At 73.3% G+C, this 114,986-nt stretch carries 101 protein-coding genes; 55 read left to right on the forward strand and 46 right to left on the reverse strand.

What is annotated here, in order from left to right:
* The first annotated feature begins 27 nt into the window (after positions 1–27).
* Positions 28–9,621, forward strand: a complete 9,594-nt coding sequence (locus tag AB0J71_RS06840; protein WP_364413144.1) for an RHS repeat-associated core domain-containing protein — start codon at positions 28–30, stop codon at positions 9,619–9,621.
* Between the two features lie 67 nt (positions 9,622–9,688).
* Entirely contained in the window at positions 9,689–11,086 is a 1,398-nt protein-coding gene (locus tag AB0J71_RS06845; protein ID WP_364413146.1) for a WD40 repeat domain-containing protein, read from the forward strand.
* Positions 11,087–11,289: 203 nt separating this feature from the next.
* Here the strand turns inward: AB0J71_RS06845 and AB0J71_RS06850 are convergent, their stop codons facing one another.
* Positions 11,290–11,574, reverse strand: a complete 285-nt coding sequence (locus tag AB0J71_RS06850; RefSeq protein WP_364413148.1) for a cytochrome P450 — start codon at positions 11,572–11,574, stop codon at positions 11,290–11,292.
* Positions 11,575–11,968: 394 nt separating this feature from the next.
* Here AB0J71_RS06850 and AB0J71_RS06855 point away from each other — a divergent pair, with 394 nt between their 5' ends.
* Positions 11,969–13,468, forward strand: coding sequence for an alpha-L-arabinofuranosidase B (locus tag AB0J71_RS06855; protein WP_364413150.1), 1,500 nt, complete (start codon positions 11,969–11,971; stop codon positions 13,466–13,468).
* 41 nt (positions 13,469–13,509) lie between these two features.
* Here AB0J71_RS06855 and AB0J71_RS06860 read toward each other — a convergent pair whose 3' ends face one another.
* A complete protein-coding gene (locus AB0J71_RS06860; RefSeq protein ID WP_364389603.1) occupies positions 13,510–14,415 on the reverse strand; it encodes a polysaccharide deacetylase in 906 nt (301 codons plus the stop codon).
* 107 nt (positions 14,416–14,522) lie between these two features.
* On the opposite strand from AB0J71_RS06860, the gene AB0J71_RS06865 reads away from it, so the two are divergent.
* The 6 genes from AB0J71_RS06865 to AB0J71_RS06890 all read left to right on the forward strand — a co-directional run bounded on the left by AB0J71_RS06865 (position 14,523) and on the right by AB0J71_RS06890 (position 21,192).
* Positions 14,523–15,080 (forward strand): TIGR00730 family Rossman fold protein, encoded by a 558-nt coding sequence (locus AB0J71_RS06865; RefSeq protein ID WP_352328904.1) that lies wholly within the window; start codon positions 14,523–14,525, stop codon positions 15,078–15,080.
* Between the two features lie 79 nt (positions 15,081–15,159).
* Positions 15,160–17,211, forward strand: coding sequence for a SpoIIE family protein phosphatase (locus AB0J71_RS06870; protein WP_364413152.1), 2,052 nt, complete (start codon positions 15,160–15,162; stop codon positions 17,209–17,211).
* 439 nt (positions 17,212–17,650) lie between these two features.
* Positions 17,651–18,607, forward strand: a complete 957-nt coding sequence (locus AB0J71_RS06875; RefSeq protein WP_352328907.1) for an NAD-dependent epimerase/dehydratase family protein — start codon at positions 17,651–17,653, stop codon at positions 18,605–18,607.
* Between the two features lie 104 nt (positions 18,608–18,711).
* Complete coding sequence (locus tag AB0J71_RS06880; protein ID WP_364413154.1) at positions 18,712–19,302, forward strand: hypothetical protein; 591 nt, start codon at positions 18,712–18,714, stop codon at positions 19,300–19,302.
* 2 nt (positions 19,303–19,304) lie between these two features.
* Entirely contained in the window at positions 19,305–19,763 is a 459-nt protein-coding gene (locus AB0J71_RS06885; protein WP_364413156.1) for a hypothetical protein, read from the forward strand.
* A 217-nt stretch (positions 19,764–19,980) separates the two neighbouring features.
* The gene (locus AB0J71_RS06890; protein WP_364413158.1) at positions 19,981–21,192 is read left to right on the forward strand and encodes an NAD(P)/FAD-dependent oxidoreductase; all 1,212 of its coding nucleotides are present in this window, start codon (positions 19,981–19,983) and stop codon (positions 21,190–21,192) included.
* Positions 21,193–21,421: 229 nt separating this feature from the next.
* On the opposite strand, the gene AB0J71_RS06895 is transcribed toward AB0J71_RS06890, so the two are convergent.
* On the reverse strand, positions 21,422–23,269 hold the full coding sequence (locus AB0J71_RS06895) for a S8 family serine peptidase (protein WP_352330025.1): 1,848 nt from the start codon (positions 23,267–23,269) through the stop codon (positions 21,422–21,424).
* Positions 23,270–23,489: 220 nt separating this feature from the next.
* Between AB0J71_RS06895 and AB0J71_RS06900 the strand changes: the two genes are divergently transcribed.
* From AB0J71_RS06900 to AB0J71_RS06930, 7 genes are all read left to right on the forward strand, one after another.
* Positions 23,490–24,878, forward strand: coding sequence for a serine hydrolase domain-containing protein (locus AB0J71_RS06900; protein ID WP_364413160.1), 1,389 nt, complete (start codon positions 23,490–23,492; stop codon positions 24,876–24,878).
* Between the two features lie 169 nt (positions 24,879–25,047).
* Positions 25,048–27,108, forward strand: coding sequence for an ABC transporter ATP-binding protein (locus AB0J71_RS06905; protein ID WP_364413162.1), 2,061 nt, complete (start codon positions 25,048–25,050; stop codon positions 27,106–27,108).
* Entirely contained in the window at positions 27,105–28,055 is a 951-nt protein-coding gene (locus tag AB0J71_RS06910; protein ID WP_352326318.1) for an ABC transporter permease, read from the forward strand. Before AB0J71_RS06905 ends, AB0J71_RS06910 begins: the two co-directional genes overlap by 4 nt.
* Positions 28,052–28,939, forward strand: coding sequence for an ABC transporter permease (locus AB0J71_RS06915; RefSeq protein ID WP_352326316.1), 888 nt, complete (start codon positions 28,052–28,054; stop codon positions 28,937–28,939). Before AB0J71_RS06910 ends, AB0J71_RS06915 begins: the two co-directional genes overlap by 4 nt.
* A gap of 59 nt (positions 28,940–28,998) precedes the next feature.
* Entirely contained in the window at positions 28,999–30,861 is a 1,863-nt protein-coding gene (locus AB0J71_RS06920) for an ABC transporter substrate-binding protein (RefSeq protein WP_364413164.1), read from the forward strand.
* A complete protein-coding gene (locus AB0J71_RS06925; protein WP_364413166.1) occupies positions 30,858–32,081 on the forward strand; it encodes an erythromycin esterase family protein in 1,224 nt (407 codons plus the stop codon). Before AB0J71_RS06920 ends, AB0J71_RS06925 begins: the two co-directional genes overlap by 4 nt.
* Positions 32,078–34,153: a prolyl oligopeptidase family serine peptidase gene (locus AB0J71_RS06930; protein WP_364413168.1), complete on the forward strand. Its 2,076-nt coding sequence runs from the start codon at positions 32,078–32,080 to the stop codon at positions 34,151–34,153. The genes AB0J71_RS06925 and AB0J71_RS06930 overlap by 4 nt, the downstream gene beginning before the upstream one ends.
* Here AB0J71_RS06930 and AB0J71_RS06935 read toward each other — a convergent pair.
* The 6 genes from AB0J71_RS06935 to AB0J71_RS06960 all read right to left on the reverse strand — a co-directional run bounded on the left by AB0J71_RS06935 (position 34,131) and on the right by AB0J71_RS06960 (position 41,247).
* Complete coding sequence (locus AB0J71_RS06935) at positions 34,131–35,795, reverse strand: helix-turn-helix domain-containing protein (protein ID WP_352326310.1); 1,665 nt, start codon at positions 35,793–35,795, stop codon at positions 34,131–34,133. The two genes, AB0J71_RS06930 and AB0J71_RS06935, sit on opposite strands and share 23 nt — an antisense overlap.
* Positions 35,796–35,884: 89 nt before the next feature.
* The gene (menC, locus tag AB0J71_RS06940; RefSeq protein WP_364413170.1) at positions 35,885–36,994 is read right to left on the reverse strand and encodes an o-succinylbenzoate synthase; all 1,110 of its coding nucleotides are present in this window, start codon (positions 36,992–36,994) and stop codon (positions 35,885–35,887) included.
* Positions 36,991–37,887 (reverse strand): GNAT family N-acetyltransferase, encoded by an 897-nt coding sequence (locus AB0J71_RS06945; protein ID WP_364413172.1) that lies wholly within the window; start codon positions 37,885–37,887, stop codon positions 36,991–36,993. Before AB0J71_RS06945 ends, menC begins: the two co-directional genes overlap by 4 nt.
* 104 nt (positions 37,888–37,991) lie before the next feature.
* Positions 37,992–39,119, reverse strand: coding sequence for a M20 family metallopeptidase (locus AB0J71_RS06950; RefSeq protein ID WP_364413174.1), 1,128 nt, complete (start codon positions 39,117–39,119; stop codon positions 37,992–37,994).
* Between the two features lie 114 nt (positions 39,120–39,233).
* Entirely contained in the window at positions 39,234–39,896 is a 663-nt protein-coding gene (locus AB0J71_RS06955) for a TrkA family potassium uptake protein (protein WP_352326306.1), read from the reverse strand.
* Positions 39,889–41,247 carry a potassium transporter TrkG gene (locus tag AB0J71_RS06960; protein WP_352326305.1) on the reverse strand — a complete coding sequence of 453 codons (1,359 nt, stop codon included), beginning with the start codon at positions 41,245–41,247 and terminating at the stop codon, positions 39,889–39,891. The genes AB0J71_RS06955 and AB0J71_RS06960 overlap by 8 nt, the downstream gene beginning before the upstream one ends.
* A gap of 237 nt (positions 41,248–41,484) precedes the next feature.
* Between AB0J71_RS06960 and AB0J71_RS06965 the strand changes: the two genes are divergently transcribed.
* Both AB0J71_RS06965 and AB0J71_RS06970 read left to right on the forward strand, forming a co-directional pair.
* Positions 41,485–43,125, forward strand: a complete 1,641-nt coding sequence (locus AB0J71_RS06965) for a PP2C family protein-serine/threonine phosphatase (protein ID WP_364413176.1) — start codon at positions 41,485–41,487, stop codon at positions 43,123–43,125.
* A complete protein-coding gene (locus tag AB0J71_RS06970; protein WP_364413178.1) occupies positions 43,122–44,180 on the forward strand; it encodes a cobalamin-dependent protein in 1,059 nt (352 codons plus the stop codon). The genes AB0J71_RS06965 and AB0J71_RS06970 overlap by 4 nt, the downstream gene beginning before the upstream one ends.
* Before the next feature lie 49 nt (positions 44,181–44,229).
* Here AB0J71_RS06970 and AB0J71_RS06975 read toward each other — a convergent pair whose 3' ends face one another.
* Positions 44,230–44,871 carry a 4a-hydroxytetrahydrobiopterin dehydratase gene (locus tag AB0J71_RS06975; protein ID WP_352329122.1) on the reverse strand — a complete coding sequence of 214 codons (642 nt, stop codon included), beginning with the start codon at positions 44,869–44,871 and terminating at the stop codon, positions 44,230–44,232.
* An 86-nt stretch (positions 44,872–44,957) separates the two neighbouring features.
* On the opposite strand from AB0J71_RS06975, the gene AB0J71_RS06980 reads away from it, so the two are divergent.
* Complete coding sequence (locus AB0J71_RS06980) at positions 44,958–45,104, forward strand: hypothetical protein (RefSeq protein ID WP_364413180.1); 147 nt, start codon at positions 44,958–44,960, stop codon at positions 45,102–45,104.
* Positions 45,062–45,400, forward strand: a complete 339-nt coding sequence (locus tag AB0J71_RS06985) for a hypothetical protein (RefSeq protein ID WP_364413182.1) — start codon at positions 45,062–45,064, stop codon at positions 45,398–45,400. The genes AB0J71_RS06980 and AB0J71_RS06985 overlap by 43 nt, the downstream gene beginning before the upstream one ends.
* A gap of 2 nt (positions 45,401–45,402) precedes the next feature.
* Here the strand turns inward: AB0J71_RS06985 and AB0J71_RS06990 are convergent, their stop codons facing one another.
* Together AB0J71_RS06990 and AB0J71_RS06995 are read right to left on the reverse strand one after the other, a co-directional pair.
* Positions 45,403–45,864 carry a VOC family protein gene (locus AB0J71_RS06990; RefSeq protein ID WP_352329116.1) on the reverse strand — a complete coding sequence of 154 codons (462 nt, stop codon included), beginning with the start codon at positions 45,862–45,864 and terminating at the stop codon, positions 45,403–45,405.
* Positions 45,865–45,914: 50 nt separating this feature from the next.
* On the reverse strand, positions 45,915–46,844 hold the full coding sequence (locus tag AB0J71_RS06995; protein ID WP_352329114.1) for a LysR family transcriptional regulator: 930 nt from the start codon (positions 46,842–46,844) through the stop codon (positions 45,915–45,917).
* Between the two features lie 71 nt (positions 46,845–46,915).
* Here AB0J71_RS06995 and AB0J71_RS07000 point away from each other — a divergent pair, with 71 nt between their 5' ends.
* The 4 genes from AB0J71_RS07000 to AB0J71_RS07015 all read left to right on the forward strand — a co-directional run bounded on the left by AB0J71_RS07000 (position 46,916) and on the right by AB0J71_RS07015 (position 50,390).
* Positions 46,916–47,614, forward strand: a complete 699-nt coding sequence (locus tag AB0J71_RS07000) for an NAD-dependent epimerase/dehydratase family protein (protein ID WP_364413184.1) — start codon at positions 46,916–46,918, stop codon at positions 47,612–47,614.
* Positions 47,611–48,483 (forward strand): aldo/keto reductase, encoded by an 873-nt coding sequence (locus AB0J71_RS07005; protein ID WP_364413186.1) that lies wholly within the window; start codon positions 47,611–47,613, stop codon positions 48,481–48,483. Before AB0J71_RS07000 ends, AB0J71_RS07005 begins: the two co-directional genes overlap by 4 nt.
* 60 nt (positions 48,484–48,543) lie before the next feature.
* Positions 48,544–49,581 (forward strand): helix-turn-helix transcriptional regulator, encoded by a 1,038-nt coding sequence (locus tag AB0J71_RS07010; RefSeq protein WP_364413188.1) that lies wholly within the window; start codon positions 48,544–48,546, stop codon positions 49,579–49,581.
* 86 nt (positions 49,582–49,667) lie between these two features.
* Positions 49,668–50,390 carry a hypothetical protein gene (locus tag AB0J71_RS07015; RefSeq protein WP_364413190.1) on the forward strand — a complete coding sequence of 241 codons (723 nt, stop codon included), beginning with the start codon at positions 49,668–49,670 and terminating at the stop codon, positions 50,388–50,390.
* Positions 50,391–50,461: 71 nt separating this feature from the next.
* On the opposite strand, the gene AB0J71_RS07020 is transcribed toward AB0J71_RS07015, so the two are convergent.
* Positions 50,462–51,811 carry a S8 family serine peptidase gene (locus AB0J71_RS07020; RefSeq protein WP_352325945.1) on the reverse strand — a complete coding sequence of 450 codons (1,350 nt, stop codon included), beginning with the start codon at positions 51,809–51,811 and terminating at the stop codon, positions 50,462–50,464.
* A gap of 91 nt (positions 51,812–51,902) precedes the next feature.
* A complete protein-coding gene (locus AB0J71_RS07025; RefSeq protein ID WP_364413192.1) occupies positions 51,903–52,877 on the reverse strand; it encodes an EamA family transporter in 975 nt (324 codons plus the stop codon).
* A 219-nt stretch (positions 52,878–53,096) separates the two neighbouring features.
* Here AB0J71_RS07025 and AB0J71_RS07030 point away from each other — a divergent pair, with 219 nt between their 5' ends.
* Entirely contained in the window at positions 53,097–53,918 is an 822-nt protein-coding gene (locus AB0J71_RS07030) for a CPBP family intramembrane glutamic endopeptidase (protein ID WP_364413194.1), read from the forward strand.
* Positions 53,915–54,574: a transcriptional repressor LexA gene (lexA, locus tag AB0J71_RS07035; RefSeq protein ID WP_364413196.1), complete on the forward strand. Its 660-nt coding sequence runs from the start codon at positions 53,915–53,917 to the stop codon at positions 54,572–54,574. Before AB0J71_RS07030 ends, lexA begins: the two co-directional genes overlap by 4 nt.
* A 37-nt stretch (positions 54,575–54,611) precedes the next feature.
* Here lexA and AB0J71_RS07040 read toward each other — a convergent pair whose 3' ends face one another.
* Entirely contained in the window at positions 54,612–55,226 is a 615-nt protein-coding gene (locus AB0J71_RS07040) for a peptide deformylase (protein ID WP_352325950.1), read from the reverse strand.
* Between the two features lie 164 nt (positions 55,227–55,390).
* Between AB0J71_RS07040 and AB0J71_RS07045 the strand changes: the two genes are divergently transcribed.
* From AB0J71_RS07045 to AB0J71_RS07060, 4 genes are all read left to right on the forward strand, one after another.
* Entirely contained in the window at positions 55,391–56,314 is a 924-nt protein-coding gene (locus AB0J71_RS07045; protein WP_364413198.1) for a hypothetical protein, read from the forward strand.
* A 132-nt stretch (positions 56,315–56,446) separates the two neighbouring features.
* Complete coding sequence (locus AB0J71_RS07050) at positions 56,447–57,493, forward strand: methyltransferase (protein WP_352325954.1); 1,047 nt, start codon at positions 56,447–56,449, stop codon at positions 57,491–57,493.
* A 65-nt stretch (positions 57,494–57,558) separates the two neighbouring features.
* Positions 57,559–58,401 carry a GNAT family N-acetyltransferase gene (locus AB0J71_RS07055; protein WP_364413200.1) on the forward strand — a complete coding sequence of 281 codons (843 nt, stop codon included), beginning with the start codon at positions 57,559–57,561 and terminating at the stop codon, positions 58,399–58,401.
* A 131-nt stretch (positions 58,402–58,532) separates the two neighbouring features.
* Entirely contained in the window at positions 58,533–59,006 is a 474-nt protein-coding gene (locus tag AB0J71_RS07060) for a PepSY domain-containing protein (protein ID WP_364413202.1), read from the forward strand.
* Positions 59,007–59,183: 177 nt separating this feature from the next.
* On the opposite strand, the gene AB0J71_RS07065 is transcribed toward AB0J71_RS07060, so the two are convergent.
* The 3 genes from AB0J71_RS07065 to AB0J71_RS07075 all read right to left on the reverse strand — a co-directional run bounded on the left by AB0J71_RS07065 (position 59,184) and on the right by AB0J71_RS07075 (position 61,898).
* Positions 59,184–59,795: a methyltransferase domain-containing protein gene (locus AB0J71_RS07065; RefSeq protein ID WP_364413204.1), complete on the reverse strand. Its 612-nt coding sequence runs from the start codon at positions 59,793–59,795 to the stop codon at positions 59,184–59,186.
* Between the two features lie 73 nt (positions 59,796–59,868).
* Entirely contained in the window at positions 59,869–60,510 is a 642-nt protein-coding gene (locus tag AB0J71_RS07070) for a TIGR04282 family arsenosugar biosynthesis glycosyltransferase (RefSeq protein WP_364389621.1), read from the reverse strand.
* 41 nt (positions 60,511–60,551) lie between these two features.
* Positions 60,552–61,898, reverse strand: coding sequence for a glycosyltransferase 87 family protein (locus tag AB0J71_RS07075; protein WP_364413206.1), 1,347 nt, complete (start codon positions 61,896–61,898; stop codon positions 60,552–60,554).
* 128 nt (positions 61,899–62,026) lie between these two features.
* Here AB0J71_RS07075 and AB0J71_RS07080 point away from each other — a divergent pair, with 128 nt between their 5' ends.
* Both AB0J71_RS07080 and AB0J71_RS07085 read left to right on the forward strand, forming a co-directional pair.
* Entirely contained in the window at positions 62,027–63,007 is a 981-nt protein-coding gene (locus AB0J71_RS07080) for an NAD-dependent epimerase/dehydratase family protein (protein ID WP_364413208.1), read from the forward strand.
* Entirely contained in the window at positions 63,004–63,693 is a 690-nt protein-coding gene (locus AB0J71_RS07085) for a glycosyltransferase family 2 protein (RefSeq protein ID WP_364413210.1), read from the forward strand. The genes AB0J71_RS07080 and AB0J71_RS07085 overlap by 4 nt, the downstream gene beginning before the upstream one ends.
* Here AB0J71_RS07085 and AB0J71_RS07090 read toward each other — a convergent pair.
* Genes AB0J71_RS07090 through AB0J71_RS07100 form a run of 3 tightly spaced genes read right to left on the reverse strand, consistent with a single transcriptional unit; the run spans position 63,671 to position 64,817 of the window.
* Positions 63,671–64,003 (reverse strand): YnfA family protein, encoded by a 333-nt coding sequence (locus AB0J71_RS07090; protein ID WP_352325964.1) that lies wholly within the window; start codon positions 64,001–64,003, stop codon positions 63,671–63,673. The two genes, AB0J71_RS07085 and AB0J71_RS07090, sit on opposite strands and share 23 nt — an antisense overlap.
* 5 nt (positions 64,004–64,008) lie before the next feature.
* The gene (locus tag AB0J71_RS07095) at positions 64,009–64,437 is read right to left on the reverse strand and encodes a MerR family transcriptional regulator (RefSeq protein ID WP_364413212.1); all 429 of its coding nucleotides are present in this window, start codon (positions 64,435–64,437) and stop codon (positions 64,009–64,011) included.
* Entirely contained in the window at positions 64,434–64,817 is a 384-nt protein-coding gene (locus AB0J71_RS07100; protein ID WP_364413214.1) for a hypothetical protein, read from the reverse strand. The genes AB0J71_RS07095 and AB0J71_RS07100 overlap by 4 nt, the downstream gene beginning before the upstream one ends.
* A gap of 96 nt (positions 64,818–64,913) precedes the next feature.
* On the opposite strand from AB0J71_RS07100, the gene AB0J71_RS07105 reads away from it, so the two are divergent.
* Positions 64,914–65,060, forward strand: a complete 147-nt coding sequence (locus AB0J71_RS07105) for a hypothetical protein (RefSeq protein ID WP_352325968.1) — start codon at positions 64,914–64,916, stop codon at positions 65,058–65,060.
* Positions 65,061–65,163: 103 nt separating this feature from the next.
* The gene (nhaA, locus tag AB0J71_RS07110; RefSeq protein ID WP_364413216.1) at positions 65,164–66,381 is read left to right on the forward strand and encodes a Na+/H+ antiporter NhaA; all 1,218 of its coding nucleotides are present in this window, start codon (positions 65,164–65,166) and stop codon (positions 66,379–66,381) included.
* Here the strand turns inward: nhaA and AB0J71_RS07115 are convergent.
* On the reverse strand, positions 66,378–67,334 hold the full coding sequence (locus AB0J71_RS07115) for a WYL domain-containing protein (protein ID WP_364413218.1): 957 nt from the start codon (positions 67,332–67,334) through the stop codon (positions 66,378–66,380). The genes nhaA and AB0J71_RS07115 overlap by 4 nt on opposite strands.
* 72 nt (positions 67,335–67,406) lie before the next feature.
* Here AB0J71_RS07115 and AB0J71_RS07120 point away from each other — a divergent pair, with 72 nt between their 5' ends.
* The 4 genes from AB0J71_RS07120 (at position 67,407) to ppk2 (ending at position 71,082) form a co-directional block, all read left to right on the forward strand.
* Positions 67,407–68,165, forward strand: a complete 759-nt coding sequence (locus AB0J71_RS07120) for a DinB family protein (RefSeq protein ID WP_352325971.1) — start codon at positions 67,407–67,409, stop codon at positions 68,163–68,165.
* Position 68,166: 1 nt separating this feature from the next.
* A complete protein-coding gene (locus AB0J71_RS07125; protein ID WP_364413220.1) occupies positions 68,167–68,874 on the forward strand; it encodes an alpha/beta hydrolase in 708 nt (235 codons plus the stop codon).
* A 68-nt stretch (positions 68,875–68,942) separates the two neighbouring features.
* On the forward strand, positions 68,943–70,019 hold the full coding sequence (pstS, locus tag AB0J71_RS07130) for a phosphate ABC transporter substrate-binding protein PstS (protein WP_364389626.1): 1,077 nt from the start codon (positions 68,943–68,945) through the stop codon (positions 70,017–70,019).
* A 103-nt stretch (positions 70,020–70,122) separates the two neighbouring features.
* On the forward strand, positions 70,123–71,082 hold the full coding sequence (ppk2, locus tag AB0J71_RS07135) for a polyphosphate kinase 2 (protein ID WP_352331487.1): 960 nt from the start codon (positions 70,123–70,125) through the stop codon (positions 71,080–71,082).
* A gap of 94 nt (positions 71,083–71,176) precedes the next feature.
* Here the strand turns inward: ppk2 and AB0J71_RS07140 are convergent, their stop codons facing one another.
* Positions 71,177–71,674 carry a CAP family protein gene (locus AB0J71_RS07140; protein WP_352330571.1) on the reverse strand — a complete coding sequence of 166 codons (498 nt, stop codon included), beginning with the start codon at positions 71,672–71,674 and terminating at the stop codon, positions 71,177–71,179.
* A 247-nt stretch (positions 71,675–71,921) separates the two neighbouring features.
* Between AB0J71_RS07140 and AB0J71_RS07145 the strand changes: the two genes are divergently transcribed.
* On the forward strand, positions 71,922–73,028 hold the full coding sequence (locus tag AB0J71_RS07145; protein WP_364413222.1) for a dipeptide epimerase: 1,107 nt from the start codon (positions 71,922–71,924) through the stop codon (positions 73,026–73,028).
* Between the two features lie 164 nt (positions 73,029–73,192).
* Here AB0J71_RS07145 and AB0J71_RS07150 read toward each other — a convergent pair whose 3' ends face one another.
* The 9 genes from AB0J71_RS07150 to AB0J71_RS07190 all read right to left on the reverse strand — a co-directional run bounded on the left by AB0J71_RS07150 (position 73,193) and on the right by AB0J71_RS07190 (position 83,632).
* Positions 73,193–74,200, reverse strand: coding sequence for a dihydrodipicolinate synthase family protein (locus AB0J71_RS07150; RefSeq protein ID WP_364413224.1), 1,008 nt, complete (start codon positions 74,198–74,200; stop codon positions 73,193–73,195).
* A 1-nt stretch (position 74,201) separates the two neighbouring features.
* Positions 74,202–75,227: an NAD-dependent epimerase/dehydratase family protein gene (locus tag AB0J71_RS07155; protein WP_364389627.1), complete on the reverse strand. Its 1,026-nt coding sequence runs from the start codon at positions 75,225–75,227 to the stop codon at positions 74,202–74,204.
* Between the two features lie 72 nt (positions 75,228–75,299).
* Positions 75,300–76,070, reverse strand: a complete 771-nt coding sequence (locus tag AB0J71_RS07160; protein WP_352328345.1) for a sugar phosphate isomerase/epimerase family protein — start codon at positions 76,068–76,070, stop codon at positions 75,300–75,302.
* Positions 76,067–77,074 carry a Gfo/Idh/MocA family oxidoreductase gene (locus AB0J71_RS07165; protein ID WP_352328344.1) on the reverse strand — a complete coding sequence of 336 codons (1,008 nt, stop codon included), beginning with the start codon at positions 77,072–77,074 and terminating at the stop codon, positions 76,067–76,069. Before AB0J71_RS07165 ends, AB0J71_RS07160 begins: the two co-directional genes overlap by 4 nt.
* Before the next feature lie 32 nt (positions 77,075–77,106).
* The gene (locus tag AB0J71_RS07170; protein ID WP_352328343.1) at positions 77,107–77,919 is read right to left on the reverse strand and encodes a carbohydrate ABC transporter permease; all 813 of its coding nucleotides are present in this window, start codon (positions 77,917–77,919) and stop codon (positions 77,107–77,109) included.
* Complete coding sequence (locus AB0J71_RS07175; protein ID WP_364413226.1) at positions 77,912–78,841, reverse strand: sugar ABC transporter permease; 930 nt, start codon at positions 78,839–78,841, stop codon at positions 77,912–77,914. The genes AB0J71_RS07170 and AB0J71_RS07175 overlap by 8 nt, the downstream gene beginning before the upstream one ends.
* Complete coding sequence (locus AB0J71_RS07180) at positions 78,838–80,130, reverse strand: extracellular solute-binding protein (protein ID WP_364413228.1); 1,293 nt, start codon at positions 80,128–80,130, stop codon at positions 78,838–78,840. The genes AB0J71_RS07175 and AB0J71_RS07180 overlap by 4 nt, the downstream gene beginning before the upstream one ends.
* 54 nt (positions 80,131–80,184) lie before the next feature.
* The gene (locus tag AB0J71_RS07185; protein WP_352328340.1) at positions 80,185–81,300 is read right to left on the reverse strand and encodes a GntR family transcriptional regulator; all 1,116 of its coding nucleotides are present in this window, start codon (positions 81,298–81,300) and stop codon (positions 80,185–80,187) included.
* 112 nt (positions 81,301–81,412) lie between these two features.
* Positions 81,413–83,632: a hypothetical protein gene (locus tag AB0J71_RS07190; protein ID WP_364413230.1), complete on the reverse strand. Its 2,220-nt coding sequence runs from the start codon at positions 83,630–83,632 to the stop codon at positions 81,413–81,415.
* A gap of 258 nt (positions 83,633–83,890) precedes the next feature.
* Between AB0J71_RS07190 and AB0J71_RS07195 the strand changes: the two genes are divergently transcribed.
* The gene (locus tag AB0J71_RS07195; RefSeq protein WP_364413232.1) at positions 83,891–84,370 is read left to right on the forward strand and encodes a hypothetical protein; all 480 of its coding nucleotides are present in this window, start codon (positions 83,891–83,893) and stop codon (positions 84,368–84,370) included.
* Here the strand turns inward: AB0J71_RS07195 and AB0J71_RS07200 are convergent.
* From AB0J71_RS07200 to AB0J71_RS07215, 4 genes are all read right to left on the reverse strand, one after another.
* Positions 84,359–84,982 carry a cysteine hydrolase gene (locus tag AB0J71_RS07200; RefSeq protein WP_352327620.1) on the reverse strand — a complete coding sequence of 208 codons (624 nt, stop codon included), beginning with the start codon at positions 84,980–84,982 and terminating at the stop codon, positions 84,359–84,361. The genes AB0J71_RS07195 and AB0J71_RS07200 overlap by 12 nt on opposite strands.
* 10 nt (positions 84,983–84,992) lie before the next feature.
* The gene (locus AB0J71_RS07205; protein WP_364413234.1) at positions 84,993–86,021 is read right to left on the reverse strand and encodes an alcohol dehydrogenase catalytic domain-containing protein; all 1,029 of its coding nucleotides are present in this window, start codon (positions 86,019–86,021) and stop codon (positions 84,993–84,995) included.
* 147 nt (positions 86,022–86,168) lie between these two features.
* Positions 86,169–87,833: an RICIN domain-containing protein gene (locus AB0J71_RS07210; RefSeq protein ID WP_352327622.1), complete on the reverse strand. Its 1,665-nt coding sequence runs from the start codon at positions 87,831–87,833 to the stop codon at positions 86,169–86,171.
* A gap of 209 nt (positions 87,834–88,042) precedes the next feature.
* Entirely contained in the window at positions 88,043–89,197 is a 1,155-nt protein-coding gene (locus AB0J71_RS07215) for an ROK family protein (protein ID WP_352327623.1), read from the reverse strand.
* Positions 89,198–89,358: 161 nt separating this feature from the next.
* Here AB0J71_RS07215 and AB0J71_RS07220 point away from each other — a divergent pair, with 161 nt between their 5' ends.
* Genes AB0J71_RS07220 through AB0J71_RS07255 form a run of 8 tightly spaced genes read left to right on the forward strand, consistent with a single transcriptional unit; the run spans position 89,359 to position 99,586 of the window.
* The gene (locus AB0J71_RS07220; RefSeq protein WP_364413236.1) at positions 89,359–90,660 is read left to right on the forward strand and encodes a glycoside hydrolase family 36 protein; all 1,302 of its coding nucleotides are present in this window, start codon (positions 89,359–89,361) and stop codon (positions 90,658–90,660) included.
* Positions 90,657–91,586, forward strand: a complete 930-nt coding sequence (locus tag AB0J71_RS07225) for a sugar ABC transporter permease (protein ID WP_364413238.1) — start codon at positions 90,657–90,659, stop codon at positions 91,584–91,586. The genes AB0J71_RS07220 and AB0J71_RS07225 overlap by 4 nt, the downstream gene beginning before the upstream one ends.
* 7 nt (positions 91,587–91,593) lie before the next feature.
* On the forward strand, positions 91,594–92,403 hold the full coding sequence (locus AB0J71_RS07230) for a carbohydrate ABC transporter permease (RefSeq protein ID WP_352327626.1): 810 nt from the start codon (positions 91,594–91,596) through the stop codon (positions 92,401–92,403).
* 22 nt (positions 92,404–92,425) lie between these two features.
* Positions 92,426–93,727: a sugar ABC transporter substrate-binding protein gene (locus AB0J71_RS07235; RefSeq protein WP_352327627.1), complete on the forward strand. Its 1,302-nt coding sequence runs from the start codon at positions 92,426–92,428 to the stop codon at positions 93,725–93,727.
* An 8-nt stretch (positions 93,728–93,735) separates the two neighbouring features.
* The gene (locus AB0J71_RS07240) at positions 93,736–95,280 is read left to right on the forward strand and encodes an alkaline phosphatase D family protein (protein WP_364389629.1); all 1,545 of its coding nucleotides are present in this window, start codon (positions 93,736–93,738) and stop codon (positions 95,278–95,280) included.
* Between the two features lie 10 nt (positions 95,281–95,290).
* The gene (locus AB0J71_RS07245) at positions 95,291–97,240 is read left to right on the forward strand and encodes an NPCBM/NEW2 domain-containing protein (protein WP_364389631.1); all 1,950 of its coding nucleotides are present in this window, start codon (positions 95,291–95,293) and stop codon (positions 97,238–97,240) included.
* Between the two features lie 16 nt (positions 97,241–97,256).
* Positions 97,257–98,867 carry a beta-N-acetylhexosaminidase gene (locus tag AB0J71_RS07250; RefSeq protein ID WP_352329969.1) on the forward strand — a complete coding sequence of 537 codons (1,611 nt, stop codon included), beginning with the start codon at positions 97,257–97,259 and terminating at the stop codon, positions 98,865–98,867.
* Entirely contained in the window at positions 98,864–99,586 is a 723-nt protein-coding gene (locus AB0J71_RS07255; protein ID WP_364413240.1) for a tyrosine-protein phosphatase, read from the forward strand. The genes AB0J71_RS07250 and AB0J71_RS07255 overlap by 4 nt, the downstream gene beginning before the upstream one ends.
* A 16-nt stretch (positions 99,587–99,602) precedes the next feature.
* On the opposite strand, the gene AB0J71_RS07260 is transcribed toward AB0J71_RS07255, so the two are convergent.
* Positions 99,603–100,445 (reverse strand): PHP domain-containing protein, encoded by an 843-nt coding sequence (locus AB0J71_RS07260; RefSeq protein WP_364413242.1) that lies wholly within the window; start codon positions 100,443–100,445, stop codon positions 99,603–99,605.
* A 124-nt stretch (positions 100,446–100,569) separates the two neighbouring features.
* On the opposite strand from AB0J71_RS07260, the gene AB0J71_RS07265 reads away from it, so the two are divergent.
* Complete coding sequence (locus tag AB0J71_RS07265) at positions 100,570–101,214, forward strand: TetR/AcrR family transcriptional regulator (protein WP_352329965.1); 645 nt, start codon at positions 100,570–100,572, stop codon at positions 101,212–101,214.
* On the opposite strand, the gene AB0J71_RS07270 is transcribed toward AB0J71_RS07265, so the two are convergent.
* The 7 genes from AB0J71_RS07270 to paaA are packed head-to-tail and all read right to left on the reverse strand — an operon-like array spanning position 101,202 to position 106,651.
* Entirely contained in the window at positions 101,202–102,056 is an 855-nt protein-coding gene (locus tag AB0J71_RS07270) for a 3-hydroxyacyl-CoA dehydrogenase family protein (protein ID WP_364413244.1), read from the reverse strand. The two genes, AB0J71_RS07265 and AB0J71_RS07270, sit on opposite strands and share 13 nt — an antisense overlap.
* Positions 102,053–102,793, reverse strand: a complete 741-nt coding sequence (locus AB0J71_RS07275) for an enoyl-CoA hydratase/isomerase family protein (RefSeq protein WP_364389634.1) — start codon at positions 102,791–102,793, stop codon at positions 102,053–102,055. Before AB0J71_RS07275 ends, AB0J71_RS07270 begins: the two co-directional genes overlap by 4 nt.
* 57 nt (positions 102,794–102,850) lie before the next feature.
* Positions 102,851–103,936 (reverse strand): 1,2-phenylacetyl-CoA epoxidase subunit PaaE, encoded by a 1,086-nt coding sequence (gene paaE / locus AB0J71_RS07280; RefSeq protein WP_364413246.1) that lies wholly within the window; start codon positions 103,934–103,936, stop codon positions 102,851–102,853.
* 1 nt (position 103,937) lies between these two features.
* Positions 103,938–104,480, reverse strand: coding sequence for a 1,2-phenylacetyl-CoA epoxidase subunit PaaD (gene paaD, locus AB0J71_RS07285; protein WP_352324186.1), 543 nt, complete (start codon positions 104,478–104,480; stop codon positions 103,938–103,940).
* Complete coding sequence (paaC, locus tag AB0J71_RS07290; RefSeq protein WP_352324187.1) at positions 104,477–105,382, reverse strand: 1,2-phenylacetyl-CoA epoxidase subunit PaaC; 906 nt, start codon at positions 105,380–105,382, stop codon at positions 104,477–104,479. The genes paaD and paaC overlap by 4 nt, the downstream gene beginning before the upstream one ends.
* A 13-nt stretch (positions 105,383–105,395) precedes the next feature.
* Positions 105,396–105,689: a 1,2-phenylacetyl-CoA epoxidase subunit PaaB gene (gene paaB, locus AB0J71_RS07295; RefSeq protein WP_352324188.1), complete on the reverse strand. Its 294-nt coding sequence runs from the start codon at positions 105,687–105,689 to the stop codon at positions 105,396–105,398.
* A complete protein-coding gene (gene paaA, locus AB0J71_RS07300) occupies positions 105,686–106,651 on the reverse strand; it encodes a 1,2-phenylacetyl-CoA epoxidase subunit PaaA (RefSeq protein WP_352324189.1) in 966 nt (321 codons plus the stop codon). The genes paaB and paaA overlap by 4 nt, the downstream gene beginning before the upstream one ends.
* Positions 106,652–106,742: 91 nt before the next feature.
* Here paaA and paaZ point away from each other — a divergent pair, with 91 nt between their 5' ends.
* Both paaZ and AB0J71_RS07310 read left to right on the forward strand, forming a co-directional pair.
* Entirely contained in the window at positions 106,743–108,782 is a 2,040-nt protein-coding gene (paaZ, locus tag AB0J71_RS07305; protein WP_352324190.1) for a phenylacetic acid degradation bifunctional protein PaaZ, read from the forward strand.
* 1 nt (position 108,783) lies between these two features.
* Entirely contained in the window at positions 108,784–109,575 is a 792-nt protein-coding gene (locus tag AB0J71_RS07310) for an enoyl-CoA hydratase-related protein (RefSeq protein WP_352324191.1), read from the forward strand.
* 18 nt (positions 109,576–109,593) lie between these two features.
* Here the strand turns inward: AB0J71_RS07310 and AB0J71_RS07315 are convergent, their stop codons facing one another.
* Positions 109,594–110,103, reverse strand: a complete 510-nt coding sequence (locus AB0J71_RS07315) for an Lrp/AsnC family transcriptional regulator (RefSeq protein ID WP_364413248.1) — start codon at positions 110,101–110,103, stop codon at positions 109,594–109,596.
* 127 nt (positions 110,104–110,230) lie between these two features.
* Between AB0J71_RS07315 and pdhA the strand changes: the two genes are divergently transcribed.
* The 4 genes from pdhA to AB0J71_RS07335 all read left to right on the forward strand — a co-directional run bounded on the left by pdhA (position 110,231) and on the right by AB0J71_RS07335 (position 114,437).
* Positions 110,231–111,331, forward strand: a complete 1,101-nt coding sequence (gene pdhA, locus AB0J71_RS07320) for a pyruvate dehydrogenase (acetyl-transferring) E1 component subunit alpha (protein WP_352324193.1) — start codon at positions 110,231–110,233, stop codon at positions 111,329–111,331.
* A 13-nt stretch (positions 111,332–111,344) separates the two neighbouring features.
* Positions 111,345–112,364, forward strand: coding sequence for an alpha-ketoacid dehydrogenase subunit beta (locus AB0J71_RS07325; RefSeq protein WP_364413454.1), 1,020 nt, complete (start codon positions 111,345–111,347; stop codon positions 112,362–112,364).
* On the forward strand, positions 112,361–113,893 hold the full coding sequence (locus AB0J71_RS07330) for a dihydrolipoamide acetyltransferase family protein (protein ID WP_364413250.1): 1,533 nt from the start codon (positions 112,361–112,363) through the stop codon (positions 113,891–113,893). Before AB0J71_RS07325 ends, AB0J71_RS07330 begins: the two co-directional genes overlap by 4 nt.
* A 202-nt stretch (positions 113,894–114,095) precedes the next feature.
* On the forward strand, positions 114,096–114,437 hold the full coding sequence (locus tag AB0J71_RS07335; RefSeq protein WP_352324195.1) for a MazG-like family protein: 342 nt from the start codon (positions 114,096–114,098) through the stop codon (positions 114,435–114,437).
* Between the two features lie 155 nt (positions 114,438–114,592).
* On the opposite strand, the gene AB0J71_RS07340 is transcribed toward AB0J71_RS07335, so the two are convergent.
* Complete coding sequence (locus tag AB0J71_RS07340) at positions 114,593–114,913, reverse strand: GYD domain-containing protein (RefSeq protein WP_364413252.1); 321 nt, start codon at positions 114,911–114,913, stop codon at positions 114,593–114,595.
* Between the last annotated feature and the right edge of the window lie 73 nt (positions 114,914–114,986).

Genomic DNA, 114,986 nt, shown 5'->3' on the forward strand with positions numbered 1-114,986 from the left:
GAGGCCGAGGTCGAGCATGATCCGGCCGTGCCGGGTCAGGGCAGCGGGCTGATCTGGTCGGGGCAGAGCACGACGTTCGGGGAGACCTGCTTCACCGGCCAGGCCTGCTCCGCCTCGCACACCTCCCCGTCGGTGGAAGGCGTCCGGAACGGCTGGTCGATCCGCTGGCGCGTGCGGGCCGTGGTGCAGTCCACCGCTTCTCCCGGCGCGGTGGTGGCCGGGCCGTGGTCGGGCTGGCAACTGGCGCGGGTGGACACCTCCAAGCCGCTCGTGACGAGGATGTCGGCCTCGACGGGCCAGCTCACCTCCGGGTTGTGGACGTTGTCGTCCACGACCCCGTACTTCTCCGCCTACGGCACCGACCCTCAGACGCGGTCGTTGAAGCTGGAGGCGCAGGTCGAGCACGACCCGTCGGCCACCGCCCAGGGGAGCGGGCTGATCTGGTCCGGAAACGGCTCGATGTCGAGCGGTTCGTGCTCGACCTGGAGCGCCTGCTCGTTGCAGACCCCTGCCGTGACAGAGGGCAAGCTGAAGGACGGGTGGCTGGTCCGCTGGCGCGTCCGCGTCTCCACCTCTGCCAACGTGGCGGGACCGTGGTCGGAGTGGCAGGCCGCCCGGGTGGACATCTCCAAGCCGGTGGTGTCGGACCTGTCCGTCTCGACGGGGCAGCTGGCCTCCGGGTTGTGGACGTTGTCGTCCACGACCCCGAACTTCTCGGCCTACGGCGCCGATCCGGAGTCGCGGTCGTTGAAGCTGGAGGCGCAGGTCGAGCATGACCCGTCCGCCGCCGGGCAGGGCACCGGCCTGATCTGGAGCGACAGCGGGCAGGTGTCGAGCGGTTCGTGCTCGACCTGGAGCCGCTGCTCGTTGCAGACCCCCGCCGTCACGGCCGCGAAGCTGAAGGACGGCTGGTTGATTCGCTGGCGCGTCCGCGTCGCCACCTCGGCCGGTGTGGCGAGCCCGTGGTCGGAGTGGCAGGCCGCCCGGGTGGACATCTCCAAGCCGGTGGTGTCGGACCTGTCCGTCTCGACGGGGCAGCTGGCCTCCGGGTTGTGGACGTTGTCGTCCACGACTCCGAACTTCTCGGCCTACGGCGCCGATCCGGAGTCGCGGTCGTTGAAGCTGGAGGCGCAGGTCGAGCATGACCCGTCCGCCGCCGGGCAGCGCACCGGGCTGATCTGGAGCGACAGCGGGCAGGTGTCGAGCGGTTCCTGCTCGACCTGGAGCCGCTGCTCGCTGCAGACCCCCGCCATCCCGGCCGGGAAACTCAAGGACGGGTGGCTGGTCCGCTGGCGCGTCCGCGTCTCCACCTCGGCCAACGTGGCGGGACCGTGGTCGGAGTGGCAGATGGCGCGGGTGGACACCTCCAAGCCGGTCGTGTCGGACCTGTCCGTCTCGACGGGGCAGCTCGCCTCCGGGTTGTGGACGTTGTCGTCCACGACCCCCTATTTCTCGGCCTACGGCGCCGACCCCGAGACGCGGTCGTTGAAGCTGGACGCCGAGATCGAGCACGACCCGTCGGTTCCCGCTCAGGGTTCGGGGCTGATCTGGTCCGACAGCGGTCAGGTGTCGAGCGGTTCGTGCTCGACGTGGAGCAGGTGCTCCCTGCAGACCCCCACCGTGACGTCCGGGAAACTCAAGGACGGCTGGCTGGTCCGCTGGCGCGTCCGGGCGTCGACCTCGTCCGGCGTGGCCAGTCCGTGGTCGGAGTGGCAGACGGCGACGGTCCAGGTGAGCGGCACCGCGGGGAACGGCCTGGGCGCCGTCCCGGCCACGCGCGGCAGCGACACGTGGACGCTCTCCTCGGCCACCCCATGGCTGTACGCGAAGGTGACCGACGCCGGCGGCTCGAAGCTGGTGCTCGGCGCGGAGATCGAGCACAACCCCGCGACCGGCCAGGGCACCGGCGTGATCTGGTCCGGCAAGGGCGCCACGAGCTACGCCTCCGGCGGCAACGCCTGGGTGCAGGTGCCGGCCGGCAAGCTGACCGACGGCATGAAGATCCGCTGGCGGGTCCGCGGCGTCACCACCGCGGGCGCAGAAGGCGAGTGGTCGGCGTGGCAGGCCGCCACCGTGGACCTGCGCAAGCCCAGCGTGGACGGCCTAGGCATGGACCCGGCCATCCGCGGCACCACCTCCTGGACCGCCGAGTCGCTCACTCCGTCGATGTACGCCAGGGTGACCGACCCGGACAACCGGCCCAGCAGGCTGAACGTGGAGGTCGAGCACGACCCGGCCAAGAACGAGCAGGGCACCGGCCTGATCTGGACCGGCACGTCCGACAAGGAGTACGCCTCCGGCACCAGCGCCTGGGCGGCCGTCCCGGCTGACAAGCTGACCGACGGCTGGCAGATCCGCTGGCGCGCCCGCGCCACCACCGCCTCCGGCGTCTCCGGGCCGTGGTCGGACTGGGTGTACGCGACCGTGACGGCCCTGCCGTTCGAGTCGTTCTCCCCGGCCCACAACAGCCAGGTCGGCACCCTGACGCCGGTGCTGTCGGCCAACGCCCGCCCCTACAACAAGGGCGAGGTCAAGTACTGGTTCCAGCTCTGCGCCGGCAGCGCGCCCAACTGGCGCTGGTGCAAGGACTCGGCGGAGAAGACCGAGGACTGGACCAAGGAAGGCGTCTGGCAGGTGGTCGACGCCCGGCTGAAGTGGGGCGAGACGTACTCGTGGATGGCGAAGGCCGCCACCACGTACACCACGGTCACCTCGTCGTGGCGGACCTTCACCCCGACGCCCGAGCAGGGCAACATCAACGGGTTGCTGGCGGGGGGCACGCAGGGCCGCGAGTTCAACCACACCTCGGGCAACTTCGCGCACACCGCGACCGACGCCGAGGTGGCGACGGTCGGGCCACCGCTGTCGGTGAGCCGCACCTACAACAGTCTCGACCCGCGCACCGACGGCATCTTCGGCGCCGGCTGGACGACCCGCTGGGACATGCGCATCGAGGCCGAGCCGACCGGCAGCCTGCTGGTGACCTACCCGAGCGGCGAGCAGATGCGGTTCGGACCCACCGGCAACGGCAACTACGCGCCACCGCAGGGCACGTTCGCGACGCTCGCCGTGGATCAGGCGGGCGGCTGGCGGCTGATGGACAAGTCGGCCACCTCCTACTGGTTCGACGCGTCCGGCCGTCTCACCAAGATCACGGATCGGCGGGGAAGGGTGCAGGAGCTGACCCGCGACGGCGACGGCAAGCTGATCAAGGTGACGGCCACCGGCGGAAGGTCGCTGACCTTCACCTGGGCGGGTAACCACGTGGCGAACGTCTCCACCGCCCCGGTGGACGGCGAGCCACTGTCCTGGACCTACACCTACGAAGGCGATCTGCTGGTCAAGGTGTGCCCGCCTACGTCGGCGACCGCCTGCCACGGCTACGTCTACGACACGAGCTCGCGGTACAAGAGCGTGATCACCGATTCGCGGCCGGAATACTACTACCGGCTCAACGAGGCCGACACGCGCACCGGCACCACCGTCGCGAGCGCGGCGGGCTGGAACACCACCGAGGAACAGGCCAAGCTGAACGGAAGCACCCCGGCCGACCTCGGCCCCCGCGTCCCTGGCGCGCTGGCCGGCTCGCCGGACACCGCGATGCGCTTCAAGGGTGCCGCGACCTCGACCTTCGTGCAGTTGCCGCGTGCCGCCGTGAGCGGCCAGGGCGGCGAGCTGGCGGTTGAGGCATGGTTCAGGACCACCGCCGCCGGGACCATCATCGGCATGCAGAGCGCTGCCGACACGTCGGCGGAGTTCCCTCGACCAGGGAACGGGGACGTCAATGGAATCCCGTCGACATCCGTGCCTGCGGTCTATGTGGGCACCGACGGCAAGCTGCGCGGCCAGTTCTACACCCGACCGTCCACCATCGCCCAGACCCCGATAACCTCCACGGCAGTGGTGAACGACGGCGCCTGGCACCACGTGGTCCTGTCCGCGGAACAGAGCAGGCCCGCTACGAGTACGACACCGGCCGAACACAAGCAGACGCTGTACCTGGACGGGGTCGCCGTCGGCACGCTGACGGGCGGCATCAACCACGGGGAGCTGGTGGAGACCCGGATCGGAAGTGGCTTCGGCTCCACTGCGTGGCCGGCGACGACCAGCTCGACCACGATCTTCCCGTTCAGCGGCGACATCGACGAGGTCGCGGTGTACGGCAAGCCGCTGTCAGCTCAGGCCGTCCACCGTCACCACGCGGCCCACGACGCGCAGCCGCAGCTGACCAAGGTCACCCAGCCGTCGGGCCGCGCGTGGGCGGTCAACGCCTACGCGCCTGACGGTGGGCGGCTGGTCTCGCATACCGATGCCAACGGCGGTGAGTGGCGGTTGTCGGACGTGGCCTACGCCAAGCAGACGACGGTGTCGACGTTCGCCACGGTGACAGTGACCGATCCGCTCAACGGTGTGGTCACCTACGTCGCCGATGCGCAGCGTGGCTACCGGGACGTGTCACAGACCGACCAGGTCGGCGCCACCACGAAGTGGGCTTACGACGTCGGCGGCTACACCGCCAAGGTGTACGACCCCAACAACAACGTGGTCGAGGTGGCCCAGGACGCGCGCGGCAACGTGCTGTCGCGCTGGAGCTGCCGGACGCCAGGCAACTGCCAGACCCAGTACTTCTCCTACTTCGTCAACACCGAGAACGTCTTCGACCCGCGCAACGACCAGAAGATCTCCCAGCGCGACGCTCGTTCTGCCGCGGCCACGGACGAGAGCTATATGACGAGCTGGTCGTTCAACGCCTTCGGCGAGCCGGTCAAGCAGACCACCCCGGCCACATCCGACTTCCCGGCGGGGCGCAGTACCTCCATCACCTACACCGACGGCACCGAGGCGGCCGAGGGCGGCGGTTCGACGCCGGCAGGCCTGGTCGAGACCAGCAAGGACTTCAAGGGCAACGAGACCCGCTTCACCTACACCGCCGCCGGAGACCTCGCGTCCGAGACCGGCCCGACCGGTCTCATCAAGACCTACCGGCACGACGCGCTGGGCCGGGTGGTGGGCACCACCGAGGTCTCCGACGCTCACCCCGACGGCCTGACCACCACGATCACCCTGGACGGCATGGGCAAGGCGCTGAAGCGCACGGAGCCAGGGGTGAAGAACGACATCACCGGCAAGACCCACACCGAGCAGTGGAGCGCCACCTACAACGCCGACGGGCTCGTCCTCACCGAGCAGGTCGCGGACCTGACGGGCGGGGATGCGACCCGGACGACGGCCTACACCTATGACGCCTACGGCAGGGTGGAGACCGTTACCGCGCCCGAGGGGGGCATGAGCCGTACCACCTACGACAAAATGGGACAGAAAGTCACCACCGTTGACCCGCGCGGCACCACGACGGCCTACACCTACACCCCGCGGGGGGAACTGGCCACGACGGTGCTCAAGGGGTGGACGGGCAGCCCGCTCAGCCCGCAGCAGGCCACCGATGTGGTGATGAGCTCGATGGCCTACGACCCGGCTGGACGGCTGGCCGCGCAGACCGACGCCATGGGCAGGACCACGAGCTACACCTACTACGGGGACAATCTCCCGCAGAAGAGCATCGCCAAGGCCGCCAAGCTGAACGGCTCGGACACCGGGCGCGACGTGGTGCTGTCGGAGAACGTGTTCGACGCGGCCGGCCAGCTGACGCGGCAGATCACCGGCGGCGGAAGCCTCACGGTGGAGGCCGTCTATGACGCGGCCGGCCGGGTCACCTCGCACACCACCGACCCGGCCAAGCTGGCCAGGGTGACCGCCTATGAATACGACGCCAACGGCAACGTGACCAAGATGAGTCGCGGCGCTGCTGGTACGAGCCGTACCGAAGTGGTCGAATTCGCCTACGACGCAGGGGACCAGCCGGTCCGGCAGACGGTGAAGAACGACGGCGCCGACCTGGTGACCACGTTGACGGTGGACGACCGAGGCCTGGTGACGGCGCTGGTCGACCCCCGCGGCAACGCCGGCGGGGCGGATCCGGCGGCCTACACGACCTCGATCAGCTACAACCCGCTGGGCAAGCCGGTCCAGGTGCAGCTTCCCGCCGTCACGGTCGAGCGGTACGGCAAGGCCCCGGTGGTGGAGCGGCCCACGGCTCGGCTCGGCTACAACACCTTCGGTGAACAGACCCAGCAGATCGACGCCGAGGGACGGACGACCTCCAGCACGCTGGACCGGGCCGGGCGGGTGATCGCTCAGACGCTCCCGGGCTACACCCCGCCCGGCGGGCAGCCGATCACGCCGACTCAGACCGCCACGTACGACGCGGCCGGCCAGTTGATCAGCGCGACCGACCCGCGGGGGCAGACCACCACGGCCGTCTATGACGGGCTGGGCCGCAAGGTGCAGGTGACCAACCCCAAGGCCGGCGCCGCGGAAGCGGGCGTCTCCGTCTTCACCTACGACCTGCTGGGTGAGGCGTTGTCCACGACGGACGCGACCGGTGCTCGTTCGGAGTCCACCTATGACGACCTGGGCCGTCAGATCACCCTGACGACGATCGAGCGCAGGCCGGCCGTGGCCACGTACGTGACCAAGCTGGAGTACGACGACGCCGGGCGGTTGACGAAGAGCATCCGGCCGACGGGGGACAGCTCCACCCGGACCTACGACGCCGCAGGCGGACTCACCTCGGTGACCGACGGCGAGGGCAACACCACCAGCTTCGGTTACGACCTGGCGGGCCGGACGACATCGACCAGGAACGCGCTCGGTCTGGGCTCGTCGTCGGTCTTCGACCTCGCCGGGCGTCAGACCGAGACGCGGGAGGTGGACGCCTCCGGAGCGGTGCTGAGGACCCGGAAGATCGGCTATGACCTGGCTGGAAACCCGGTCAGCAGCACCACGGCCTCCGGACACACCGTCAACCGGACCTTCGACGCCGGTAACCGGCTGATCGAGCTGAAGGAGCCGGTCTCGGCGACAGAGACCATCACGAGCAGTTTCGGCTACAACGCGGCCGGTGCGATCACCCGCTCGACCGACGGCCGAGGCAACTCGACCTACACCACCTACAACGGCCTCGGCCTGGTCGAATCCATGATCGAACCGGCTACCGCGGCGCACCCGGATCTGGCCGATCGAACGTGGACCAACGTGTATGACGCGGCGGGGAACGCGGTCTCCAGCCTGGAGCCGGGCGGAGTACGGATCGACCGGACCTTCGACGAGCTGAACCGGCTGGTCAAACAGACGGGTAGCGGTGCTGAGGTCTCGACTGAGACCAAGAACTTCGGCTACGACCTGGTCGGGCGGATCACGTCGGCTGACGAGCTCGGATTCGTGTTCAACGACCGGGGTCTGCTGCTCAAGACCACAGGCGCCGGCGGGGACATCTCCGCCTACGGTTATGACGCCGACAACCGGTTGGTGCAGCGGGTCGACGCCACGGGCACCGCCTCGTTCGCCTGGGACAACGCCGACCGGCTGAGTCAGACGATCGACCCGGTCAGCGGCACGACGATCAGCTACGGCTACGACAAGGGCGACCGGCTCACGTCGATGACCTACGGGGCATCGGGCGCCCGGCGGGCTTACGGCTATGACGACCTCAACCGGTTGATCAAGGACGACCTGACCACTTCGGCTGCGGCATCCATGGTGTCGATCACCTACGGATACGACGTGGACGACAACATGACGTCCAAGAAGGTGTCGGGTACGGCCGGCGCCGGGACCAACACCTACGAGTACGACTGGGCCAACCGGCTCACCTCGTGGACCGGGCCTGACGCGGTCACGACCACGTACGCGTGGGATGCGGCGGGGAACCGGGTGCGCGCCGGGTCGAAGGCGTTCACGTACGACGAGCGGAACCGGCTCACGTCGGGGGACGGGACCACCTACACGTACTCCGCCCGGGGCACGTTGAAGGAGTCCTCCGACGGGATGGTGCGGATGACCAAGTTCGACGCCTTCGGCCGGCTGATCAACGACACCGGCGTCACCTACGATTACGACGCACTCGATCGGGTCTCCACCCGCACCGAGAGCGGCCAGGTCGCACGCATGGTCTATGACGGCGCCACCAACAACCTGGTCGCGGTGTCCGACGGCAACGGGGTGCAGAGGGCGTCCTTCGGGCGAGACGCGCTCGGCCGAACTCTGAGCCTGGCGGACACCGGGTCGGCGCAGCTGGCCTTCTGCGACTCCCTCCGCGGCGATCTGCTCGCCACCTTCACGGCCAACGGAACCTCGCTGATCGACTCGATCGCCTACAACCCCTTCGGCGAGGTCACCGCCCAGGCCGGCGCCAAGCACACCCTGGGTTACCAGGGCGGCTACACGGATCCGTCCACCGGCAAGGTCAACATGGCGGCCCGCTGGTATCAGCCGTCCACCGGCAGCTTCATCTCCCGGGACACCCTCACCCAGAACCCCGACCCCTCGATCCAGCTCAACCGCTACGCCTATGCCAACGACAATCCCCTCACGCACGTCGACCTCGACGGCCACAAGGCGGTGAAGGACCCCTGCACCGGCAAGAAGAAGAAGAGCGCCATTTGCAAGGAAGCGGCCGCCCAGTACAACGACTGCCGGGACGAGTACGGCAAGTCGAAGGCCGCCAAGAAACTGTGCGGGGACATGAAGACCGACTACTACAACTGCCGGAGAGAGGGGCACGGGCAGAACGACGCCGACATCTGCGGGTCGCATGCCAGCAGTTATCTGGATTGCCGCACTGGAGGCAGCTCGAAGCCGAAATCGGTCCACTCCAACAGCGTCTGCGCCGGTCAGGAGAAAGAGGTCCGGCGATGCTACCAGAAATACGACTACGGAAACGAGAAGAATTGCGACAGCGTCCGAGGCGACTATCGGAGCTGCCGGGAGGATCTGAGATCTGCAGCCGACAGCAAGGCGTGCAACGACTTCGCCGAGGCGAATCACCGATGCCGGTCGACCCCGCTGGTGAACTGCGCGGACATGCAGGGGAACTTCCTGAACTGCATCGACAAGGGCTTGTCGAGGAACGAGTGCGCCCTTGGCGTCGTCGCCACCACGGCCTGCAGGGACAGTCTGCGAAGGGGTGAGTTCAAGGATCGGCAGACGTGCGAGGGGATATGGTCGAATGTGATAACCAACTGCAAGGGCAGCGCGCGGGCGCACGGAAACGGTGACAGCTCCGGAAACAACTGCGTGGGTTACCACAAGTGGCAGGACGTCTCTTTCTCGGTCTGTGAATCACGCAACGTCGTCAATGACCGGACGAAGTCGGAGCCGAGCGGCCGCATCGGCGAGTATGATGCGCACTGTGTCACATATCTGTCGAAGTCGGCCGCGAACGCCCTGCGCAGCGGGGATACCGGCAATCTGTGGATAACCATCTTCAAGGCCGGCCTGGACGCCTGTGCGATAGGGTTCTCCATTCCTGCCGAGACTATTCCCATCGCCGCTGCCTGTGCGGGGGTGAAGGCGGTCCTGGAACTGGTGATCGGCATCGTCGAGGCGAATGGCGACGATCTTCAGAATGCTCTGAAGACAGGCACGAAGGGAGTCAAGGTCATCACGGACACCCATGTCTGGTGGAGTTGTCTGGCCGGGATGGACGACCATTGCACGACCGACCGGCGGAAAGAGCTCTCCAAGAGCTATGTGCCCTGGAGCTGGAACCAGATAGGTTGAGACGGACATCAGGCCGGAGGGCGCCGGGATGAGTCATCTGCTGTTCGGTAGATCGAGAGTGTTCCTGGTGATCGCTGTCGCGTTGTCGCTCGGGATTTTCTCCTACGCCATCTACGGCTTCGGGGGGCGTCCCAGCGCCGCCGCCGACTCGCAGCAGGCTGTGATTCTCGCTCGGGAGTTCGCCTACCGTGGGGCGGAGGTGCGGGACGGTTCGCCAGATCTGGCGAAGCGACTCGGCGCACTCGCGGTAGGGATCCACGCGGATGACATCACCAGGTCCGCGCTGCTCAACACGATCTTTCCTGAGCTCGGTGAGGAGTTCGTCGCGGACGGCCGGAGCGACGACGTGGAAATAAGCGCCGACGGCGTCCTGGGGCTGACGGCGGGATCGAAGAACGTCACCGTCTGGAGGATCGACCGGAAGTCCGATCGGCGAGACAAGTCCTACGCGGATTTCTCCATGGTGAAGAAGGCCGGGAAGCTCGAAGGTCATGCCTCCCGGGTCGGCGCCTTGGCGCTGAGTTCCGACGGAAGACTCGCGCTGACTGGTTCCGACGATGGCGAGTCCCGCCTGTGGAACCTGTCCGACCCGGCCAGACCGAAACAACTGGCGGTCCTCAGCGGTCGTCGCTCCGGAGCATCCGGTAATGGCCGGGGTGTCGAGCAGGTCGAGCTTGCCGGGGACGGCAACCTGGCCGTGATCGCCGCTGCGGACGGACGTCTGGGCGTTTGGCGGCTCGTCGATCGCGCCCGTCCTCGGGAGGTGTCGACCGTCCCCCTACCCGGCGCGCTGCACGCCATGGCCCTGAGCGGTGACGGGAGGACGCTTGTCACCGTCAGCGGGCCTTCGAGACGTCGCGAGACCCACGTCTGGGACCTGAGCAAGCCGTCAGATCCGCAGCGGCTCGCCGTGGTGGGAGGCTCGGACGTCTTCGCGGAATCGGTCAGTCTCAATGCCGGCGGAACGGTGCTGCTCGCCGGTCAGCCACGCGGGTACCGGGTCTGGGATCTGGCTGACCGGGCTCATCCCAGGCTCGAAGCCGACGTGCCCGTCCCGATCAGCGACGTTGCCTCCGTCTCGTTGAGCGCTGACGGAAGCACAGCCCTTGTCTCCGGATATCGCTCGAGTTCGCAGTATTCGATGGTCGGACATCTGTCGGTGTGGGATCTGCGGGAGAAGTCGCATCCGGTGCAGATAGCCGGCCTGTTCAATGAGTCGACCGTGGGCGCGCAATCCGCGATCAGCGCAGACGGGGCCGTCGCCCTGACCTCTCTCGATGCCGGGGCGTCGATATGGGACTTTCGGGACCTGGCGAGCATCAGAACGGATCCGAAGAAGTACGTCTGCTCCTTGGTGAACGACGGATACCGGCTGAGTCGAGACGAATGGAACCGTTACGGCGAGCCGAAGGCTTGGGACGAATATGCGACGAGGAGCAACGGCGACTCCCTCGAGATCTGCTGACCTCGATTCTGTGGCGTTCAGGCTCACACGCTGCGGGCGCTCGTCCTCAGGGGCTTCCGTGTGCGGTCGCCCCTGAGGCGAGGTCGGAGGTGTGGGGACCGGCGGCCTCCGCGGTGGTCGGCGGGACCACCCGCGTCAGTACCAGGACGGCCTGCTCGGCCAGAGCGGCAGTTGCTGGGCGCGGGCGAACGGGATCTCTGTCGTCATCGGCCTCTCCTGGGCGTCCTCGCGATGATCAGCTTCTTGAAACCGATGAGGAAGGTCGATCGCACCCGGACCGGCTCGCCGGCCACCTCGACGTCGGCGAAGGTCGCGAAGAGCGTCGCGAAGAACAGCCGCAGCGTGAGCCGGGCCAGGTGGGATCCGATGCAGTAGTGGTGTCCGCTGCCGAAGGCGAGGTGGCGGTTGGGCGTGCGGGCCGGGTCGAACGTGTCTGGGTCGGCGAAGACGGCCGGGTCGCGGTTGGCCGAGCCGATCCAGGCGACCACGCTCGCCCGCCGCGAACTCCACGCCCGACCGCCGCACCGACCAGTCGCCGTTCGATGTCGATGCGCGGAGCCTCGAACGCCGATTCCAGTCGAGGTCGTCCCGTGACGTGACAGTGGTCATCCCAGCTCCGTGGTGAGGTGTGCTTGACGGGTTGCGGGATTTCGTTTCATAGTGGGCCGGTCAAGTCTCTTATCCCTGTCCGGAGGTTCTTGCCGCTCATTATGTTAGCGATAACATCGCCGCGACAATCCCGGTGACGCGGCAGGTCGGAGGGCATTTGTGGCGTGCGCGCGAGTGCGCGTTCCCGTGCCTGGAATTTCCTGGAGAAGCGGAGGTCGAGTGATGAGGTCCCGGTCCGCATCAAGCATTCTCGAAAAGGCGGGAGCCGCCGTCGTGCTCGTCGCCGGGCTGCTCGCCGGCGCCCCCTCGGCGGCCCGGGCCGCCGCCCAGCAGGCGTGCGACATCTACGCCGCCGGCGGCACCCCCTGCGTGGCGGCCCACAGCACGACCCGCGCCCTGTACGCCGCCTACAACGGCCCGCTCTATCAGGTCCGCCGCTCCTCCGACAACGCCACCCGCGACGTCGGCCTGCTCGCCGCGGGCGGTTACGCCGACGCCGCCGCCCAGGACACGTTCTGCGCCGGCACGACCTGCCTCATCACGGTGCTCTACGACCAGTCCGGACGGGGCAACCACCTCACCCAGGCGCCCCCCGGCGGCTTCCCCGGCCCGGCGCCCGGCGGGTACGACAACCTGGCGATCGCGACCGCGGCCCCGACCATGGTCAACGGCCACAAGGCGTACGGCGTGCGCGTCACCCCCGGCACCGGCTACCGCGACAACTCCACCAACGGCATCGCCAAGGGCGACCAGCCCGAAGGCATGTACGCCGTCTTCGACGGCACCCACCACAACGGCGGCTGCTGCTTCGACTACGGCAACGCCGAGACCAACAGCCGCGACAACGGCAACGGCACCATGGAGGCCATCTACTTCGGCGACATCAAGGTCTGGGGCTACGGCGCCGGCAACGGCCCCTGGGTCATGGCCGACCTGGAGAACGGCCTGTTCTCCGGCGTGAACCCGGGCTACAACCCGGGCGACCCCAGCGTCAGCCACCGCTACCTGACCGCCGTCGTCAAGGGCGAGCCGAACCACTGGGCGATCCGCGCCGGCAACGCCCAGTCCGGCGGCCTGTCCACCTACTACGACGGTCCCCGTCCCAACGCCCCCGGCTACAACCCCATGAAGAAGGAGGGCGCGATCATCCTGGGGATCGGCGGCGACAACAGCAACGGCTCCGCGGGCACCTTCTACGAGGGCGTGATGACCGCGGGCTACCCCTCGAACGCCACGGAGAACGCCGTGCAGGCGAACATCGTCGCCGCCGGCTACACCACCACGGGCGGCGGCGCGGACGGGACGCTCACCCCCGGCGCGTCCGTCTCGCTGCGCGCGACCACGGCCTGCTGCACCACCCGCTACCTGCGCCACCAGAACGACCAGGTCGTCACATCGGTGATCGGTTCCGGCAGCTCGTCGCTGGACAGGAGCGACGCCACGTGGATCGTCCGCAGCGGGCTGGCCGGCGGCTCGTGCGTGTCGTTCGAGTCGCGGAACTACCCCGGTGACTACCTGCGGCACCGTAACTACCAGCTCTACCGGCAGCACGACGACGGCAGCGCGCTGTTCGCCGCCGACGCCACCTTCTGCCCGCAGGCCGGCAGGAGCGGCCAGGGCACGTCGTTCGCCGCCGCGAACTTCCCCGACCGGTTCCTGCGCCACTACGACAACACCGTCTACATCGCGAGCAACGGCGGCTCGCACGCCTTCGACAACACCGCCTCCTGGGCGGCGGACGTGAGCTGGGCCATCGTGCCGCCCCTGGCATAGACGGGGGCCCGAGCCGTCCCCGGCCCCTGGCCGGGGACGGCTCAGTGCATGTCGGCCGGGCGCGCCCGCCCGTCGAAGGGGAAGCGGGCGCGGAAGTCGATCTCGGCCTCGGCCATCGACATGAACGTGACCCCCTTGTGCCCGCGCATGTACGCGATGAGCCGCTCCAGCATCAGCAGCACCTGGGGACGCCCGCTGACGTCGGGATGCAGCGTGACGGGGAAGACCGCGTAGTCCAGCTCGCGGTAGACCCAGTCGAACTGGTCGCGCCACTGCTGTTCGAGGTCGCGCGGATTGACGAAGCCGTGGCTGTTCGGCGAGCTCTTGATGAACATCATCGGCGGCAGGTCGTCGAGGTACCAGTTGGCCGAGAACTCCACCAGGTCCACCTCCTGGCCGGGCACGAGCGGCTTCATCCAGGTGGAGGCGGCCTGCTCGTAGTCGATGTGCGTCCACTGCTCGCCCTTGCGGGCGTAGAAGGGCTGGAAGTCGCGGTAGGACTGCGAGTGGTCGTAGCCGAAGCCGTAGCGCAGCAGCAGCTCGACGGTCCGCGCGGACATCTCCCACCACGGCGCCACATAACCCCGCGGCCGGACGCCGAGCACCTTGTCCAGCACCTCCAGGCTGCGCGCCAGGACGTCCTCCTCCTGCTGGGCGGACATCGCGACCGGGTTCTCGTGCATGTAGCCGTGCGCGCCGACGTCGTGCCCGGCCTCGACGATCCGCCGCATCTGGTCGGGGAACGACTCCGCCGAATGTCCGGGGACGAACCAGCTCGTCCTTATCCCCTCGCGGGCGAACAGGCGCAGCAGCCTCGGGGTCCCGACCTCGGCGGCGAAGACGCCCCGCTGGATGTCGTTGGGCGAGTCCTGGCCGCCGTACGAGCCGATCCAGCCCGCCACGGCGTCCACGTCCACGCCGAAGCAGACGTTGATGGCTTTCTTCATGGACCAGGACGTACCCCCGCCGCGACGGACGGGCACCGGGCTCGACGGATCTTGGGCAGATCCTTCCCAGGTGCCCTGGCCTGGGCAGGTTCGCCTACAGTTGCGGCGTGAACATCTGCGTCTTCTGCTCCGCCGCCGACCTCGACGAGCGCTACACCCGCCCCGCCCGCGAGTTCGCCGAGCTCATCGGCAAGGGCGGGCACACCCTGGTGTGGGGCGGCTCCGACAGCGGCCTGATGAAGGTCATGGCCGACGGCGTGCAGCAGGCCGGCGGCCGCCTGGTGGGCGTCTCGGTCGAGTTCCTGGCGCACAAGGCACGGCCGGGCGCCGACGAGATGCTGATCACCCGCGACCTGGCCGAGCGCAAGGCGCAGCTCCTGTCCCGCGCCGACGGCTTCGTCATCATGGTGGGCGGCAGCGGCACGCTCGACGAGGCCACCGAGATCCTGGAGCTGCGCAAGCACGGCCTGCACAGCAAGCCGGTCGTGCTGCTGAACACCGCGGGCTTCTATGACGGGCTGAAGCAGCAGTTCCAGCGCATGGAGGCGGAGGGTTTCCTGCCGTTGCCCCTCACCGAGCTGGTGTTCTTCGCTGAGGAGGGCGTCGGGGCGATCGCCTACCTGGAGGAGCAGTCGGGCCTGGTCCCGCCGGGCGCCGGCGGCTGACCGGCCCCACGGCGCGCGTTCGGGGCGGAGGGAGCGCGGGTAGGGGGGAGGGAGGCTGTGGCCGTCGGGGGAGGTCACGATGGGGGCTGAGGGCGAGCCCGCGGGCAGCGGGCTGGCGTTCGAGGTGCTGGAACCGGCGCCGGTCGGCGTGGCGGTCGCGCGCGGCCCCGACCATCGCCTGGTCTACACCAACGCCGCCTACCGCTCCCTGTTCGCCGACAGCCGCACCGGGCTGCCGATCGAGGAGGCGTTCGCGGAGTTCGTCCAGGTGCACTTCCGCGCGCAGTTCGACCACGTCTACGCCACCGGCGAGCCGTTCGTCACCACGGCGGAGCCGGAGTACGTCGTCGGGCCGCAGTGCGAGGAACGGCGGGTCTTCACCTCCAGCCTGTCGCGCGTGGTCTTCGGGCCGGGCGACTACGGCGTGCTCGAAGTGGTGATGGACGTGACCGAGCAGGTCACCGCGGCCCGCCGGATCGAGGCGCTGGCCGAGGAGCGCCGCCGCATCCTGCGCCGCTACGAGAGCCTGATCAAGGTCAGCGCGGAGATCGTCTGGGTGACCACCCGCGACGGCTACGTGAAGGAGCCCAGCCCGAGCTGGGAGCGGGTCACCGGCCAGCCGTGGGAGGGGCACCGCGGCCAGGGCTGGCTGAAGATGGTCCATCCCGACGACCGCCAGGACACGATCAGGTCGTGGTCCCGGGCGGTCAGCAGGGCCACCGAGACCTGGGAGCACGTCTACCGGCTGCACACCGCCGACGGCTCCTACCGGCACTTCGAGATGCGCGCCGTGCCCATCTGCGAGCACGGCGAGGTCGTGGAGTGGGTGGGGTCGTGCAGCGACATCGAGGAGCAGTGGCAGGAGCAGCGGCGGCAGCGCCTGCTCGACCGCGCCGCGGCGGCCACGGCCCAGCTCGGCAGCCTGGAGGAGATGCTCGGGGCGCTGTCCGACGTCATCGTGCCCGAGCTGGCCGACGGCTGCAGCGTCTACCTCATCACCGACCTCACCGGCGATCGGCGCGGCGAGGCGCCGTTCGTCGTCGAGCGGCTGGCCAGCGCGGTCGGCGAGGGCATGGTGCCGCTGTCGCCGTACAGCGAGGAGCAGCTCGACGACGGCAACGCCTTCGTGGCGGTCGTCCGCCGGCGGCGGCCCGTGCTGCAGACGTTCCCCGCCGGGTGCCCGCCGCCCGACCTGGCGCCGGCCGGCACCCGCGCGTGGCTGGCCGCCAGCGGCGCCAACAGCATGCTGGTCCTGCCGGTCGTGGTCGACGGCGCGGTGCCCGCCGTGGTCGGGGTGGTGACGTGCGGGGACCGTCCGGCGATCAACCGGGCCGACATCACGCTGCTGGGCAACATGTTCGGCCACGCCCACGACGCCCTGAGCCGGGCCATCCGCTTCCAGCGTACCCAGCAGGTCGCGCTGGCCCTGCAGTACAGCCTGCTCGCCGAGCCGCCGCGCCTGCCCGGCCTGCGGATCGTGGCCCGCTACCGGGCCAGCCCCAGCGCCGCCGAGGTGGGCGGCGACTGGTACGACTCCTTCGTCCTGCCCGACGGCGTCCCGGCGCTGGTCATCGGCGACGTGGCGGGGCACGACCTGTCGGCGGCCGTCCTGATGAGCCAGTTGCGCAACATGCTCCGGGCGCTGGCGATGGACCGCTGCGAACCGCCCGGCGAGATCCTGACCCGGCTCAACATCGCGATGGAGTCGTTGTCCTCCGAGGTCACGGCCACGTGCGTGTTCGCCCGCGTCGAGGAGGACGGCGGCGGCCACCGGCTGCGGTTCGCGGTGGCCGGGCATCCGCCGCCCCTGCTGGTCACCGCCCAGGGCCACGGACGTTTCCTGGAGGAAGCCGTCAGCCCGCTGCTCGGCTTCTCCGACGGCGAGACCCGCGCCTCCTGGACCGAGCCGCTGCCGCCGGGCAGCACGCTGCTGCTCTACACCGACGGGCTCATCGAACGGTCGGGCGAGCACCTGGACCTCGGTCTCGGCCGGCTGCGCCGGGTGGCGGAGTCGCTGGCCGCCGAGCCGCTGGACAGCTTCTGCGACCAGGTGCTCAGCGGCCTGCCCAGCACCGGCCTCGACGACATCGCCGTCATCGCCCTGCGGCTGCCGCCCGCGGAGGAGGAGTGATCAGGAGGGCAGCCTGCCCGTGACCGCGCACAGGTCGCGCAGAGCGCCATGGTCGCGGATCGCCCGTGCGGAGTCCCCGGCCAGCAGGGCGGCCGCGGTCTCACGTCCCATGGCCTGGAGGGCCGGGTCGCGCGTGGGCTCCCAGAGCCGGGGGCCCGCGGCGGGGCAGCGCCCAGCCACGCGGCGGCGGCGCCCGTGACGATCAGCCCGGTGCACCCGAGCGCGAAGAACCGTCCGGGCGGCCGGGTTGCCGAAGAAGCCCGCGCCGGCCGGCGGCAGGAAGCGTACGTCTACACGAGCATGTCCGCCGCTACGTGGATACATGACCGTTCGATGTGATCCATCCCTTTGCGGCCCAGCCGCCCAGCCGCCGGGGGAGTGTTGCGCTGGAAGTGAAGGGCGGGGGTCCGGACGGGCCGGGTGGGCCAGGATGGCAGGCATGCGGACACTTGTTCTTGGCGGCACGAGATTTCTGTCCAGGGAGATCGCGCGGCAGGCCCGCGATCGCGGGCACGAGGTGGTGTGCGCGGCCCGCGGCGTGGCCGGCCAGCCGCCCCCGGGCGTGGAGTTCGTCCGGGTCGACCGGGCCGAAGACGGCGGGCTCGCGCCGCTGAAGGGGGCGTTCGACCTGGTCGTCGACGTCGCCAGGCTGCCCAGCCAGGTGCGGCGTGCCGTCACCGAGCTGGCGGGCCGGGCCGGTCACTACACGTTCGTGTCGTCGTGCAGCGTCTACTCCGACGCGACCCGGGTCAGCCAGGTCCTGCACGACCCGCTGCCCGCCGGCGCCGACGAGAGCGACCCAGCGAACTACGGGCCGGCCAAGGTGGCGTGCGAGCAGATCCTCGGCGACGGCGCGCTGCACGTACGGGCCGGGCTGATCGTCGGCCCCGAGGACCAGTCCGACCGGTTCACCTACTGGGTCGAGCGGCTGGCGCGCGGCGGCCGCGTGCTGGCTCCCGGCTCGCCCGGCGATCTGGTGCAGCTCGTCGACGTACGCGATCTCGCGGCCTGGACGCTCGACGCGGCGCAGGCCGGCCTGACCGGCCCCTACGACGGCATCTCCATGCCCTTCACCAGGGGCGAGCTGCTGGCGGGCATCGCCGAGGGGCTGGCGGTGGCGCCGGAGCTCGTCTGGGCGGGTCAGGCGTTCCTCACCGGGCACAAGGTCGAGCCGTGGGCCGGGCCGCGTTCGCTGCCGCTGTGGTTGCCGTTGCCGGAATACGCCGGGTTCATGGCCCGGGACACCTCCGCCACGCTGGCCGCCGGTCTGCGCATCCGCCCGGTCGCCGACACGGCCCGCGACACGCTGGCCTGGCTGCGCGACTCCGGCCACGAGGTGACCCGCGCCGGCCTCACCCCCGACGAAGAGACAGAACTCCTCCACCTGCTTCCCTGACCTCGGTCCCCCGGCCCCCGGCTCCCTGACCTGGGGCCCTCGGCCGCCGTCGGCCCCTACCGGGCCCTCAGCCCTTCGGGCACCCGGCCGCTCGCGTGGGCGCCGTGAGCGGGATCATGGACGGCGTGCTGCGCGTGACGATGAACGATTCCGCGGCCGGTCTGCTCGGCATGCCGGGCGGCTCGGGCCTGCCGGCGCCGCCGGGCGGCCTCGCTCCCGGCCTGCGGGAACGGGTGGCCCAGGGGCTCGTCCGGCGGGGTGCGGTGCTCGGCTGGGCCGCCTCGACGGACGGCGCCGAACGTGCCCCCGCGCCCTTCCACGACCTCACCGGCTGGGAGTGCGACCGGAGTTCCCTGCACCTGGAGGACTTCGTCCCGGTCCAGGTCGTCACCGTCGGCCACGTGCCCGTGATCGGCGACGAGGGCCAGCGCGTGCTGCTGCTGCACGGCGTGGCGCTCGCCCTGGAGGTGGGCCGGCTCGCCCGCGCCCTGCACCCGCCCGTCCCGGTGCGCTGCGTCGTGAGCGCGAACGAGACCAGCGCGACGTTCCGCTTCCACCGGATCAGGCCAGGCGAGAGCTGGAACGCCGCGGACCTGGACGGGTACGCGGGCGACAAGGTGATCGTGGTGGATCGGGGGCGGTTCGCCGCGTTCCAGGAACGTCCGGACGGGCCGGGCGCCGCGTACGATTCCTGATCATGTCGATGAGGTTGAGCCTCGCGAAGATCGAGGCCGCGCTGCTGGAGTCCGTACGGGCCGACCCCGCCCTCATCGGGGCCGTCCTGGAGGGCCGGTCGGGTGGTCTCCCTCTGGAGACGGACGTGTTCGCGGACGACCACCGCTCGCTCACCGCCATCGCCGAGGGGCGGGCCGAGACCGAGCACGGCACCGCGCGATGGAGGCGGTGCTTCCCCTGGCTGGCGGCGGCCACCGGCGAGGACGGCGCTAACGACGTGGCCGGGTGCGAAGTCGGCTACGGTCCGCCGTTCGTGCTGGCTCCCGCTCAGGTGGCGGCGGTCGCGCGGGGCCTGGGCGAGGAGGGGTGGGGGTTCGGCGCCGGTCACGCGGGCGGAGCGTACGAAGGGCTGGAGGCGCTGGCGCCGTTCTACGCGGCGGCGGCCCGCGAGGGCAAGGCGGTCGTGGGCGCGGTGCGTTGACGGCCTTGGCCTGCTGTGCGCGATGTGCTGACGGCCCTGGCCCGCTGTGCGGGGGGTGCTGGGGGCCTTGGCCTGCTGTGCGCGGTGTGCGGCCCTACTGTCGGTCTCGGGTCCTGAGTGCAGGTGCCGCCGGGGGTGTGGTGGGGGTGTGAAGGTTGGGAGCGGGTGCCGTGCAGACCGGCCCTTGGGCCGGGGTTCGGGCCTAACGTCCTGGAATATGCAGACAGTGGATGTCCTGGTGGTGGGGGCGGGGCTGGCCGGGTTGAGCACGGCCCGGCTGCTCGCCCGGCGCGGGCTGAACGTCATGGTCGTCGACCGCCGCAGGTCGTTGTCGGCCGGCGTGCGGACCACCGGGATCTTCGTACGTCGCACGCTCGACGACTTCGACCTGCCCAGCCACCTGCTCGGGCCCGGTGTCCGGGACGTCCTGCTGTATCCGCCGTCGCGGCGCTCGCCGATCCGGCTCACCAGCGACCGGGACGAGTTCCGGGTGGCCGACATGGCCGCCGTCTACGAGCACGCCCGCCGCGCGGCGGAGTCGGCCGGCGCCCGCGTCCTGCTGGGCGTCCGGTACGTAGGCAGCTCATCGGGCCTCGTACGACTGGAGCGCACAAGCGGCGCTGGGAGCGGGGACGGCGCAGAGGGTGCCGAGGGCGCGGACGGCGTGGACGGCGTTGCGGGGGTGGAGGTGGTGGGGGTCAGGTTTGTCGTGGGGGCGGATGGGGCGCGGTCGCGGGTGGCGCGTGATCTCGGTCTCGACGTCAACCGGCGCTTTCTCGTCGGCGCCGAGATCGTCCATGCGGTCGCGCCCGGGTCGGGCGTTCCGGCGTTCCACTGCGTGCTGGATCCCCGGGTGGCTCCGGGATACCTCGGGTGGGTGGTGGACGACGGGCGGCACGCCCACGTGGGTGTCGCGGGGGAGCCGGGGGCGATGCGGGCCGGCGTCCGCTGTCTGCTGGACGCCTTCGCCGCCGACGCGCCCGGTCGCGCGGCGCCCGCCGGGCCGGTCGAGCGCCGGGGAGGCCCGATCCCGGTCGGGGGCGTGCTGCGGCGGCTGGCGTGCCCGGACGGGCTGCTGGTCGGGGACGCGGCGGGCGCGGTGTCGCCCCTGACGGCCGGTGGGCTGGACCCTTGCCTGCGGATGTCCGAGCTGGCCGCGGCGGTGATCGCCGACTATCTGCGTACCGGTGACCGGGAGGTGCTGAAGCGGTACGACGGGGCCTCGTTGCGGGCCCGGTTCCGGGGGCGGTTGTTGTTGCGGCGGCTGTTGGCGGGGATCCGGTCGCCGGTCGCCGCGGAGGCCGCGGTGACCGTCCTGCGCACCCGTGCCGGCCGGGCGCTGGCAGCGCGGATCCTGTTCGGCGACGGCTCCTTCCCCGAGCTCGAACCCAGGCTCACGGCGAGGGTGGACGCGGTCCCGCGACCCTGACGATCCCGGCGCGCCAGTCTCGTGCGCCGCCCTGGCGGGCCCCGGACGCGGCGTACCGCCATCGGGCCGGACGCGGATGGGGCCGGGCCGCAGAGCGCGACAGGCCGGGGAGTGGAGAGCGACCCGTGTGACAGAACGCGGGAGCGGAGAGCGACCCTGTGTGAAAGAGCGTGGGAGGCCGGAAAGGGGAGCGACCCCGTGTGGGGCACGGGGTCGCGGGGGTGGGTGGTTACGGCTTGGTGTAGCCGCCCGTGTAGGCGCCGGACCCGCTGTACGCGTACACGCGGATGCGGTAGGTGCCGGCCGTGCCGTTGTAGGTCAGCGACTCGTCAGGCCCGCTGCCCGCGCTGCTGGCCACCGTGGTCCAGCCGAGGATGCCCTGCTTCTGCAGGTACAGGTCGAAGTCCACGCCGGAGGGCCCGTCGAGGCATGCCCGGTGCGTCCCGGCGGCGGCCGTGTAGCCGGAGCTGTTCGGGTAGTACACGTTCTGCCCGCTGGTCAGGTTGCCGGAGAACGGCGTCTGGTAGCCGGTGCAGTTCCCGGGGGTGGTCCCGACCGTGATGCTCTTGCTGGTGGTGTTCGTGGCCCCGCCGTTGTCGGTCACGGTGAGGGCCACGGTGTACGTGCCCGCGGCGGCGTAGGTGTGCGACACGGTCGCGCCGCTGCCGGTGGAGCCGTCGCCGAAGGTCCACGCGTAGGAGGCGATGGTCCCGTCCGGGTCGCTGGAGCCGGAGCCGTTGAACGAGCACGCCCGCGTGGTGTTGTCGCACGACTGGGTGAAGCTCGCCACCGGCGACTGGTTGCCACCGGTCGTCGGCGGGTACTGCGTGGCGTCGTGCACGTCGAGCAGGGGCTCCTTGACCCCGTCGGACGCGTCGTCGGTCCAGTTGAGGTTGCCCGTGGCCTTGAGCTTGTCCCGTACGGCCAGCGCCCCCGCCCGGGTGGTGGGCTTGTTCGAGCCGCTGGTCAGCACGGCCGCGGCGCCCGCGACGTGCGGGCTGGCCATGGAGGTGCCGCTGATGGTGTTGTAGCCGCCGTTCATCCACGTGGAGTAGATGCAGGTGCCGGGGGCGGCGACCTCGACCGTGGTGCCGTAGTTGGAGAACCAGGCGAGGGTGTCGTCGGTGTCGGTCGCGCCGTCGGTGCGGCACGGCACGGTGATCGTGCCGGCCAGGCCGCCGGGCTGGCCGTCGAAGTCGGTCACGGCCGAGACGGTGACGACGTCGGGGTGGTTGGCGGGGAAGAAGCCGGAGGCGTCGGCCGAACTGTTGCCGGCGGCCACGACGACGACGATGCCCGCGTTGGTGGCGTTCGTGATCGCGTTGCTGATCGCGGAGCTGCTGCAGCCCTGGCAGCCGAGGCTCAGGTTGATGACCTCGATGGTGCTCGCCCTGGCCACGACCCAGTCGAGACCGGCGGCGATGCCGGCCAGCGTGCCCGAGCCCGCCGAGTTGAGCACCTTGACGGCGTGGATGCGGGCGCCGGGGGCGACGCCGACCGCGCCGACGGAGTTGTCGATGGCGCCGATCGTGCCGGCCACGTGGCTGCCGTGCCCGTTGTCGTCGTCGCCGGTGCCCGAGCAGACGCCGCTGGTGCAGTTGGTGCTGGCCACCACGTTCAGGTCGGGGTGGTCGAGGTCGACGCCGGTGTCCACGACCGCCGCGTCCACGTCGACGCGGACGTCGTCGGTGCCGTCGATGTCGAGGTTGATGTTCTGGTCGGCGAAGATGCGCTTGATGCCGCTCGGTACGGTCTGCGCGAAGGCGTGCACCTCGTGGTCGGGCTCGACGGTGAGCACACCGGGCTCGCCCTTCAGCTTGGCGGCCTCCTCGGGGGTGAGGAGGGCCGAGTAGCCGTTGAAGGCGTACCGGTAGGTTCCCACCAGTACGCCCTTGTGCGCCGTGACCTGCTGCTGCGCCTCGTTCGCCACCTGCGCCCGCGACACGCCAGAGAGCTGGACGATGTAGCGCTGCTGGTCGGCGGCGGCCGGGGAGTTGGCCTCGGCGGCGGTGGCCCAGCCGGACATTGCCAGGCAGACGCCGGAGGCCAGGGCTAACAGGGTTGAGATTCGACGCATGGAAACGCCTTTCTCCGGGGGTGACATGAGCTGCGCTCATGCGGCTTGTGAGCGGAACATCGCATATGACAGCCAGTCAGGCAATACTGAAATATCTGTCATAGATCACATCGGTCTGGGTCGTTCCGACGAAGAAGCGAGGCCGTCATAGTGGCGGTGGACGAACCGGACGGTCCCCGCCGGTTCTAGGGTCGGGCGAAGTCGACCAGGGGGGACACCGGTGCCGGAGCTGGAGGAGATCGATGCGTGGCTGCGTCACCGGCTGGGTGGACTGCTCGCCGAGAACCAGGTGCCCGGGGCCGCCGTGGCGGTCCACGCGGGCGGCCGGACGATCGAGGTCGCGGCCGGCACGCTGAGCACGGCGACGGGCGTCGAGGCGACCCCCGGCTCCCTGTTCCAGATCGGCTCGATCACCAAGGTGCTGACCGCGACGCTGGCCATGCAACTGGCCGACGAGGGCCTGCTCGACCTCGACGCGCCCGTGCGCGACCGCCTCCCTGGGTTCCGGATCGGCGACGAGCGGGCCGCCCGGCGGATCACCCCGCGCCAGCTCATGTGCCACGTCGCGGGCTTCGAAGGGGACGTCTTCACCGACACCGGCAAGGGCGACGACTGCGTCGAACGGTTCCTGGACGTCCTGCACGACGTGCCGCAGCTGTTCGAGCCCGGCGAGATGTTCTCCTACAACAACGCCGGCTACTGCGTGCTGGGCCGGATCATCGAGGTCGTGCGGGGCAAGCCGTTCGACGCGTGCCTGCGCGACCACCTGCTCACGCCGCTCGGCATGACCCACGCCGCCTGCGACCCGTACGAGGCGATCGTGCACCGCACGGCGGTCGGCCACGTCCAGCGCACCCCGGACGGCCCCTACGAGCCGACCCCGGTGTGGGCGCTGGCCCGCTCGAACGCCCCCGCCGGCTCGATGCTGGCGATGCCGCCGCGTGACCTGCTGGCCTTCGCCCGCATGCACCTCGCCGGCGGCGTCGGCCCGCACGGCGCCCGCGTGCTGAGCGCGCGGAGCGTCGCGGAGATGCGGCGGCCGCAGGTCAGGCTGCCCGACTTCGACCAGGGCACGGCCTGGGGCCTGGGCTGGGAGCTCTTCGACCGGCCCGGCGGCGCGGTCTTCGGCCACGACGGCAGCACCGTCGGCCAGGCGGCGTGCCTGCGCGTGGCGCCGGAGCGCGACGTGGCCGTGGTCGTCGTCGCCAACGGCGGCCGGACGCGGCCCGTGTTCGCCGAGATCACCGGCCGCGTGCTGGACGAGCTGGGCGGGGTCGAGCTGCCCGCGCCCCCGGCGCCCGGCCCGGCCCCCGTCCCGCCCGCGAACGCCGCCCGGTACGCCGGCACCTACACGTCGAGCACCTGCGAGACGGAGGTGACCGTGGACGGCGCCGGACGGCTGTGGCTGAGCCGGACACCCGTGGGCATCACCGCCGACCTGGACGAGGTGCCGTACCGCACCGAGCTGGCCGCCTGGCGCGACGACGTGCTCATCCCCCTCGAACCCGAGCGCGGCGCGCACGCCCCGATCGCCTTCCTCGGCGACGACGGGACCGGCCGCGCCCTCTACCTGCACGACGGCCGCGCCGACCGCCGCACGTCCGGCTGACCCCCTCTGAGAACGGCCCGCCCGCGCCGAGCGCCGGGCGGGCCGTAGCCATGCCCGCCGAACCGCCGCCGCACCTCGCTGATCAGTTGGTACGCCCGGACGAACCCCCGCCCCAACGTTCGATGTCCGCGACGAACACCGCCGGGGACGCGGGTCCCACTATCGTCGGATGGATTTGGAGAGCGATCGCGTGCTGGCGATCCGGGATCTGTCGGTCGAGATCCGGCGCGGCGACAGGGTCGTCCGCCCGATCTCGGACGTCAGTCTGGTGCTGAACCGCGGCGAGACCCTGGGGATCGTCGGCGAGACCGGGTCCGGCAAGTCCATGACCGGTCTCGCGATCATGGGCATGCTGCCGGCCGGCGGCCGGGTGACCGGCGGCTCGATCGACTTCGGCGGCCAGGAGCTGGTCGGCCTGCCCGCCGCGCGCTACCGGGCCCTGCGCGGCAACGAGATCGCGATGGTGTTCCAGGACTCGCTGACGGCGCTGAACCCGACCCGGCGCATCGGCGAGCAGGTCGCCGAGCCGGTCCGGCTGCACCACGGCGCCTCCAGGCGGGCCGCCCGCGAACGCGCCGCCGAGGTGCTCGCCCTGGTCGGCCTGCCCCGCCCGGCCGAGCGCATGGACGACTACCCCCACCAGCTCTCCGGCGGCATGCGGCAGCGCGTGATGATCGCGATGGCGCTGGCCTGCGAGCCGCGGGTGGTCATCGCCGACGAGCCCACCACCGCGCTCGACGTCACCATCCAGGCCGAGATCCTCGACCTCCTGGACGGCCTGCGGTCCCGGCTCGGCATGTCGATGATCCTCATCACCCACGACATGGGCGTCATCGCCCGGCACGCCGACCGCGTCGGCGTCATGTACGCCGGCCGCCTGGCCGAGACCGCCCCCACCCCCGTGCTCTTCGCCCGGACCCGGCACCGCTACACGCACGCGCTGCTGGCCTCGATCCCCTCGCTCACCCACGACCGGGACGAGCGGCTGTTCAGCATCCCCGGCGCGCCGCCCGACCTGACCGCGGCCGGGCCCGGCTGCCCGTTCGCGCCGCGCTGCGACGCCGCCACCGACCGGTGCCGCGAGGAGCGTCCGGCCCCCGTGGCCGAGGACGGCGGGCACGTCCACGCCTGCCACCACCCGGCCACCGGACCGGCCGACCGGGTCCGCAGCCGCTTCCGCACCCGTCCGGTGGAGCCCGCGGCGTCCCCTGAGCCCGCGCCGCGGCTGCGCGTCGTCGACCTCAGGCGCGAGTACCCGGTCGGCGGCAGGGGCCTGTTCGGCGCCCGCCGCACCCTCAAGGCGGTCTCCGGCGTGAGCTTCGAGGTGGCGGCGGGGGAGACGTTCGGGCTGGTCGGCGAGTCGGGGTGCGGGAAGTCCACGCTGGGCAGGATGCTCGTCGCCCTCGACCGGCCCACCGCCGGCGAGGTGATCTTCGACGGCGAGCCGGTCAGCCGGATGGGCGCGCGGGCGCTCGGACCGCGCCGGAGCCGGCTGCAGATGATGTTCCAGGACTCCGGCGCCGCCCTCGACCCCCGCATGCGCATCGGCACGATCCTGCGCGAGCCGCTGGCGATCCAGGGCGCGGGCGACCGCGCCCACCGCACGGCCCGCGCCCGCGAGCTGCTGCGGGACGTCGGCCTTCCCGCGGGCGTCATGGAGCGCTACCCCCACGAGCTGTCCGGCGGGCAGCGGCAGCGGGTGAACCTGGCCCGCGCCCTGGCCCTGGACCCGGCGGTGCTGGTCGCCGACGAGCCGGTCAGCGCCCTGGACGTGTCCATCCGCTCCCAGGTGCTCAACCTCATGCGCGCCGTCCAGCTCGAACGCGGCCTCAGCAGCGTGGTGATCTCGCACGACCTCGCCGTCGTCCGGTACCTGGCCGACCGGGTCGGCGTCATGTACCTGGGCAAACTGGTCGAGACCGGCACCACCGAAGAGGTGTACGGCGCCCCCGCCCACCCCTACACCGCCGGCCTGCTGGCCGCCGTCCCCGACGCGGACCCGCGGGCCCCGCAGCCGCGCGGCGAACGCGTACGCGGCGAGCTGCCGAGCCCGATCGACCCGCCCAGCGGCTGCCGCTTCCGCACCCGCTGCGCCCTGGCCGACGACCTGTGCGCCCAGGCCGAACCCCTCCCGCGGCCGGTCACCGGCAGCCACCAGGTCGCCTGCCACCACCCGCTCCAGCCGCTCGAACCCGCGGCCACCCCGCTGAAGGGAGCCTCCCGGTCATGACCTGGTACGTCGTCCGGCGCCTGGCGATCTCGGTCGTCGTCCTGCTCGGCATCTCCGCGGTGGTGTTCCTGCTGCTGCACCTCGTCTCGGACAGCCCGGGGCGGGTGGTCCTGGGGCAGCGCGCCTCGCCCGAGGCGGTCGCCGACTTCAACCGGCAGCACGGGTACGACCGCCCGGTCCTCGCCCAGTACGTCGGCTACCTGGGCCAGCTCGCCCGGGGAGACCTGGGCAGGTCGTACAAGCTGAACGAGAACGTGGCCACCCTGCTCGGGCAGAACGCCGGCCGCAGCGCGATGCTCTCGGCGGCCGGCCTGGCGGTGGCGCTGGTGATCGCCGTGCCGCTCGGCGTGCTGCAGGCGGTCCGGCGCAACAGCGTCGCCGACCGGCTGCTCACGGCGGTCTCGTACGTGCTGTACGCGACGCCGTCGTTCCTGCTCGGGCTGATCCTCATCGCCGTCTTCAGCCAGGCGCTGCCGATCTTCCCGGCCGAGGCGTCCCAGTCGCACTCGCCCTGGGTCGTCCTCACCGATCCGCGGGCGATGGCGCTGCCGGTCATCACGCTGGCCGCGGCGAGCGTCGCGGTCTTCGCGCAGTACCAGCGCTCGGCGGCCCTGGACCAGCTCGGCCAGGACTACATCCGGGTGGCGCGGGCCAAGGGGCTGCCCGAGCGGCTGATCCTGCTGCGCCACCTGCTGCGCAACGCCTGCCTGCCGCTGGTCACCCTGGTCGGCACGCTCATCCCCACGCTCCTGGCGGGCAACCTGATCGTCGAGTCGCTGTTCAACTATCCCGGCCTCGGCCTGCTGTTCCTCAACAGCCTGCAACGCGAGGACTATCCGGTGCTGCTCGCCTACACCCTCGTCGGGGGCGTCCTGACCGTGGCCGGCAACTTCGTCGCCGACCTCGTGGTCGCCGCCGCCGACCGCCGAATCGAGCTGACGAAATGACCACACAGAACGTGCAGGCCGGGCCCGAGGCCGAGGCCGTCCCGGCGCGCAACCGGCGCTCGGTGCTGCGCGGGCTGCGGCGCAGCCCGCTCGGCCTGACCGGCGGCCTGCTCCTGCTGCTGATCGCCGGGTTCTGCTTCCTCGGGCCGCTGCTGCACCGCACCAACCAGATCGACGTGGACCTGGTCAACGCGGCCCTGCCGCCCGGCCCCGGTCATCCGCTCGGCACGGACGCCAACGGCTTCGACGTGCTCGGCCGGCTGATGGCCGGCGGCCGCCTGTCGCTGCAGATCGGCCTGCTCGCCGCCCTGTTCGCCACCGCGATCGGCACCCTGTACGGCGCGGTCGCCGGCCTGGCCGGCGGCGTCGTGGACGGGTTCCTCATGCGGCTGGTCGACGTCATGCTCTCGGTGCCGTTCCTGTTCTTCGTGCTGATCCTGTCGGCCCGCTTCCACGCCGACGCGCTGTCGCTGAGTCTGGTCATCGGCGGGTTCTCCTGGCTGGTCTCCGCCCGGCTGGTGCGCGGCGAGGTGCTGACGCTGCGGGTGCGGGAGTTCGTGCTGGCCGCGCGGGTGATGGGCGCCTCGCGCCGGCGGCTCATCCTCACCCACCTGATCCCGAACGCGCTCGGCGTGATCATCGTCAACATCACGTTCCAGGTCGCCGACGCGATCCTGGTCGTGGCGGCGCTGGGCTTCCTCGGGTTCGGGCTGACGTACCCGACCGAGGACTGGGGCAGCCAGCTCGCCGGCGGCGTCGCCTACATCTCGGCCGACTACTGGTGGCTGATCTACCCGGTCGGGGGCTGCATCGTCCTGACGGTGCTGGCGCTCAACCTGCTCGCCGACGCCCTGCGCGACGCCGTCGGGCGCCGGGCCGACTGACGCACGCCGACCGATGAACGCCGACTGACATCTCCACCCCCACATGTAGGGAGCCTGCAATGACGCACGTGTCCGGAAAGCAGCGAGCACGCCTGGCGGTGGCGCTCGCCGCCGCGGTGGCGGTGCTCGCCACAGCGTGCACCGGCGGCGGGGGCGCCGCGAAGGACCCCGCCGCGGGGTACGCCAGCCAGCCGGCGCAGTCGGGCAAGCCCAAGGACGGCGGCACGGTCACCGTCGCGCTGACCCCCGGCCTCAGCCCGAACTACATCTACCCCTACCCGCCGGCCGCCGCCAACGGGACCGTCATCGCCCGCGGCCTGATGTGGCGCTCCCTCTACCGGCCCAGCGGCGAGGGCGACCAGGTGGCCGACGCCGAGCTGAGCCTGGCCGAGCCGCCCGCCTACAGCGCCGACCGCAAGACCGTGGCCATCAAGATGAAGGACTACAAGTGGTCCGACGGCAACCCGGTCACCGCCGGTGACGTCGTCTTCTCCCTGACGCTGCTCAAGGCGGCGCTCGCGGAGAGCCCGGCCAACTGGAGCTTCTACACCCCGGGCCAGTTCCCCGACGGGGTCACCGCCAAGGCCGCCGCGCCCGACACGCTGACCCTCGAACTGGAGACGGCGTACAACCCGTCGTACCTGATGTCGATGCTGACGCTGCTGTACGTGATGCCGTCCAAGGCGTGGGACATCGACCGCGCGGGCGGCCCGCACCTCGACTACACCAAGCCGAAGAACGCCACGGCGATCTACAAGTACCTGACCAAGGAGTCGGAGTCGCAGTCCACGTTCGCCACCAACCCGCTGTGGCAGGTGGTCAACGGCCCGTACCGGCTCAAGAGCTTCGACCCGACGACCGGCTCGTTCTCGCTGGCCCCCAACGAGTCCTACAGCGGGCCCGGCGACTCACGGCTCGACCAGGTCGACTTCAAGGCGTTCACCTCGGCCGCCGCGGTGCTCAACCAGTTCAAGGCGGGGAACCTGACCGTCGGCACGCTCGACTCCAGCTTCATCACGCAGATCGGCGCGCTGAAGGCCAAGGGGTTCAACGTCTACGGCGCGCCCGCGCCCGCCCGCTTCGACTCGCTGACCATCAACTTCGGCAACACCGTGAACGGCTTCGACAAGATCATCGCCCAGCCGTACGTGCGGCAGGCCCTCCAGCGCCTGATCGACCAGCCGGGCTACATCGCCGGCCGGGGCATCTACAACGGCGCCGGCTCGCCCAACTACAGCACCGCGGGCAGCGGCTCGCCGTACCCGCCGGCGTTCGGCGACGCGCCGCCGTACCCGCACGACCCGGCGGCGGCGGCCAAGCTGCTCACCGACAACGGCTGGGAGGTGGTCCCGAACGGCGCCACCACCTGCGTGCGGCCCGGCACCGGGCCGGGCGAGTGCGGCGCCGGCATCCCGCGCGGCCAGAAGATCAGCTTCACCCTGGCCTCCGCGAACACCCCTGCCTACGTCGGCGCCCGGGACGTCGCCTTCGCCTCGGCGGCCAAGAAGCTCGGCGTCGAGGTCAAGATCGTCACCAAGTCCCTCACCTACATGTACGCCAACTACGGCAACACCTTCGCGCCCGCGAACAAGAACGAGTGGGCGATGCAGGACTACGGGCCGCTCTACCTGGCGGCCGGCTACCCCAGCAGCAACACGGTGTTCAACGCCAAGGGCAGCTTCAACCTGGGCGGCTACCGCGACGACGAGGTGGACCGGCTCATCGACGCCTCCACCTTCGGCGCCGACGCCGGGGCCCTGTCGGCCGAGGTGACCAAGATCGCCCAGGAGCTGCCCGTGCTGTTCTTCCCGACCCCGCACACCCTGGTCGTGTGGAAGGACACGCTGTCCGGCCCGCAGTCGTCGTTCCGGGCCCTGCTCAGCTACCTGTACACGCCCGAGCTCTGGTACTTCCACGCATGACGCGCGACGCCTTCGCCCGGCCGCTGCGCCACCTCGACCCGGCCGCCGCCGCCGTCGCGGACGCCCGCACGCTGCGCGAGCTGGTCGGCGACGCCCGCGTGGTGGCCGTCGGCGAGGGGGCGCACAACGTCACCGAGTTCTACCGGCTCAAGGACCGGCTGTTCCGCATCCTCGTGCGCGAGCTGGGGTTCTCGGCGTTCGTGATGGAGTCCGGGTTCGCCGAGGGGCTGGCCGTGGACGCCTGGGTCCACGGCGGGCCCGGCGCGGCCGCGCCGGTCGCCCGTGACGGCATCACCTACCGGTTCGGCGAGTGCGAGCCGATGCGGCGGCAACTGCGCTGGATGCGCCGCCGCAACTCGGCGGGCCCGGCGCAGGTCTCCTTCTACGGCATGGACCTGCCCGGCTCGTCCACCTCGCCCGGCCCGGCGGTGCGCGCGTGCCTGGACCGCATGCCGGCCGGGCCGGGCGACGAGGAGCTGCTGATCCTGAGCGACCTGGGCGGCCGTACCGAGGCGGCGGTCCGGTACGCGGCCATGCCCGCGGCCGGCCGGGCCCGCCTGCTCGCGGGGCTGCGCGAGCTGGCCGGGCGCGCGCTGCGGACGGCGGACCCGGTGCTGCGCCGGTGCGCGGCCTCCCTCCAGGCGTTCGCCGACGAGGCCGAGGCGGGGGAGGCCGTGCCGATGGGCATGCCCTACCCTCGGGACCGGTTCATGGCCGAGACCGTGGAATGGGTGCTCGAACGGGAGCAGCGGATCGTCGTCAGCGCCCACAACTCCCACGTCCGGCGCTCGCCCTTCCACGGACGGCCGACGCTGGGCGGCCTGCTCGCCGCGTCCCTGGGAGACGGCCTGGTCGTCGTCGGCACGACCTACGGCTCCGGCCCGGAGGTGCGCTTCACGCAGCGCTCCCCGCGCCCGTTCGACTGCGACGTCTCGCTGGAGACGCGCACCCTGCCGCCGAACTGCGTGGAGGCGCCGCTCGACCGGCTCGGCCCGCCCGTGACCGTCGTCGACCTGCGCCGCGCGCCGGGCGAGCTGTTCGACGGGATCGACGGCACGCTCGCGAGCGGCGGCCTCGACCCGGTGGACGACTTCCCGGCCGCCTACGACGCCCTGATCCACGTCCGCCGGGTCAGCCGGGTCCCCGGCGCGTTCGAACGGCTCCAGGCCGAGTTCGCCGCCGCCCGTCCTGCCCATCCTGAATCGCCGGAGTCGTCGTGACCCTTTCCTATCCGCCCGCGCGCACCGTCGAGGTCGTCCAGGACGTCGCGGGCGTCCGCGTGCCCGATCCGTACCGGTGGCTGGAGGAGGAGACGCGCGAGGTGCGGCGGTGGCAGCGGCGGCAGGCCGAGCTGGCCGCCGCCGTCGCCTACGACGGGCAGGACCCGGCGGCCGTCCGGGACCTGATCCTGGCCTTCGACACCGGGTCCCGCCCGGCCCTGCCCAGGTACGCGGCTGGCCGCTGGTTCCGCCCGGTCACCCCGCCCGGCGGGACGGCGTCCACCGTGGTCGTCGCCGACGAGCCCTACGGCCCCGGCAGGACGGTGGCCGACCTGGCGCAGTTCGGCGGCAGCCAGGACGCGGTGCTGTCCTGGCTCGCGCCCTCCCCGGACGGCCGCGTCCTGGCCCTCGGCGTGTGCACCGACGGCAGCGAGCACAACACCATCCGGCTCGTCGAGGTGCACACCGGCCGCACGCTCGACGCCCCCGGCCACGTCCTGCACAGCGCGTGGGCCGGCGGCGTCTCCTGGACGCCCGACAGCGGCGGCTTCTCCTTCCTCGCGCTCACCGGCCCGCCGGAGGAGTTCCGGCAGGCGGTGTTCAGCCACCGCCTGGGGACGCCGGGGGAGACCGTCGTGGAGCCGATCCCGGTCCCGGCGGGCTCGCGGGAGTACACGCTCGTCCAGTTCTCCCCGGACGGCCGCTGGGCCGTGGCCGCGCACCGGGTGGGCAGCCCGATCCCGTGCGCCGTCCGCGACCTGTCCGTGCCCGGGTCCGCGTGGCGGCCCTTCGTCACCCGCTGCGCCGGCACGGTCGCCGGCCACGTCGTCGGCGACCGCTACGTGGCGGTGACCGACGTCGGCGCGCCGCGCGGCCGGGTGGTCGCCATCCCGCTCGACGCCGCCGACCCGGACGACCCGTCCGGATGGGCCGAGCTGGTGCCCGAGGGCGAGACCGTGCTGCGCTCGCTCACCCCGGTCGGCGAGCACCTGTACCTCAGCGAGTTCGACCGCACGTTCGCCCGGGTCCGGATCCTCGACCGCGCGGGCGCCGTCGCCGGGGAGATGCCGCTGCCCGGCCGGGGCGCGCTCGCCGCCCCGTTCTTCGCCCTGACCGCCCTGGCCGCCGGCGTGCCCGCGGCCGACTTCGTCTTCGCCTTCTCCACGCTGACCAGCTCCTGGGGCGTCTACCGGCACCGGCCCGGCCAGGGCGCGCCGCACACCCTGTCGGCCCCGGCGGTCACGCTCGACGCCGAGGTGGCGGAGGGGCGGGCGGTGGCGGCCGACGGCGTCGCGGTGCCCTACCACGTGGTGCGCCCGGCCGGTCTGGACCCGGCGCGGCCGGCGCCGGTGCTCGTCTCGGCGTACGGCGCGGCCAACGTGCCCCTGCTTCCCCAGTACCAGCCGGACCTGGCCGCCTTCGTCGCCGCCGGGGGCGTGCTGGTGCAGGCGTACCTGCGCGGGGGCGGCGAGTTCGGCGGGGACTGGTACCGGGCCGCGCACCGGGAGCGGCGGCACGTCCGCGACTCCGACCTGGTGGCCGTCGCCGAGCACCTGATCGCCGAAGGCGTCACGGCCGCCGACCGGCTCGCGCTGACCGGCGGCTCCGACGGCGGGCTCATGTGCGGGATCGCCGTCACCACCCGGCCCGAGCTATGGCGGGCCGTCCTGCCGCGGGCGCCGCTGCTGGACCTGATCGGCGGCACCCGCGACCCGTACCTCGACTTCGTCATCCGCAAGGCGTGGGCCGACCCGGACGATCCCGAGGAGGTCCGGCGGCTGCTGCGGATGTCGCCGTACGAGCTGGTGCGCCCCGGCGTCTTCCCCGCGGTCTACCTCCAGGCCGGGGCGACGGACCCGCGCTGCCGCCCCTGGCACGCGCGCAAGTTCGCCGCCCGCCTCCAGGCGGCCCAGCAGGGGGACGAGCCCGTCCTGCTGCACGTCTTCGACGACGCCGGGCACGGCGCGGCCACCCCCCATGACGTGGCGGTCGCCCAGGACGCCGAATGGCTGGCCTTCCTCATCGGCACGCTCGGCCTGCGCGGCCCGGTCAGTCGTCCGGAGCGGACCTGATCGACATCAGGCGCAGCTGCAGCATGGCCGACAGCCGCGCGTCCGGGGAGCCGAGGTCGATCCCGCCCACCTCGGCCGCGCGCCGCAGCCGGTAGCGGAACGTGTTGGGGTGCACGAACATCGCGGCGGCGGCCACCGAGACGTCGCCGAAGGCGTCGAGCCAGGCGTCCAGCGTCTCGACCAGGCTCGTCTGGTGCTCCCTGTCGTAGGCGACGACCCGGGCGATCGGCCCGCTGGGGACGTCGCCGCGCGGCACGAGGTCGGCCAGCTCCAGCAGCAGCGCGTCCACGTGCACGTCGTCCAGGCGGGCCACCTGCCGTCCGGCGGACCCCGACCGCAGCACGCGCAGCGCCCGGTCGGCGCCGGAACGCGAGCGGGACAGGGCCGAGTTGTCCCCGGCCGGCCGGCCCACCCCGACCAGCGGGCGCAGGCGGGAGCCGACCCGGGCCAGGAACTCGGTGGCCACCAGGACCGCGCGCTCGTCGGCGTCCTGCCGGTTCTGCGGCAGCGGCAGGATGCCGTAGGCGACGTCGCCGACCAGCGCGGCGGCGGCCCGCGGATGCACGGCCGACAGGTGCATGGCGAAGGCGTCGGCGAGCCGCTTGCGCTCGGCCGCGAGCTGGGCGGGCAGCGGGCTCTCGCCCGCCGGGCCGACGACGGTCAGCGCGAGGACGACCGCGGGCTCGTCCTTCAGCCCCAGGCGGCGGGCGGCCTCCAGGGAGCCTGGCCCGCTCTCCAGCGCGGTGCCCAGCAGCTCGGCCCGCAGCCGCCGTTCCATGTCGGCGTCCGCGCGCTGCCACACCATGTGCATCGCGACCAGCTTGGACGCCTCGTAGAGCGCCTGGCTGCGCTCCTCGCCCAGCGGCTCGGGGACGACGACCCAGATCGTGCCGAGGATCTCGTCGCCGGCCCGCACCGCGATCGCCACCCGGGGCAGCGCGGGCGGCTGCCGGCCCTCGGGGTCGGGCAGGGGCGCCACGAAGACGGGCCGGTCGCTGCGGTAGATCGCCTGGAAGACGCCGCGTTCCTCCAGGATGCGGGTGTACTGCTCCGGGACCTGGCGGCCCAGGATCGTCCGCACGCGGGAGGTGTCGGTGTCCTCCTGGCGGCTGGAGAAGGCCAGCAGCCGCGAGTGGCGGTCCTCGATGGTGACGGGCGCGTCCAGCAGCGCGGCGATGGCGTTGGCCACGGCGAACAGGTCGCCGGACCCGATCCGGCCCGAGGCGTGGGCGTCGGCGGGGCCGAGCCGGCCGCCGTCGGAGGTCAGCTCGCGCAGCATGCCGGCCAGGTGCGTCCAGGACGCGCCGCGGGCGAAGGCCAGCACCGCCACGCCCGCCCGGCCCGCCGCCGCGACCAGCCCCTCGTCGGCGACGACGGGCGCCCGGACGACCAGCGCGGCGGCGCCGTGCCGCCCGAGCCGGGTCACGACCTGCGCGATCTCGGCCGGGTCGTGCAGGCCGACGCCGAGGACCAGCGCGTCGGCGGGCAGCTCGGGCTCGTCGAGCGGGTCGTGGATGACGACGCCGCCGATGTCGCGGGCGAGCCCGGCGTCGCCGCAGACGACCTGGAGCAGGGTGGTTCCGAGTTCCTCCAGGACGCGGCCCAGGCTGGCACGCGGGAGGCCGGTCATGGGGACAAGCACGCTTCCGAAGCTAGCGCCGCCCCGGTGGCACGTCGTTCGTCCCGGACGACGAAATGCCACCGGGTGATCTGTCGGAACGGACCAACGGCTCAGGACGGCATCGGCACCCACGTGCTGGCGACGGTGACCTCCTCCAGCACCTCCGGGATCGGGGCTACGCCGATCCCCGGGCCGGTCGGCACGGCGAGATGGCCGTCCACCAGGCGGAACGGCGGCGTCAGGTCGGTCCGGTAGTAGCGGTCGGAGGCCGAGGTGTCGCCGGGCAGCAGGAACCCGGGCAGCGCGGCGAGCGCCACGTTGGCGGCCCGGCCCACGCCGGTCTCCAGCATGCCGCCGCACCACACCGGGACGTCGTGCGCGGCGCACACGTCGTGGATGCGCCGCGCCTCCAGATGGCCGCCGACCCGGCCCGGCTTGATGTTGACCACCTGGCAGGCCCCGAGCGCGATCGCGTCGGCGGCGGCGCGGGCCGAGACGATCGACTCGTCCAGGCAGATCGGCGTCGTGATCCGCTCGGCCAGCCGGGCGTGCCCGAGCAGGTCGTCCTGCGCGAACGGCTGCTCGATCAGCAGCAGGCCGAACGGGTCCAGCTCCGCCAGGTGCCGGGCGTCGCCGCGCCCGTAGGCGGTGTTGGCGTCCACCTGCAGCGGGACGTCGCCGAACCGCTCGCGCACGGCCCGGACCGGCTCGACGTCCCAGCCGGGCTCGATCTTCAGCTTGATCCGCAGGTAGCCCGCGTCCAGGTACTCGGCGACGGCGTCGAGCAGGGCGGGGATCGACCCGGTGATGCCCACCGACACCCCGCACGGCACGCTGTCGCGCACCGCCCCGAGCGCGTGGGCCAGCGGGACGCCGCGGGCGCGCAGGTCCGCGTCCAGGACGGCCGTCTCCAGCGCGGCCTTGGCCATCCGGTGCCCCTTGAACGCCGACAGCGCCGGGGCGACCTTGTGCGCGTCCAGGTCCGCCACGCCGGCCAGCGCCGGGACCAGGAACCGGGCCAGCACGTCGGCGGCGGCGTCGGTGTACTCCGAGGAGTACAGGGGCGCCGTTCCCGCGCCGCACTCGCCCCAGCCCTCGGCCTCCTCGGTGACGACCCGCACCAGCACCGCCCGCCGTACCGTCTCGGTGCCGAACGACGTGCGGAACGGCGTCACGAGCGGCATCTCGACCGTGCGGACCTCCACCCCGGTGATCTTCACTCCGTCTCCTGTCTGTCCACTCTGTCCACGATGTACCAGCCTGTCCGGTCGAAGCCGCGTACCCGGCCGCCCTGTCCGAGCAGCTCGCCCAGCACGTCCCGCAGCGCCCTGCGCCAGTCGGCGGCGCGGGCCGGGTCGCTCTCGCGCATCGCCTCCACGTCGCCCGGCACGCCGACCAGGACGGTGTCCGAGCCGGCGTACCGGACCAGCGGCCCGCCCGCCGCCGACGCCTCCAGCGCCACGGCCGCGCCCGCCGCCCTGGCCGCCGCCGCGTCCGCCACGGCCGGGCGGCCCGCGCAGGCCGCCTCGACGGCGGGCGTCTCCAGCCGCCAGCGGACCAGGACGCGGTCGGTGGCGTCGGCGCGGTTGATGTCGTCGTCCATGGGGCCGTAGAAGTCCGGCAGGTACTCGGCCGGGTCCGCGCCCAGCTTGGCCAGGTTGAAGTAGGCGTTGCGGCGGACCAGCGGGTCATAGGTCCAGCAGATCTCGCCGACGCCGCGCAGCATCGCCCAGGCCCGCTGGTGCAGCTTCATGGCGAACCCGACGTTGCGGCCCTGCATGCCCGCCAGCACGCCGGCGATGTGACTGTGCAGGGCGGCGCGCGCCGGCGGGGAGAAGAAGCCGAAGCAGGCGCCCACCATCCGGTCGCCGTCGAAGGCGCCGCTCACGTAACTGCCCGCCTTCGACAACGCGCGCAACATGTCGGCCGTCACCGGAGGGTTGTTCTCGCCGGTGCGCCAGATGTGCTCGTACAGGCGGCGCACGGCTTCCAGCTCGCCGACGCTGTCCAGGGGGCGGATGTCGATGCCCGCGTCGTCGGCGGCGGCCTGCGCCGCGGCGCACGCGGCCTCGACGGGCCGGGAGTCGCGACGGTCACGGATGAGATCGGTCACGCCGGTCATGGTCGCAGCCGCCTCCGTCCCGTAGCTGGTCGGCGAGCACCGGGCGGCGGCGTCCCGTTCGTCCGCCCGGACAACAGCGTCCCTGCGAGCGGCGGTCACCGCGTCGTGGCCAGCAGGTCGGCGACCAGGGCCGTCAGCAGCCGGGTGCGGCCCGGCAGCTGCGCGACCAGCACGTGCTCGTCGTCGGCGTGCGCGCCGCCGCCGACCGCGCCCAGGCCGTCCAGGGTGGGGGTGCCCGTCCCCGCGGTGAAGTTGCCGTCGGAGGCCCCGCCCACGGCGACCGAGGTCAGCGGCCCGATCCCGAGGGCGTCGGCGAGCCGGCACGCCCGCTCGAACAGCTCCTTCGACGCCGAGGCCGGAAGCGGCGGCCGGTTCGGCCCGCCGCCGACCGTGACGCCCGCGCCGGGCAGCACCGGCCGCAGCCCGCGCATCGCCGCGTCCACCCGGTCCTGCTCGCGGGCGTCCCTGACCCGGACGTCCACGTCGAAGCGGGCCCGCGCGGGCACCGTGTTGACCGTGGTGCCCGACTCCAGGCGGGTCGGGGTGACGGTGGTGCCCAGCGCGGGATCGGCCAGCGCCGCCACGGCCGCGACCTGGTGGGTCACCTCGACCGTCGCGTTCACGCCGCGTTCGGGCTCCAGCCCGGCGTGCGCGGCCCGGCCCCGCACCAGCACCTCGTACCGGGAGACGCCCTTGCGCTCGGTCTTGAGCGCCCCGCCGGGACCGGCGGCCTCCAGGACCAGCGCCGCCGCGCAGCCGCGCGCCTCGTCCTCGACCAGCCGCCGCGAAGTGGGCGACCCGGGCTCCTCGTCGCCGGTGACCAGGACGGTCACGCCGTCCAGGTCCTCCAGCGCCGCCAGCGCGTGGAAGGCCATCACCAGCCCGGCCTTCATGTCGAAGCAGCCCGGCCCGCGCAGCACCCCGTCGCGCACCTCGAACGGGTGCCGCTCCAGCGAGCCGACCGGCCACACCGTGTCGTGGTGGCCGAGCAGCAGCACGCGCGGCTCGCCGCCGAACCGCCACCGCAGGTGGGTGCGCCCGTCGATGACGATCCGCTCGGCCGCGGCCCCCAGGTGGGCGGCGCCCAGCTCGGCGACCGCCGTGGCGCTGCGGGCGACCGCGGCCAGGTCGCCGGACGGCGACTCGCAGCGTACGAGCCGCTCGATGTCGGCGCTCATCGCGGCCTCGCGGGCCCGGTCGGACGGGGTACGGCGTGGTGTCATGGTGGCTGCCTCCGGTCGGACGGACCGCCCATCCTCGTCAACCACGACGCGGACGGGCCTGTCGCCCCGGCCAACATCGGCCCGCCCCGTTGGGCCCCGCCGACGACCGCCGGACTAGGTGAGGTCGGCGAAGCGTTCGACGTCCTCGGTGCGGCCGGAGACGATGATCACGTCGCCGTACCCCAGCTCGGTGTCGGAGCCGGCGTAGGTGAACTCCTCCTCCGCGCTCTTGACCGCCACCACGGTGACGCCGTGCTTGCGGCGCAGGTTGGACCGGCCGAGCGGCACCCCGATGTACTCCTTGGGCGGCCGGGTCTTGGCCATCGCGAAGTTCTCGTCCACCTGCATGAAGTCCAGCATCCGGCCGGTCACCATGTGGGCCACCCGCTCGCCCATGTCGTGCTCGGGGAAGACGACGTGATGAGCGCCGATGCGCCCGAGGATCCGGCCGTGCTGGCGGCTGACGGCCTTGGCCCAGATGTCGTCGATCTCCAGCTCGATCAGCAGCGACGTGGTCAGGATGCTGGCCTCCAGGTCGCCGCCGATGGCCACCACCGCCCGGTAGAAGTCGGGCACGCCGAGCTGGCGCAGCGTCTCCAGGTCGGTGGAGTCGGCGGTGGCGATGTGCGTGATCTGCCCGGCCAGGCTCTGGGCGACCTTCGGCCGGTTGTCGATGGCCAGGACCTCGGTGCCGCGCCGGGTGAGCTCCAGGGCGAGCGAGGTGCCGAACCGGCCCAGGCCGATGACCACGACGGGGTCTGTCTTCTTGTCAGCCAACGATGACACGTTCCTCGGGTAGTTCGTAGCGACGGGTGCGCTCCTTCAGGGCGAGCGCGGAACCCAGCGTGAGCGGGCCGATGCGCCCGATGAACATCAGCGCCGCCAGCAGCAGGTGCCCGGCGGGCGTGGCGTCGGCGGTGATGCCGGTGGACAGCCCGTTCGTGCCGAACGCCGAGACCACCTCGAACAGCACCTGGTCCAGGCTGTGGGGCGTGATGGCGAGCAGCAGGTAGGTGGAGACGGCGACCAGCACGACGCCGATCATGGTGATCGAGATGACCTGGCGCTGCGCGGACTCGGCCAGGCGCCGGTGGCCGATGTTCACCCGCGGCTCGCCCCGCAGCTCGGCCCAGATGATGAACGCCAGCAGCCCGAACGTGGTGACCTTGATGCCGCCCGCCGTGCCGGCGCTGCCGCCGCCGATGAACATCAGCAGGTCGGTGGCGAGCAGGCTGCTCGGGTAGAGCTGGCCGATGTCGAGGCTGTTGAACCCGCCCGACCGCGGCATGACCCCGGTGAAGAACGCGGCCAGCAGCTTGCCGGAGTCGTCGAGCCCGCCGAGCGTCCTGGGGTTGCGCCACTCGGTCACCAGGAAGACCAGCGTCCCCACCGCGAGCAGGACGAGCGTCACCCCGACGGTGACCCGGGTGAGCACCGACCAGCGGCTGGGCCGGCGCCAGGCGCGGGCCAGCTCGAACACCACCGGGAAGCCCAGCCCGCCCACGATCACCGCGATCGCGATCGGGAGGCAGATCCACGCGTCGGTGACGAAGCGCATCAGGTTGTCCGGCCACAGCGCGAACCCGGCGTTGTTGAACGCCGACACCGCGTGGAACCAGCCCAGGTACATCGCCCGGCCCAGCGGCTCGCCGTAGCCCGTGACGAAGCGCACGGTGAGCACGGCGCCGACGATCAGCTCGGAGACCAGGCTGAAGATGACCACGTTGCGCACCACGCGCCGGACGTCGGACATGCTCAGCGTCTTGGTCTCGGCCTGGGCGAACATGCGGGCGCGCAGCCCCAGCCGGCCCGCGACCAGGACGGTGAACAGCGTCGCCATCGTCATGATGCCCAGCCCGCCCACCTGGGCCAGCAGGGCGATCACCACCTCCCCGGCCACCGACCAGTGGGTGGCGGTGTCCACCACGACCAGGCCGGTCACGCAGGCCGCGGACGTCGCGGTGAACAGCGCGGTCAGCCAGCCGGCCGACTCGCCCGTGGCCGTGGCCATGGGCGAGGTCAGCAGGGCCGTGCCGGTCAGGATGAGGGCCGCGAACCCGGTCGCGATGACCTGCGCCGGATGGTGGAACCGGGACAGGAAGGCGCCCGTCAGCCGCAGGTTTCTCATGGCGTGCCCCCGCCGTGCGCGGCCGGGCGGGGGACATGGTGTGAGGCGAGCACGATCAGACGGTAGACCACCCGGCCACCGCTCCGGCACACGCGTCCGCGGCCGGGGGCCGGGGGCGTGCCGCGAAGGTCACGCGGCTAAAAATGCGACAAAGACGATTCGGCGTCGGGAAAGCCGTGCAGGTCACGTCAGTAGAGTGAAAATCTCGTAGGTGTTCACGAACGGGGCGCGATCGGCATGCTGGGGGAGGAGACGCCGTACCCGATGCTGGTCGCCGACGCGTCGGGCGCCGTCGAGCGGGCGAACGCCGCCGCCCGGTCGTTGCTGGGCGACGCGCGGCGGATCGCGCCGGACTGGCTGGCCCGCGCCCACCACGACCTGTGCGCCCGCCTGGCCGCGTCGCCCGCCGCCGGGAGCATGCCCGAGCCCGCGCGGGGGCCGGTCGGGGAGCGGGTCTTCGAGGCTCATCCCGTGCGCGCCGGGCGCGACCGGGTCACCTGGTGGCTGGTCGACGTCAGCGCGCGGGAGCAGGCCATGGAGGTGCTGCGGGCCGAGCGGGACTCGGCCGCGTCCATGGTGGCGGCGGCCACCGAGCTGCTGTCCTCGCTCAACCTCGACCGCTGCCTGGAGGCGGTCGCCCGCCTGGCCGTGAAGCACCTCGCCCAGGCCGCCCGGGTCGTCGTGCCGCTGGGCCCGCGCCGCTTCGAGGTCGCCTACCACGAGGCCGGCGGACAGGCCGTGCGCCGGAACCTGGACATCGATCCGCGCTCCATGCCGGGGCTGGCCGCGGCGCTGCGGGCCTTCCCGCCGGTGCCCGCCCGCTGGGTGGACCCCGGGCGGGCGCCCGGCTGGGTGCTGGGCGAGGGGCGGGACGACACGCGGTCCGTGGCGGTGATCTCGCTGCCCGGCTACGGCCTGCCCGCGGGCGCGCTGATCCTGCTGCGCTCCACGGAGGGCTTCTCCGCGGCGGAAGAGGTGTTCGCCCGGCTGTTCGTGGCCCGGGCCGGCACCGCGATCTCCATCGCCCGCGTGTACGCCGAGCAGGGGGCCATCGCCGAGACGCTGATGGCCGACCTGCTGCCGCCGATGACGCCGTACCTCGACGTCGCCGACGTGGCGGCCCGCTACCGGGCGGCGGGCCACGGCGCGCTGGTCGGCGGGGACTTCTACGACGTGCACCCGGTCGCCGGATCGGGCGGGGCGGCCCTGGTGGTGCTCGGCGACGTCTCCGGCAAGGGGCTGGAGGCCGCCGTCCTGACCGGCAAGATCCGCAACACGCTGCGCGCGCTGCTGCCGCTGGCCGACGACCACCAGCGCGTGCTGGAACGGCTCAACGAGGTGCTGCTCGCCGGGTCCAGCCCGCGTTACGTCACGCTGGTGCTGGCCGGGGTCGAGCGCCGCGGCCACCGGCTGGAGCTGCGGCTGACCAGCGCCGGCCATCCGCCGCCGATGATCGTCCGCAACGACGGCCGGGTGGAGGACGCCCGCACCCGCGGCACCCTGATCGGCCTGCTCGACCAGATCACCAGCGTCACCGAGACGGTGCTCCTGGCCCCCGGCGAGACGTGCCTGCTCTACAGCGACGGCGTCATCGAGGCCAGGGGCGGCCCGCTGGGCGACGAGATGTTCGGCGACGACCGGCTGCGCGAGGAGCTGCGGCAGTGCGTCGGCATGCCGGCCGCGGCGCTGGCCGAACGCGTCCAGATGCTCGCCTCCCAGTGGGCGGGCGAACGGGAGCGCGACGACATCGCCATCGTCGCCATCGGCGCGCCGCGCGAGGCCCCCGACGGCGCCGACGGCCCCGACGGCCCCGACGCCCCCGATGCCCCCGACGTCCCCGACGGCCCGGACGGCCCGGACGGAGGTCTTCCGGCGTGAGCGCCTCCGGTCCGCGGGACGAGATCGAGCGCTGCGTCGAGGCGCTGCGGACGGCGGCGACGTCCGGCGACGAGTACGCCGCGATCGACGCCGCGCGGGCCGGTCTCGACGCCGGCGTGCCCCTGGAGACCATGCTCCTGGACGTCGTCGCCGTCGCGCAGGCCCGCGTGGGCCTGGACTGGGCGGCCAACCGGCTCACCGTGGCCCAGGAGCACACGGCGACCGCCGTCCACGAGCGGGTGCTGGCCGTGCTGGCCCACGAGCCGGCCGCGCGCGGTCACCGTACCGGGCCGGCCAGGGGGCGGGTGAGCGTGGCGTGCGTGGACGGCGAGTGGCACACCTTCCCGGCCCGGCTGCTGGCCGAGGTGCTCCGGCTGCGCGGCTGGCAGGTGGACTACCTGGGGGCGCACGTACCGACCGCGCACCTGGTCGTGCACGTGCACAGGACCGCGCCCGCCGCGGTCGCGCTGTCCGGGTCGATCGCCACCCGGCTGCCCGCCGCGCACGCGGCCATCAGCGCCTGCCAGGCGGCGGGCGCGCCCGTGCTCGTGGGCGGCGCTGCCTTCGGGCCCGACGGCCGCTACGCCCGCCTGCTCGGGGCCGACGCCTGGGCGCCCGACGCGCGGGCCGCCGCCGACCTGCTCGACGCCGGGCCGCCGCGCCGGGCCGCGACCGGGCTGAGCCCGGGCTGGCCGCCGCACCTGGCCGGCCCCGAGTACACGGCGCTCACCGACCGGGCCCCCGAGCTGGTCAGAGGCGTCATGCAGGAGCTGGACGAGCACGTGCCGGTCACCGAGGGCGAGGAGCCGACCGGCCACACCGCCGAGGACGTCGCCTACGTCGTCGACTACCTCAAGGCCGCCGCCTACGTGGACGACCCCGGCCTGTTCACGTCCTTCGTCAGCTGGATGGCGCACGTGCTGACGGCGCGCGGCGTGCCGGCCCGGGTGCTGGCCGTCACGCTGGACGCGCTGGCCGCCCGCCTGGCCGGCCTGCCGCGCACCCGCGAGCTGCTGGCCCAGGCACGGGCCGGACTGCCCGACGGGCCCCGCTGACCACGGGCCGGGCTGCCCGACGGGCGCCCCCGCTGACCGCCGCCGCGGCTCAGTCGCGCTCCTGCCAGGTGCACAGGCAGGCGTGGTTGCCCTCGGGGTCGGCCAGCACCCAGAACCGCGGCGCCTCGTCGGTGTGCACCAGCCGCCCGCCCGCCGCCAGCGCCGCGTCGATCCGGGGCTGGACCTGCGCGGGCTCCACCCACACGTCGAGATGCCAGCGCTGGCGGGGCTCCTCGTCGCCGGACGGCTGGAACCACACGCCGGGCAGCGCGCCGGCCGGGTCCTGCAGGTCGCCCCGGTCGTCGGCGGACATCGCCAGCACCGCCGCCCAGAACGGCCGGACCGTGTCCCGCGCGGGGGTGTCGAGGCCGAGTTCGAGCACGGAGACCGACGCCGGGTCGAGGCGCACCCCGGCGTCGGCGGCGAGCGTCGAGACCGCGCGCGCCAGCCGCACGTCGCGCTCGGTGACGCCGCCCGCGTCGTGGCTGGACAGCCGCACGTCGACATGGGTGTAGCGCAGGTCGAGGTCGGGATGGTGGTCCATCTCCTCGGCCACCGCCCCGATGGCGTCGACGAGCGCGAGCCCGGCCGCGAACGTGCCGGTGTGGAGGCGGGTGTGCAGGCTGCCGAGCAGGTACGCCCACCCCGCCGGCCCTTCCTGTGCGATCTGCAGTCCGGTCAGCTTGGCCATGCGGCCATTCTCGCAGCACCCGGCCGAGTCCGACCTGATCCGGCAGGCGGCAGACAGTCCGCGCACGCTCGGCTACCGTGCGCAGTATGGCGAACGACAACGAGCAGGAAGAGCGTCCGGTGTGCGGCATCTGCATGGGCGCCGGCGGGGAGTGGATCAACCAGAACGGCGACTCGAGGAAGCAGTCCACATGGGTGTCGTGCGAGTCCTGCAGCGGGACCGGCCGCAGGTGACGGACCCGATCACCTGCCCCGAATGCCAGGGGCGCCGCGGCGTGCAGCTCGGCGAGCTGTTTCTCACCTGCACGTTCTGTGGCGGCCTCGGCCAGGTGGGGGGCGACGACGAGCCCGCCGAGCGCGGCGCGGAACCGCCCCCGGACGGGCCGCCGCCGGCCTGGCGGCACCAGGTGTGGTCGGACCCGTGGATCGCCCAGATGCTCGGCTGCCGCTTCTGCCTCGGCTCGAAGAAGGTGACCCACATCGAAGCGGGCACGCTGGTCATCGTGCCGTGCAGGTGTGCCGACGACTGACGCTAGTCGAGGCAGAACTCGTTGCCCTCGGGGTCGGTCATCACGATGTGGCCGGCGGCGAACGGCGGCTCGGGCTCGTGCCGCCGCACCCGCGTCGCGCCCAGCCCGGCCAGCCGCTCGCACTCGGCCTCCAGCGCCGCCATGCGCTCCTCGCCGCGCAGCCCGGGAGCCGCCCGGACGTCGAGGTGCACCCGGTTCTTGGCGGTCCGGCCCTCCGGCACCCGCTGGAAGAACACCCGGGGCCCCCGGCCGTCGGGGTCCTCGATGGCCGACCGGGCGTCGCGCTCCTCCTCGGGGACGCCCACCCTGGCCAGGAAGTCGTCCCAGGCGGCCAGCGGGTCGGCGCCCTGCGGCAGCTCCACCCCGGGCGGGCCGGGGTGGACGTAGCCCAGCGCCTCACGCCAGAAGGTCGACAGCGCCTTGGGATCGTGGGCGTCGAAGGTGATCTGGACCTGGCGGCTCATAGGAATCGCTCCGTTCGGTGGCGGAAGAGGTTACCGGGAACACTGTGACATCACCGGCGGACAGGATCGGTCCGCTGCCGTCCCAGTGCCGCCGCCTCCTCGCGCAGCCACTCGACCAGCGTCGGCACCAGCGGGTGGTCGCGCCGCGGGGCGGTGGCGACCCCGAGGTAGCGGGCCGGGCGCGGCGGGTTCAGCGGCACGACGGCCAGGCCGGGCGTGTCGCGCGCCAGGCAGATGGACGGCACCAGGCTGACGCCCAGCCCGGCCGCGGTGAGCGCCTGCGCCAGGTGGTAGTCGGTGGTGGAGCCGGTGACCCGCAGCTCGAACCCGGCCGCGGCGGCGTACCCGCGCAGGAACGCCTCCGTCTTGGAGCAGCCGATCACCCATGGCTGCTCGGCCAGCTCGGTCAGGTCCAGCGACGCCCGGCCGGCCAGCGGATGGGCGGCCGGCAGCGTCACCGACAGCGGGTCCTCGGCCAGCGGCGTCCAGGCCAGCCCCGTACGGTCGCCGGGCAGCACCGGCAGCGGCCCGTCGAAGTGGTAGGCGATCGCCAGGTCCGCCTCGCCGCGCCGGACCAGCGGCAGGCTGTCCTCCGGCTCCCGCTCGACCACGTTCGTCGCGACCTCGGGATGGGCGGCGACGAACCGCGCCAGCACGCCGGGCAGCAGCGCGCGGCCGCCGCTGGTGAAGGTGGCCACGGTCAGCCGCCGGCGCCCCGAGGCCAGCTCGTCGATCCGCTCCCGGGCGTGCCGCAGCTCCGCCGCGATCGTCTCGGCCGTCTCCACCAGCAGCCGGCCCGGCTCGGTGAGGACCACGCCGCGGGTGCTGCGGGTGACGACCGGGGTGCCGAGCTGCCGTTCCAGCGCGGCGATCTGCTGCGAGACGGCGGACGGCGTGAGCAGCATCGCGGCCGCCGCCCGGTTGAAGCTGCCGTGCGCGGCCACCTCCCGCAGCACCCTGAGCCGGTGGGCGTCGATCAACAGTTCTCCTTAACACGAGGCCAGCAAGTCACCACTACCACTGCTGACTCCGTCCGGCCAGTCTTGGCCGCATGCGACACATCTGCGTCATCGGCGGCAACCGCTACTTCGGCCGCCGCCTGATCCGCCTGCTGCTGGCCGGCGGGGACCGCGTGACCGTGGTCAACCGGGGCTCGGCCGCGTCGCCGCCCGGGGCCGAGCACGTAGTCGCCGACCGGGCGGACGCGGCGGCGCTCGCCCGCGCCCTGGGCGGCCGGACCTTCGACGCCGTCGTGGACCAGGTCTGCTACACGCCCTCGCACGCCGACGCCGCCCGCCGGGTGTTCGCGGGCGCCCTGTCCCGGCTGCTCGGCGAGGCGGCCGCGTACGCGGAGGGCAAACGCCAGGCAGAGGCCGTGTTCGCCAGGGACCCGGCCTTCCCGTTCCTCGCCGTGCGCAGCGCCCACGTGCTGGGCGGCGGGGACGCCGACTTCACCGGACGGCTGCGCCACTACGTGGACCGCGTACGCGCCGGGCTGCCGGTCGCCGTGCACCGCGATCCGGCCCCCACGTCGTTCGTCCACCACGCGGAGATCGCCGCGTTCCTGCACTGGACGGCGACGGGCACCGACGTCACCGGCGCGCTCAACGCCGCCTCCCGCGACACGCTGACCGTCACCGGCCTGTGCGCGCCCATCGCCGCCGCGACCGGCTCGCCGGCCCCCGTCCACCGCGTGGTGACCGGCGGCGAGCCGTCGCCGACCTCCTCCCGGAAGGCTGACCGACCATGATCACCCGCCGCATCGGAACCGCCGAGGTCGGCGCCGTCGGCCTGGGCGCCATGCCGCTGTCCATCGAGGGCCGTCCGGACCGCGCCCGCGCGATCGCCACCGTGCACGCCGCCCTCGACGCCGGCCTCACCCTGATCGACACGGCCGACTCCTACCACTGGCACGCCGGCGAGCGCGGCCACAACGAGGAGCTCGTCGCCGAGGCCCTGGCCACATGGTCCGGCGACGCCTCCGGCGTGCTGGTCGCCACGAAGGGCGGCCGCGGCCGTCCCGGCGACGGCTCCTGGACGGTCGACGGCCGTCCCGCTCACCTCCGGGCCGCCTGCGAGGGCTCCCTGCGCCGCCTGCGCGTCGAGGCGATCGGCCTCTACCAGCTGCACAAGCCCGACCCGGACGTCCCGTGGGCGGAGTCGGTGGGCGCGCTGCGCGACCTCCTCGACGCCGGCCTCGTCCGCGCGGCCGGCGTCTCCAACGTGACCTGCGAGCAGATCCACGAGGCCAGGGCCGTCCTGGGCGACTCCCTGGTCTCGGTGCAGAACCGCTACAGCCCCCGGCACCGCGACAGCCTGCCCGAGCTGCGGCTGTGCGACCGCCTGGGCATCGCCTTCCTGCCGTGGAGCCCCCTCGGCGGCATCGCCCGCAGCGCCCTGGACGGCCCAGGCGCCGCCCCGCCCCGCACCCCCTTCCACGAGGTGGCCGAGGAGCGCGGCGTCACCCCGCAGCAGGTCTGCCTGGCCTGGCACCTTGCCCACTCCGAGCACGTCGTCCCCATCCCGGGCGCCACCCGGCCGGAGTCGGTGCGCGCGTCGGCGGAGGCGACGGCCCTGCAGCTCACCGAGGGCGAGCTGCGGCGGCTGAATGTGACCTGACGTATCCGAACGACTACCCTGTGCTTGCCGGGCGGGCCCGCGGCGTGCTGACCTGGCCGCGTGAGCTCATGCCAGGACCGCGTGGTCCACGAGGTGCGCACCCTGATGGACCGGGGCGTCGCGGCCGAGCACGTCGGCGCCGCCGTGTCCGCCGCCATCGCCCCGCTGCTGCCGCACGACGCACTGCGGCTGGTCGGGACCAGCCCGGCGACCGGGCTCGGGCAGGGCTCGTTCAGCTTCTGGCACCGCTACGAACGCGAGCTGGCCCTCTCCCTGCTCGCCCACCGCCGCGCCCACGGCGACCCGTGCCGGCCCGCGTCGCTGGCCCGGCTGCGGGTGCCGGTCGCGGTGGCCGGCGCCGAGGAGGGGGCGCGGCGGGCGTTCGCGGCCTGCGGCGCCTCCTGCGAGCTGCGGCTGCTGCTGCGTGACGGGCGCGGCGGCGTGTGGGGCCTGCTCGGGCTGGTCCGCGCCTGCGACGCCGCGCCGTTCACCGGGGACGACCTGCGCAGGGCCACGCTGCTCGCCCCCGCTCTGATGGCCGCGCTGCGCAGGTACGTCACCGCCGCCCCGCTCGCCCCCACCGCGCCCGCCCTGCCCGCCGGGGTGATCGTCGTCGGCCCCGACCGCGGCGTCCGCGCCGTGACGCCGCAGGCCCGGGCGTGGCTCGACCGGCTGCGCCGCCCCGACCGGCACGGCGTGCACGCCTGGCTGGCCGACACGTTCGTCACGGCCCTGGCCGCCGACGCCGCCGAGCACGCGCGCGGCGCGGACGCCGGCCGGCCGATCATCTGCGCCCCGGCGGCCCGGTACGGCCGCTGGCTCGCCGTCGAGGGCCAGGCGCTGGACGGCACGGGCGAGGTGGCCGTGGTGATCCAGGCGGCGACCGGCGGCCTGCTGCTGCCCTCGTTCTGCGACTGGTACGCCCTCACTCCGCGCGAACGCGGCGTCCTCGACCTGCTGTGCGCCGGAGCCGCGCCGAAGCAGATCGCCCGGCTGCTCGACCTGTCCGGACACACCGTGCACGACCACCTCAAAGCGGTCTTCCGCAAGACCGGCGCGAGCGGCCGGGACGAGCTCATGGCCGCCTTCACCGCCTGAACGCCATCCCCAACACTGGGGGGCTGCCCGCGCCGCCGCCCCGCCCGACCATGAGGAAGTACGCAGCACTACCAGGGGAGGCACCCGTGACCCAGATCTCAACCCCCGCCCGCCGCCAGGTCGAGCGCTTCCTGGACTTCTCCGACCACGTCGGGGGCCTGGAGGAGGCCGACGTGCTGGCCCTCCTGCGCGACCACGACATCACCACGCTGGAGCAGCTCGTCGCCAAGGCGGTCAGGGCGCCGCGCTCGGCCAAGCCCGTTCCGGCGGACCCCGCCCGCGCCCTGGCCCGGCCCCGGGCCACCGCAGCGCTCGCCAACGCGCCCATCACCCACCCCGCGCCCGCCATGGCGGTGGTCGTGGACGGCGTCGAGCACGACCCGGCGGACCTGACCCGGTTCGACGGCCGCCCGCTGACCTACCTCTACCACCCCGAGCGCCTGACGGCGGTCACCGACGACACCGCGGTCAACGGCGCGCTGTGGGCCGCGGCGCTGCTGCGCGACCCGCGCCCGGCCACGCGGGGCGAGGTGCAGATGTTCGAGCACGTCGAGTACGCCGGCGACTGGTTCTGGTGCCCGGCCCGCCAGGCCTACAACGACCTGACCGACGTCCACCACGGCCCGCTGCACCTGCACGACTGGAACGACGTCATCAGCTCCATGGGCGGCACGAACTGCACGGTCCGCTACTACGAGCACATCAACTTCGGCGGCAGCTCGCTGATCGTGCCGCCCTTCTCCGACATCCCCAACCTCGTCCCCAGCGGGTGGAACGACCGGATCTCCTCGGTCTGGAACCACGGCTGACCCTTCGTCCACCGGCCCTCCCCGGCGGACGGCGGCGCCGCGTACCCACGGGTGCGCGGCGCCGTCGCGGTTCAGGCGGCCCGGGTGCGGTGCGAGCGGAGCGCGGCCAGGACGCCGGCGGGGTTGACGATGCCGTACCCGTAGTCGTGGTCGAAGCCGACCGTGCTGCGGTCCTCGGCGGTGCGGTTGAGCAGCGTGCGAAGCTGCGCGGGCGACAACTTGGTGGACGGGTGGCGGGTGCGCAGCGCGGCGATGACGCCGGCCACCACGGGGCAGGAGGTGGAGGTGCCGGTGTCGGGCGTGCCGGGGCCGCTCGCCTCGGAGCCGGCGTAGTGGGTGTAGGCGGCCAGGTCGGGCTTGTGGTCGCCCAGCCGGGCCGGCCCCTGCGAGGAGTAGCCGACGCGCTCGCCGCGGGTGTCGACCCCGGCCACCGTGACCACCTTCGGATGGCCGTTGCCGCCCACGATGTCGGTGAACCCGCAGCTCGCCGCCGGGCAGTCGCGTCCGCAGTTGCCCGCCGCGAACACGATGTCGGCCCCGGCGTGCTCCAGATTCGAGATCATGACGTTGAACGGGTGCATCGGGTTGTCGGAGTAGTTGCCGGGGTGGCCGGGCGGGAAGTCCTGCTGCGGGTTGTACAGGCCCCAGCTGTTGCTGACGACCAGCGAGCGGGACTCGGCCGGCATGGCCTCCAGGAGTCCGCGCAGGTGGGTGTAGGCGGCCACGGCGTCGGACAGCAGGCCCTCTGTCGTGCCCTTCCTGCTCTGCAGGACGGCGATGTCGAGCAGCGTCGAGCGCGGGGCGGCGAGCTGGGTGTTGAAGGCGCACAGGCTGCCGTGCTCCACCGGGTAGCGCCCCGGCGTGGGCGTGACGCCGGGCGGGGCCCAGCTGTGCCCGGCGTCGAGGGTGACCTGGCGGCCGAGCTTGGTGCTCACGTGGTCGGCGTTGACGCCGCCGTCCACGACCGCCAGGTTGACGCCGTGGCCGTCGTAGCCGGCCGCGCGCAGGTCGGAGGTGCGCAGCAGTCGTTCGACGTCGTGCCAGTCGCCGACCGGGCCGGTGTCGGCGCAGGTCAGGTGGGGATGGATGGACGGGTCGGCGAACACGCCGACGACCTCGCGCACGGACGACGACAACAACGCCAGCCTGGACGGCAGGTCGTCGTCGGAGAGCTCGCCGCGCACGAGCACGCTGGCGTGCTCGGCCGACAGGGAGAAGCCCAGCGGCCGGTTGATCGACGACAGCAGGCCGCCCGAAGGCGAGGCGGGCAGGGCGCGCGGCAGGGCCAGCGGGGCGAACGCCTGGTCCAGGACGATTCCCGGCAGGTCTCCTGCCACGTCGGCGACCGTGGCGGTCACGCCGGGGTCGAGGACGGCTTCGACGGTTTCACGGGCGGGGCGGAGCTGGATCAGGACACGCAAGGCTCCACCTCCTTCCTCGGGACGGGGATGGGACAGTCGTTGCTTCCCCTTGTAAATACCCCTTGTAGTGAATTAACTACTTACAGTAGTGTCAGCACTTCATTGCTCCCGAGGTCACCTCTTTGTCGCCGTCCAGGCTCGTGGGCCCTGTCGCCCGGGGACGTGTGCGGCGGGTCGCGGTCCGGGCGAGGAGCGCGCCGGACAACACGATCACGCCGCCCGCGATCTGCGGCCCGCCCAGGCCCTCGCCGAGCACCCCCCAGGCCGCCAGCGCCCCGCCGATGACCTCCAGCGACGCCACCGTGGCGCCCACGGCGGCCGACAACCGCCGCACCGCGTTCACCCCCAGGATGTAGGCCACCACGCTGGCGACCGCCACCATCCACGCGAAGGCCACCGGCACGGGCAGCGTCAGGGCGCCGGGCGCGGGAGTGGCGGACGTCGTGAACGCCTCCCACCGCAGGGCCCACGGGCGGGCGAGCGGGACCAGCGCCACGGCCGCGCCCGCCATGCCCCAGGCGACCAGCCCGAGCGGGTCGACGTCGTCCCCGAAGCTGTCGTTCATCAGGAAGTATCCGGCGGAGCAGGCCGCGGCCAGCAGGCCGAGGGCCAGGCCCAGCGCGTCCAGCCGCAGGTCGTGCCAGACCTCGGCGACGATCCCGAGGCCGGCCAGGGCGACGAGCGCCCCGGCGTAGGCCGCCCGGGGGAGCCGGACCTTGCGGACCAGCCGCACCCAGGCCGCCACCATGACCGGGGCCATGTAGACCAGCAGCAGGGCGACCCCCACGGGCAGGCGCGTGATCGCCGCGAAGTACAGCGACTGCACCCCGGCCACCGCGACGACCGCGTACAGCGCGAAGAACGGCCACCTGGCCCGCGGGATGCGCAACGCCGCGGGCCTGACCGCGGCCAGCACGCCCAGCAGCAGCAGCCCGGCCGCCGCCATCCGCGCCCACACGGCCTCGATCGGCGTCAGCCCGGCCGCGACGAGGTACCTGGCCATCGGCCCCGAGAACGCGAAACACGCCGAGGACCCGAACGCGAGCGCGAGCCCCGCATACCTCATACCGCACCACCAGAGCCGTCATCACTGTCACCACTTGCCGGGAAGCCACGACCCTGACACGCGCCCCGGCGCGGGCGCAACGCGATTACCGGCCCTCAGCCGGTGGTCGTAGTCCCCAGGTGCCAGAGGCGGGGCGGCGATTCGGATCTTCGGCCGATGGGCGCCGGGAGCGGGGTCCTGAACACTTGGCGGGGCCCACCCCCGGAGGAAGGTCCGCCCGTGTTCCGACAGCTCGACGACCGCGTCACGTCGATCGTCTACATCGTGCTCGTGCTCGCCGTCTCGGCGGGCACCGCGCGCGTCGCCGAGGGGCTCGTCCTGGCCCTGTCGCCGCTGCTCACCGTGCTGGTGCTGCTGTTCGTCGTCACCCGGGAGGGATACTCCAGGGACGGGCTGCGCCGCCTCGGCCTGGGCCGGGCCGGGCTGCGCGTCTGGCCGGCCGCCGTCGCCGCCACCGCCGGGGTGTGCCTGCTGGCCACGGCGGGCGCGGTCGTCCTGGGGTTCGGACGGTTCACCGCGCCGCGGGGCGACTGGGCGCAGTCGGTGGCGGCCGTGCTCGTCACCGGGCCGATCCTGGCCTTCGCCGAGGAGATCGGCTGGCGGGGCTACCTGCAGCCCCGGCTCGCCCGGCTGGGGGAGCGCACGTCCATGCTCGTCGTCGGGGTGGTGTGGATCGCCTGGCATCTGCCGTACGTCCTGTTCACGCCGTATTACCACGCCGAAGGGGCGCGGGCCGTCGTGCTGCCGCTGTTCGGCGCGTCGGTCATCGCGTTCTCGTTCCTCTTCGGCTACCTGCGGGTCATGTCCGGCAGCGTGTGGCCGGCCGTGCTGGCCCACTTCGCGCACAACGCGACGTTCGCCCTGCTGCTGGAGCACGCCGTCATCACCGACCGGCCCGTGGTGGTGGCCGAGTACCTGGCCGGCGACACCGGGCTGTTCGTCCTGGCGGGCACGGCGGCCTGCGCCCTCGCGGCCGGGATCGCCCGTTCCGCCGGCGGCCGCCACCGCTCCGGCCGCCCGGCCTCTAGCATTCCTCTGTGACCACCTACGACGACCATGACACGTTCGAGCACCTGAACGTCTCGGCCCTGCCGCAACGACAGCAGCGGATCCTGGCCGCGATCCGCGACTGGGTGGTCAGACACAGATACCCGCCGAGCACCCGCGAGCTGGCCCAGGCGGTGGGGCTGCGCTCGCCGTCGTCGGTCTCGAAGCACCTGAGGAGCCTGGAGGAGCAGGGCTTCCTCAACCGCGGCGCGGCGATGACCCGCCCGATCGACGTGCGCCTGTTCCTGCGGCCGCCGTCGGCCGAGCCGCCCGCCGAGCTGGTGAGCGTCCCCGTGGTCGGCGACATCGCCGCGGGCACGCCCATCCTGGCCGACGAGCACCTCGACGACACCCTGACCCTGCCCCGCGACCTCACCGGCCGCGGCACCGTGTTCGGCCTGCGGGTACGCGGCGACTCGATGGTCGACGCGGCCATCTGCGACGGCGACATCGTGGTGGTGCGGCAGCAGCCGGAGGCGCACTCGGGGCAGATCGTCGCCGCCATGATCGACGGCGAGGCCACCGTGAAGGTCTACCGGCGGCGCGACGGGCACGTCCTGCTCGAACCGCGCAACCCCCGCTACGACGTCATCGACGGTGACCGCGCCGTGGTGCTGGGGATCGTGGTCTCGGTGATCCGCAGCGTGTGACCGGCGGCGTGTGACCGGCGGCGTGTGACCGGCGGCGTCAGGGGCGGGGGGTCAGGAGACGTTCGTGGTTGGCGGTGGTCGACAACGAGCGGAGGTCGGCGCGGTCGAGGTAGATCGTGCCGTTCAGGTGGTCGGTCTCGTGCTGGGCGATGCGGGCCGGCCAGCCGGACAGCTCCTTCTCGTACGGGCGGCCGTCCCCGTCGAGGGCAGACAGCCGCACCCGCGCGTGCCTCGGGACGACGGCGGTCAGCCCCTCCACGCTGAGGCATCCCTCGTAGAACGCCCGGAAGCCGGGGCCGACGGGCGTCACGACGGGGTTGACCAGCTCCAGCGGCGGCTGCGGAACACGTTCGCGCTCGGCAGCCAGGTCGGGCGGCAGCTCGGCCGGGTCCTCGATGACCGCCAGCGCCAGCGGGATGCCGACCTGCGGCGCGGCCAGGCCCACCCCCACGCCCGGCAGGTGCCGGAACATCGCGTCGAGCAGCTCGCGCAGGAGGGCGTCGGAGAGCTGGCCGTCGTACGGCTCGGCGGTCCGGCGCAGCACGGGGTCGCCGATCTGGGTGATCGACCAGGGCCTGGGGGAGGCGAGCAGGGCGTGCACGCGCTCGGTCAGCTCCTCGGCGCTCGGGCCGGTGCCGTTCAGGGGGCTCATGGGGGTCCTTCCGCTCGACGTCGCTCGCTCAGCAGACGGTAGAGCATGCGCGGTGACCCGGTTTCGGCGGGTAAAGAGGGCTAGAAACATTCATAGAGTAGTTGATCCACTGCAATGGGTAATGATCGCTGCGGATGATCACGTAACGTCGCAGGGAGACACCCATGTGCAAGAGAACGATCGCCGTCCTCGGCCTGGCCGCGACGGGCCTGCTGACGGCGGCGGGCCCGGCGGCGGCCGAGGACGGCAGCAGAGCCGCCGCTCCGTGCGTCGCCGCCCGGCTCGAGATCACCGGCGGGCCCTCGGTCAGGGCGAGCACGCTGCTCGACACCTCGGCCGTGCGGACGTTCCTGCAGGGTCTCGTCCGCCCAGCAGACCGCCCAGCAGACCGGTCGGCGGACCGGCCGGGGGCGCTCCCGCGTACGGCGGACGCGTCGTTCGCCGAGGCCGCCGAGTTCCCCGGCGTGCTCGACGCCTTCCTGCTCGACGTCGAGCAGGAGATCGGGGTGAGCAGGCCGAACAGCGGCACGGAGGAGGCCCGGCCGACCGCGGCGGACGGCGACACCCTGGCCCGGCGGATCCTGGAGCCGCTCGTCGCCGCCGCCCTGGACTGCGCCCCGGCCCCCGGCACGTCGGACGTCGGCACGTCGGCCCCCGGCACATCGGCCCCCGGTACGTCGGACGTCGGCTCGTCGGACAGCGGCGCGGCCGAGACCGGCTGGTGGGAGACCGGGCGGCCGGAGGCCGGCTCGTCGGCCGCGGCGGAGCCGTCGTCCCTGCTGGACGCCGCGGGAGCCACGGCGGTGCTCGAAGCGCTGGTCAACCGGCCCGAGACGTGCCTCACCGACGGCACCTCGACCATCCGCACCGGCGACGACGGCATGTCGGTCACGACCGCGTCGTCCCGGATGTCGCTGCTCGACGCGCTCGGCGTCAGAAGGACGCTGGACTTCCTGACCGGCCGGCCGTCGGCGGCCTGCCCCGCTGCCGACGTGCCCCTGTCGGCGGCGGCCACCGAGCGGGACCGGCCGACGTCGCTCCTGGACGGTCTCGGTCTGGGAGCCCTGTTCTCCAGGCTCCTGGGCTGACGCACCCCGGAGGCGGCCCCGCGCCGGGGTTCGCGCGCGGGACCGGCTGAGGTTCGCGCGCGGGAAGGGGCGGGGGGCGCGTGGTAGGTTGCGGGCGAGCCTTGATCCTTTGGGAGAAGGGGGCGTGCGGCCGTGACAGGAACCGGCGACGAGACCGTCCACCCGACGGCGTGGCAGGCGGCGTGGGAGGTGCTGGCCCCCGTCACGGACATGGTCACCCCGATGGCCGTACGCGTCGCGGCCACCCTGCGCCTGACCGATCTGATGGGCGGCGCCGAGCTGTCCGTCGAGGAGCTGGCCCGCAGGACGGGCGCCGACGCCGACGCCTTGGGCCGGCTGCTGCGCCACCTCGCCTGCCACGGCGTCTACGCCGAACGGGAGCCCGGCGTGTTCGCGGTCAACGAGCCCGCCGCGCTGCTGGCCTCCGGCCACCCCTCCATGATGCGCGACCGGCTCGACCTCGACGGCTTCGGCGGGCAGATGGACGTCGCGCTCACCGGCCTGCTGCACACCGTCCGCACCGGGCGGCCCGCGTGGGAGAGCGTCCACGGCGCCCCGATCTGGCACCATCTCGCCGCTCACCGGCAGGTCGGCGAGTCGTTCGACGCCCTGATGGCCGCGGGCGCCGACGACCTCACCGACGCGGCCGAGGGGTACGACTGGTCCGGCGTACGGCACGTGGTCGACGTCGGCGGCGGCACCGGCGCGCTGATCGCCGAGATGCTGAGGGCCCACCCGGAGCTGCGGGCCACACTCGTCGACCTGCCGGACACGCTGGAGCGGGGCCGGCGGTACCTGACCGGGCTCGGGCTGGACGGGCGGTGCACGTTCGCCGGCCAGAGCTTCTTCGAGCCGCTGCCCCCGGGCGGCGACGTCTACGTGCTCAGACGCGTGATCCACGACTGGGACGACGCCGACGCCGAGCGCGTCCTGCGGCGCTGCGCCGACGCGGCCGGGCCGCGCGGACGGGTCGTGGTGATCGAGTCCCGGGGCGGCGCCGGCGACGACCCGGCCATGTTCGCCGAGATGGACCTGCGCATGCTCGTGATCAGCGGCGGCCGGGAGCGCACCGTCGCCGACCACACCGCGCTCGCCGACGCGGCCGGGCTCGACGTGGCCGGGGTGCGGCACACCCCGCTGGGCAACGTCGTCCTCGACTGCGTCCCCCGAAGCGGCTGAGCGGGCTCTCCTCCGGCGGGGTCGCGCGTGGTGACATACTTGATCATCCGCACGCGAGGGAGACCATGGTGACCATCGAATGGGCCGCGCTGTCCGCCACGGACCTGCCGGCGATCGCCGGGCTGGCCGGCAGGTGCGCGGCGCGCGACGGCGGGCTCCCGGCCACCGCGTCGCCCTCCTTCCTGGAACGCCGGTACGTCACGGACGCCGCGGTGGGCGCGTTCACGCAGGGGCTGCTGGTGGCCTGCGGCGCCGTGCGGCCGGTGGGCGAGACGTCGGCGGCGACCGGCCTGGTCGACCCCGACCACCGCGGACGGGGCCTGGGGTCGGGCCTGCTCGACCGGCTGGCCGCCGAGCCCGGCAAGGTGCGGCTGGAGACCGAGTCGCTGACCCCGCAGGCGCACGAGCTGTTCCTCGCGCGCGGCTTCCGCCAGACGTTCGCCGAGGACGTCTTCCGGCGCGACCTGACCCGGCCGCTGCCGGACGTCCCGATGCCGGCGCAGGTGACGGTCGAGGAGTGGTCCCCGCTCACCGAAGGGGCGTTCCACCAGGCGTACTCCGCGTCCTTCGCGGACCGTCCCGGCTTTCCCGGGTGGACGCGGGAGCAGTGGGTGGACTGGCTGGTCGACGACGAGTTCCTGCCGGGGTGCTCGCTGGTGGCGTTCGAAGGGGACGTCGCCGTCGGCTTCGTGACGTGCGCGGAGGAGTTCCTGGTCCAGGTCGGGGCCGTGCCCGGGTGGCGGCGGCGCGGGCTGGCGCGGGCGCTCGCCGTCGCGGCGCTCGGCCGGATGCGCGAGGGCGGCGCCGGCCAGGTGTTCCTGGACGTCAACGTCAACAACCCGGCCTCGGCCGCGCTCTTCGGCGGTCTCAGGTTCGAGAAGATCGCCCGTCGTGCCCGTTACGAGTAGGTCCGTCAGGGGGTGCGGGGGCCGTTCGGCGTCTTAACCGGACGTTAGGGTTCCCGCAGTTCGTCGCTATCGTCCCGGCGGCCACTCTGGGAGGCGTCAGGAAGACGACCGAACCTACGGAGTGATTCCGCATGCGTAAGCCCATGATCATCGCTGGACTGGCCACGGCCGGTGTGCTCGCCGCCGGCGTCGGCACCGCCTTCGCCACCACCTCCACCCCCACGTCCGCCCCCACGTCCGCGCCGGCCCCGGCGGTCTCGCAGGAGCAGGCCGAGAAGACGGCGCTGGGGAAGGTGCCGGGCGGCAAGGTCACCTCGGCCGAGCTGGAGAACGAGGACGCCGGCCAGGTCTGGGAGATCGACATCGACGCCGCCGACGGCACCGAGCGCGAGATCACCGTGGACGCCGCCAAGGGCACCGTCCTCGCCGAGGAGACCGACGACGAGTCCGACGACCACGGTGACGACCAGGCCGACGACCGCTCGGGCGACCGCACGGACGCCCAGAAGACCGACCAGAACAACGACCAGACCGCCAAGAGCGACGACGACGCCGACGACGACGACCACGGCAAGACCGGCAGCGACGACGCCGACGACGACTGACCGACGCCGATCGACCGACCCGACCGGACGCTGATCCAGGCGCGCGCTGAACGGCCGCGACCCGGCACAGGATGCCAGCACCGGCGAGCCGTGGGCGCCGGGGCCGGGTGCCGGTGGACCGTGGGCGGCGGAGGCCGTGTGCCGATGCCGGTGGGTCGTGGGCGGTGGGGCTGGGTGCTAGTGCAGGTGGGCCAGCCAGCGGCCGTGGGCCGGGCGGCAGTGGGCGGCCGTGAATCCCGCGTTCGCGGCCAGGCGGGCGATGTCGGCCGCCGAGACGGTCGCCCAGCCGAACCATTCCCCCGCACGCGCTCCCCGGCGCAGCCGTACCCGGTCGACCCGGCTGCGCGTCCAGGGCGGCGCGAGCTCGGCCAGGACGGTGCCGCCCGGCCGTACGAGCTGCCGGACCCGGCGTAGCAGGGCGGCCGGGTCGCCGCCGATGCCGATGTTGCCGTCGGCGAGCAACGCCGTCGCCCACTGGCCGGTGCCGGGGACGTCGTCGAAGACGTCCCGCAGGAGGGCGAACCCGCCCGCCCGGCGGGTCAGGGCGACGGCGTGCGGCGTGACGTCGATGCCGAGCGAGGCCACGCCGCGCCGGGTCAGCGCCGCCGTGAGGCGGCCGGGCCCGGAGCCGATGTCCAGTGTGGGGCTGCGGCAGTGGCTCAGGATCTCCTCGTCGCCGTCGATGGGCGCCGACCAGCGCGCGGCCGCCAGCTCGGCGCGGGTGCCGTCCAGGTACTCGATCTCGGCGCGCTCACCCGCGAGCGCGGCCGCATAGATCTCCCCGATCACCGTCCCGGCCTCCCGGCGGCGCGGTCGTGCCCGATCACCCGGGTCGGCTCGCCGGTGGCGCGGTCGTGCTCGGTCACCGGCATGGCTCTCCCCGGTCCGGTCGTCGGCGCAGTGTTCGGAGGGTGGTGGCGAAGCAGGAGGCGGGAGCCTGGCGGGCCACCTCGGTCGCGGCTGTGGCGGTGTCCACGTCGACCAGCTCGGGCAGGTGGTGGACGGCCAGCCCGGCGCGGACGAGCCGGTCGAGCTGCACCTTGCCGGTCTCCGGGTGCGACATGGGCACCCCGAGCAGCAGCGCCGGGTCCGGCCGCCGGAGCCCCAGCAGCCAGAAACCGCCGTCGGCCGCCGGGCCGTACACCGCGTCGTGGTCCGCCAGCGCCGCCCCGGCCTCGCCCAGCAGCTCGGGCGTGACCTGCGGGGTGTCCATGCCGATGAGCACGACGGGCCCAGGCCGCAGCCGGTGGGCGTCAGCGAAGGCCGCCGCGAGGCGTTCGTCCAGCCCGGCGCCGCGTTGCGGGATCACCACGAAACCGGGGGGCAGCCAGCGGCCCGGCAGGCCGTCCAGAGCGAGGATCCGCTGGGCGGCGGGGGTCGCGGCGACGGCGCGCAGGCTGTCGCGGAGCGCGGCCTCGGCCAGCGCGGCGGCCTCGGCCGGGCTGTACGGGGGCGTCAGCCGGGTCTTGACCCGGCCGGCCACGGGTTCCTTGGCGATGAGCACGATCTGCGGCGGGTGCTCGAACGTGGGACGACTCAGCTTCCTCAGTCCTTCCGTGCCGACGACAGCAGGTGATCGCCGCGGGACCGCCGTACGGCCCAGCCGGCCAGCACGGCCAGGGCGGCCACGGCGTACGCGGGGGTGCCGGGGGTGCCCGGGGCCGCCGGGCCGGCGGTGTAGGCGACCGCGCCGGCCAGGGCGACGCCCAGCCACTCCCACCGGCCGTCCAGCGCGGCCAGGGCGACGACGAGCAGCGCGTACCAGGAGTAGCCGGGGGTGAACAGCAGCAGGAGGGAGCCGCTGACCAGCAGCGCGCCGCGCCAGGGCCGTCCTGCGTCGCCGTGGCGCAGGACGGCCAGGACGACCAGGCCGAGCAGCGCGACCGCGGCCCAGGGCGCCCACCCGTCCGGCACGAGCAGCCGCAGGACGGCATAACGGTTCCCGCCGCCGGGCCCGTCGTAGCGCTCCTCCTTGAGATAACCCGGCAGGTAGCCCGCCACCGAGGCGCCCGAGACCAGCACGTACGGCAGGTAGGACAGCGCGATCACGAGCCCGGCGGGCACGACGACGCCGAGCACCCGCCGCCAGGGGACACTTCCGCCCAGGCCCCCGGACAACACGCCGGACAACACCCCGGACAGCGCGCCGGGCAGCGCGGTCACGGGCAGCAGCTTGGCCGCCACGGCCGCGCCGAGCAGCGCGCCGCGCCCCCGCACGGCGGTGAAGGCCAGCACCACCAGCAGCACGCCCAGCATGTCGACGTGCGCGTTGTTCACCGCCTCCACCGGCACGGCCGGGCACCACGCCCAGTACGCCGCCCGCCGGGCCCCCGCCGCCCGGCACAGGATCGCCAGCACGGCCACGGCCGCCGCGAAGCCGCCGAGCTGGAGCGCCTTGTGCCGCACCCCGTCCGGCGACAACCAGTGGACCAGCAGGAAGTAGCCCTGCGCGACCGGCGGGTAGATCGTCGGCTCGGTGGGGCGGTTGATCCGGGTGCAGCCGCTGCCGGGCAGGGGCCACAGGGCGGGGGCGTGGCAGGCGGCCGGGAAGAGCCAGTCGTCGCGCAGCCCGGCGAGCGCCGGGTCGGCCGGCGGGTGGTCGTAGGGCGAGATGCCGGCGGCCTGCACGCGGCCGTCCCAGGCGTACCGGAAGGAGTCGGTGCTGCTGCTCGGCGGGGCCGCCAGGCCGGTCGCGGCGAGCGTGATCCCGCCGGCCAGGACCAGGACGGCCGTCCGCCGCTCCGGCAGCCGGGCGGCCTGCCACAGCGCGGCCGCGAACAGCGCCCAGGCCGCCAGGTACCAGCCCAGATGGGGCGGCCCCGTCGCCAGCCGCAGCACCACGGCCGCCAGGGCGGCGAGCGTCCCGGCGGCCGCCGTCGTGTTCCGGTTCACGGCGGCAGCCTCGCATCCGGAGGCCGGTCCGGGGCCGCCGCGGCGGTTCACGTTCGTTGTTCGTAAGAACCCTTACGAACCGCGAACGCGGCTTCGGCCCGCCTGTCCCGGCCGCTACCGTCGGCGGCGTGAGAGTGATGGTCACCGGCTCGGCCGGCTTCATCGGCGGTCACGTCGCCGAGGCCCTGGAGGCGGCGGGTCACGACGTCGTCGGCCTCGACACGCGGACCGGCGCGGACGTGCGCGACGCCACGGCCCTGGACACGCTGCTGCCCGGCGTCGAGGCGGTCGTGCACCAGGCGGCCAAGGTGGGCCTGGGCGTGGACGTCTCCGACCTGCCCGCCTACGCCTGCGTCAACGTCTTCGGCACCGCCGTGCTGCTGGCCGCCATGGCCAGGCACGGGATCACCCGGCTGGTGCTGGCCTCCTCGATGGTCGTCTACGGCGAGGGACGTTACGCCTGCGCCGCGCACGGCGACGTCCGGCCCGGCCCGCGGACCGCGGACGACCTGGACGGCGGCCGGTTCGAGCCGCCCTGCCCGCGCTGCGGCGAGCCCCTGCGCTGGGCTCCGATCGAGGAGGACGCCCCGCCCGATCCGCGCAACGCCTACGCCACCAGCAAACTCGCCCAGGAACACCTGGCCGCCAACTGGGCGAGGGAGACCGGCGGGACCGTCGCGGCCCTGCGGTACCACAACGTCTACGGGCCCCGCATGCCGCGCGACACCCCGTACGCCGGGGTCGCCGCGATCTTCCGCTCGGCGCTGCGGGCCGGCCGGGCGCCGCTGGTGTTCGAGGACGGCCGCCAGCTGCGCGACTTCGTCCACGTGCGCGACGTGGCTCGGGCGAACCTCGCGGCCCTGACCGTGCCCTTGCCGCCCGGCGGGCTGCGGGCCTGGAACATCGCCTCCGGCACGCCGCGCACCGTGGGGGAGATGGCCCGCGTGCTCGCCGCCGGGTGCGGCGGCCCGGTCCCGCGGGTCACCGGCGGCTACCGGCTGGGCGACGTCCGGCACGTCGTCGCCTCGCCCCGGCGGGCGGAGGCCGAGCTCGGCTTCCGCGCCGCGATCGGGTTCGAGTCCGGGATGGCGGAGTTCGCCCGGTCATGACGATCGACGTGATCCTGCCCTGCCTCGACGAGGAGGCCGCGCTCGCCTGGGTGCTCGGGCGCATGCCCGCCGGCTACCGCCCGATCGTCGTCGACAACGGCTCCACCGACGGCTCGGCGCGGGTCGCCCGCGAGCTCGGGGCGCGGGTGGTCGCCGAGCCCGTGCGCGGGTTCGGGGCCGCCTGCCACGCCGGGCTGCTGGCCGCTTCCGCCGACCTGGTCTGCTTCATGGACGCCGACGCCTCGCTCGATCCGGCCCAGCTTCCCCGGGTGGCCGGGCCCGTCCTCGACGGGGAGCTCGACCTGGTGCTCGGGCGCCGGCGGCCGCGCGGCGCCGGCGTCTGGCCCGGGCACGCCCGGCTGGGCAACGCCGTCCTGGCCCGGGGCCTGCGCCGGCGCACCGGCGTGGCGCTGCGCGACCTGGGGCCGATGCGGGCGGCCGCCCGCGTGCCGCTGCTGTCGCTCGGGACGGCCGACCGCCGCTTCGGCTACCCGCTGGAGACGGTGCTGCGCGCCGCGGCGGCCGGGTGGCGGATCGGCGAGACGGACGTGGACTACCTGCCCCGCGCGGGCCGCTCGAAGGTGACCGGCACCCTGCGCGGGACGCTGCGGGCCGTCGCCGACATGCGCCGCGTCATGGCGGACGAGCGCCCGGGGGACGGGGTCAGGCGCGCGGGGCGTACATGATGACCAGGACGCCGGCCAGGCAGATCAGGGCGCCGACGACGTCCCAGCGGTCGGGGCGGAAACCGTCGGCGACCATGCCCCACACCAGGGACCCGGCGACGAAGACGCCCCCGTAGGCGGCCAGGATGCGGCCGAAGTTGGCGTCCGGCTGGAGGGTGGCGACGAAGCCGTACAGGCCGAGGGCGACGACGCCGCCGCCGATCCACAGCAGGCCGCGCTGCTCGCGCACGCCCTGCCAGATCAGCCACGCGCCGCCGATCTCGGCGAGCGCGGCCAGGGCGAACAGCAGCAGTGAGCGGATCATCGTCATGACGGTCAGTACATCGCATCCGCCAGGGCGGCGGCGGGGAGGGGGCAGCCGGGGCCGGTGCAGCCGGTCAGGCTGTCGCAGCCGGCGGCGACCACCTGGCTCAGCGACTCCCGGACGGTGGCCAGGTCGGCGATCCTCGCGTCGATCTCGTCGATCTTGGCCCGGGCCTGGACGCGCAGGCCGGCCGTGGGGTGGCCGCGGCGGCCGGCGCCGATCAGCGCGGCGATCTCGTCCAGGGTGAAGCCGAGCCGCTGGGCCGCCTTGATCACGGTGAGCAGCGCGACGGTACCCGGCGGGTACGCGCGGTGCCCGCCGGGGCTGCGCCGCGGCTCGGCGATCAGGCCACGGCGCTCGTAATACCGCAGGGTCTGGAGGTTGACCCCGGCCCGCTCGGCCACCTGCCCGCTGCGCAGGCACGGCTCCTCGGGGCTCACGCGGGCCGTCCCCCGGCCCTGGCCTGGAGGGCGTCCAGGACGCCGGTGTGCCGCGGGGGCACGGTCGCCGCCAGCGTCAGGCCGCCGCTCCCGATGGTCAGGGTGAAGGTGAAGAAGGAGCAGCAGGCGTTCTCCCGGGCGGCCAGCCCGGCGGCGCGGGCGGCGACGCCGGGACCGCCGGAGCCGCCGGAGCCGTCGGGGCCGTCGGGGCCGTCGGGGTCGAGGTCGAGTTCCAGCCGGTCGGGCGCGGGGCGGCGCACCGAGCGCACCGAGCGCGCGAACAGCTCGTCGAACTCGGCCACCCGCAGCAGCCGTTCGGCGGTGGGCAGCGTGCAGGCGGACGGCGTCCAGCCGGGGGAGAGGGGCAGGTCTGCGGTCATGTCCCGACGGTAACCCCGTACCCGGGTACCGGATTCAAGGGGCGGCGGGCCCTTGTAGGGTAGGAGGGGGAGACGATCGGACAAAAGGGGGGCAAGGTGCGCGAATTCCGCTCCTGCCTTCACCTCGCGCGCGAGCGGCACGCCCGCCCGCTGCGCCCGCTGGAGTTCCGTCCGGTCGGCACGAACGGCTACGTCAGCACGTGGGGCGTGATCGCGGGCATCCGCCCGCCGCAGGGCCGCTGAGCGCCCGCACCCGGACGTGATCCGGGTGCGCGCGTCGCCATGAGGCCGGGGCCGCGCATCGGGCGGCCCGTTCGTTTCCGTACCGTCCTGGAGTTCTCCCCTCATGTCTGCCTCCTCGCGGATCATCACTGCCCTGCGCTCGGACGCGGTCGGCGGCGTCCTGCTCATCCTCGCCGCCCTGACCGCGCTGGCCTGGGCCAACTCCTCCCTCGCCGGCTCCTACGAGGCCCTGCGCACGTGGTCCTTCGGCCCGCAGGAGCTGGGCCTGCGCCTGAGCGCGCAGGCGTGGGCCGCTGACGGGCTGCTGGCGGTGTTCTTCTTCATCGTCGGCAACGAGCTGAAGCAGGAGCTCGTGCACGGCGAGCTGCGCGACCCGCGCCGCGCCGCGCTGCCCGTGGTGGCCGCGCTCGGCGGCGTGGTGGTCCCGGCGTTGCTGTTCCTGGCGGTGAACGCCGCCGCGCCGGGCCAGGCGGCCCGCGGCTGGGGCGTGCCGATGGCCACCGACATCGCCTTCGCGCTCGCCGTCCTGGCCGTCGTGGGCCGCGGCCTGCCGGCCCCGCTGCGCACGTTCCTGCTGACGCTGGCGACCGTGGACGACGTGTGCGCGGTCGTCGTGATCGTCGTCGGCTACACCTCGGGGCTGAACCTCGCCGCCCTGGCCGGGGCCGCCGCCGCGCTGGGCGTGTGGGCGTACCTGCAGCACGGGCGGGGCCGCGCGGTCACCGCCGTGCGCCGCGCGCTGCCCGCGTGGCTGCTGTACGGGCCGCTCGCCGTGCTGATCTGGGCGCTGGTGCACGCCTGCGGGGTGCACGCGACCATCGCCGGCGTCGCGATGGGCCTGCTCATGCGCACCCGGCCGCGGGCCGGCGAGCAGGTGCCGCCCTCGCAGCGCGCCGAGCACGCGCTGCGGCCGTTCTGCGCCGGGGTGGTGCTGCCGGTGTTCGCGCTGCTGTCGGCCGGGATCTCCCTGTCGGGGGCGGGCGGCTTCTGGACGGGGACCGTGACCTGGGGCGTGCTGGCCGGGCTGCTGATCGGAAAGCCGCTCGGCATCGTCGGCGCCGCCTGGCTCACCGCCCGCCTCAGCAGCGCCCACCTCAACCCGCGGCTGGGCTGGAGCGACATCGCCGGCGTGGGCGTGCTGGGCGGCATCGGCTTCACCGTCTCGCTGCTGATCGCCGAGCTCTCCTACCCCGGGCCGGCCTACCTGACGCAGGCCAAGGGCGCGATCCTGCTGGCCTCGGCGGCGGCGTCCGTGCTGGCCGCCCTGATCCTCGGCGCGCGCGTCCGCCGGCACCGCGCGGCCGGGCCGCCGGCGGCCTAGCCGGGCAGCGCGGCGGCCAGGCGGGCGGCCAGGCGCGCGACCGCCGCGCGCAGCTCGGGGCCGCCCTCGACGCGGAAGGCGAACGGCACGGCCGGCAGCCACTCCTGGGCGTACATGGCCGGGTTGCCCGTGCTGCCGACCAGCACGCAGCCCTCGCCGTGCGGTTCGAGCCGTCCCATGGGCGGGTGCACCCAGGGCGCCACCTCGGCCAGGGGCGCGTCGAAGACCACGCGGGCCGCGTACGCCCATCCGGTGCCCAGGTTCTCCTCCAGCGCCGCCACCGGGTCCAGCCCGTCGGGCGGCCGGAAGCCGTGGACGGTCTCGTGGACGGCCCGGACGCGGTCGACCCGGTAGGTGCGGATCGCGCCGGCGCGGTGGGAGTGGCACAGCAGGTACCAGCGCCCGTAGCGGACGACGACCGCCCAGGGGTCGACCTCGGCCTCCCACTCCGTGCCCGACCCGCTCCGGTAGGCGATGCGGACCCGCCGCCGGGCCGCGGACGCGGCGACCAGCGCGCTGGTCACGGCGACGCCGGGACGGGCCGCGTACCGGTCGGGCGCGGCGGAGGCGTGCTCGCGCAGCGCGGCGGCCTGGCGTCCGACGCCTTCCGGCAGGGCCCGGATGACCTTGGACAGGGCGGCGCCCACCAGGTCGTCGGGATCGGTGGCGGCCGGCTGGCCGTCGAACACCGCCATGACCAGGGCCAGCGCCTCGGGCTCGGTGAAGGCGACCGGCGGCAGCCTGGTGCCGCGGCCGAGCCGGTAGCCGCCGTAGGGGCCTCTGGCCGACTCGACGGGGATGCCCGCCTCGCGCAGGATCCCGACGTACCGGCGGGCGGCGCGCTCGGTCACGCCCAGGGCCGCGGCCAGCTCCCCGGCCGTCACGCCGGGACGCTGCCGGAGGACCTCCATGGCGCGCAGGGCCCGCGCGGTGGGGCTGAGTTCGGTGGGCACCCGAGCAGATTAGGGCCGTCACGGCGGGAACCGGAAGTAGAACGTCCGGAATACGCCCTACCGTGTGGCGTCATGACCGACTACCGGGAAGACCTCCAGGTCCAGGACGTGAGCGTGCGGCGGGGCACGTTCACCCGGGTACGCCTGTCCGACGTCCGCGTGCGCGCGGCCGACCTGTCCGGCGTGCGGCTGCGCGGCGCCGAGCTCGTCGACGTCGAGATCAGCGGCGAGCTGCGGAACGTCGTGGTGAACGGCGTGGACATCGCGCCCCTCGTCGAGGCCGAGCTGAACCGCCGCATGCCCGAACGCGCCCGGATGCGCCCCGGCGACCCCGAGGGGTTCGGCGAGGCGTGGGCGATCCTCGACCGCCTGTGGGCGGGCACCCTCGCCCGCGCCGCGACGTTCCCCGAGGCGGCGCTGCACCAGAACGTCGACGGCGAATGGTCCTTCGTCCAGACGCTGCGGCACCTCAACTTCGCCTCGGCCGCCTGGGTCGGCCGGATGATCCTGGGCGACCCCTCGCCATGGCACCCGCTCGACCTGCCGTGGGACGAGGCGCCCGGCTGGGACGGCATCCCGTGGGACCGCGCGGCCCGGCCGCCGCTGGCGGAGGTGCTCGCCGTCCGCCGCGACCGCCGGGCGATGGTCGGCCGGGTCGTCGCCTCGCTCACCCCCGAACTGCTCGCCTCACACGTCACCCGTGAGGAGCCCGGCTGGCCGCGGCTGGCCGGCTTCCCCCTCAAGGAGTGCCTGCACATCGTCCTGCACGAGGAATGGGAACACCGGCTCTACGCGGAACGCGACCTGAACGCACTGGAGAAAGAAGACTGACATGGACATCCTGCTCATCGGCGGCCTCTGGCTCGACCCGTCCGCCTGGGACGAGGTGACGCCCGCGATCGAGGCGCTCGGCCACCGTCCCGTGCCGGTCGCCCTGCCCGGCCAGGGGGACGGGAACACCGCCGCCACGCTCGCCGACCAGGTGGCGGCGGTGCTGGCCGCCGTGGACGCGGCCGACGGCAGGCCCCTGGTGGCCGGCCATTCCGCGGCCTGCACGCTGGCCTGGCTGGCCGCCGACGCGCGGCCGGACAAGGTGGCCAAGGTCGCCTTCATCGGCGGTTTCCCCGCCGCCGACGGCGCCCTCTACGCCGATTTCTTCGAGGCCGCGGACGGCGTCGTGCCGTTCCCGGGATGGGAGCCGTTCGAGGGGCCGGACTCGGCCGACCTCGACGAGGCGGCCAGGCGGAGGTTCGCCGCCGCCGCGGTCCCCGTCCCCGAGAGGGTGGCCAAGGGCGTGGTGCGGCTGACGGACGAGCGGCGGTTCGGGGTGCCGGCCGTCGTCGTGTGCCCCGAGTTCAGCCCCGCGCAGGCCCGGGAGTGGATCGACGGCGGCGACGTCGCGGAGCTGGCCCGGGTCAAGCACCTCGACCTCGTCGACCTCGACTCCGGGCACTGGCCCATGTTCACCGAGCCGGTCGAGCTGGCCCGCCTCCTGGCCGCCGCGGCCGACGGGACGCCGGACGGCTTGGCGACAAGGTAACCCTTCGTGTCCGAGAGCTTGACCCCGGGATGACGGGTCCGGACGCGTCCGGTTCGTAGCCTTGTGCAATGGCAAGGCTGACATGGACGGCCAAGTCGGTCCTGGTCACCGCGCTCGTTCTGGTCGCCGGGGCCGCCGCCGCGGCCGGGGCCGTGTTCCTGAGCATGAGCAGCGAGGACGGCGCCGCCCCCGAGCCGGTCGTCGCGTGGCTGCACGCCTCGGGCTCGACCGCGCAGAAGGGCGCCATGGACGCCTGGACCGGCGAGTTCGAGCGCGTCCACCCCGAACTGCGCGTCGTCTACGAGGCCAACGGCTCAGACCGCGGCATCGAGGACTTCATCGCCGGACGCAGCGCGTTCGCCGGCTCGGACGTGCCGATGACCCCCGAGGAGCAGACGCGGGCCGACCGGCGCTGCGGCGGCCGGGCCGAGCACCTGCCGATGGTCGTCTCCCCGGTCGCGGTGGCCTACAACCTGACCTCCGTGCCCGGCCTGCGGCTCTCCCCGGCGACCCTGACCGGCATCTTCACCGGGCGTCTCACCAGGTGGGACGCCCGCGAGATCGCCGCCGACAACCCCGGCCACCGCCTGCCGCCCACCCGCATCCACGTCTTCCACCGCTCCGGCCAGTCCGGCACCACCCAGAACCTCACCGAGTTCCTGCGGGCGACCGGCGGCTGGCCGCACCAGCCGTCCAGGACGTGGACCGGCGCCGGCCAGGGCGTCACCAGCTCCAGCGGCATGACCCAGGTCCTCCAGCACACCAGGGACTCCATCGGCTACGTCGAGTACGGCTTCGCCGGCAGCGCCCGCCTGAGCACCGCGGACGTGCGCAACCCCGCCGGGGAGTTCGTGGCGCTGTCGCCGGAGAGCGCCGGCAGGGCCCTGCAGGGCGCCACGGTCGAGAGCGGCGAGCGCGGGCTGGTGCTGACGTTCGACCACAGGCGGCCGGTCCCCGGCGCCTACCCGATCGTGCAGGTCACGTACGAGATCATCTGCGCGGGCCGGGCGGACCCGCTGGTGCGCGCCTTCCTCGGCTACGCCGCCGGCGACGCCGGCCAGTCCTACCTGGCCCTGTACGGCTACGCCCCCCTGCCGCACGACCTGCTCGCCCAGGTACGCGGCCGCCTGGGAGCCACGAGCTGAACGGCCCGCCGGATTTCCCGGAACAGCGGCCGCCGGCAGGATTAGCCGGCCGCATCCGGTGAAGAGAGGACGCCATGAACGCGAACATCCGGTCGCGGGCCGCATGACCGGTCCAGGCGACGAGCAGCCCGTGGTCCTCGCCCCCCTGGCGGCCGCGGAGCACAGCGAACTGCTCGACACCACTCCCGGGTTGTGGGTGGACGACGGCGACGACGACGATCCGGTGCTGATGCGCGCCGACGGCCGGCCGGTGGACACCTGGCGGCAGCACTACCCCTACGACGAGCGCCTGTCCAGGGAGATCTACGAGCGGGACAAGCGGCTGCTGCAGATCGAGCTGCTCAAGCTGCAGTACTGGATCAAGGCCACCGGCCGCCGGCTGGTGGTGTTGTTCGAGGGGCGCGACGCGGCGGGCAAGGGCGGCACGATCAAGCGCTTCATGGAGCACCTCAACCCGCGCGGGGCCACGGTGGTCGCGCTGGAGAAGCCGAGCGAGCGCGAGCGCGGCCAGTGGTACTTCCAGCGCTACATCGCCCACCTGCCGGCCAACGGGGAGATCGTGCTGTTCGACCGCTCCTGGTACAACCGGGCGGGGGTCGAGCGGGTCATGGGCTTCTGCGACGTGCACGAGTACCTGGAGTTCATGGAGCAGGTGCCGCGCCTGGAGGACCTGCTGGTGGACTCGGGGCTGCACCTGGTCAAGCTCTGGTTCTCGGTCTCGCGGGCCGAGCAGCGCACCCGGTTCATCATCCGCCAGGTGGACCCGGTGCGGCAGTGGAAGTTGTCGTCGATGGACCTGGCGTCCCTCCGCAAATGGGACGACTACACCCAGGCCAAGGAGGACATGTTCCTGCACACCGACACGGAGTCGGCGCCCTGGACCGTCATCAAGAGCAACGACAAGAAACGCGCCCGGCTGGAGGCCATGCGCCACGTGCTCAGCCTCTTCGACTACGACGACAAGGACGACGAGGTCGTCGGCGTGCCCGACCCGCGGATCGTGATCTCGGCGGGGGACATCTTCGACGAGGACCACGTCGCCTCCCAGGGCACCGACCCGTGACCGTCCGGCGCCGGCCGGCCGGTGGTGGTCGGGCGACCGGTGGTCAGGGAGCCGGTGGTCAGGGGGCCCTCGCCGCCCCCTGACCGGCCCGTCGTCAGGCGGGCAGGACGTTCTGGGGGTACTCGCCCTCGTAGTTGCCCGGATTCTCGAAGACGAACACGATGTAGGTCTCGAACCCGTCGGGGCCCTGGCCGGCGACGCGGGCCGCGCCGACCCTCCTGGTGTCCTTCCAGACGAGCTGGCTGAAGTGCCCGGTCCTGGCCGGGTCGCCCGGCGGGTTCGCCCAGTTGTAATCGGCGATCTCGTTGTACCAGGCGGTCACGGCGTCGCCGGCGGTCTTCGGCGTGGAGCCGGAGGAGATGCCCCAGAAGATGTTCTCGCCGGTGGTGTCGCGCAGGCCGTCGTGGCCGGCCGACAGCTTGGCGTACTCCGAGCGCGAGGACGCGCGCTCCTTGGCGTACTCGACGAGCTTGGCGTCCATCTCCATGGGGGGCGCGTGGTGCTTGGCGCGGTAGGCGTTGGCCTCGTTCAGTGCTTCGGCCAGGAAGCTGTCGCTGGTCGCGTCCGGAAGGGCGGGACGGGTTCCGGCCATCTCGATCACCTCGTCGTGAACGGGAGAAGTGGGGACCACCGAAGCCTGCGCCCGGGTGGGTCGCCGGTCAACGTCCGGATGCGGCCAGCGGGCGCCGGCGAAAGGGCCGGATGAATTCCTGCCGTTGATTCTGAAATCAATTCCGGCGTGCTAGATTCAGGAGGATTAAATGCTCGGGTAAGCATGAATTCCTGCTCATTGGAGAATGATGAGATCGCTGCTCGTCGAGCGTATTGAGATATTCGTCGTGGAATTGCCGTCCATCCGTTCGTTCAGCATTTCAGGGGGAAACGTCACCACCGAGGGGAAGCCCGCCGAGCGGGTTCTCGTCAAGGTGACGGCCGGCGGGGTGACCGGCTGGGGCGAGGCCACGCCGACGCCCGCCTGGACGTACGAGACCGTGGAGTCGATCTCGACGACGATCGCCGGCTACCTGGCCCCCGCCCTCCTCGGCCGCCCCGCCTGGGACCTGGACGGCGCCTGCGCGGCCTACGAGAAGGTGATCAACCGCGGGCTGACGATCGGGTCGCCGATCGCCAAGTCCGCGCTCGACATCGCCCTGCACGACCTGCTCGGCCGGGCCCTCGGGGTGCCCGTCGGCGTGCTGTGGGGCCAGCGCCGCCTCGACCGGATCACGCTCGGCTGGATCGTGGCCGGTCAGACGCCCGGCGAGGTGCGGCAGGCGGTCGAGGAGGGGCGGGCGGAGGGCTACCGCGCGTTCAAGGTCAAGGTCGGCCTGCACGACGAGGCGACGGACCTGTCCGTCGTCGCGGCCGTCAGGGAGGCGGCCCCCGGCGCCCCGCTGTGGGTCGACGCCAACCAGGCCTACACCGTGGACGGCGCGCTGCGCATGGCCCGCCGGCTGGCCGACCTGGACGTCACGGCGTTCGAGCAGCCGCTGCCCGCCAACGACGTCACCGGGCTGCGCCGCCTGCGCGACCACAGCCCGCTCCCGGTCGCGCTCGACGAGAGCCTGCGCCACCCCTCCGACCTGGCCACGTTCGTCAAGCTCGACGCCGTCGACATCGCCATCGCCAAGGTGCAGCGGTCGGGCGGGCTGACCTTGTCGCGCCGGCTGTGCCAGCTCGCCGAGGACGCCGGGCTGCGCATCATGGGCTCGGGGCTGACGGACACCGACCTGGGGTTCGCCGCCTCGCTGCACCTGTTCGCGGCGTTCGGCGTGGACACCCCGGTCGACCTCAACGGCCGCCAGTTCGTGCGCTCGGCGTACGTCGGCGGCCCGACGGTGGAGGTCTCGGACGGGACGGCCCTGGTGCCCACCGGCCCCGGCCTCGGCGTCGAGGTGGACGAGAACGCCGTCCGCGCCCTGTCCACGGCCCACTGGACCGTCTGACGAACGAAAACCGGGGGCCGGGACGCGCGTCCCGGCCGCTGCGCACAAAGCGGCTCGACAATAGCTTCATCGTCACCACCGGCGCGTGCCGGCTCCTGCAGGGAAAACAGGGCCAAAATTATCAATATTACGATGCGCCGTAATAACCTTCGGGCGTCCAGGAGCTAGCGCAGCCAGTCGTCCAGGTGGGCGGCCACGAACTCGTCGTCCACCAGCCACGGATAGGCCGCGCTCACCCGCGCGATCTCCGCGGCCTGCCCGGGCGACAGGCCCTCGTCCGGGTTCAGGCACCACGTCCCGGCCAGCAGGCCCTGGCGGCGCAGCACCTCGTGCACCCCGGCGATGCAGCCGCGGAACCCGCCCGCCACGTCGAACACCGCGCCGTTGGCGTCGGTGAGGTCGCCGGCGCGGGCCAGCAGGGAACGCAGGACCTCGTCGTCGCCCGCCCACGCCCGGCGCACCTCGTCGAACATGAGCACCGCCGCCCGCGTCCACACCGCCCACTGGCCGAGCAGCCCGCCGACGATCCGGCGGCCCGCGACGGGGGAGAGCAGGTCGGCCAGGATGTTGTCGTCGTTGCCGGTGTAGAGCGCGAGGTCGTCGCCGCGTCCGGACGCCGCCACCGCCCTGACCACGTCGAGCGTGCGATACCGGTCGAAGGGCGCCATCTTGATCGCCACCACCGACTCCTGCTCGCTCAGCGACCGCCAGAACGACGGGCCGAGCCGGCGTCCGCCCACCGCCTCCTGGAGGTAGAAGCCGATCACCGGCAGCACCTCGCCCACCGCCCTGGCCCGCGCCAGCAGCTCCGGCTCGCCCGCGCCGGGCACCTGGGGCGACAGCAGCACCGCGTGGTAGCCCAGCGACGCGGCGAGCTCCGCCTCCGCCACGGCTTGGGCGGTGTCGCCGCACGCGCCCGCGACCATGACGAACGGCCGCTCCGCCTCCTTCGCCACGACCTCGGCGGCCAGCTCCAGCACCGGCCGCAGCAGGCCCGCCCGGCGGATCTCGAACTGCGTCGTGTGCACCGCCACGGCCGCGCCGCCCGCCCCCGAGGCCAGGTAGTAGCGGGTGAGCGCGCGCTGGCGGCGCTCGTCCAGAGTGCGCCCGGCGGTCAGCGCCAGCGGGTGGGCGGGGATGACCGTCCCCTCCCGCAGCAGGTCGATCGACATCTCAGAACCTCCCGTCGCGTACCGCGAACTTGGTCGGCCTGCCCGACAGGGGCAGCCCGCGCGACAGCCAGCCGGCCTGCCAGGCGATCAGGGTGTCCAGCGGCACGTCCGGGTAGCCGAACAGGCCGTGGCAGCGCGAGGCGTCGCTGAGCAGCGCGGTGCCGCTCTCGGCGCCGGTGAAGGACGCCTTCGTCCCCATCGCGGCGGCCAGCCGGGCCGCGGTGCGCCGCACCGAGGCGGTCTCCGGGCCGGTCAGGTTCAGGGTGAACGCCTCCGGGGCGCGCGCGTGGCGCAACGACCGCAGCGCGACCTCGTTGGCGTACCCCTGCCAGACGACGTTGACGTGCCCGGTGGTGAGGTCGACCGGCTCGCCCGCCGCCACGGTGGCCGCGAGGTCGGCCAGCACGCCGTAGCGCAGGTCCACCGCGTAGTTCAGGCGCAGGATCGCGACCCTGGTGCCGTACGCCGCGGCGGCGTGCTCGAAGACACGTTCCCGGCCCAGGCAGCTCATCGCGTACTCGCCCACCGGGTCCGGACGGTCCTCCTCGGCGCTGCCGCCGCCGGCCACGTCCACCAGCGGGTACACGTTGCCGGTGGAGAACACCGCGATCGCGGAGTCGCGGTAGCGCCGGGCCACGGCGGCCGGCAGCGCCGCGTTGACCGCCCACGCCTGGTACGGCGCCGCCGACGTGCCGAACTTGGCGCCCGCCATGAACACGACGTTGGCCGCGTCGGGCAGCCCGGTCAGGTCGCCGCCGGACATCAGATCGGCGGCGACCACCTCGACGCCCTCGTCGGCCAGCGCCCGCGCGGCCCGGCCGTCCGACCAGCGGGACACGGCGTACACGCGGGCCGAGCCGCGGCCCGCCGCCTCCAGGGCCCGCCGGGCCAGCCGGACCAGGCTCGGCCCCATCTTGCCGCCCGCGCCGAGCACGACGAGGTCGCCGTCGAGCCCGGCGACGTCGGCGGCCAGCGCGGCCGACGGGGTGGCCAGCCGGTCCTCCAGCTCCTGCTCAGAGGTGAACATGTGCGGCTCCTTCGGGTCGCCGGCGGGCCATGCCCATCCGGTCCGGCAGGGGGAGGCAGGCGGCCAGGGGGATCACCGTCCCAGCACCGTTCGGAAGGCGGCCAGGGCCTCGCCGACGGGCGCCGCGTCGGGGTACCAGGCGCGCTCCCACTCCAGCGCCAGGAAGCCCGCGTAGCCGATCCGGTCCAGCTCGGCCAGCACGCCCGGCACGCCCACCGCGCCCTTGCCCGGCAGCACCGGCGCGAGGTCGGCGGGCGAGGCGGCGTCCTTGATCTGCACGTGCCGCAGGTAGGGGGCCAGCGCGTCCGCGGTGGCCGCGGCGCTCTCGCCGGCCCGCCACGGGTTGACCACGTCCCACAGCGCGCCGACGCGCGGCGAGCCGACCCCGGCCAGCACGCCGGCCACCGCCTGGCCGGTCAGGAACACGTCGTGCGTCTCCAGCAGCACGTCCACGCCGTTGTCCGGCAGCCGGCCGGCCACGTCCGCGAGCCTCCGAGTCGCGGCGGCGGCCGGGTCGTCCTGCCCTTCGACCCCGCCGAAGACCCGCACGTACGGCGAGCCGAGCGCTTCGGCGATCTCGACGTGGCGCAGCACCTCGGCCACCGGGTCGCCGTCCGGCCGGGCCACGCGGGTGTAGGAGCACACGGCGACGATGCCGATCCCGGCGGCGGCGAACGTCCGGGCGATCGAGCGCAGCTCGGCGTCGGAGGTGTCCGGCGCGACGATCTCACCTTCGGCGCAGCGCAGCTCGACGGCGGCGCAGCCGTACCGGGCGGCGGTGGCGACGACCTCCGCGGCCGGTGCGCCCGGCATGCCGAGCGTGCTGAACGCGAGCGGGTTCATGACTGTCCCTTCACTGTGACGGTGGAACCCCGGCGGGCGGACTCGTAGACGGCCAGGGCGACGTCGAGGACCGACAGGGCGTACTCGGCGGTGACCTCGGGGGCGGTCCGGCCGGCGCAGGCGCGCGCGAAGTCGGCGAGCTGCGCGGCGAACGCGGTGGCCATCTCGCCGATCCCGGGCGCGGCGACCTGCGTGGCGACGCCGCCGCGGAAGGACCAGACGCCCTCGCCGCGGCTGATGCGCAGCGCGCCCTCGCCGCACACGATCTCGGCCTCGTCGGTGAACGGCAGGCCGGTGCCGGTGACCGAGATCGTCGACCGGGTGCCGTCGGCGTGCCGGGCCAGGGCGACCGCCTCGGTCTCCACCGACCCGCCGGCGGGCCCGGCGACGTGCGCGGTGACCTCCGCGATCGGCGAGCCGACCAGCATCTGGAGCTTGTCGATGCTGTGCGTGCCGACGTTGAGCACGATGCCGCCGCCGGCCATGTCGGCGTCGAGGAACCAGCGGGGACGCGTGGGGTCGGCGTAGTCGGCGGTGCGCCGCTCGGCGGCCACCACGACCTGGCCGAGCTCGCCCGAGGCGAGGAACCCGGCCGCCGCGCGCAGCATCGGGACGAAGCGCAGCACGTGCCCGACGGCGAACACGACGCCGGCCGCCCGGCACGCCTCGATCATGCGGACGGCGTCCTCGCGGGTGGTGGCGATCGGCTTCTCGACGAGCACGTGCAGCCCGGCCGCGGCGGCGTCGAGGGTGATCGGGGCGTGCAGCGCGTGCGGCACGGTGATCACGACCGCGTCGAGGCCGCCGGCGTCGAGCATCGCCCGGTGGTCGGTGAAGACCCGCGCGCCGGCCTCGGCGGCCAGCTTCTCGGCCGCCTCGGCCCGGACGTCGCACACCGCGGCGACCTTCACCTGCCCGGCGCTCTGGCGGGCGGCGGCCACGTGGAACTCCGCGATGGTGCCCGCGCCGATGACGCCCAGGCGCAGCCCGGATGTTGTGGTCACGATTTCCTTTCCGGATCGGAGATGGGCTCTGGTCAGCCCTTGAGACCCGCGGACATGGTTCCGCGGACGAAGTAACGCTGGGCCAGCACGAACACCACCAGCATCGGCAGCAGACTCATCATCGCCGCGGCCGTCACGAGCTGGTCGTTGCCGACGAACTGCCCCTTCAGGCTCAGCACGCCGACCGGCAGCGTGTAGTTCTCCGGCGAGGTGAGGTAGATCGTGGGCTCCAGCACGGCCTTCCACGAGGTGGTGAAGGTGAAGACCGCGAGCGTGGCCAGGGCGGGCTTGGCCAGCGGCAGGTGGATGCGCCAGAACACCTGCCAGGGATTGGCGCCGTCGAGGCCGGCCGCCTCCTCGAAGTCCTTGGGGATGCCGAGGAACGTCTGCCGCATCAGGAAGATCCCGATCGGCGTGGCCAGCCAGTACGGCACGATGAGCGGCAGCATCGAGTCCAGCCAGCCCAGCGAGCGGAACAGCAGGAAGTTCGGGACGATCGTGATGACGGTCGGCAACATCATCGTGCCCAGCGCCATCGTCAGCAGCGCCTGTTTGCCCGGCAGCCGCATCCTGGCCAGGGAGTGCCCGACCATGGCGCTGGTCAGCACGTTCCCGGCCACCGCGAGCACCGCGATCACCAGGCTGTTGGCCAGGTAGAGCCCGAACGGCGTGCGCCGCCACACCTCGGCGTAGTTGTCCCACTGGACCGGGTCGGGGATCCACGCGGGCGGCACCTGGATGTACTGGGCGAAGCTCTTGAGCGAGTTGCCCAGCGCCGCGGCGAACGGCAGCAACATGACCGCCGCCCCCGCCAGCACCAGCACGTACGAGACGGTCTTACGCATAGTGCACCCACCTGCGCTGGAGCCGGAACTGCACCAGGGTCAGCGCGAGCACCAGCACGAACAGCACCCACGCCACGGCCGAGGCGTAGCCCATCTGGAAGAACTGGAAACCCTGCCGGTAGAGGTAGAGCACGGTCAGCTCGCTCGCGCCGTGCGGCCCGCCGTCGGTCATCACGAAGACCTGCTCGAACGACTGCAGCGTCTCGATGGAGGTGAGCACCAGCACCAGGAACGTGGTGCCGGAGATGCCCGGCAGGGTGATGTAGCGGAACCGGTTCCAGGCCGACGCGCCGTCGATCTTGGCGGCCTCGTAGCGCTCCTCGGGGATGGCCTGCAGGCCCGCCAGGAAGAGCACCGTCATGTAGCCGACGCCCTTCCAGACCGCGACCGCCGCCAGCGTGGGGATCACCAGCGCGGGATCCTGCAACCAGTTCTCGGCCGGCAGCCCGAGGAAGCCGAGCACCTGGTTGGCGATGCCGGTCTGCGGGTTGAAGACGGCGTCGGCCACGTAGGCGACGACCACCCACGAGGAGACGACCGGCACGAAGTAGGCCGCGCGGAACAGCGCCATGCCGCGCAGCCGCTGGTTGAGCGCGACCGCCAGGGCCAGCGCCAGGGCCGTCTGGGTGGGCACGAACAGCACCGCGAAGTACGCCGTGTTGCCGAGCGTGCGCCAGAACGTCGGGTCCTCGAAGAGGCGGGTGAAGTTGCCGAACCCGACGAACCTCGGCGCGGACATCAGGTCGTACTCGGTCATGCTGAAGAACAGGGAGGCCAGCAGCGGCCAGGCGGCCAGCGCGACCAGGTGCAGGAGGTAGGGCGAGGCGAACGCGAAGGCCCAGGCCCGCTCGCCGGTGCGCCGCCGGGCCGGCGGCCGCGGCTCGGCGGCCACCTGTCCGGCGCGCCTGGTGAGCACCGTCACTGCGTCTTCCCGGCGTAGAAGCGGTCGATGACCTCCTGGGCCTCCTTCTGCCCGGTCTGCAGCGCGGTGGCGACCGGCGTGGCGCCCGACAGGGCCTCGTTCATGCGCTTGGCCAGGGCCTCGGTGTACTCCGACCACACGGCGTTGGTGCCGAGGTCGGTGGCCGCGTCGAGCGACTCCAGGAAGACCGGGCCGCGGTCGGCGGGCAGGGCCGTGGCGGCGACCTTCTTGTTGATCGGGATCGCCTCGCCCAGCTCGGCCCACTTGCGCTGCGGGCCCTCGCCGGAGAAGAACGTGATCCACTTCCACGCCGCGTCGGCCTGCGCGGGGGAGGCGCCCTTGCCGACCACCCACGAGTTGACGATCGCGACGTTGCCACGCCCGGCCGGGCCCTTCGGCAGCGGCGCCACGCCGAAGTCGACGCCCGCGCTCACCGCGGGCAGCGTCCGGGCGTAGATGCCGTACGACATGGCGACCCGGCCGGTCGCGAACAGCGTGTGCACGACGCCCTTGCCCATGGCCTCGGTGGTCACGTAGTCGGGGGCGAAGCCGTCCTTGCCCATGGCGCGCAACATCCAGTCGAGCGCGGCCGTGGACTGCGGGCTGTCGACGACGACCTTGCGGCCCCCGTCGGTGACGACGTCGCCGCCGAACGCCTTGACGATGGGCCACCAGCTCTCGGTGAACCCCGGCGAGTACGCGCGGAATCCGTAGGTGTCGGGCTTGCCGTCGCCGTTGGCGTCCTTGGTGAGCTTCCTGGCCGCGGCGGCCAGGTCGTCGTAGGTCCATTCGGCCGTGGGCTCGGCGACCTTGGCCTCGGCGAACAGCTTCTTGTTGTAGAAGAGCACCGGGGTCTGGGCGCCCTGGGGGAAGCCGAAGACCCGGCCCTGGGCGTCGCGGTTCAGCTCGATGCCGGAGAAGTCGGCGGCGTTGACGGTCTTGACCCGGTCGCTCAGGTCGGCGAGCGCGCCGCGGGCGGCGAACTCCTGCACGAGCACGCCGTCCGACAGCCACACCTGGGGCGCCTGGCCGCCGGCGATCTGCGTCCTGAGCCGCTCGAAGAACTTGACGTACGGCGCGACCTCCAGCTGCACCTTGATCGACGGGTTGGCGGCCGTGAACTCCTTGACGAGCTCCCGCATGGTCGTGTCGGCCGGGTCGCCCGCGGCGGCGTAGAAGCCGAGCTTCAGGGTGACCGCCCCGGAGTCGTCGGCCGGGCCGCCGCACGACGCCGTGCCGGCCACGGTGAGGACGGCCGCCGCGGCAGCGGCGAGCACGCGCACTCTCATTGGGTCCTCCAACAGGAACGAAGAGGGGGGAAGGGGGGGAGGGGGACGCCGCCGTCACGTCGGGACGCGGACCTCGACCAGGCTGCCGGAGGCGGCTCCGCAGGAGGCGCGGACGGCCAGGCGGGGCTGCAGCACGACCCGGCAGACCGGGGCGGCGGGGCCGAGCTCGATCCGGCGCAGCAGCAGTTCGGTCGCCATGCGGCCGACCTCGGCCTTGGGCGGGGAGACCGCGGTGAGCGGCACCTCCGACAGGTCGGCGACCTCGTCGTCGTAGGCGACGACGGCGATGTCGTCGGGCACGGTCAGGCCGACCCGGCGCAGGTAGGGCAGCAGCGCGGTGGCCTCGCGGTCGCCGAGGCACACCACCGCGCGCACCTTCTCGGCGACCAGCGCGTTGGCGTAGGCCAGCATGTCGGGTCCGGTCCAGACGGGCTGCCTGGCCACGGCCTCCGGGATCTCCGGAAGCCCGAGGTCGGCGACGGCCTGGCGGTATCCCGCGAAGACCTGCTCGGAGCTGGCGGTGCCGATCCGGCCGAGGTAGCCGATCCGGCCGCGGCCGAGCCCGCTCAGGTGCTGCACCGCCGCGTAGCCGCCGCCGTGCACGTCGGTGCAGACGTAGGAGGTCGGGTCGGCCGGGCGGGGGTCGGCCGGGCGGCGTTCCACCAGGACGTACGGCACGGGCAGCCCGCGCAGGCGGCCCAGGTGGGCGTCGGGGTCGGCGGCGAGGTGCAGGTTGGGCACCAGCAGCAGACCGGCCACGCCGACGTCGACGAGCTGCTGGATCTGCCCGGCCTCGACGTCGGGGTCGTAGTTGGAGCAGGCCAGCACGAGCTGCACGCCGGCGGCGGTGGCCGCCCGCTCGATGCCCTGGACGACCTGCGGGAAGTAGTAGGTGGTCGACGGGACGAGCGCGCCGATGAGACGCGGCCTGGCCCCCGGGCTGACGGAGCTGGTCACGAAGGTGCCCGACCCCTGCCGGCGCCGGACGAGCCCCTCCTCGACCAGGAGGTCGACCGCGCGGCGCACGGTGTTGACCCCGACCGAGTAGGTCTGCGCCAGCTCGGACTCGGTCGGCAGCCGGCCGCCGACCGGCCAGCGGCCCTGCACGATCTCCTGCCGCAGGCGCGCCGCGAGGGTGCGGAATCGCCTTCCCCTGGGGAGGGAATTCATTCCTTCAGGTGGCTCCATAACGGGATTCTTCTCGTCATTCCAAAGTAATGTCAACCCTAAATTCACTCCGTTATTCGCGGCATATTAGGAATGAATTCCCTCCCTTTGGAGCTCACCAGCGGGCCGTGACGTCCTTGTCGCGGTCGTAGGCGGCGGCCCAGTAGCGGCCCGCGGCGGTCAGGCGGTGACCGGCGAAGCCCACCTCGCCGGTCGGCTGCTTCAGCGCCTCCGACGTCGCGGTGGCCCAGCCGTCGGCGCCCGCGGTCACCGTCACGTAGCGGCCGGCGGAGAAGGTGAAGCGCCCGCGGACCGTGGCGGCCACCGGCTGCCCGCTCTCCTTGTCCACCACCCGCAGCCGGACGCGGGCCGCGCCGCCCTCCACCGTCACCGCCATCGACTGCACGACCATGGGCCGCAGGCCGCTCGCGCCGGTCGTCACGCTGACCGGGGCCGAGGGCGGGCCGCGGTGACCGGCCACGTCCACCGGCACGACGCGGTAGTGGTAGGCGGTGGCGGGCAGCAGGCCGGTGTCGGTGTGGGTGAGGCCGCGGGCCTTCCCGGCGAGCGTGCCGGGGCCCGGGGTGAAGCCCGCCTCGGTCGAGCGGTGCACCTCGTAGTGGGCGACCTCGGTGTCGTCGCGCGCCCGCCCGTACGTCAGGTCCACCGTGGCGTGGCCGGACGCCACGGCCCGCGGCGGCGAGGCCACGCCCGTGGGCGGCCCGGAGTCGGCGGGCGGCTCCGGCCACCTGGCCGAGGGCCCCCAGACCGTGGGCAGCTCCCGGTAGGAGTCGTAGTGGTGCAGCGCGATCCCGGCGAAGGCCGGGCTGCCCGCGAACGCCTGGGAGACCTTGGCCAGCTCGGCCTCCAGCACGTCCCTGCCCTCCTCGCGGAAGGTGATGCTGGACGGGTCGCCGCTGGTCGCGATGTCCAGCGTCTCCACGCCGACCACCACCGACAGCGGCTTGCCGATGCGCTCGGCGTAGGCCAGCTCGCCGGCCGCCTGCGCGATGATGCCGGGGCCGCCGTCCGCCTGGTCGCGGTAGTCCATGATCGCGATGTAGTCGCTGAGGTCCTGGACGTGCTCGGCCAAGGTGCGGGTGGTCCCGCCGTAGGTGATGCCGGTGCAGCAGGCGGAGGTGTCCAGCCAGCGCGGCACGGCCGGGCCGAACAGCAGCGGCTGCCCGGAGGCGTCCCGGCGGGCGATCATCGCGCGCAGCGTGTCCAGCCACTGGATCTGCACGTCGGGCTTGCCGCTGGTGAACCAGGGCAGGCTGTACGGCTCGATGTCGACGTTGATCCCGTCGAACCGCTCCGCCGGCTTCGAGGACAGGTTGTAGTCGAGCACCCGTTCCATCTCCCCGACGGCCCGCTCGCGGTAGCGGGACAGCGCCCCCAGGTACGGCGGCCGCGTCCCGCCGGCGACGGTGGCGTGCACCTTCATGCCCCGGCCGTGCGCCCAGGCCACCAGGTCACGCAGCCCGGGACGCGCGTCCTCGATCATGTCGCGCCCGGCATAGGTGTCCACGCCCAGGTAGAGCGTCGATCCGGCGGGCAGGACGGTCTCCAGCAGGCGGCGCGAACCGGGGTTGAGCACCAGGTTGTAGGACGCCTTCTCCCAGATCCACATCGCCCGGTCCTGCCGGTGCGGCACCGGGGCCTGCCCGCGCGCCGCGCCGAGCGCCACGTACGTGGTGGACGACCGGGACACGTGGCCGCGCGCGTCCACCGCCTCGGCCTCCAGGCTCGCCATCACGTCGCCGTACCGGGCCGGGTTCAGCAGCGCGACGTAGCGTCCTCGCGCGCCGGCGGTGGGCTGCCAGGGGCCGCCGTTGACGCGGACCCGCACCGAGCGCACGTCCGCGCCGGCCACGTGCACCCGGACCGGTGTGGGACGGGTGAGCCGGGCCCCGTCGGCGGGCTCGGCGATCGACACGCGCGGGGCCCTGGCCCGCGGGTTGTCCAGGCGCAGGGTCAGCGGCGGCGACCAGGCGCCGTAGCGGGTGTCGGCCGCCGTGGCCTTGGCGTAGACCTCGATCTCGCCGTCCAGGGCGCGGGTGTCGAGGTCGTAGGACCAGGTTCCGCTGTCGTCGGCGTCGGGGTCGGTGACCTCGGCCCGTTCCACGCGCTCGCCGTCCACCACGACGGACACGTCGTAGGCGGCGGTGAAGCGGCCGGTCAGCCGGATCAGGCCGGGGGCGGGCTCGGCGGCGTCGATCACCACCGACGGCGGGTCGGCCGCGCTCGCCACGGCCGGTGCGGCCACGGCAAGCGGCACGGCGAGCGGCACGGCGAGCGCGAGCGCGCCCGCGATTCTCCACAGCCTTTCGGGCATGAAGCCACCTCCATAGGAATGAATTAACGCCGGAAACGGATATGTCCGGACATTGAATCCATGGGATGGCGAAACGATAGCCCCGAATTTCCGGAAGAAGAATGGCATGAATTCCGGCCACCGAATGGGCGAGGTGCTCTCGGGCCCGAGACGGGCCCCGCGGCGACGCGGAAGGCAGGGCGAGATCCCTCTGACGGGGGAGGGGGTTCGCGCGCGGTGGGGAGGGACGGGCGCCGGGCGGTCCCTAGCGTTGCGGGCATGGTCGACTCTCATCGCCCGCGGCGCTGGCCGGCGTACGGGCTGGCGGCGCTGATGCTCGGGTACGCGGCAGGCAAGGCCGCCTTCGCCGTCCAGGGCAGGCTCGGTTTCCCCGGCGGGCCGCCCGTGCCGGCGGCCGAGGCCGCGGGCTACTTCCTGGACCCCTCACTCGCGCAGGGGTTCGCGGCGGTCTCCGGGGTGCTGGGGGCCTGTGTCGCCGTGGCCACCGTCACCGCCGCGGGCCGCCGGCTGCCGCGCGCCGCGATGCTCGCCGTGCTGGCGGTGATGCTGGCGGCGCTCGGCGGGGGTGCGGGCATCATGATCCTCGACGGGTTCGTCGGCCTCGGCGTCGGCTGGCGCTGGTACCACGGGATCATCGGGCTCGTCGTGGCCGGCCTGGCCGCCGGGACGGCCCGGTCCTACTGGACGGCCACCCGCCCCGCCCGCCCGAGCCCCGGCCCCGCCCGGTCAGCCTCGTGAGAAGGCCGCGACCAGTTGCTCCGTGGTCAGGATCGCGTGGGCGAAGGTGGGGCCGTTGAGCTCGTGCGCGGCGTGCAACATCTCCGGCAGGTACGCGGCCGTCGCGTCGCGCACCAGCGTCACGTGGTAGCCCAGCTCCATGGCGAACCGCCCGGTGGACTCGACGCACGTGTTGGCCAGCACGCCCACGGCCACCACGTGCGTGACGCCGCGTTGCCGCAGCTGGAGGTCCAGGTCGGTGTTGGCGAACCCGCTCTGCGCCCAGTGCTCGGCGGCCACGACGTCGTCCTCCTCCGGCTGGAGGTCGGGATGGAACTCCCCGCCCCACGAGCCGCGCGCGAAGGTGTGCCGTTCCTGGATGCCGTGCTGCGTCGGGTTCGGATGGGCCCAGCTCTCGTAGTCGCCCGGCGCCCAGCGGCGGTGCGGGACGAACACCACCCGCACGCCGGCCGCACGCGCCGCGGCGATCACCGCCCGCAGGTTGTCCAGCAGGCCGATCGCCTGCGCCACCGGCCCGAGCCGCGGCCACACCTTGCCGCCCTCGGAGATGAAGTCGTTGTACGGATCGACCAGCAGCACCGCCGTGCGGCGCGGGTCGTAGGACTCGGTCATGGCCGCCCCCTCAGTTGCCGGTGGTCAGGACCATGCGGAAGCGGGCCTGCCCGGACATCATCCGCTGGTACGCCGTCGCGGCCTCCTCCAGCGGCGCCTCCTCCGTCCAGGCCCGCACGCCGCTCCGCGCGGCGAACCGCATGGTGTCCTGGGTGTCCACGGCGATGCCGGAGGCGTGCCCGTAGACCCGGCGGGCGCCGCCGACGAGCTGCAGCGGAGTGACGGCCAGCGGGTCGGTGTCGATGCCGACGGTGATGAGCTCGCCGCGCCGGCCCAGCCCGTCGATCGTGCCGGACATCGCCGCCGAGCTGGTCACCGTCGCCAGCACCACCTTGGCCCCGCCCCGCGCCAGCAGCGCGTCGGCGACCTGTTCGGCGGCGCCGTCGATGTAGTGGGCGGCGCCGAGCTCGCGGGCCAGCGGCTCCTTGTCCCTCCCGCGCGCGATCGCCACCGTGTCGAAGCCCATCCGCGCGGCGAACTGCACGCCCAGGTGGCCGAGGCCGCCCAGCCCGAGGATCGCCACGGTGTCGCCGGGCCGCGCCGAGCTGCGCCGCAGCGCGTTGAACACGGTCACGCCCGCGCAGGCCAGGGGCGCCGCCTGCACCGCGGTCAGCTCGTCGGGGATCGCGGCCAGGGCGACGGCCGGCGCCACGACGGAGTCGGCGAACCCGCCTGGGTAGGCGGCGCCCGGCACCTGGAGCTCCGGGCAGAGCACGCCGTCGCCCTCCCGGCAGGCGTCGCAGTGGCCGCAGCTCCCGCCGTACCAGCCGACCGCCACCCGGTCGCCCACGGACCAGCCCGCGACGCCGTCGCCGATCGCGTCGACGCGTCCGGCGATCTCGTGCCCCGGCGTGACGGGGAAGGCGGTGCCCGGCAGCGCGCCGCCGAGGATCAGCGCGTCGGAGTGGCACACCCCGCACGCCTCGACGGTGATCCGCACCTGGCCGGGGCCCGGTTCGCGGGTCTGCGCCGGGGCCTGGGCCATGGCGCCGCCGGGCTCGGCGACCTGGATGGAACGGTGCAGGGCAGAAGACGGCATGGCGTCTGCTCTTTCTACGTACGGGAAGCAGCGGCCTCGACGGGAGGCCCTCACAAGGGCAGCTTTTCCACTTCCGCCTCGTTTACCCCACCGGCACGGCGAAGGCCCGGGACCCTGACGCGGGTCCCGGGCCGCGGGAGCCGCCGGTCAGCCCGCGGGGACGACCGGGACGCCGCCGAAGGTCACCACCAGGCGGCCGTCCGCGGCGAAGGACCAGTTCAGGGCGCCGCCGTAGGCCGAGCAGCGGGAGCCGTTCGAGCCGGACCAGAACTGGTTGGAGGCGTCCGCGGAGCCGACGATCTTGTCGTTGGCGCCGCTGCCGGAGCGGCACGAGGTGTTGTCGCGGAACACCGAGGTGCCGCCGTCGAAGGAGAAGTTGCGCTCGGCGTTGTCGATGGAGACGTTGCCGCTGATCGACATCGTGCCGAGGTTGCGGTTGTAGGTGAAGCCGTGCTTGCCGTTGCGGTAGGCGATGTTGCGCCGCACGACGTGGTCGACCTTGATGTCCTCGCCGCCCAGTTTGTAGCCGTTGCGGTCGCCGTTCCCGGCCTGGCTGCCGTCGCTGAGCGTGCCGTTGCCGTAGGCCAGGGAGTCCTCGACGGTGACCGGGCCGATCGGGCCGGTCTCGGTCTTGGTGTAGAGGTCCCAGCCGTCGTCGATGTTGTTGCGGGACACCGCGTACCGGAAGACGTTGCCGGGCCCGACGGTCAGCTTGGCGGCGAAGCCGTCGGCGTCCTCGCCGTCGGAGTCGGCGTTGTCATGCGAGACCGTGCTCAGCACGAGGTTGCCGGACGGCCACCGGCTCTGCGGCGTGTCGGAGGCGATGCGTGAGAGCTGCAGCCCGGTGTCGCGGTTGTACCGGGTCACCGACCGTTCGATGATGTTGCCGCTGCCGCCGACGAAGATGCCGTTGTCGCCGGCGCGCTCGACGGTGATGCCGTACAGGTGCCAGTACGAGCCGTTGACGGCGAGCCCGCGGTTGGCCGGGTCCTCGCTCTGGGCCGCGAAGTTCAGCACCGGCGTCTCGCCGGGGTAGGCCGACAACTTCTTGCGGGCCGCGGCGGTGCCGTCGTTGCCGGGGGCGATGGTGACCGTCTGGCTGAAGGCGTACGTGCCGCCGCGCAGGTAGATCGTGCCGCCCGCCGCGACGCGGGTGATGGCGGAGGTGAGCGTCGTCGGGTCCGACTGGGTGCCGGTCGCGCCGTCCCTGCCGGTCGGGGAGACGTACAGCGCGCCGGTGGGCGGCGGGACGGTGGGCGTGACGGTGGGGGTCGGCGTGGGACTGGTGGTCGGTCCGCCGCCGGCGGGCTTGAGGGTCCACTGCTTGGTGGCGGCCGAGTCGCAGGAGTTCTGCTGCAGGAGCGCGCCCGGCGCGGTGGAGTCGTCCTTGACGTTGAGGCACTTGCCGCCGCCCGCGTTGACGATCCGGTACGCGTCGCCGGCGGCGGTGAGCTGCCAGGTCTGGGAGGCGGCGCCCGTACAGGTCTCCTGCTGCACGGGCTTGCCCGCGCTGGTGGAGGCGTCCCGGACGCCGGCGCACTTGCCGCTGTGCGCCGCCTTGACCTGGAAGCCGCTCCCGGCGGCGGTGAGGGTGAAGACCTGCCCGGCGGCCTCGGCGCAGGCGTTCTGCGCGAGTTGCACGCCGTCGCCGGTGCTCTGCCCCGGCACGGTGGCGCACAGGCCGCTGCCGCCGTTGACCAGCGTGTAGTTCCCGCCGGCCGGGGCCGCCGAGGCGGGCGTGTTCAGCCCGGCGACCAGGCCGCCTGCGGTGAGCAGGCCGGTGGTCAGCACGACCGCCAGTCTCGTCGCCAAGGGTTGGTTCTTACGCACGTCCAGCTCCGTTTCGATGGAGGAGTGGAAGGGGGGTGCCGCGCGAGCCTTGCCAACCGGTTGCAGTAACAGTGGCTTCGTGCCGAGGAAAGGTCAATACGTCCAGGTAAAACTGCAAACGCTTCGAGCGTTCTGCCTGGTGGCGTGGTTATTTCTGCAACAACCGATTGCAGGAAAGTTGCGAACAGCGGTCAGCGGGTCAGGGGCAGCGGGCCGCTCTCGGGGGTGAAGAGCTGCTCGTCGAGATGGTCGACGGCGTAGTCGATCGCGCCCGCCACCACGCACTCGTCGCCCAGCGTGGACGCCCGCACCTCCGGCATGCGCATGCACCGCCGCTCCAGCCGTTCGCGCAGCGGCCCGAGCAGCACGTCCGCCGACCTGGAGAACCCGCCGCCCAGCACCACGACCTGCGGATCGAGGACGAGCACCATGGCGGCCGCGCCCACGGCCAGGTCGTCGAGATAGCGCCCGACCGCCTCCAGCGCCACCGGGTCGCCGTTCCTGGCGGCGGCCAGCGTGTAGCCCGCCGCGTCCTCCGGCGGCGTGCCCTCGGGGACGGCCGCGCACGAGTTGAGGTGCTCGGGCGCGTCGAACCAGCGGGCCTCGGGCAGCATGGAGATCTCCCCGGCCGCCGCCCCGAACCCCCGGTGGACCCGGCCGCCGATGATCAGCCCGGCGCCCATGCGCCTGCCGACGTGCAGGAACACCACGTCCTTGGCGCCCTGGGCGACGCCGCGCCGGGCCTCGGCCATGGCGGCCAGGCGGCTGTCGTTCTCGATCAGCACCTGGCAGGGGAACATCTCGCGCATCCGGCCAGCCAGGTCGAGGTCGCGCCAGGACGGGACGGCGGCCGAGTAGATGACCCGCCCGTCGATGTCGATGATGCCGATGGTGCCGACGGCGATCGTCCACAGGTCGGACACCGTGACGCGGCCGAGCGCCAGGCAGCCGGAGACGGCCCGCTCGATCGCGGCCAGGCGCTCCTCCAGCGGCGCGTCCGGCAGCACCGGCTGGCGGGTCTCGGCCAGGATCTCGCCGTCGAGGTCGGACAGGGCGGCGCGGATGTTGTGGCCGCCCACGTCGACGCCGACCAGGTAGCCGCTGTCGGCGCGGAAGCGGTAGCGGCGGGCCGGCCGGCCCATCGAGCCGGGGCTCGGCGGCACCTCCTCGACCCAGCCGAGGTCCATCAGCTCGCCGGCGACCTCCTTCATGGACGGCCGCGACAACCCGGTGCGCTCGGCCAGCGCCGACAGGGTGAGCGGGCCGGCCCGGCGCAACGCCCGGATGGCGGTCAGCGAGTTGAGCTGTCGCAGCCGTGACAGGTCGCCGCCGCGTAGATCCGCCATCGCCGTCCTTAACGTAGGTCTCCTCTGTAAGCAGAGATTATGCCAGGGCCCAGCTCGACGGCGCACCACCCACGAAACCCTCCAAATTGGGCGTTGACCCTCCGAAACCGACGGTGCTACTAATGAAGCGCTCCTTCGTAAGTTGAGAGAGATGAGGTCTGATGTCATTCGTTGACGTCGGCGAGATCAGGTGCGACCAGGCCCGGACCCGGGTGTTCGAGCACGGCTGGCAGTCGTGGAGCCCCACCGGCGCCTACGGGCTCGGCGACGTTCCGCCCAGACCCGCCGACGAGACGATCCAGATCCTCTGCTACCGGCCCGAGACGCCCGTCCCCGACGGCGTGTTCCAGGGCGAGGGGCTGCTGGCCGTCGAGACCGGGGACGGCGGGGTCGAGCTGTGGAGCGCGCCCGGACCGCTCCAGGTGCCCTCCGTGCGGGCCCGCCGGGAGGGCGACCGCCTGGTGATCTCCGCCGACGGCCCGGTACGCCACCACCGCGTCGAGGGCGACCTCGGCCGGGCCCTGCGCGCCTGGGCGGACGGCATGGCAGAACCCAGGACGTTCCCCGCCGTCCCGCCGATGTGGTGCACCTGGTACGGCTACTGGGACCAGGTCACCGACGACGACGTCCTGGAGAACCTGGCGCTGGCCGACCGGCACGGCCTGACCGCCGACATGTTCCTCCTCGACGACGGCTACGAGGCCGGCATCGGCGACTGGCTGGACCCCAGGCCCGGCTTCGGCTCCCTCGCCCGCGCCCTGGACGCCGTCACCGGCTCCGGCCGCCGCGCCGGCATCTGGACCGCCCCCTTCCTCGTCGGCCACGACAGCCGCCTGTTCCACGAGCACCCCGACTGGCTGGTGGACGGCGCGTACGCGGGCCGCATGTGGAACCAGGAGCTGGCCGTCCTCGACGTCACCCACCCCGGCGCGGCCGAGCACCTGGTCCACGTGTTCGCCACCTTCGCCGCCATGGGCGTCACCCACTTCAAGCTCGACTACCTCTACGCCGGCGCCCTGGCCGGCCGCCGCCACGAGGACCTCGACCCGATCGCGGCCTACCGGCGCGGGCTGGAGCTCGTGCGGCGCGGCGCGGGCCCCGAGGCCACCCTGCACGGCTGCGGCGCACCCATGCTGCCCAGCATCGGGCTGGTCGACATCATGCGGGTCAGCCCCGACATCGCGCCCACCCTGCACCCCCGGTCGGGCGACATCAGCCAGCCCTCCCAGCTCGGCGCCCGGCTGACCGGCGCGGCCCGCGAGTTCCTGCACGCCCGCTGGTGGGTCAACGACCCCGACTGCCTCATCGTGCGGCCCGAGGTGGAGGCCCGGCAGGAGTGGGCGGCGCACATCGAGAGCACCGGCGGCCTGCGCGGCTCCAGCGACCCGATCGCCGCCCTGGACGACTGGGGGCTGGCGACCACCCGCCGCCTGCTGGTCCCCACCGCCACGGACCCGTCGTGATCACCGAGACCGTCCGGGCCGCCGCCGAGCGGGCCCCGCAGCGGCCGCCGCGCAGGCGCACCCGTGACTGGCACGCCTACCTGTTCGTCGGGCCCAGCCTGTTCGGGGTGGTGGCGTTCCTGCTGTTGCCGGTCGTCATCGTCCTGGTGCTCAGCTTCTTCGACTGGGAGCTGCTGTCGGAGCCTTCCTTCGCCGGGCTGGACAACTACCGCCGGCTGGCCGCCGACGGCGAGAGCTGGCACGCCCTGGGCGTGACCCTCCTGTACGTCGTCCTGTGCATCCCGCTGCAGACCGTGCTGGCCCTGGTGCTGGCGTTGTTGCTGGACCGCAAGGTCAAGGGCCTGCGGCTGTACCGCTCGTTGTACCTGATCCCGTGGATGGCCACCCCGATCGTCCTCGGCCTGGTCTGGAACTGGATCTTCGACCCGCGCGACGGCGCGCTCAACAGCCTGCTCGGCCTGGCCGGCGTCACCGGCCCCGACTGGCTGTCCGACCCCGCCTGGGCGCTGCCCGCGATCGCGCTGGTCAACGTCTGGCAGCACACCGGCTACACCATGCTGTTCTTCCTGGCCGGCCTCCAGGGCATCCCCAAGGAGCTGTACGACGCCGCCGCCACCGACGGCGCCACCCCCGCCCAGCGGTTCTGGCGCATCACGCTGCCGCTGCTCAACCCCACGATGTTCTTCGTCATGGTGACCAACCTGATCGGCGCCTTCCAGGTGTTCGACACCGTCTACGTCATGACCAACGGCGGCCCCAGCCAGAGCACCGAAGTGCTCAACTTCCGCATCTACGAGACGGCGTTCAAGCAGTTCGACTTCGGCTACGCCTCGACCCTGTCGATGGTGCTGTTCGGGGTCATCCTGCTGGTGACGCTGGCGCAGGTCAGGTTCTTCGGCAAGCGCACCACCTACGACCTGAGCTGAGGCCCCCATGATCAAGCGCACCCTGCTCCACGTCGTGCTCGCGGCCGGCGCGTTCGTCTCCGTCTTCCCGTACCTGCTGGTCGTGCTGACCGCCTTCAAGACGCAGTCGCAGCTCAGCTCCACCGAGCCGTGGCTGCCCGGCCTGCCGCCGACCACCGCCAACCTGACCCGGCTGCTGAGCGGCGACTTCCCCCGGTACGTGCTCAACACGCTGCTGATGACGGTCGTGCTCACCCTCGGGCAGCTCGTCTTCACCACCTTCGCCGCCTACGCCTTCGCGCGGCTGCGCTTCCGGGGCAGGGAGGCCCTGTTCTGGCTGTACGTCGCCACCATGATGGTGCCGGGCGCGGTCACGATGATCCCCCTGTTCCTCATCATGCGCGAGCTCGGCCTGGTCAACACCTGGTACGGCCTGCTCATCCCGTACGTGCTGGGCACCCCGTACGGCATCTTCCTGATGCGTCAGTTCTTCAAGTCCCTGCCCGCCGGGCTGGAGGAGGCCGCCCGCATCGACGGGGCCGGGCCGATGACCGTCCTGCTGCGCATCCTGCTGCCGCTGTGCCGCCCGGCGCTCGGCACCCTGACGATCATCACCGTGATCTCGTCGTGGAACAGCTTCATCTGGCCGCTGATCATCACCAGCGGCGACGAGACCAGGGTGATGACGGTGGCCCTCGCCACCCTCAAGGTCGGCATCGGCGTCGACTACAACCTGATGATGGCCGGCGGGCTGATCGCGCTCGTGCCGATGGTGGCCGTCTTCGTCTTCTTCCAAAGGCACATCGTCCGGTCGGTGGTCCTCACCGGCCTCAAGTAGCACACGAACAAGAGGTCAGCGAATGTTGCAATCCCCCCCGATTCGCTGGGCCGGGGCGCTGCTCTGCGCCGCCACGCTCATCCTGTCCGGCTGCGGGTCGGGCTCCGGAGACTCCGGCAAGGTGACGCTCACCTACCGGCTCTGGGACGACCAGCAGAAGGTCGGCTACGAGAAGGTGATGGCCGCCTTCGAGAAGGCCAACCCCGGCATCGACGTCAAGATAGAACTGCTGCCCTACGACCAGTACTGGACCAAGCTCACCGCCGACGCCGTCGCCGGGACCGCGCCGGACGTCTTCTGGATGAGCCCCACCCAGTTCCCCGAGTTCGTCACCAAGGGCGTGCTGGCGCCCGTCCAGGTGGACGGCTCCAAGTACCACCAGACCGTGGTCGGCTCGTTCACCTACCAGGGCAAGCTGTACGGCGTGCCGAAGGACTGGGGGATCGTCGGCCTGCTCTACAACAAGGACCTGTTCGCCAAGGCCGGCGTGACCATGCCGGACCAGCTCACCTGGGCGGCCGACGGCTCCGGCACCCTGCTCGACACGGCCCGCAAGCTCACCGTGGACGAGGCCGGCAAGCACCCCGGCGAGCCCGGCTTCGACCCCGCCAAGGTCACCACGTACGGCTTCGCCTCCTGGAACCACTACCAGACGCAGTGGATGAACTGGGTCAGCTCCAACGGCGGCAAGCTGCTGGACAAGCCGTTCGGCACCTACACCTTCAACGACGCCGCCTCCGTCCAGGGGCTGCAGTTCGGCGTGGACCTGGTCAACAAGCACCACGTCTCGCCGCCGGCCACCCAGACCAACCCGCCCACCGGCAAGGTCACCGACATGTTCAAGGCCGGGAAGGTCGCCATGTTCCCGGCGAACAACGCGCTGCTGCCGTTCGTCGCGCCGGAGGCCAACTTCGAGATCGGCGTCGCCGCCATGCCCGAGGGCCCGCAGGGCCGTTCGGTGAACCTCAACGGCCTGTCCGAGGCCGTCTCCGCCAAGAGCGCGCACCCGGCGGAGGCGATGAAGCTGGCCACCTGGCTCGGCACCGAGGAGCCGCAGAAGATGATGGCCGACGGCGGCTACGTCTTCCCCGCGCTCAACGGCCTGTCGCAGGGCTACGTCGACTACTGGAAGTCCAAGAAGCTCGACGTCTCGCCGTTCCAGAAGGAGTCGGAGGGCCAGACCTTCCCGCTGCCGGTCACCACCGGCTTCACCGGCTTCGAGAACAAGCTCAACCAGATCTTCAACGAGATGTACCTCGGCAAGCTCACCCCCCAGCAGGCAGCCGACCAGGCCGTGGCCGCCGGCAACGCCTCCGTTCAGTAGGAGCTTCATTGATCACCCGGCGATCGTTGTTCGCCGGGGGCGCGAGCCTGGGCCTCGCCGCCGCACTGGGTGCCTCACCCGTGCGCGCGGCGGCCCGCCGTGCCCCCCTGTCCGACCCGTTCCAGCTCGGCGTCGCCTCCGGCGAGCCGACGCCGGACGGAGTCGTCCTCTGGACCCGGCTGGCCATGGACCCGGTCGCGCTCGACGGGCTCGGCGGCATGCCGGACCGCGTCGTGCCGGTGCACTGGCAGCTCGCCTCCGACGAGAACTTCCGCCATGTCGTGCGCCAGGGCGTCGAGCAGGCCCGCCGCGAGTCGGCCCACAGCGTGCACGTCGAGCTGGACGGCCTGCGGCCGGGCGCGGAGTACTTCTACCGCTTCCGCGCCGAGGGCGAGATCAGCGAGGTCGGCCGCACCCTGACCGCCCCCGCCCCCGGCGCCCGCTCCCGGCCCCTGAACCTGTCGTTCACCTCCTGCGCCGACTACCAGACCGGCTGGTTCACCCCCTACCGCCGGATGGCCGAGGACCACCCCGACCTCATCGCCTTCCTCGGCGACTACATCTACGAGTACGGCGACTACAAGTACCCCGTCCGCGACCAGGCCGGCGGCGAATGCCTCGACCTGGCCGGATACCGGCTGCGGCACGCCCAGCACAAGGCCGACCCCGAGTCGCGGCTGGCCCACGCGATCGCCCCCTGGGTGGTCGTGTGGGACGACCACGACATCGAGAACGCCTGGGCCGGCGACGTGCCCGAGCAGCCCGACCCGCCCTTCCTCGCCCGCCGGGCCGCGGCCTTCCAGGCGTACTACGAGAACATGCCGCTGCGCCGCGCCCAGCGCCCCGACGGCCCGGCCCTGCGGCTCTACCGCACGATCCGCTGGGGCGCGGTCGCCAACCTGCACATGCTCGACACCCGCCAGTACCGCGACCTGTACGCCTGCACCGGCAGGAGCGGAACGATCGGCGCCGACTGCGCCGAGCGGCTGGCCCCCAACCGCACGATGCTCGGCGGCGAGCAGGAGTCCTGGCTCGACGGGCAGCTCAAGGACTCCCAGGCCACCTGGGACCTGCTCGGCCAGCAGGTCTTCCTCATGGAGATGGACTGGACCAACGGCGAGGGCAAGGGCTACTCCAACGAGGGCTGGGACGGCTACGTCGCCTCCCGCAACCGGCTGACCGCCGCCATCGACGACTACCGGCGCAACGCGGTCGTCCTCACCGGCGACGTGCACTCCCACTGGGCCGGGGAGGTCAAGCGCGACTTCCAGGACCCCGAGTCGAAGTCCGTCGCGGTCGAGCTGGTCACCACGTCGGTCACCAGCGCCGGCAACGGCCTCGACGAGTACCCCAACACCCAGACCCTGCTCGCCGAGAACCCGCACGTGAAGTTCTTCAACGGCCGCCGCGGCTACGTCCGCGCCAAGCTCACCCAGCAGGAGATGAAGGTCGACTTCCGCTCGCTGTCCCGGGTGACCGAGCCGTACGCGCCCGCCTACACCTCCGGCTCGTTCGTCGTCGAGCCGGGCGACCCGAGCCTCCACCCAGCCTGACGGGATCCCCATGCGCACGATCACGGCCGCCGCCGCGGCGGCCCTCCTCACCCTGCCCCTCGCGCCCTTACCCGGTTCCGCGGCGACCGCGGCGGCGGCCGCGGCGCCCCCGATGGGCTGGAGCAGCCGCTCCCTGGGCTGCTCGGTCTCCGAGGCGGCCGTCCGCCAGGCCGCCGACGCCCTCGCCCCGCTCGCGCCGCTCGGCTACCGGTACGTCGTGCTCGACGACTGCTGGCTGGCCGCCCAGCGCAGCGGCGGCGCCCTGGCCGCCGACCCGGCCCGCTTCCCGGGCGGCGTCAAGGCGCTGGCCGACGACCTGCACGCCAAGGGCCTCAAGCTCGGCCTGAGCCTGTCGGCCGGCGCCAAGGCGTGCTCCGGCGGCGGCCCCGGCTCCTACAAGCAGGAGGCCGCCGACGCCGCCCAGCTCAGGGCCTGGGGCGCCGACTACGTCAAGTACGACTGGTGCAACGTCCCGACGGCCGACTTCCCGGGCCAGAACGTGCAGCAGATCGCCCAGACCCTCTACCCGCGCATGCGCCAGGCCCTCGGCGACGGCGTGGTGTTCGCCATGAACAACGAGGACGGCAGCACCGTGCCCTGGTTGTGGGGCAAGGACGCCGGCGCCACCACCTGGCGGACGAACGTCTACAACAAGCCCATCCCCGACAGCTACCCCAGCATGGTCGACATCTGGGAGACCAACCAGCTCAGAGCCGAGTACGCCGGGCCGGGCAGCTGGGCCGACCCCGACCTGATCCAGGCCGGGCGCGGCGGGATGACCGAGACCGAGTACCGCGCCCAGTTCACCCTGTGGGCCATGGGAGCCGCGCCGCTCGTCCTGCAGGCCGACCCGGCCAAGGCGCCGGCCGCCGTCGTCGCCAACCCCAAGGTGATCGCGGTGGACCAGGACCGGCTGGGCGCGCACGGCCGGCTCGTCTCCTCCGACGGCTGGTACCACGTCCTGGCCAAGCCCCTGGACGGCGGCGACCGGGCGATCGCGCTGTTCAACGAGAGCGACCGGGCCGCGGTGATCTCCACCAAGCTCGGCGCGGGCTCCCGCCACCGGGTCGAGGAGCTGTGGTCCGGCGCGGTCAGCTCGACGAAGGACGTGCTGTCGGCGCAGGTCCCGGCGCACGCGGCGGTGCTCTACCGGGTCTCGGAGAGCCGGGAGCAGGCGCCGCCGCTGGTGACGTTCGAGGCCGACCCGCCGCGCTTCCTCGGCGAGGACCGCCCGTCGGTGCTGGAGCCCGGCGTGCCCGGCGAGCTGGTCACCCGCGTCACGAACACCGGGGCCACCGCCCCGCTGCGGGACGTCGAGGTCAAGGCGTCCGCGCCGGACGGCTGGCGCGCCGAGGCCCGCACACCGGCCAGGACCGCCCGGCTCGGCGCCGCCGAGACGTTCACCGTCACCTGGACGGTCACCCCGCCCGCGGGCGCCGCGCCCGGCACCTACGAGGTCGCCTTCACCCAGGGCGACCGGCGCGCCGTCGCCGTCGTCATCGTGGCCAGGGCGCCCGGCTCGGGCCGCACCTACCTGAGCGACCTGGCCTGGACCAGGGCCACGAACTACTTCGGCCCGGTCGAGAAGGACACCAGCAACGGCGAGCGGGCCGCCGGCGACGGCCGCCCGATCACCGTCGAGGGCGTCCGGTACGCCAAGGGCCTGGGCACGCACGCCCCCGCCGACATCGAGTTCCACACCGCCGGCCGGTGCACGACGGTCGAGTTCCAGGCCGGCATCGACGACGAGGTCGGCCAGGCCGGATCGGCCGACTTCGAGGTGTGGGCCGACGGCGGCCGGGTCGCGCACTCCGGCGTCCTGACCGGCGCCATGCCCGCCAGGAAGGTCACGGCGTCCGTCGCGGGCGCCCGGTTCGTCCGGCTGGTCGCGACCAACGGCGGCGACAACGCCACCTCCGACCACGCCGACTTCGCCGACGCCACCGTCACCTGTCAGTGAGGAGATGCACTTGAAGATCGTTCCCAGGCCCGTCAGCCACGGGACCAGGCGCGGGAGGTTCGTCCTCGACGGGCGCACGGCGCTCACCGCCGACCCGGCTCTCGCCGGGGTGGCCGCCTGGCTGCGCGCCGAGCTCAGCCAGGTCACCGGAGGTGAGCTGCTGCCCGGCACGCCGGGCCCGGGGACGATCACCCTGGGGCTGGGCGACGGCCTCGGCCCCGAGGCGTACCGGCTGAGCGTGGGCGACGACGGCGTCGCCATCGACGCGGGCGGGCCCGCCGGGGCCTTCTACGGCGCGCAGACCTTCCGGCAGCTCCTGCCCGCCGCCGCCTACCGCCGGTCGCCGGCCGCCGAGCCGCTGGTCGCGGCGGGCGCGCACATCGAGGACGAGCCGCGCTTCGGCTGGCGCGGCTGCCTCCTCGACGTCGCCCGGCATTTCATGACCAAACACGACCTGCTGCGCTTCATCGACCTGATGGCCCTGCACAAGCTCAACGTCCTGCACCTGCACCTGACCGACGACCAGGGCTGGCGCGTCGAGATCCGGCGCTACCCCCGCCTGACCGAGGTCGGCGCGTGGCGGCGGGAGAGCCAGACCGGCTGGAACGGCGCCATGGACGGCCGTCCCCACGGCGGCTACTACACCCAGGACGACCTCAGGGAGATCGTCGCCTACGCCGCCGCCCGGCACGTCACCGTCGTGCCCGAGATCGACCTGCCCGGCCACACCCAGGCCGCCATCGCCGCCTACCCGGAGCTGGGCAACCTCGGCACGCCGCTGGAGGTCCGCACGACCTGGGGGATCGGCCGGAACGTGCTCAACGCCGAGGACGCCACCATCGCCTTCTTCAAGAACGTGCTCGACGAGGTGCTGGAGCTGTTCCCCAGCCCGTACGTGTGCGTCGGCGGCGACGAGTGCCGCAAGGAGCAGTGGCGGGAGAGCCCGTCCGCGCAGCGCCGGATCAGGGAACTGGGCCTGCGCGACGAGGAGGAGCTTCAGAGCTGGTTCATCCACCAGTTCGACGACTACCTGACCGCCCGGGGACGCCGCCTGGTCGGCTGGGACGAGATCCTGGAAGGCGGCCTCGCCCCCGGGGCGGTGGTGGCCTCCTGGCGCGGCGACCTCGGGGCGGTGGCCGCCGCCCGGCGCGGGCACGACGTCATCAACTGCTCCAACACCCAGGTCTACTTCGACTACCGCCAGGGGCCCGGCGAGGACGAGCCGGTGCCGTTCGGGACCGTGCTCGCCCTGGAGGACGTCTACGCCTTCGAGCCCGTGCCCGCGCAGCTGCGCGACGACCCGGCGGCGGAACGGGTGCTCGGCGCGCAGTGCGGGGTCTGGACGGAGCTGATCGACTCCAACCGGCGGGTCGACTACATGGTCTTCCCCCGGCTGGCGGCCTTCGCCGAGACCGTCTGGGGGCCGCCCGGGCGCGACCTGGAGGACTTCCGCGCGCGGCTGGCGGGTCACCTGCCGCGGCTGGCGGCGATCGGGGTGGAGTACCGGCCGGAGTCGGGGCCGCTGCCCTGGCAGACCAGGCCCGGCGTGCCCGGTCGGCCGGAGGACCCGAAGGAGTGGCAGGCCACCATCGACGCCTGGACCAGCAACCTGCGGGACCTCGCGTGAGGCCCCTGGAGCCGCCGTCGGGCGGCCGGGTGCTGAGCTGGCCGGGCTGCGAGAACGTGCGCGACCTCGGCGGCCTGCCCACCGAGGACGGCGGGCGCATCCGGTGGGGCGCGCTGGTGCGGGGCGACCGTCCGAGGAGCACGGCCGTCCCGGCGTTGCGGGCGCACGGGATCCGGCTCGTCGCCGACCTCCGGCTGGCCGCCGAGTGCCGGGCCGACCCCGGTCCCGACGTGCCGGGCCGCCGCCACCTGCCCGTGCTGCGGGACGAGGACACCGTCCTGGAGGCGCTGGACGACACCCTGCCCGGCATCTACCGGGTGATCCTCGACCGGGGCGCCGCCCGGTTCGCCGCCGTCCTGTCGGCCGTCGCCCACGCGCCGGACGGGGGCGTCCTGCTGCACTGTCACTCCGGCAAGGACAGAACCGGGCTGGCGGTCGCGCTGGCCCTCTCGCTGGCCGGCGTCTCCCGGCAGGAGATCGCCGCCGACTACGCCATGACGGCCGTCTGCCTGCGCCTCGACGACCACCTGGCCGCCCTGGACGACGACGCGGGGCGGGCCAGGGCGCTGCGCCTGTTCGCCGAGGTCACCGCGGACACCATGCTGGCCGCCCTGGCCCACCTGGACGACCGGCACGGCGGCGCGCAGGCGTACCTGCTGGCCGGCGGCCTGCCCCCGGACGACCTGGCCCTGCTCCGGGCCCGACTGGTGGACCGCTAGGGGGACGCGAGGGGGATCAACCCGTACGGCCCCAGAAGTCGTACGGGTCCCGGCCCGGGCGGAAGCCGTGCGCCCGGGCCAGCTCGGCCGCCTCCCGGAACCGGCGCGCGACGACGGACGGCTCGTGGGCGTCGCTGCCGAACGTCACGGCCTGCCCGCCCTCCTCCCGCCACCACCCGAGCAGCGTCGCGTGCAGCGGCAGGACCGTGTTGATCTCCAGCGCCCGGCCCGACCCGGCGGTCACCCGCAGCGCGTGCCGGAACTCCTCCTCGAAGTCGGCCGGGTCGAACGGCCCGGCCGCCCGCGGCCAGTAGCGCACCGGGTAGTCGACGTGGGCCAGCACGGCGAACACGTCGCTGCCCGCGACCAGCTCGGGGATCTCGGCCAGGTAGTCCCGGAGGACGTCGGCGGCGGCGCGGCGGGCGTACAGGCCGGGCGGCTCGCAGAACCCGTCGCCGGCGGGCAGGCTGTGCAGGGAGCCGAGCACCCGGTCGAAGCGCCCCGCGGCGAGCACGCCGGCGACCTCCCCGGCGTGCCGGTGCGGCTCGCCCAGCTCCAGGCCGCTCAGGATGCGCAGCTCCGGGAACCGTTCGCGGCACCGCTCGACCGCCTCCAGGTAGCCGGCGGCGTCGAAGGCCGGGGGAGGGAGGTGACCGTCCGGCGTCGTCAGCGCGAGCAGGTGGTCGTGGCCGTCGAGGGCGCCGGGGTCGACCGTCCAGACCGTGTGGTCGACGTGCTCGGTGAAGGCGATGGCGGGCAGGCCGAGCTCCACCGCCCGCGCGCAGGAACGCTCCATGTCGCCCTTCGGGGCGTCCCAGGACCATTCGCTGTGCACATGGCTGTCGGCGGGCAACGTCACGGGGCTCACTCCTCGGAGGGTAGGAGAAGATCGTCACGACTGTACCCCGCGAGCGTCCCGGCGTCCCGGGGGGGTGCGGCCGCCCCGGGGAGGAGGTCTGATCTGCCGTGAGATGCTGGCTTCCGTGACGACGACCGAGCCCGCCGGGCCCGCCCCGCGCCGCGGGCGCGGCCGGCCCGGCTACGACCAGGCCGCGATCCTGCGCGCCGCGGTGGAGCTGTTCAACCGCAGGGGGTACGACGCCACCAGCATGGGCGACCTGGCCAAGGAGCTCGGCCTGACCAAGCCGGCCATCTACCACCACGTCACGAGCAAGGAGCAGCTGCTCGGCCAGGCCCTCGACGACGCCCTCGACGAGCTCACCGCCGCCGTGACCGCCGCCACCCGCGACGCCGCCGGCCGCACGGCCTACGAACGCCTGCGCGAGGTCGTGCGGCGCAGCGTCGAGGTGCTGGTCGCCCACCAGCCGAGCGTCACGCTCCTGCTGCGGGTGCGCGGCAACAGCCCGGTCGAGCTGGCCGCGCTCGAACGCCGCCGCTGGCTCGACGACCGCCTCGCCGCGCTGGTCGCCGACGCCGTCGCCGAGGGCGCGCTGCGCGATGACGTGCCGCCCGCGCTGGTCAGCCGGCTGCTGTTCGGCATGGTCAACTCGCTGGTGGAGTGGTATCGCCCGGACGGCGCCTACGACCGGGCGATGGTCGCCGACGCCGTCACCGCGATCGCCTTCGACGGCCTGGCCGGGCACGCGCCCGGCGCTCACCAGGTGTAGAAGCCCTGGCCCGTCTTGCGGCCGAGATGCCCGGCGGCCACCAGGTCGCGCAGGATCCGCGGCGGCTCGAACCGGGGGCCGAGCTCGCGGGCCAGGTGCTCGGCGATGGCGAGCCGCACGTCCAGGCCCACCACGTCGGTGGTGCGCAGCGGGCCCGTCGGGTGGCGGTAGCCGAGGGTCATGGCCGTGTCGATGTCGGCCGCGCTCGCCACGCCCTCCTCCAGCATCCGCATCGCCTCCAGGGCCAGGCAGACGCCGAGCCGGCTGCTGGCGAAGCCCGGCGAGTCGGCCACCGTGACCGGCGTCCTGCCCAGCGCCCGCGTCCACTCCTGGGCCCGTTCGACCAGCTCGGGGTCCGTCCGCGGGCCGACGACGACCTCGATGAGGTCGCTGACCGGGACGGGGTTGAAGAAGTGCAGCCCGATGAAGCGCTCCGGCGCGGCCAGGCCGGCCGCGAGCCCGCCGATCGACAGGCTGCTGGTGTTCGTGGCCAGCACCGCATCCGGCGCCTGCCGCTCGGCCAGGGCGAACACCTGGGCCTTGAGCGCCGCGTCCTCCGGCACCGCCTCCACGACCAGCTCGCACGGGGCCAGCTCGGCGGGGTCGGCCGTCGTGCGCAGCCGGGACAGGACGTCCTGGAGCGGGCTGCCCAGCCTGCCCTTCTCCTCGGCCTTGGCCAGGCTGCCGGTCACCCGCTCCAGGGCCTGGGCGGCGGCCCGCGGGTCGCTCTCCACGACGACGACCCGGCTGCCGGCGGCGAGGAAGGCGTGCGCGATGCCCGATCCCATCCGCCCGCCGCCGAAGACGCCGACGATCTGGGGCAGTGTCGATGGGGACGTCATGAGCGTCGCTCCTTCCGCCGGTCGAGGAACGCCGTCATGCGCGCGTGCTTCTCCTCGGTCTCGAACAGGACCGCCTGGGCCAGGTCGTCCACGAACGGGTGCGCGGCGCGCGGGGCGTGGAAGACGGCCTTGGTCAGCCGGGTGGCCAGCGGCGCCCGCGCCGCGATGCGGTCGGCGAGCCGGTGACCGGCGGCGAGCAGGTCCTCCGGCTCGACGACGTCGTTGAGCAGGTGCACCGCCCGCGCCTCCTCGGCCGTCAGCACCCGGCCGGCGAGCAGGATCTCCTTGGCCAGCGGCTCCCCGACCAGCTCGGCCAGCCGCCAGGCGGCCCCGGCGGCGGCCAGGATGCCGAGGTCGGTCTCCGGGTTGCCGATCCGGGTGCGCGGCGTGCCGATCCGGAAGTCGCAGGCGTAGGCCAGCTCGGCCCCGCCGCCCAGGGCGTAACCGTCCACGAGGGCGATGGTCGGCATCGGCAGCCGGTGGATGCGGTCGAAGATCCTGGAGTTGATGCCGCGCAGCGCGTCGCCCCGGTCCCGGTCGCGGAGCTGGGCGATGTCCGCCCCGGCGGCGAAGGTCGTGCCCTCGCCGGTGAGCAGCACGACGCGCGGCTCGTCCTCGACGGCGGCGCACGCCTCGTGCAGCGCGGCGACCAGCTCCCGGTCGATCGCGTTGCGCACCTGCGGCCGGTTGAGCCGCCACACCACCCGGTCGGCGCCCTCCTCGACGATGAGGGTCATGGGCGCTCCGCCTGGGGAGCGCGGGCTGTCGTCACGGAAAACTCCTCTGCGTCGGGGTCAGGCGTCGTAGTCCACGGTGACACGGTCGCCGGCCGGGAACGTCTGGCAGGTGAGCACGAAACCGGCGTCCACCTCGGCCGGTTCCAGCGCGTAGTTGCGGCGCATGTCCGCCGCGCCCTCGCGGACCACCGCCCGGCACGTGCCGCAGACCCCGCCCCGGCAGGCGAACGGCAGGTCCGAGCGGGTCTGCTGGGCGCCGTCGAGCAGGGTGGACTCGCGCGAGACGGTGGCGGTCGTGCGCCTTCCGTCGAGCACCGTCGTCAGCACGGTCGTCGCACCCGCCGGCACGCCCTCGGGCCGCCTCGGCTGAGGCGGGGGAGCGTCGACGTAGAAGAGCTCGACGTGCACCTTCGCGGCCGGGACGCCGAGCTCGGCGAGCACCCGGCGGGCGTCCTCGACCATGCGCAGCGGCCCGCACAGCCAGACGTGGTCGAACGTCTCGATCGGCACCAGCTCGGTGAACAGCCGCCGCAGCCGGTCGCCGTCCAGCCGGCCGGAGAACAGCTCGACGTCGCGCGGCTCCCGGGAGAGCACGTGGACCAGCTGGAAGCGCGGGCCGTACCGGTTCTTCAGGTCGCCGAGCTCCTCGGCGAACATCACGGTGCGGCTGCTGCGGTTGCCGTACAGCAGCGACACCCGCGCGCCGGGATGGGTGAGCACCGTCGAGGCGACCGACATCATCGGGGTGATGCCCGACCCGGCGGCCACGCACAGATGCCGCTCGCCCGGGGCGGGGTCGGCCTGCCAGGAGCCGGTGGGGGTCTGCACCTCGATCCGCGTGCCCGGCCGCACCTCGCGGACGAGCCAGGAGGAGAAGAGCCCGTCCGGGATCTCGCGGACGCCGATGCGCGGCGCGTCCCCGGCCGGGGCGCAGATCGAGTACGACCGCCGCTCCTCCCGCCCGTCCACGAAGCGGCGCAGGGTGAGCGACTGGCCCGCGCGGAAGGCGTACGCCTCGCGCAGCTCGCCGGGCACGGCGAAGGTGATCGCGGCGGCGTCCTCGCACAGGTGGTCGACCGCCGCCACGGTCAGCTCGTGGAAGGCGGCGTGCGCCCGGGCCGGCGCGGGCGCGAGCGTGGTCATCTCATATCTCCTTGACATGCTCGAACGGTTCCAGGCAGTCGGCGCAGGCGTAGAGCGCCTTGCAGGCGGTGGCGCCGAACTCGGAGGTCAGCCGGGTGGCCCGGGAGCCGCAGCGCGGGCAGGCCGGGGCGGGCCTGGCCGGGCCGAGCGTCAGCGGCACCGGCCCGGACGTGCGCCGGGCCGGTCCTGGCGCCGACAGCCCGGCGGCCCGCAGGGCGTCCCGGCCGCGCTCGGAGATCCAGTCGCTCGACCACGGCGGGTCGAGCACGACCCGCACCTCGACGCGCGGGAAACCCGCCTCCCGCAGCCGGTGGACGAGGTCGTCGCGCATGGTCGCCATGGCCGGGCAGCCGGTGTACGTCGGGGTGATCGAGGCGACCACGACCGCGCCGTCCGGGCCGGGCCGCAGCTCGACGCCGCGCAGCACGCCGAGATCCGCCAGGGTGAGCATGGGCATCTCCGGGTCCCGCACCCCCTCCGCGGCCCGGATGGCGCGCTCACGGGCGTCCCCGGGCGCGGGTCCGGCGTGCTCGGCGGCGGTCACCAGCGGCCTGCCGGGTGGGCGCGGGCGACCGACTGCATGTCGGCCAGCAGGTCGGCCAGCGCCGGGGTGTGGACGCCGTCCCGGCCGCCGCCTGGCCTGCCTTCGAGGGGCGGGCGGGGGACGTCGCTCACCGTCAGCACCTGGCCGAGCACGGCGTCCACGTCGGCGCGCAGCGCGGCGGCCTCGACGGCGGCGCCCGAGCGGGCGAGCGCGCGCTCGACGGGATGCGCGGTGACCAGCTCGGCCAGCAGCGGCCACAGCTCGCCGAGCGCGGCGTCGAGCCGGCGGCGCGACTCCTCGGTGCCCTGGGCCAGGGTGAGGAACCAGCGGCCGGCCCAGTCGCGGTGGTAGGCGACCTCCTTGACGCCCTTGGCGGCGACGGCGGCCAGCACCGTGTCCGCGCTCGCCGACAGCCGTTCCAGCAGCGCCAGCCGGGCCGTGGAGAACAGCAGCAGGCGCACGACGACGTGCGCGAAGTCGCCGTTCGCGACCTCGGCCAGCCACACGTTCCTGAACTGCCCGGCGTCGCGGAAGAACGCCAGCGCGTCCTCCGGCGGCACCGGCGAGCCCTCGGGCAGCGCGGGCACCACGCCGGGGTCGGCCGCGGCCGCCCGCGCCAGCAGCAGGCGGGCCTGCCCGAGCAGGTCGAGGGCCACGTTGGCGAGCGCGATGTCCTCTTCCAGGTCGGGGGCGCGGCTGCACCACTCCGTGAGCCGCTGCGACATGACCAGCGCGTCGTCTCCGAGCATGAGGCAGTACGCGGCCAGCTCGGCGTGGCCGACCCCGTCGGGCACGGTGGTGTCCACGCCCGCCAGCGGGTCCTCGAAGTCCGTGCCGAACGCCCACTGCGCGGAGTCCCCGCCGGTCAGGCCGTCGAAGATGCTCTCGTGGTCATCGCTCACGCTGGACCCCCTCTCACATGTGCGGGACGTCGCCCGGGATGTCGTAGAACGTCGGGTGCCGGTAGACCTTGTCGCCGCTCGGCGCGAACAGCGGGTCCTTCTCGTCCGGGCTGGAGGCCGTGATGGCGTCGGAGCGCACGACCCAGATGCTCACGCCCTCGTTGCGCCGGGTGTAGACGTCGCGGGCGTGCCGCAGGGCCATCGCGTCGTCGGGGGCGTGCAGCGAGCCGACGTGCACGTGGTTGAGCCCGCGCTTGACCCGGACGAACACCTCGTACAGCGGCCATTCCCGCCGGTCGGCGCTCATCGGGCGCCCGCCCCTGCCGCGGTACGGCTCGCGAACGCCGACGCGGCCTCGCGCACCCAGGCGCCGTCCTCGTGGGCGGCGCGGCGGTGGCGCATCCGCTGGGCGTTGCACGGCCCGTCGCCGCGGATGACCGCGGCCAGCTCCGACCAGTCCGGCTGCCCGAAGTCGTGGTGCCCGCGCTCCTCGTTCCAGCGCAGGTCGGGGTCGGGCAGCGTGACGCCGAGCGCCTTGGCCTGCGGGACCGTCATGTCGACGAACTTCTGGCGCAGCTCGTCGTTGGAGTTGCGCTTGATGCCCCAGGCCATCGAGCGTTCGCTGTTGGGGGAGCGGTCGTCGGGCGGGCCGAACATCATGAGGGAGGGCCACCAGAACCGGTTGACCGAGTCCTGGACCATCTCCCGCTGGGCCTGCGTGCCGCGCATCATCGTCATCAGCAGCTCGTAGCCCTGCCGCTGGTGGAAGGACTCCTCCTTGCAGATGCGGATCATGGCGCGGCCGTACGGGCCGTAGGAGGTGCGGCACAGCGGCACCTGGTTGCAGATCGCGGCGCCGTCCACGAGCCAGCCGATGGTGCCGACGTCGGCGTAGGACAGCGTCGGGTAGTTGAAGATCGAGGAGTATTTCTGCTTCCCGGCCAGAAGGAGTTCGGTCAGCTCGGCGCGGGAGACGCCCAACGTCTCGCACGCGGAGTACAAATAGAGGCCGTGCCCGGCTTCGTCCTGCACCTTGGCCAGCAGGATCGCCTTGCGGCGCAGCGACGGGGCACGCCCGATCCACTCGCCCTCCGGCTGCATGCCGATGATCTCGGAGTGCGCGTGCTGGGCGATCTGGCGGACGAGCGTCCTGCGGTACGCCTCCGGCATCCAGTCGCGGGGCTCGATCCGGTCGTGACCCGCGATGGTCGCGTCGAAGGCGGACTGCAGCCGCTCCTCCAGGTCCGGCTCCGCCGGCGTGGTGGTCATCGTCCCTCCGAGACATCGGTCTTATTTACTTATCGCTCGGTCAGTAATACGGTTGCATGAGTCGGGGCTTCCGCGCAAGAGAGGAGACAGCGTGAGCGCGCTGCTGGAGAGCTACGCCGCCGGACGATGGTTCCGCGCGTCGGACGACGGGGAACCCTTGCTCGACGCCGCGACCGGCGAGGAGGTCGCGCGGATCTCCAGCCGGGGGCTGGACGTCGCCGCCATGGTCAGGCACGCCAGGGACACCGGCGGCCCGGCGCTGCGGGCCCTGACCTTCCACGAGCGGGCCGCCCTGCTCAAGGCGCTGGCCAAGCACCTGATCGAGCGCAAGGACGCGCTGTACGCCCTGTCCACGCGCACCGGCGCCACCGCCCGCGACACCATGGTCGACGTCGACGGCGGCATCGGCACCCTGTTCAGCTACGCGAGCAAGGGCGTGCGCGAGCTGCCCAACGACACCGTCTTCCTCGACGGCGGCCTGGAGCGCCTGGGCAAGGGCGGCACCTTCGCCGGTCAGCACCTCTACACCTCGCGGCCGGGCGTCGCGGTGCAGATCAACGCCTTCAACTTCCCCGTCTGGGGCATGCTGGAGAAGCTGGCCCCGGCCTTCCTCGCCGGGCTGCCCTCGATCGTCAAGCCCGCCGCCCAGACCGCCTACCTCACCGAGCTGGCCGTCCGGCAGATCATCGAGTCCGGCATCCTGCCGGAGGGGACGCTCCAGCTCCTGGCCGGCAGCCCCGCCGGGCTGCTCGACGAGCTGACCGTCCAGGACTCCGTCGCCTTCACCGGCTCGGCCCACACCGCGGGAATCCTGCGCCGCCACCCGAACGTGCTCGACGGCGGCGTCGTCCTCGGCGTCGAGGCCGACTCGCTCAACTGCTCGATCCTCGGCCCCGACGTGCGCCCGGACGATCCGGAGTTCGACCTGTTCGTCAAGGGCGTCGTCACCGAGATGACGGTCAAGGCGGGCCAGAAGTGCACGGCCATCCGCCGCGTGCTCGTGCCGGCGAACCTGGCGGACCAGGTGACCGAGGCGCTGGCCGCCCGGCTGTCGTCGATCACCGTCGGCGACCCGCGCAACCCCGACGTGCGCATGGGCCCGCTGGCCAGCCTGGGCCAGCGGGACGAGGTGCGCAAGGCGGTCGAGGCGCTGCTGGCCGGCGCGGAGATCGTCCACGGCGACCCGCGCGGCGCGTCCCTGCTGGAGGGCGACCCCGAGCTCGGCGCGTTCATGACGCCGCTGCTGCTGCGCGCCCGCCCCGGCGCCGCCGAGCCGCACGACGTGGAGCCGTTCGGGCCGGTCGCGACCGTGCTCGCCTACGACGGCGTCGAGGAGGCGGTCGCCCTGGCCGCGCGCGGCAAGGGCAGCCTGGTCGCCTCCGTCGCCACCCACGACCCGCAGGTCGCGCGGTCCGTTGTGCTCGGGCTCGCGCCCTGGCACGGCCGGGTCCTGGTCCTCGACCGCGACGACGCCAAGGAGTCCACCGGGCACGGCTCGCCGCTGCCGGTCCTCGTCCACGGCGGCCCCGGGCGGGCCGGCGGCGGCGAGGAGCTGGGCGGCGTGCGCGGCGTCCTGCACCACATGCAGCGCACCGCCGTCCAGGGCTCGCCGGACCAGCTCACCGCGATCACCGGCCGCTGGACGACCGGCTCGGCGCGCGCCGAGTCCGGCGTCCACCCCTTCCGCAAGTCGCTGGCCGAGCTGCGGGTGGGCGACACGATCGCCTCCGCGCCGCGCACGGTCTCGCTCGCCGACATCGAGCACTTCGCCGAGTTCACCGGCGACACCTTCTACGCCCACACCGACCCCGAGGCCGCCGCCCGCAACCCGCTGTTCGGCGGCATCGTCGCGCACGGCTACCTGGTGGTCTCCCTGGCCGCCGGGCTGTTCGTGGACCCGGCGCCCGGCCCGGTGCTGGCCAACTTCGGCGTCGACGGGCTGCGCTTCCTCACCCCGGTCAAGGCCGGCGACGCCATCGCCGTCGCGCTGACCGTCAAGCAGATCACGCCGCGCAGCGGCGCCGACTACGGCGAGGTGCGCTGGGACGCCACCGTGACCAACCAGGACGGCGTCCCGGTCGCCACGTACGACGTGCTGACCCTCGTGGCCAAGACCTGGCCGGAGGGCTGACGTGGACGACACCCCGGTCCTGCTCGAACGCGACGGCGCCGTGGCCGTCGTGACGCTCAACCGTCCCGACCACCGCAACGCGCTGAACGACGGGCTCAAGCAGGCGCTGCGCCGGGCGCTGGAGGAGGCCGCCGCCGACGACTCGGTCAGGGCCGTGCTGCTGACCGGCGCGGGCCGCGCGTTCTGCGTCGGCCAGGACCTCGCCGAGCACGCCGAGGCCCTGCGCGCCGACCCCGGCCACGCCTTCGACACGGTCGAGGCGGACTACGCGCCGGTCGTCCGGCTCCTGGCCACGATGCCCAAGCCGGTCGTGGCCGCCGTCAACGGCGCCTGCGTCGGCGCGGGGCTGGCTTTCGCGCTCGCCTGCGACCTGCGCGTCCTGGCCGAGGACGCCAAGCTGGCCACGGCGTTCACGGGGATCGGGCTCACCTGCGACTCCGGCCTGTCGGCGACCCTGGCGCGGGCGGTCGGTGAGGCCAGGGCCAAGGAGCTGGTGCTGCTCGGCGAGCCGTTCGGCGCCGCGCAGGCGGTCGCGTGGGGCGTGTCGGGACGGGTGGTGCCCGGGGCCGAGGTGTGCATGGCCGGACGCGAGCTGGCCGCCCGGCTGGCGGCCGGGCCGACCGCGGCCTACGCCGAGTCCAAGCGGCTCATCGCGCAGGGGTGGGAGCAGGGCCTCGGTGCGGTGCTCGCCGAGGAGGCCCGTGCGCAGGCCCGCCTCGGCCTGACCGCCGACCACGCGGGCGCGGTGGAGGCGTTCCTCGCCAAGCGCAGAGCGACCTTCGGAGGGCGCTGAACGAAGACCTGAGGGGGCTCAGCTCTCGTGGGCCCCCCAGTCCGCGCCCCGGCCGCGGGCCTCCTCGAACACCAGCCAGGTCCGGGTGGCCCGCACCCCGGGGATGTCCTGGATGCGTTCCAGCACGACGTGCCGCAGCGCGGCGTTGTCCGGCGTCCTGACCAGCACCAGGACGTCGTAGTCGCCGCCGACCATGGCGAAGTGCTCGACGTACGGCGTCTCCCGCAGCCGTGCCGTGACCTGGCGCCAGGAGTTCTGCTCGATCGTCACCGACACGTACGCGCTGGTGCCCAGGCCCGCCCGGTGCGGCGCCAGCTCGGCGGTGAAGCCGGTGATCACGCCGTCGTCCATCAGCCGGGTGAGCCGGGCGTAGACGTTGGCGCGTGAGACGTGCACGCGTTCGGCCAGGGTGCGCATCGACATGCGGCCGTCGCGCAGCAGCTCGGCGATGATCGCCCGGTCCACTCCGTCCAGGTTTGCGGCCGAACGTCCCGGCCAGCCGCTCTCGACGCCCTCGTTGGCTGACAATTGGCCCTCCATTAGTCCCATATAAAGCCGTTTGTCGCTCATCATGCCTGATGTCTTGAACGGATGGCCCCGGAAGCGGACGCTTTCCCTCACAAACGTCCAGAGAAAGTGAGCGTCCGCCATGTCCGTGAGGAGGAGTCCCCAGACGGTCGACGGCCTGCTGCCCTCACCAGAGCCGGTGCGCTTCGTCGCCGAGGACGGCACCGCCGTCGAGCCGCCCGCCGGGTACGCAGAGCCCGCAGGGGAGCACCTGGTGGAGGCGTACCGGCGGATGGTCCTGGGCCGCCGCTTCGACCGCCAGGCGACCGCGCTGACCAAGCAGGGCCGGCTGGCCGTCTACCCCTCCAGCCGCGGCCAGGAGGCCTGCCAGATCGCCGGCGTGCTCGCGCTGCGCGAGGACGACTGGCTGTTCCCCACCTACCGCGACTCGGTCGCGCTCGTCTCCCGCGGCCTCGACCCGGTCGAGGTGCTCACCCTGCTGCGCGGCGGCTGGCACTGCGGTTACGACCCCGCCGCCACGCGCGTCGCCCCCCAGTGCACGCCGCTGGCCACCCAGACGATCCACGCCGTCGGCATGGCCGAGGCCATGCGCCGCAAGGGCGAGGACGGCGTCGTCATGGCCTTCATCGGCGACGGCGGCACCAGCGAGGGCGACTTCCACGAGGCGCTCAACTACGCCGCGGTGCTGCGCGCCCCCGTCGTGTTCCTCGTCCAGAACAACAAGTACGCCATCTCCGTGCCGCTGGCCAAGCAGAGCGCGGCCCCGGCGCTGGCCTACAAGGGCATCGGCTACGGCATCCCCTCCGAGCAGGTGGACGGCAACGACCTCGTCGCCGTCCTGTCGGTCCTGACCGCCGCCGTGACGCACGCCAGGACCGGCGGCGGCCCGTTCCTCGTCGAGGCGCACACCTACCGCATGGACCCCCACACCAACGCCGACGACCCCACCCGCTACCGGGAGAGCCAGGAGGTCGAGCAGTGGGAGTCGGCCGACCCGCTGGCCCGGCTGGAGACCTACCTGCGCGGGCGCGGCCTGCTCGGCGCCGAGGACGTCGCCGCCGCCCACCAGGCCGCCGAGGAGTACGCCGCGCGCCTGCGCGAGGCGATGAACGCCGACCCCGAGGCCGACCCCTTCGAGCTGTTCGACCACGTCTTCGCCGAGCCGACGCCCCAGCTGCACGAGCAGCGGGCCCTGCTGGCGTCCGAGCTGACCGCGCGGGAGGACTGACATGACCGCGAAGATGACCGCGAAGATGACCATGGCCCAGGCGTTGAACGCCGCCCTGCGGGACGCCCTGCGCGAGGACGAGCGCGTCCTCGTCTTCGGCGAGGACGTCGGCCCGCTCGGCGGCGTCTTCCGCGTCACCGACGGGCTCACCAAGGAGTTCGGCGAGGAGCGCTGCTTCGACACGCCGCTGGCCGAGGCGGGGATCGTGGGCCTGGCCGTGGGCCTGGCCATGGGCGGCTTCCGCCCGGTGATCGAGATGCAGTTCGACGCCTTCGCCTACCCGGCCTTCGAGCAGATCGCCTCACACGTGGCCAAGCTGCGCAACCGCACCCGCGGGCGGCTGTCGCTGCCGATCGTGATCCGGATCCCGTACGCCGGCGGCATCGGCGGCGTCGAGCACCACTGCGACTCCAGCGAGGCGTACTACGCCCACACGCCGGGGCTCAAGGTCGTGACGCCCGCGACGGCCGACGACGCCTACTGGCTGCTGCGCGACGCCGTCGCCGACCCCGACCCGGTGATCTTCATGGAGCCCAAGCGGCTGTACTGGTCGAAGGAGGAGACCTCCGTCGCCGACCGCGGCGCCGCCGGGTTCGGCCGGGCCGCCGTCCGCCGCGAGGGCCGCGACGCCACGCTCGTCGCCTACGGGCCCAGCGTGCCCGTCGCGCTCCAGGCCGCCGAGGCCGCCGCCCGCGACGGGCTCTCGCTGGAGGTGGTCGACCTGCGGACGATCGTCCCGTTCGACGACGAGACCGTGGTGGCCTCGGTGCGCAAGACGGGGCGCTGCGTGGTGATCCAGGAGGCCCAGGGGTTCGCCGGGGTGGGGGCCGAGATCGCCGCCCGCGTGCAGGAGCGGTGCTTCCACTCGCTGGCCGCGCCGGTGCTGCGCGTCACCGGGTTCGACATCCCGTACCCGCCGCCCATACTCGAGCACTCCCACCTCCCGGACGTCGACCGCGTCCTCGACGCGGTGGACCGCCTCCAGTTCGACGACCGGCCCGACGTGCTGCACCTCACCCGGGAGGCGTCATGACGGCGACCGCCGCGCGGCAGGTGTTCCGGCTGCCGGACCTCGGCGAGGGCCTGACCGAGGCCGAGATCGTCGAGTGGAAGGTGGCCGTGGGGGACACGGTGGAGATCGACCAGATCGTGGTGGAGGTGGAGACCGCGAAGGCGGCGGTGGAGGTGCCCGTGCCGTACGCGGGGACCGTGCTGCGGCTGCACGCCGAGGCGGGCGCGGTCGTGGCGGTGGGGGAGCCGCTCATCGAGGTCGGGGACTCGCAGGAGGACCCGGCGGCGGCGCGGTACCGGGAGGAGGAACGCGCGGGCTCGGGCAACGTCCTGATCGGCTACGGCACCACCGGCGCCCCCCACAAGAGCCGCCGCCGCCCCCGCACCCCCAAGCCCACCGTTTCCCCCGCAACCCCCGCTGCGGGACCTGCACCGGCACCGGGTTCCGTCCCGGCACCTGCTTCGGGAGCTGCGCCGGCACCGGGTTCCGTTCCGGCACCTGCTTCGGGGGCGGCAGCGGGGCCTGCGCCGGCACCCGCGCGGGGATCGGCGTCGGGGGCCGCGATCGCGCCTGGGCGCGCGTCCGGGTCTGAGCCTGCTCCTTCGTCCCCCGGCGGGCCGGAGCGCGCGCCTCGCGTGATCTCGCCGCTGGTGCGGCGGATGGCGCGCGAGCACGGCGTCGATCTCGCCGCCGTCCTCCCCAGCGGACCGCACGGGGTCATCCTCCGCCGGGACGTCGAACACGCCATCGCCAACCCCGGCGCGAGCCTGGACGCCCCCTCCGCCGACAAGGCCGCGGCCCCGGCGTCTCCGGCAGCCTCCGCGTCTCCGGCGGCCCCGGTGTCTCCGGTGACCCTGGTGGCGGAGCGCATCCCCCTGCGCGGCCTGCGCCGCACGGTGGCCGACAAGCTGACCCGCAGCCGCACCGAGATCCCCGACGCCACCACCTGGGTGGACGTGGACGCCACCGACCTGCTCGCCGTCCGCGACACCCTCCGGCGGACCAGCCCGGACCTGGGCATCGGCCTGCTGGCGCTCCTGGCCCGCGCCTGCGTGGCCGGCCTGCTCCGCTTCCCGGAGCTGAACTCCTCGGTCGACACCGACCGGGCAGAGATCGTCCGCCACGGCCACATCAACCTGGGCTTCGCCGCCCAGACCGAACGCGGCCTCGTCGTGCCGGTGGTCCGCGACGCGCACCTCATGACCACCGCCGGCCTGGCCGCCGAGCTGACCCGCCTGACCGCGCTGGCGCGCTCGGGCAGCCTGCCCCCGTCCGCGCTGACGGGCGGCACGTTCACCCTCAACAACTACGGCGTCTTCGGCGTGGACGGCTCCACCCCCATCATCAACCACCCGGAGGCGGCGCTCCTGGGGGTCGGCCGCGTCATCGACCGCCCCTGGGTGCACGACGGCGCGGTGGTGCCCCGCAAGATCACCCAGCTGTCCTTCACCTTCGACCACCGCGTCTGCGACGGCGGCGCCGCGGGCGGCTTCCTCCGCTTCGTCGCCGACTGCGTCGAGAACCCCGCCGTGCTGCTCGCCCACGTCTAGCAGCACGCTCCCCACGCCGGCGAACGTCACCCGGTGAGCCCGAGGGCCGCGCCCCTCGGGCTCACCCTTGTCGCCCGCGACGGGCCTGTCGGTCATTGTGCTGGACGGCCTGAGCGCAACACCCTGAAGGCATCGAACGCTGCCTGTCCGTGAGGCGGACACCCGGCGTCGACGCCAGACACCGGCATGGAGGAGGACCCCGATGCCCGATCCCACCTCGACAGACGTGTGGTCCACGATCAGCGAGCTGGTGGCGTGGCTGGACCGTAACAACGGCCGGGACCCGCACGAACTCACCCTGCGCGTCATGAAGATCGGCGAGGAGTTCGGCGAGGCGGTCGAGGCCCGCATCGGCGAACTCGGCCAGAACCCCCGCAAGCCCGCCTCCCACACCCGCCAGGACCTCGCCGACGAGTTGTGCGACGTGATCGTGACGGCAATGGTGGCGCTCGCCTCCGTCGCCGACGACCCGCGGGCTGTGTTCGAGACCAAGCTGAGGAAGATCGCCGACCGCGTCTCAGCGCTGGAGGCCAAGGGCGCCTGACCTTCCCGGGCAAGCCGTACGAGCCGCCGCTGCGGCGCTCGCCGCGCACTGCGCAGCGGATCGCTCCTCACCGCCGTACCCGACGGAGCGGAGTCGGGCCGCCTTCGCCGAGATCGCGCGAGCCGAGGCATCGGGCCTGCGTCCGCGCCTGGTGGTCACGCGCCAGGAGCCCGGTAGGCCACCTCCATCCGCGTGGCTTCGTCGACCTCCTCCGCCGTCAGCAGGGCGACCGTCGTCGTCCGCACCGCCCCGGACGCCGACACCGCCATCCCGAGGGCAGCCGACGCCGCATTGCTCGGCAGGTCGACGACCACGAACGTGTCCGTCTCGCCGAACGCGAAGTACATCTGCTCGACCCGCCCGCCCAGGCTCTCCACCAGGCGATCCACCGCTTGCCGGCGTCCGGTGCCGCCGTCTCGGAGCACCCCGCGGATGCCGTCTGCGGTGTACGTGGACTGAATCAGATACTTGGGCATGGTCGAGTTCCTCTCCTCGTGCCGCCACCCGGGTGCGAGGCGGCTGTCGCGGGTCACGAGGTCGGAATTCTCG

It is taken from the genome of Nonomuraea sp. NPDC049637, assembly GCF_040675235.1.
Taxonomy (GTDB): domain Bacteria; phylum Actinomycetota; class Actinomycetes; order Streptosporangiales; family Streptosporangiaceae; genus Nonomuraea.

Bases quoted from the DNA above. Each gene is read 5' to 3' on its own strand.
- AB0J71_RS06860 (WP_364389603.1), bottom strand. From the start codon at position 14,415: ATGAAGAAAGCCATCAACGTCTGCTTCGGCGTGGACGTGGACGCCGTG.
- AB0J71_RS06870 (WP_364413152.1), top strand. From the start codon at position 15,160: ATGGGGGCTGAGGGCGAGCCCGCGGGCAGCGGGCTGGCGTTCGAGGTG.
- AB0J71_RS06875 (WP_352328907.1), top strand. From the start codon at position 17,651: ATGCGGACACTTGTTCTTGGCGGCACGAGATTTCTGTCCAGGGAGATC.
- AB0J71_RS06885 (WP_364413156.1), top strand. From the start codon at position 19,305: ATGTCGATGAGGTTGAGCCTCGCGAAGATCGAGGCCGCGCTGCTGGAG.
- AB0J71_RS06890 (WP_364413158.1), top strand. From the start codon at position 19,981: ATGCAGACAGTGGATGTCCTGGTGGTGGGGGCGGGGCTGGCCGGGTTG.
- AB0J71_RS06895 (WP_352330025.1), bottom strand. From the start codon at position 23,269: ATGCGTCGAATCTCAACCCTGTTAGCCCTGGCCTCCGGCGTCTGCCTG.
- AB0J71_RS06905 (WP_364413162.1), top strand. From the start codon at position 25,048: ATGGATTTGGAGAGCGATCGCGTGCTGGCGATCCGGGATCTGTCGGTC.
- AB0J71_RS06910 (WP_352326318.1), top strand. From the start codon at position 27,105: ATGACCTGGTACGTCGTCCGGCGCCTGGCGATCTCGGTCGTCGTCCTG.
- AB0J71_RS06915 (WP_352326316.1), top strand. From the start codon at position 28,052: ATGACCACACAGAACGTGCAGGCCGGGCCCGAGGCCGAGGCCGTCCCG.
- AB0J71_RS06920 (WP_364413164.1), top strand. From the start codon at position 28,999: ATGACGCACGTGTCCGGAAAGCAGCGAGCACGCCTGGCGGTGGCGCTC.
- AB0J71_RS06925 (WP_364413166.1), top strand. From the start codon at position 30,858: ATGACGCGCGACGCCTTCGCCCGGCCGCTGCGCCACCTCGACCCGGCC.
- AB0J71_RS06950 (WP_364413174.1), bottom strand. From the start codon at position 39,119: ATGACACCACGCCGTACCCCGTCCGACCGGGCCCGCGAGGCCGCGATG.
- AB0J71_RS06960 (WP_352326305.1), bottom strand. From the start codon at position 41,247: ATGAGAAACCTGCGGCTGACGGGCGCCTTCCTGTCCCGGTTCCACCAT.
- AB0J71_RS06965 (WP_364413176.1), top strand. From the start codon at position 41,485: ATGCTGGGGGAGGAGACGCCGTACCCGATGCTGGTCGCCGACGCGTCG.
- AB0J71_RS06975 (WP_352329122.1), bottom strand. From the start codon at position 44,871: ATGGCCAAGCTGACCGGACTGCAGATCGCACAGGAAGGGCCGGCGGGG.
- AB0J71_RS06980 (WP_364413180.1), top strand. From the start codon at position 44,958: ATGGCGAACGACAACGAGCAGGAAGAGCGTCCGGTGTGCGGCATCTGC.
- AB0J71_RS06985 (WP_364413182.1), top strand. From the start codon at position 45,062: ATGGGTGTCGTGCGAGTCCTGCAGCGGGACCGGCCGCAGGTGACGGAC.
- AB0J71_RS06990 (WP_352329116.1), bottom strand. From the start codon at position 45,864: ATGAGCCGCCAGGTCCAGATCACCTTCGACGCCCACGATCCCAAGGCG.
- AB0J71_RS07000 (WP_364413184.1), top strand. From the start codon at position 46,916: ATGCGACACATCTGCGTCATCGGCGGCAACCGCTACTTCGGCCGCCGC.
- AB0J71_RS07005 (WP_364413186.1), top strand. From the start codon at position 47,611: ATGATCACCCGCCGCATCGGAACCGCCGAGGTCGGCGCCGTCGGCCTG.
- AB0J71_RS07025 (WP_364413192.1), bottom strand. From the start codon at position 52,877: ATGAGGTATGCGGGGCTCGCGCTCGCGTTCGGGTCCTCGGCGTGTTTC.
- AB0J71_RS07040 (WP_352325950.1), bottom strand. From the start codon at position 55,226: ATGAGCCCCCTGAACGGCACCGGCCCGAGCGCCGAGGAGCTGACCGAG.
- AB0J71_RS07045 (WP_364413198.1), top strand. From the start codon at position 55,391: ATGTGCAAGAGAACGATCGCCGTCCTCGGCCTGGCCGCGACGGGCCTG.
- AB0J71_RS07055 (WP_364413200.1), top strand. From the start codon at position 57,559: ATGGTGACCATCGAATGGGCCGCGCTGTCCGCCACGGACCTGCCGGCG.
- AB0J71_RS07060 (WP_364413202.1), top strand. From the start codon at position 58,533: ATGCGTAAGCCCATGATCATCGCTGGACTGGCCACGGCCGGTGTGCTC.
- AB0J71_RS07085 (WP_364413210.1), top strand. From the start codon at position 63,004: ATGACGATCGACGTGATCCTGCCCTGCCTCGACGAGGAGGCCGCGCTC.
- AB0J71_RS07090 (WP_352325964.1), bottom strand. From the start codon at position 64,003: ATGACGATGATCCGCTCACTGCTGCTGTTCGCCCTGGCCGCGCTCGCC.
- AB0J71_RS07100 (WP_364413214.1), bottom strand. From the start codon at position 64,817: ATGACCGCAGACCTGCCCCTCTCCCCCGGCTGGACGCCGTCCGCCTGC.
- nhaA (WP_364413216.1), top strand. From the start codon at position 65,164: ATGTCTGCCTCCTCGCGGATCATCACTGCCCTGCGCTCGGACGCGGTC.
- AB0J71_RS07120 (WP_352325971.1), top strand. From the start codon at position 67,407: ATGACCGACTACCGGGAAGACCTCCAGGTCCAGGACGTGAGCGTGCGG.
- AB0J71_RS07125 (WP_364413220.1), top strand. From the start codon at position 68,167: ATGGACATCCTGCTCATCGGCGGCCTCTGGCTCGACCCGTCCGCCTGG.
- pstS (WP_364389626.1), top strand. From the start codon at position 68,943: ATGGCAAGGCTGACATGGACGGCCAAGTCGGTCCTGGTCACCGCGCTC.
- ppk2 (WP_352331487.1), top strand. From the start codon at position 70,123: ATGACCGGTCCAGGCGACGAGCAGCCCGTGGTCCTCGCCCCCCTGGCG.
- AB0J71_RS07140 (WP_352330571.1), bottom strand. From the start codon at position 71,674: ATGGCCGGAACCCGTCCCGCCCTTCCGGACGCGACCAGCGACAGCTTC.
- AB0J71_RS07150 (WP_364413224.1), bottom strand. From the start codon at position 74,200: ATGTCGATCGACCTGCTGCGGGAGGGGACGGTCATCCCCGCCCACCCG.
- AB0J71_RS07155 (WP_364389627.1), bottom strand. From the start codon at position 75,227: ATGTTCACCTCTGAGCAGGAGCTGGAGGACCGGCTGGCCACCCCGTCG.
- AB0J71_RS07160 (WP_352328345.1), bottom strand. From the start codon at position 76,070: ATGAACCCGCTCGCGTTCAGCACGCTCGGCATGCCGGGCGCACCGGCC.
- AB0J71_RS07170 (WP_352328343.1), bottom strand. From the start codon at position 77,919: ATGCGTAAGACCGTCTCGTACGTGCTGGTGCTGGCGGGGGCGGCGGTC.
- AB0J71_RS07180 (WP_364413228.1), bottom strand. From the start codon at position 80,130: ATGAGAGTGCGCGTGCTCGCCGCTGCCGCGGCGGCCGTCCTCACCGTG.
- AB0J71_RS07185 (WP_352328340.1), bottom strand. From the start codon at position 81,300: ATGAATTCCCTCCCCAGGGGAAGGCGATTCCGCACCCTCGCGGCGCGC.
- AB0J71_RS07190 (WP_364413230.1), bottom strand. From the start codon at position 83,632: ATGCCCGAAAGGCTGTGGAGAATCGCGGGCGCGCTCGCGCTCGCCGTG.
- AB0J71_RS07195 (WP_364413232.1), top strand. From the start codon at position 83,891: ATGGTCGACTCTCATCGCCCGCGGCGCTGGCCGGCGTACGGGCTGGCG.
- AB0J71_RS07200 (WP_352327620.1), bottom strand. From the start codon at position 84,982: ATGACCGAGTCCTACGACCCGCGCCGCACGGCGGTGCTGCTGGTCGAT.
- AB0J71_RS07205 (WP_364413234.1), bottom strand. From the start codon at position 86,021: ATGCCGTCTTCTGCCCTGCACCGTTCCATCCAGGTCGCCGAGCCCGGC.
- AB0J71_RS07215 (WP_352327623.1), bottom strand. From the start codon at position 89,197: ATGGCGGATCTACGCGGCGGCGACCTGTCACGGCTGCGACAGCTCAAC.
- AB0J71_RS07220 (WP_364413236.1), top strand. From the start codon at position 89,359: ATGTCATTCGTTGACGTCGGCGAGATCAGGTGCGACCAGGCCCGGACC.
- AB0J71_RS07230 (WP_352327626.1), top strand. From the start codon at position 91,594: ATGATCAAGCGCACCCTGCTCCACGTCGTGCTCGCGGCCGGCGCGTTC.
- AB0J71_RS07235 (WP_352327627.1), top strand. From the start codon at position 92,426: ATGTTGCAATCCCCCCCGATTCGCTGGGCCGGGGCGCTGCTCTGCGCC.
- AB0J71_RS07245 (WP_364389631.1), top strand. From the start codon at position 95,291: ATGCGCACGATCACGGCCGCCGCCGCGGCGGCCCTCCTCACCCTGCCC.
- AB0J71_RS07270 (WP_364413244.1), bottom strand. From the start codon at position 102,056: ATGACGTCCCCATCGACACTGCCCCAGATCGTCGGCGTCTTCGGCGGC.
- AB0J71_RS07275 (WP_364389634.1), bottom strand. From the start codon at position 102,793: ATGACCCTCATCGTCGAGGAGGGCGCCGACCGGGTGGTGTGGCGGCTC.
- paaE (WP_364413246.1), bottom strand. From the start codon at position 103,936: ATGACCACGCTCGCGCCCGCGCCGGCCCGGGCGCACGCCGCCTTCCAC.
- paaB (WP_352324188.1), bottom strand. From the start codon at position 105,689: ATGAGCGCCGACCGGCGGGAATGGCCGCTGTACGAGGTGTTCGTCCGG.
- paaA (WP_352324189.1), bottom strand. From the start codon at position 106,651: ATGACCACCACGCCGGCGGAGCCGGACCTGGAGGAGCGGCTGCAGTCC.
- AB0J71_RS07325 (WP_364413454.1), top strand. From the start codon at position 111,345: ATGACCGCGAAGATGACCATGGCCCAGGCGTTGAACGCCGCCCTGCGG.
- AB0J71_RS07330 (WP_364413250.1), top strand. From the start codon at position 112,361: ATGACGGCGACCGCCGCGCGGCAGGTGTTCCGGCTGCCGGACCTCGGC.
- AB0J71_RS07335 (WP_352324195.1), top strand. From the start codon at position 114,096: ATGCCCGATCCCACCTCGACAGACGTGTGGTCCACGATCAGCGAGCTG.
- AB0J71_RS07340 (WP_364413252.1), bottom strand. From the start codon at position 114,913: ATGCCCAAGTATCTGATTCAGTCCACGTACACCGCAGACGGCATCCGC.